114 protein-coding genes (2 of these 114 cut by a window edge) are annotated in these 111977 nt (G+C 64.7%); 68 read left to right on the top strand and 46 right to left on the bottom strand.

All coding sequences use genetic code 11. From position 1 onward, the window contains the following. The 4 genes in view from NUU27_RS01080 to NUU27_RS01065 are tightly spaced (at most 4 nt apart) and all read left to right on the top strand, a layout consistent with a single transcriptional unit that may run on beyond the window. Positions 1–182 carry the end of an amino acid ABC transporter substrate-binding protein gene (locus NUU27_RS01080; RefSeq protein ID WP_374565181.1) on the top strand. The gene continues 844 nt to the left of window position 1, outside the view, so the window shows 182 of its 1026 coding nt (coding positions 845–1026); its start codon lies off the left edge, out of view; its stop codon occupies positions 180–182. A 3-nt stretch (positions 183–185) separates the two neighbouring features. Further along, complete coding sequence (locus tag NUU27_RS01075; RefSeq protein ID WP_257760178.1) at positions 186–1328, top strand: amino acid ABC transporter permease; 1143 nt, start codon at positions 186–188, stop codon at positions 1326–1328. A gap of 4 nt (positions 1329–1332) precedes the next feature. Then, positions 1333–2400 carry an amino acid ABC transporter permease gene (locus NUU27_RS01070; protein ID WP_257760177.1) on the top strand — a complete coding sequence of 356 codons (1068 nt, stop codon included), beginning with the start codon at positions 1333–1335 and terminating at the stop codon, positions 2398–2400. After that, entirely contained in the window at positions 2397–3134 is a 738-nt protein-coding gene (locus NUU27_RS01065; protein ID WP_257760176.1) for an amino acid ABC transporter ATP-binding protein, read from the top strand. Before NUU27_RS01070 ends, NUU27_RS01065 begins: the two co-directional genes overlap by 4 nt. A 79-nt stretch (positions 3135–3213) precedes the next feature. Here the strand turns inward: NUU27_RS01065 and NUU27_RS01060 are convergent, their stop codons facing one another. The 10 genes from NUU27_RS01060 to NUU27_RS01015 all read right to left on the bottom strand — a co-directional run bounded on the left by NUU27_RS01060 (position 3214) and on the right by NUU27_RS01015 (position 16003). Beyond that, on the bottom strand, positions 3214–4785 hold the full coding sequence (locus NUU27_RS01060; protein WP_257760175.1) for an ABC transporter substrate-binding protein: 1572 nt from the start codon (positions 4783–4785) through the stop codon (positions 3214–3216). Between the two features lie 42 nt (positions 4786–4827). Then, positions 4828–5916 (bottom strand): DUF917 domain-containing protein, encoded by a 1089-nt coding sequence (locus NUU27_RS01055; RefSeq protein WP_257760174.1) that lies wholly within the window; start codon positions 5914–5916, stop codon positions 4828–4830. Then, positions 5913–7031 (bottom strand): DUF917 domain-containing protein, encoded by a 1119-nt coding sequence (locus NUU27_RS01050; RefSeq protein ID WP_257760173.1) that lies wholly within the window; start codon positions 7029–7031, stop codon positions 5913–5915. The genes NUU27_RS01055 and NUU27_RS01050 overlap by 4 nt, the downstream gene beginning before the upstream one ends. Then, a complete protein-coding gene (locus tag NUU27_RS01045) occupies positions 7024–8580 on the bottom strand; it encodes a hydantoinase/oxoprolinase family protein (protein ID WP_257760172.1) in 1557 nt (518 codons plus the stop codon). The genes NUU27_RS01050 and NUU27_RS01045 overlap by 8 nt, the downstream gene beginning before the upstream one ends. A gap of 30 nt (positions 8581–8610) precedes the next feature. Continuing rightward, positions 8611–10290 (bottom strand): ABC transporter ATP-binding protein, encoded by a 1680-nt coding sequence (locus NUU27_RS01040; protein ID WP_257760171.1) that lies wholly within the window; start codon positions 10288–10290, stop codon positions 8611–8613. A gap of 2 nt (positions 10291–10292) precedes the next feature. After that, positions 10293–11168 carry an ABC transporter permease gene (locus NUU27_RS01035; RefSeq protein WP_257760170.1) on the bottom strand — a complete coding sequence of 292 codons (876 nt, stop codon included), beginning with the start codon at positions 11166–11168 and terminating at the stop codon, positions 10293–10295. Beyond that, complete coding sequence (locus tag NUU27_RS01030) at positions 11168–12196, bottom strand: ABC transporter permease (protein WP_257760169.1); 1029 nt, start codon at positions 12194–12196, stop codon at positions 11168–11170. Before NUU27_RS01030 ends, NUU27_RS01035 begins: the two co-directional genes overlap by 1 nt. A 129-nt stretch (positions 12197–12325) precedes the next feature. Continuing rightward, complete coding sequence (locus NUU27_RS01025) at positions 12326–14227, bottom strand: LuxR C-terminal-related transcriptional regulator (RefSeq protein WP_257760168.1); 1902 nt, start codon at positions 14225–14227, stop codon at positions 12326–12328. Positions 14228–14382: 155 nt separating this feature from the next. Beyond that, complete coding sequence (locus NUU27_RS01020) at positions 14383–15021, bottom strand: bifunctional 2-polyprenyl-6-hydroxyphenol methylase/3-demethylubiquinol 3-O-methyltransferase UbiG (protein WP_257760167.1); 639 nt, start codon at positions 15019–15021, stop codon at positions 14383–14385. A gap of 85 nt (positions 15022–15106) precedes the next feature. Beyond that, on the bottom strand, positions 15107–16003 hold the full coding sequence (locus NUU27_RS01015; protein ID WP_257760166.1) for a LysR family transcriptional regulator ArgP: 897 nt from the start codon (positions 16001–16003) through the stop codon (positions 15107–15109). Positions 16004–16097: 94 nt separating this feature from the next. Here NUU27_RS01015 and NUU27_RS01010 point away from each other — a divergent pair, with 94 nt between their 5' ends. The 8 genes from NUU27_RS01010 to NUU27_RS00975 all read left to right on the top strand — a co-directional run bounded on the left by NUU27_RS01010 (position 16098) and on the right by NUU27_RS00975 (position 24174). Then, positions 16098–16709 (top strand): LysE/ArgO family amino acid transporter, encoded by a 612-nt coding sequence (locus NUU27_RS01010; RefSeq protein ID WP_257760165.1) that lies wholly within the window; start codon positions 16098–16100, stop codon positions 16707–16709. A gap of 234 nt (positions 16710–16943) precedes the next feature. Continuing rightward, positions 16944–19574 (top strand): HAD-IC family P-type ATPase, encoded by a 2631-nt coding sequence (locus NUU27_RS01005; protein ID WP_257760164.1) that lies wholly within the window; start codon positions 16944–16946, stop codon positions 19572–19574. 130 nt (positions 19575–19704) lie between these two features. Continuing rightward, entirely contained in the window at positions 19705–19899 is a 195-nt protein-coding gene (napE, locus tag NUU27_RS01000; protein WP_257760163.1) for a periplasmic nitrate reductase, NapE protein, read from the top strand. Between the two features lie 19 nt (positions 19900–19918). Then, complete coding sequence (locus NUU27_RS00995; protein WP_257760162.1) at positions 19919–20206, top strand: 4Fe-4S binding protein; 288 nt, start codon at positions 19919–19921, stop codon at positions 20204–20206. Continuing rightward, entirely contained in the window at positions 20199–20462 is a 264-nt protein-coding gene (locus NUU27_RS00990; protein WP_257760161.1) for a chaperone NapD, read from the top strand. Before NUU27_RS00995 ends, NUU27_RS00990 begins: the two co-directional genes overlap by 8 nt. Then, positions 20459–22963, top strand: coding sequence for a periplasmic nitrate reductase subunit alpha (gene napA, locus NUU27_RS00985; RefSeq protein WP_257760160.1), 2505 nt, complete (start codon positions 20459–20461; stop codon positions 22961–22963). The genes NUU27_RS00990 and napA overlap by 4 nt, the downstream gene beginning before the upstream one ends. After that, positions 22933–23430 (top strand): nitrate reductase cytochrome c-type subunit, encoded by a 498-nt coding sequence (locus NUU27_RS00980; protein WP_257760159.1) that lies wholly within the window; start codon positions 22933–22935, stop codon positions 23428–23430. The genes napA and NUU27_RS00980 overlap by 31 nt, the downstream gene beginning before the upstream one ends. Beyond that, positions 23431–24174, top strand: coding sequence for a cytochrome c3 family protein (locus NUU27_RS00975; protein WP_257760158.1), 744 nt, complete (start codon positions 23431–23433; stop codon positions 24172–24174). Between the two features lie 74 nt (positions 24175–24248). On the opposite strand, the gene NUU27_RS00970 is transcribed toward NUU27_RS00975, so the two are convergent. After that, entirely contained in the window at positions 24249–25538 is a 1290-nt protein-coding gene (locus NUU27_RS00970) for a pilus assembly protein TadG-related protein (RefSeq protein WP_257760157.1), read from the bottom strand. A 219-nt stretch (positions 25539–25757) separates the two neighbouring features. Here NUU27_RS00970 and NUU27_RS00965 point away from each other — a divergent pair, with 219 nt between their 5' ends. The 8 genes from NUU27_RS00965 to NUU27_RS00930 all read left to right on the top strand — a co-directional run bounded on the left by NUU27_RS00965 (position 25758) and on the right by NUU27_RS00930 (position 33213). Next, the gene (locus NUU27_RS00965; protein ID WP_257760156.1) at positions 25758–26270 is read left to right on the top strand and encodes a prepilin peptidase; all 513 of its coding nucleotides are present in this window, start codon (positions 25758–25760) and stop codon (positions 26268–26270) included. Positions 26271–26282: 12 nt separating this feature from the next. Then, entirely contained in the window at positions 26283–27086 is an 804-nt protein-coding gene (gene cpaB, locus NUU27_RS00960; protein ID WP_257760155.1) for a Flp pilus assembly protein CpaB, read from the top strand. A 1-nt stretch (position 27087) separates the two neighbouring features. Next, entirely contained in the window at positions 27088–28833 is a 1746-nt protein-coding gene (locus NUU27_RS00955) for an AAA family ATPase (RefSeq protein WP_257760154.1), read from the top strand. Between the two features lie 5 nt (positions 28834–28838). Next, on the top strand, positions 28839–29252 hold the full coding sequence (locus NUU27_RS00950) for a TadE/TadG family type IV pilus assembly protein (RefSeq protein ID WP_257760153.1): 414 nt from the start codon (positions 28839–28841) through the stop codon (positions 29250–29252). Between the two features lie 261 nt (positions 29253–29513). Further along, positions 29514–29687, top strand: coding sequence for a Flp family type IVb pilin (locus tag NUU27_RS00945; protein WP_257760152.1), 174 nt, complete (start codon positions 29514–29516; stop codon positions 29685–29687). A gap of 97 nt (positions 29688–29784) precedes the next feature. Further along, complete coding sequence (locus tag NUU27_RS00940) at positions 29785–31200, top strand: CpaF family protein (protein ID WP_257760151.1); 1416 nt, start codon at positions 29785–29787, stop codon at positions 31198–31200. 12 nt (positions 31201–31212) lie between these two features. After that, complete coding sequence (locus NUU27_RS00935; protein ID WP_257760150.1) at positions 31213–32232, top strand: type II secretion system F family protein; 1020 nt, start codon at positions 31213–31215, stop codon at positions 32230–32232. Between the two features lie 9 nt (positions 32233–32241). Then, on the top strand, positions 32242–33213 hold the full coding sequence (locus NUU27_RS00930) for a type II secretion system F family protein (RefSeq protein WP_257760149.1): 972 nt from the start codon (positions 32242–32244) through the stop codon (positions 33211–33213). 40 nt (positions 33214–33253) lie between these two features. On the opposite strand, the gene NUU27_RS00925 is transcribed toward NUU27_RS00930, so the two are convergent. The 9 genes from NUU27_RS00925 to NUU27_RS00885 all read right to left on the bottom strand — a co-directional run bounded on the left by NUU27_RS00925 (position 33254) and on the right by NUU27_RS00885 (position 46207). Then, positions 33254–34285, bottom strand: coding sequence for a chemotaxis protein CheB (locus NUU27_RS00925; protein ID WP_257760148.1), 1032 nt, complete (start codon positions 34283–34285; stop codon positions 33254–33256). A gap of 5 nt (positions 34286–34290) precedes the next feature. After that, the gene (locus tag NUU27_RS00920) at positions 34291–36414 is read right to left on the bottom strand and encodes a response regulator (RefSeq protein ID WP_257760147.1); all 2124 of its coding nucleotides are present in this window, start codon (positions 36412–36414) and stop codon (positions 34291–34293) included. Between the two features lie 2 nt (positions 36415–36416). Next, a complete protein-coding gene (locus tag NUU27_RS00915) occupies positions 36417–38036 on the bottom strand; it encodes a methyl-accepting chemotaxis protein (RefSeq protein WP_257760146.1) in 1620 nt (539 codons plus the stop codon). Further along, complete coding sequence (locus NUU27_RS00910; RefSeq protein WP_257760145.1) at positions 38036–38677, bottom strand: chemotaxis protein CheW; 642 nt, start codon at positions 38675–38677, stop codon at positions 38036–38038. Before NUU27_RS00910 ends, NUU27_RS00915 begins: the two co-directional genes overlap by 1 nt. After that, positions 38664–39959 carry a protein-glutamate O-methyltransferase CheR gene (locus NUU27_RS00905; protein WP_257760144.1) on the bottom strand — a complete coding sequence of 432 codons (1296 nt, stop codon included), beginning with the start codon at positions 39957–39959 and terminating at the stop codon, positions 38664–38666. The genes NUU27_RS00910 and NUU27_RS00905 overlap by 14 nt, the downstream gene beginning before the upstream one ends. A gap of 334 nt (positions 39960–40293) precedes the next feature. Continuing rightward, positions 40294–40974 (bottom strand): LuxR C-terminal-related transcriptional regulator, encoded by a 681-nt coding sequence (locus NUU27_RS00900; protein ID WP_374565204.1) that lies wholly within the window; start codon positions 40972–40974, stop codon positions 40294–40296. Positions 40975–41256: 282 nt separating this feature from the next. Beyond that, on the bottom strand, positions 41257–43446 hold the full coding sequence (locus NUU27_RS00895; protein ID WP_257760142.1) for a bifunctional diguanylate cyclase/phosphodiesterase: 2190 nt from the start codon (positions 43444–43446) through the stop codon (positions 41257–41259). A gap of 164 nt (positions 43447–43610) precedes the next feature. Next, complete coding sequence (gene betC / locus NUU27_RS00890; protein ID WP_257760141.1) at positions 43611–45134, bottom strand: choline-sulfatase; 1524 nt, start codon at positions 45132–45134, stop codon at positions 43611–43613. Positions 45135–45262: 128 nt separating this feature from the next. Further along, positions 45263–46207 carry a choline ABC transporter substrate-binding protein gene (locus NUU27_RS00885; protein ID WP_257760140.1) on the bottom strand — a complete coding sequence of 315 codons (945 nt, stop codon included), beginning with the start codon at positions 46205–46207 and terminating at the stop codon, positions 45263–45265. 105 nt (positions 46208–46312) lie between these two features. Here NUU27_RS00885 and NUU27_RS00880 point away from each other — a divergent pair, with 105 nt between their 5' ends. Continuing rightward, on the top strand, positions 46313–47215 hold the full coding sequence (locus NUU27_RS00880; protein ID WP_257760139.1) for a choline sulfate utilization transcriptional regulator: 903 nt from the start codon (positions 46313–46315) through the stop codon (positions 47213–47215). A gap of 137 nt (positions 47216–47352) precedes the next feature. On the opposite strand, the gene NUU27_RS00875 is transcribed toward NUU27_RS00880, so the two are convergent. Then, positions 47353–47733: a hypothetical protein gene (locus NUU27_RS00875; protein ID WP_257760138.1), complete on the bottom strand. Its 381-nt coding sequence runs from the start codon at positions 47731–47733 to the stop codon at positions 47353–47355. A gap of 471 nt (positions 47734–48204) precedes the next feature. Between NUU27_RS00875 and kdpF the strand changes: the two genes are divergently transcribed. From kdpF to NUU27_RS00845, 6 genes are read left to right on the top strand one after another with little or no spacing between them, the layout of a single operon-like run. Then, positions 48205–48321 carry a K(+)-transporting ATPase subunit F gene (gene kdpF / locus NUU27_RS00870; protein ID WP_257760137.1) on the top strand — a complete coding sequence of 39 codons (117 nt, stop codon included), beginning with the start codon at positions 48205–48207 and terminating at the stop codon, positions 48319–48321. A 13-nt stretch (positions 48322–48334) separates the two neighbouring features. Further along, complete coding sequence (gene kdpA / locus NUU27_RS00865) at positions 48335–50041, top strand: potassium-transporting ATPase subunit KdpA (protein ID WP_257760136.1); 1707 nt, start codon at positions 48335–48337, stop codon at positions 50039–50041. Positions 50042–50050: 9 nt separating this feature from the next. Beyond that, a complete protein-coding gene (kdpB, locus tag NUU27_RS00860; RefSeq protein WP_257760135.1) occupies positions 50051–52102 on the top strand; it encodes a potassium-transporting ATPase subunit KdpB in 2052 nt (683 codons plus the stop codon). A gap of 14 nt (positions 52103–52116) precedes the next feature. After that, positions 52117–52725: a potassium-transporting ATPase subunit KdpC gene (kdpC, locus tag NUU27_RS00855; protein ID WP_257760134.1), complete on the top strand. Its 609-nt coding sequence runs from the start codon at positions 52117–52119 to the stop codon at positions 52723–52725. Beyond that, positions 52703–55402: a sensor histidine kinase KdpD gene (locus NUU27_RS00850; RefSeq protein WP_257760133.1), complete on the top strand. Its 2700-nt coding sequence runs from the start codon at positions 52703–52705 to the stop codon at positions 55400–55402. Before kdpC ends, NUU27_RS00850 begins: the two co-directional genes overlap by 23 nt. Then, positions 55399–56100: a response regulator gene (locus tag NUU27_RS00845; protein WP_257760132.1), complete on the top strand. Its 702-nt coding sequence runs from the start codon at positions 55399–55401 to the stop codon at positions 56098–56100. The genes NUU27_RS00850 and NUU27_RS00845 overlap by 4 nt, the downstream gene beginning before the upstream one ends. Before the next feature lie 77 nt (positions 56101–56177). On the opposite strand, the gene NUU27_RS00840 is transcribed toward NUU27_RS00845, so the two are convergent. Together NUU27_RS00840 and NUU27_RS00835 are read right to left on the bottom strand one after the other, a co-directional pair. After that, positions 56178–57608 (bottom strand): hypothetical protein, encoded by a 1431-nt coding sequence (locus NUU27_RS00840; RefSeq protein ID WP_257760131.1) that lies wholly within the window; start codon positions 57606–57608, stop codon positions 56178–56180. 14 nt (positions 57609–57622) lie between these two features. Next, positions 57623–57889, bottom strand: a complete 267-nt coding sequence (locus NUU27_RS00835; RefSeq protein ID WP_257760130.1) for a hypothetical protein — start codon at positions 57887–57889, stop codon at positions 57623–57625. Between the two features lie 197 nt (positions 57890–58086). On the opposite strand from NUU27_RS00835, the gene NUU27_RS00830 reads away from it, so the two are divergent. Then, positions 58087–59751, top strand: coding sequence for an LTA synthase family protein (locus NUU27_RS00830; RefSeq protein ID WP_257760129.1), 1665 nt, complete (start codon positions 58087–58089; stop codon positions 59749–59751). A gap of 65 nt (positions 59752–59816) precedes the next feature. Here the strand turns inward: NUU27_RS00830 and NUU27_RS00825 are convergent, their stop codons facing one another. Then, positions 59817–60704: an SDR family oxidoreductase gene (locus NUU27_RS00825; protein ID WP_257760128.1), complete on the bottom strand. Its 888-nt coding sequence runs from the start codon at positions 60702–60704 to the stop codon at positions 59817–59819. A gap of 306 nt (positions 60705–61010) precedes the next feature. Between NUU27_RS00825 and NUU27_RS00820 the strand changes: the two genes are divergently transcribed. The 3 genes from NUU27_RS00820 (at position 61011) to NUU27_RS00810 (ending at position 65047) form a co-directional block, all read left to right on the top strand. Next, entirely contained in the window at positions 61011–63344 is a 2334-nt protein-coding gene (locus NUU27_RS00820; protein WP_257760127.1) for a glucose/quinate/shikimate family membrane-bound PQQ-dependent dehydrogenase, read from the top strand. A 97-nt stretch (positions 63345–63441) separates the two neighbouring features. Next, the gene (locus NUU27_RS00815; protein WP_257760126.1) at positions 63442–63570 is read left to right on the top strand and encodes a hypothetical protein; all 129 of its coding nucleotides are present in this window, start codon (positions 63442–63444) and stop codon (positions 63568–63570) included. Then, positions 63554–65047 carry a phospholipase D-like domain-containing protein gene (locus NUU27_RS00810; RefSeq protein WP_257760125.1) on the top strand — a complete coding sequence of 498 codons (1494 nt, stop codon included), beginning with the start codon at positions 63554–63556 and terminating at the stop codon, positions 65045–65047. Before NUU27_RS00815 ends, NUU27_RS00810 begins: the two co-directional genes overlap by 17 nt. A 15-nt stretch (positions 65048–65062) precedes the next feature. On the opposite strand, the gene NUU27_RS00805 is transcribed toward NUU27_RS00810, so the two are convergent. Then, complete coding sequence (locus NUU27_RS00805; RefSeq protein WP_257760124.1) at positions 65063–66001, bottom strand: YbhN family protein; 939 nt, start codon at positions 65999–66001, stop codon at positions 65063–65065. 61 nt (positions 66002–66062) lie between these two features. Here NUU27_RS00805 and NUU27_RS00800 point away from each other — a divergent pair, with 61 nt between their 5' ends. Further along, a complete protein-coding gene (locus tag NUU27_RS00800) occupies positions 66063–66818 on the top strand; it encodes an endonuclease/exonuclease/phosphatase family protein (RefSeq protein WP_257760123.1) in 756 nt (251 codons plus the stop codon). A gap of 75 nt (positions 66819–66893) precedes the next feature. Here NUU27_RS00800 and NUU27_RS00795 read toward each other — a convergent pair whose 3' ends face one another. Beyond that, on the bottom strand, positions 66894–67094 hold the full coding sequence (locus tag NUU27_RS00795; RefSeq protein ID WP_257760122.1) for a hypothetical protein: 201 nt from the start codon (positions 67092–67094) through the stop codon (positions 66894–66896). A 241-nt stretch (positions 67095–67335) separates the two neighbouring features. Between NUU27_RS00795 and NUU27_RS00790 the strand changes: the two genes are divergently transcribed. Next, positions 67336–67959, top strand: coding sequence for a flavodoxin family protein (locus NUU27_RS00790; RefSeq protein ID WP_257760121.1), 624 nt, complete (start codon positions 67336–67338; stop codon positions 67957–67959). Between the two features lie 25 nt (positions 67960–67984). On the opposite strand, the gene NUU27_RS00785 is transcribed toward NUU27_RS00790, so the two are convergent. The 6 genes from NUU27_RS00785 to NUU27_RS00760 form a co-directional block, all read right to left on the bottom strand. Continuing rightward, entirely contained in the window at positions 67985–69076 is a 1092-nt protein-coding gene (locus tag NUU27_RS00785; RefSeq protein ID WP_257760120.1) for an AI-2E family transporter, read from the bottom strand. Further along, positions 69051–69341, bottom strand: a complete 291-nt coding sequence (locus NUU27_RS00780) for a hypothetical protein (protein ID WP_257760119.1) — start codon at positions 69339–69341, stop codon at positions 69051–69053. The genes NUU27_RS00785 and NUU27_RS00780 overlap by 26 nt, the downstream gene beginning before the upstream one ends. After that, positions 69338–69739: a DUF427 domain-containing protein gene (locus NUU27_RS00775; protein ID WP_257760118.1), complete on the bottom strand. Its 402-nt coding sequence runs from the start codon at positions 69737–69739 to the stop codon at positions 69338–69340. Before NUU27_RS00775 ends, NUU27_RS00780 begins: the two co-directional genes overlap by 4 nt. Positions 69740–69918: 179 nt before the next feature. Beyond that, the gene (gene ligD / locus NUU27_RS00770; protein WP_257760117.1) at positions 69919–71460 is read right to left on the bottom strand and encodes a non-homologous end-joining DNA ligase; all 1542 of its coding nucleotides are present in this window, start codon (positions 71458–71460) and stop codon (positions 69919–69921) included. A gap of 9 nt (positions 71461–71469) precedes the next feature. Next, positions 71470–72312, bottom strand: a complete 843-nt coding sequence (locus NUU27_RS00765; RefSeq protein WP_257760116.1) for a Ku protein — start codon at positions 72310–72312, stop codon at positions 71470–71472. 12 nt (positions 72313–72324) lie between these two features. Further along, entirely contained in the window at positions 72325–72570 is a 246-nt protein-coding gene (locus NUU27_RS00760; protein ID WP_257760115.1) for a hypothetical protein, read from the bottom strand. 353 nt (positions 72571–72923) lie between these two features. Between NUU27_RS00760 and NUU27_RS00755 the strand changes: the two genes are divergently transcribed. The 3 genes from NUU27_RS00755 (at position 72924) to NUU27_RS00745 (ending at position 75685) form a co-directional block, all read left to right on the top strand. Further along, positions 72924–73535, top strand: a complete 612-nt coding sequence (locus NUU27_RS00755; RefSeq protein WP_308219945.1) for a sigma-70 family RNA polymerase sigma factor — start codon at positions 72924–72926, stop codon at positions 73533–73535. A 207-nt stretch (positions 73536–73742) separates the two neighbouring features. Beyond that, complete coding sequence (locus tag NUU27_RS00750; RefSeq protein ID WP_257760114.1) at positions 73743–75209, top strand: trehalose-6-phosphate synthase; 1467 nt, start codon at positions 73743–73745, stop codon at positions 75207–75209. Between the two features lie 113 nt (positions 75210–75322). Then, positions 75323–75685, top strand: coding sequence for a hypothetical protein (locus NUU27_RS00745; protein WP_257760113.1), 363 nt, complete (start codon positions 75323–75325; stop codon positions 75683–75685). Between the two features lie 24 nt (positions 75686–75709). On the opposite strand, the gene NUU27_RS00740 is transcribed toward NUU27_RS00745, so the two are convergent. Both NUU27_RS00740 and NUU27_RS00735 read right to left on the bottom strand, forming a co-directional pair. After that, positions 75710–76438, bottom strand: coding sequence for a S9 family peptidase (locus tag NUU27_RS00740; protein ID WP_257760112.1), 729 nt, complete (start codon positions 76436–76438; stop codon positions 75710–75712). Then, a complete protein-coding gene (locus tag NUU27_RS00735) occupies positions 76435–77550 on the bottom strand; it encodes a DUF3182 family protein (protein WP_257760111.1) in 1116 nt (371 codons plus the stop codon). Before NUU27_RS00735 ends, NUU27_RS00740 begins: the two co-directional genes overlap by 4 nt. Before the next feature lie 126 nt (positions 77551–77676). Here NUU27_RS00735 and NUU27_RS00730 point away from each other — a divergent pair, with 126 nt between their 5' ends. The 6 genes from NUU27_RS00730 to NUU27_RS00705 all read left to right on the top strand — a co-directional run bounded on the left by NUU27_RS00730 (position 77677) and on the right by NUU27_RS00705 (position 79869). After that, complete coding sequence (locus NUU27_RS00730; protein WP_257760110.1) at positions 77677–77817, top strand: hypothetical protein; 141 nt, start codon at positions 77677–77679, stop codon at positions 77815–77817. A 77-nt stretch (positions 77818–77894) separates the two neighbouring features. Beyond that, the gene (locus tag NUU27_RS00725; RefSeq protein WP_257760109.1) at positions 77895–78413 is read left to right on the top strand and encodes a superoxide dismutase family protein; all 519 of its coding nucleotides are present in this window, start codon (positions 77895–77897) and stop codon (positions 78411–78413) included. A 46-nt stretch (positions 78414–78459) separates the two neighbouring features. Then, the gene (locus NUU27_RS00720; protein WP_257760108.1) at positions 78460–78633 is read left to right on the top strand and encodes a hypothetical protein; all 174 of its coding nucleotides are present in this window, start codon (positions 78460–78462) and stop codon (positions 78631–78633) included. After that, positions 78630–78809: a hypothetical protein gene (locus NUU27_RS00715; RefSeq protein WP_257760107.1), complete on the top strand. Its 180-nt coding sequence runs from the start codon at positions 78630–78632 to the stop codon at positions 78807–78809. Before NUU27_RS00720 ends, NUU27_RS00715 begins: the two co-directional genes overlap by 4 nt. A gap of 105 nt (positions 78810–78914) precedes the next feature. Further along, positions 78915–79583, top strand: coding sequence for a BON domain-containing protein (locus tag NUU27_RS00710; RefSeq protein WP_257760106.1), 669 nt, complete (start codon positions 78915–78917; stop codon positions 79581–79583). A 97-nt stretch (positions 79584–79680) separates the two neighbouring features. Then, positions 79681–79869 carry a DUF3008 family protein gene (locus NUU27_RS00705; protein ID WP_257760105.1) on the top strand — a complete coding sequence of 63 codons (189 nt, stop codon included), beginning with the start codon at positions 79681–79683 and terminating at the stop codon, positions 79867–79869. A 115-nt stretch (positions 79870–79984) separates the two neighbouring features. Here NUU27_RS00705 and NUU27_RS00700 read toward each other — a convergent pair whose 3' ends face one another. Then, positions 79985–80302 (bottom strand): hypothetical protein, encoded by a 318-nt coding sequence (locus NUU27_RS00700; protein ID WP_257760104.1) that lies wholly within the window; start codon positions 80300–80302, stop codon positions 79985–79987. 69 nt (positions 80303–80371) lie between these two features. Next, complete coding sequence (locus NUU27_RS00695; protein ID WP_374565201.1) at positions 80372–81433, bottom strand: DNA topoisomerase IB; 1062 nt, start codon at positions 81431–81433, stop codon at positions 80372–80374. A 112-nt stretch (positions 81434–81545) separates the two neighbouring features. Here NUU27_RS00695 and NUU27_RS00690 point away from each other — a divergent pair, with 112 nt between their 5' ends. The 8 genes from NUU27_RS00690 to NUU27_RS00655 all read left to right on the top strand — a co-directional run bounded on the left by NUU27_RS00690 (position 81546) and on the right by NUU27_RS00655 (position 89482). Further along, a complete protein-coding gene (locus tag NUU27_RS00690) occupies positions 81546–82106 on the top strand; it encodes a DNA-3-methyladenine glycosylase (RefSeq protein ID WP_257760103.1) in 561 nt (186 codons plus the stop codon). A gap of 73 nt (positions 82107–82179) precedes the next feature. After that, entirely contained in the window at positions 82180–82800 is a 621-nt protein-coding gene (locus tag NUU27_RS00685; RefSeq protein WP_257760102.1) for a hypothetical protein, read from the top strand. Between the two features lie 76 nt (positions 82801–82876). After that, complete coding sequence (locus NUU27_RS00680; protein WP_257760101.1) at positions 82877–83449, top strand: cytochrome c oxidase assembly protein; 573 nt, start codon at positions 82877–82879, stop codon at positions 83447–83449. A 2-nt stretch (positions 83450–83451) separates the two neighbouring features. Beyond that, positions 83452–84561, top strand: a complete 1110-nt coding sequence (locus NUU27_RS00675) for a c-type cytochrome (RefSeq protein WP_257760100.1) — start codon at positions 83452–83454, stop codon at positions 84559–84561. After that, positions 84558–85496: a cytochrome c oxidase subunit II gene (locus tag NUU27_RS00670; protein WP_257760099.1), complete on the top strand. Its 939-nt coding sequence runs from the start codon at positions 84558–84560 to the stop codon at positions 85494–85496. Before NUU27_RS00675 ends, NUU27_RS00670 begins: the two co-directional genes overlap by 4 nt. Next, positions 85493–86563: a sodium:calcium antiporter gene (locus NUU27_RS00665; protein ID WP_257760098.1), complete on the top strand. Its 1071-nt coding sequence runs from the start codon at positions 85493–85495 to the stop codon at positions 86561–86563. Before NUU27_RS00670 ends, NUU27_RS00665 begins: the two co-directional genes overlap by 4 nt. Further along, positions 86560–89097 (top strand): cytochrome c oxidase subunit I, encoded by a 2538-nt coding sequence (gene ctaD, locus NUU27_RS00660; protein WP_257760097.1) that lies wholly within the window; start codon positions 86560–86562, stop codon positions 89095–89097. The genes NUU27_RS00665 and ctaD overlap by 4 nt, the downstream gene beginning before the upstream one ends. A gap of 1 nt (position 89098) precedes the next feature. Then, positions 89099–89482: a hypothetical protein gene (locus NUU27_RS00655; RefSeq protein ID WP_257760096.1), complete on the top strand. Its 384-nt coding sequence runs from the start codon at positions 89099–89101 to the stop codon at positions 89480–89482. Here NUU27_RS00655 and NUU27_RS00650 read toward each other — a convergent pair. From NUU27_RS00650 to NUU27_RS00640, 3 genes are all read right to left on the bottom strand, one after another. Continuing rightward, the gene (locus NUU27_RS00650) at positions 89414–89701 is read right to left on the bottom strand and encodes a hypothetical protein (protein ID WP_257760095.1); all 288 of its coding nucleotides are present in this window, start codon (positions 89699–89701) and stop codon (positions 89414–89416) included. The two genes, NUU27_RS00655 and NUU27_RS00650, sit on opposite strands and share 69 nt — an antisense overlap. Before the next feature lie 49 nt (positions 89702–89750). Beyond that, positions 89751–90107 carry a hypothetical protein gene (locus NUU27_RS00645; RefSeq protein WP_257760094.1) on the bottom strand — a complete coding sequence of 119 codons (357 nt, stop codon included), beginning with the start codon at positions 90105–90107 and terminating at the stop codon, positions 89751–89753. A 71-nt stretch (positions 90108–90178) separates the two neighbouring features. Continuing rightward, the gene (locus tag NUU27_RS00640; protein WP_257760093.1) at positions 90179–91048 is read right to left on the bottom strand and encodes a TIGR02587 family membrane protein; all 870 of its coding nucleotides are present in this window, start codon (positions 91046–91048) and stop codon (positions 90179–90181) included. A 110-nt stretch (positions 91049–91158) separates the two neighbouring features. Here NUU27_RS00640 and otsB point away from each other — a divergent pair, with 110 nt between their 5' ends. The 4 genes from otsB to NUU27_RS00620 all read left to right on the top strand — a co-directional run bounded on the left by otsB (position 91159) and on the right by NUU27_RS00620 (position 93204). Further along, positions 91159–91938 (top strand): trehalose-phosphatase, encoded by a 780-nt coding sequence (gene otsB, locus NUU27_RS00635; RefSeq protein WP_257760092.1) that lies wholly within the window; start codon positions 91159–91161, stop codon positions 91936–91938. 92 nt (positions 91939–92030) lie between these two features. Continuing rightward, positions 92031–92192 carry a hypothetical protein gene (locus NUU27_RS00630; protein WP_257760091.1) on the top strand — a complete coding sequence of 54 codons (162 nt, stop codon included), beginning with the start codon at positions 92031–92033 and terminating at the stop codon, positions 92190–92192. Positions 92193–92277: 85 nt separating this feature from the next. Further along, positions 92278–92877 carry a UdgX family uracil-DNA binding protein gene (locus NUU27_RS00625; protein WP_257760090.1) on the top strand — a complete coding sequence of 200 codons (600 nt, stop codon included), beginning with the start codon at positions 92278–92280 and terminating at the stop codon, positions 92875–92877. 138 nt (positions 92878–93015) lie between these two features. After that, on the top strand, positions 93016–93204 hold the full coding sequence (locus NUU27_RS00620) for a hypothetical protein (protein WP_257760089.1): 189 nt from the start codon (positions 93016–93018) through the stop codon (positions 93202–93204). 57 nt (positions 93205–93261) lie between these two features. On the opposite strand, the gene NUU27_RS00615 is transcribed toward NUU27_RS00620, so the two are convergent. Continuing rightward, positions 93262–93648, bottom strand: a complete 387-nt coding sequence (locus NUU27_RS00615) for a hypothetical protein (RefSeq protein WP_257760088.1) — start codon at positions 93646–93648, stop codon at positions 93262–93264. A 100-nt stretch (positions 93649–93748) separates the two neighbouring features. Here NUU27_RS00615 and NUU27_RS00610 point away from each other — a divergent pair, with 100 nt between their 5' ends. The 4 genes from NUU27_RS00610 to NUU27_RS00595 are packed head-to-tail and all read left to right on the top strand — an operon-like array spanning position 93749 to position 95111. Beyond that, entirely contained in the window at positions 93749–94090 is a 342-nt protein-coding gene (locus NUU27_RS00610; protein WP_257760087.1) for a hypothetical protein, read from the top strand. Beyond that, entirely contained in the window at positions 94087–94356 is a 270-nt protein-coding gene (locus NUU27_RS00605; protein WP_257760086.1) for a hypothetical protein, read from the top strand. Before NUU27_RS00610 ends, NUU27_RS00605 begins: the two co-directional genes overlap by 4 nt. Before the next feature lie 54 nt (positions 94357–94410). Beyond that, the gene (locus NUU27_RS00600) at positions 94411–94635 is read left to right on the top strand and encodes a hypothetical protein (RefSeq protein ID WP_257760085.1); all 225 of its coding nucleotides are present in this window, start codon (positions 94411–94413) and stop codon (positions 94633–94635) included. Between the two features lie 44 nt (positions 94636–94679). Further along, the gene (locus NUU27_RS00595; RefSeq protein ID WP_257760084.1) at positions 94680–95111 is read left to right on the top strand and encodes a CBS domain-containing protein; all 432 of its coding nucleotides are present in this window, start codon (positions 94680–94682) and stop codon (positions 95109–95111) included. Between the two features lie 53 nt (positions 95112–95164). Here the strand turns inward: NUU27_RS00595 and NUU27_RS00590 are convergent, their stop codons facing one another. Continuing rightward, positions 95165–97144 (bottom strand): protein-L-isoaspartate(D-aspartate) O-methyltransferase, encoded by a 1980-nt coding sequence (locus NUU27_RS00590; RefSeq protein ID WP_257760083.1) that lies wholly within the window; start codon positions 97142–97144, stop codon positions 95165–95167. 56 nt (positions 97145–97200) lie between these two features. Further along, on the bottom strand, positions 97201–97401 hold the full coding sequence (locus tag NUU27_RS00585) for a hypothetical protein (RefSeq protein WP_257760082.1): 201 nt from the start codon (positions 97399–97401) through the stop codon (positions 97201–97203). 149 nt (positions 97402–97550) lie between these two features. On the opposite strand from NUU27_RS00585, the gene NUU27_RS00580 reads away from it, so the two are divergent. The 9 genes from NUU27_RS00580 to NUU27_RS00540 all read left to right on the top strand — a co-directional run bounded on the left by NUU27_RS00580 (position 97551) and on the right by NUU27_RS00540 (position 107947). Beyond that, entirely contained in the window at positions 97551–98018 is a 468-nt protein-coding gene (locus tag NUU27_RS00580; RefSeq protein WP_257760081.1) for a YbhB/YbcL family Raf kinase inhibitor-like protein, read from the top strand. 260 nt (positions 98019–98278) lie between these two features. Beyond that, positions 98279–99028 carry a FadR/GntR family transcriptional regulator gene (locus NUU27_RS00575; protein WP_257760080.1) on the top strand — a complete coding sequence of 250 codons (750 nt, stop codon included), beginning with the start codon at positions 98279–98281 and terminating at the stop codon, positions 99026–99028. Continuing rightward, the gene (locus NUU27_RS00570) at positions 99025–100068 is read left to right on the top strand and encodes an ABC transporter ATP-binding protein (protein WP_257760079.1); all 1044 of its coding nucleotides are present in this window, start codon (positions 99025–99027) and stop codon (positions 100066–100068) included. Before NUU27_RS00575 ends, NUU27_RS00570 begins: the two co-directional genes overlap by 4 nt. Then, a complete protein-coding gene (locus NUU27_RS00565) occupies positions 100065–101180 on the top strand; it encodes an ABC transporter ATP-binding protein (protein WP_257760078.1) in 1116 nt (371 codons plus the stop codon). The genes NUU27_RS00570 and NUU27_RS00565 overlap by 4 nt, the downstream gene beginning before the upstream one ends. A gap of 16 nt (positions 101181–101196) precedes the next feature. Beyond that, positions 101197–102693, top strand: a complete 1497-nt coding sequence (locus NUU27_RS00560; RefSeq protein ID WP_257760077.1) for an ABC transporter substrate-binding protein — start codon at positions 101197–101199, stop codon at positions 102691–102693. 65 nt (positions 102694–102758) lie between these two features. Further along, a complete protein-coding gene (locus tag NUU27_RS00555) occupies positions 102759–104255 on the top strand; it encodes an ABC transporter substrate-binding protein (protein ID WP_257760076.1) in 1497 nt (498 codons plus the stop codon). Positions 104256–104318: 63 nt separating this feature from the next. Further along, complete coding sequence (locus NUU27_RS00550) at positions 104319–105266, top strand: ABC transporter permease (protein ID WP_257760075.1); 948 nt, start codon at positions 104319–104321, stop codon at positions 105264–105266. Continuing rightward, on the top strand, positions 105263–106129 hold the full coding sequence (locus NUU27_RS00545; protein WP_257760074.1) for an ABC transporter permease: 867 nt from the start codon (positions 105263–105265) through the stop codon (positions 106127–106129). Before NUU27_RS00550 ends, NUU27_RS00545 begins: the two co-directional genes overlap by 4 nt. Before the next feature lie 21 nt (positions 106130–106150). Next, a complete protein-coding gene (locus NUU27_RS00540; protein WP_257760073.1) occupies positions 106151–107947 on the top strand; it encodes a gamma-glutamyltransferase family protein in 1797 nt (598 codons plus the stop codon). A gap of 57 nt (positions 107948–108004) precedes the next feature. On the opposite strand, the gene NUU27_RS00535 is transcribed toward NUU27_RS00540, so the two are convergent. From NUU27_RS00535 to NUU27_RS00520, 4 genes are all read right to left on the bottom strand, one after another. Continuing rightward, positions 108005–109330, bottom strand: coding sequence for a TRAP transporter large permease subunit (locus NUU27_RS00535; protein WP_257760072.1), 1326 nt, complete (start codon positions 109328–109330; stop codon positions 108005–108007). Beyond that, positions 109330–109911 carry a TRAP transporter small permease subunit gene (locus NUU27_RS00530; RefSeq protein WP_257760071.1) on the bottom strand — a complete coding sequence of 194 codons (582 nt, stop codon included), beginning with the start codon at positions 109909–109911 and terminating at the stop codon, positions 109330–109332. Before NUU27_RS00530 ends, NUU27_RS00535 begins: the two co-directional genes overlap by 1 nt. A 176-nt stretch (positions 109912–110087) precedes the next feature. Continuing rightward, positions 110088–111107, bottom strand: coding sequence for a TRAP transporter substrate-binding protein (locus tag NUU27_RS00525; protein ID WP_257760070.1), 1020 nt, complete (start codon positions 111105–111107; stop codon positions 110088–110090). Between the two features lie 23 nt (positions 111108–111130). Beyond that, positions 111131–111691 carry a gluconokinase gene (locus NUU27_RS00520; protein ID WP_257760215.1) on the bottom strand — a complete coding sequence of 187 codons (561 nt, stop codon included), beginning with the start codon at positions 111689–111691 and terminating at the stop codon, positions 111131–111133. 175 nt (positions 111692–111866) lie between these two features. Between NUU27_RS00520 and NUU27_RS00515 the strand changes: the two genes are divergently transcribed. Continuing rightward, positions 111867–111977, top strand: partial view of a LacI family DNA-binding transcriptional regulator gene (locus tag NUU27_RS00515; protein ID WP_257760069.1) — the beginning only. The gene runs 906 nt beyond the window's last position; the window shows 111 of its 1017 coding nt (coding positions 1–111); the start codon lies at positions 111867–111869; its stop codon lies beyond the right edge, outside the window.

The raw sequence follows: 111977 nt of genomic DNA, 5'->3' as shown, positions 1-111977 counted from the left end.
CCGGCAACGGCACGGCGTTGGGACTGAAGGACGACTTCGCCTACCAGATCATCAAGGCGCTCGGAAACTACGGCGAAATGTTCGATCGCAATGTCGGCGAGCACAGTCCCCTGAAGCTCGAGCGCGGCTACAACGCGCTGTACAAGGACGGCGGGCTGATGTTCCCGCTGGCGTTCCAGTAACCCATGCTGCGCACGCTCTGGTATTCGAGCAGGCTCCGCGGCTGGACGGCTCAGATCGCCCTTCTGGGCGGTCTGGCCTGCCTGCTGTGGTGGATCGGCGGCAACACGATCGACAATCTGGCCGAACGCGGCATCCGCACCGGTTTCGGATTCCTCACCCGCCCGGCCCGGTTTCCGATCTCCGAGACGGTCGTCGCCTACACACCGTCGGACAGCTTTCTGTGGGCCTATGTCGTCGGGGTTGCCAACACGATCTGGCTGTCGGTGATCACGATCGGGCTGGCGACAGCGGGAGGCCTCGCGCTGGCCCTGGCGAGGCTCTCGGCCCATCCGATGCTGTCACGCCTTGCCGCCGCCTACGTCACCGTGTTCCGCAACATTCCCCTGATCGTGCAGCTTCTGTTCTGCTACGGCGTGGCCACTTCGGTCTTCCCTGCGCCAAGGCTCGCACTGAACCCGCTGCCCGGCGTTTTCCTGTCGTTGCGCGGCGTCTATGCGCCCGCGCTGACGCTCGGCCAGGGTGCAGGATGGGTTTTCGCACTTTCCGCTCTGCTGGCAGCGGCCTTCGCCCTCACCGCGCGGCGCTGGCCAGCCAACGTGCCGACGGCATGGCGTGTGACCGGCGCGTCCGGCCTCTGGGTTCTGGCAAGCATCGTGGTCTGGTGGCTCGCGGGGCGCCCTATCGGTTTGGAAAGCCCCGTCCTGACGGGCTTGAACTTCCGCGGCGGGTCCTATCTGTCGCCCGAATTCACGGCCATCATCATCGGACTTTCGCTCTATACGGCTGCCTTTGCTGGGGAGATCATCCGCGGCGGCATCGAAGCCGTCGGCAAGGGCCAGTGGGAGGGCGGACGGGCGCTGGGCCTGACGGAGCGCCAGATCATGTTCAAGGTGATCCTGCCGCAGGCTTTGCGGATCATCGTTCCGCCGATGACGTCGCAATATCTGTCAACGGTGAAGAACACGACGCTGGCGGTGGCCGTCGGCTATCCGGAGCTGGGATTGATCGTCAACACGGTCATCAACCAGACCGGCCAGGCCCTTGAAAGCATCATGATCATGCTGGGCGTGTTTCTGACGATCTCGCTGTCGGTCTCGCTGCTGATGAACTGGTTCAACGCCAGGATCGCGCTGGTGGAGCGCTGAAGCCATGACACGTTCGAAGTCAATCACAAGCGCAGCATTCCCTCTTCGCCTGGTGGCACGCCTGTGGGGCGACCGCATGTCGGCCGTGCTCACGCTGGTGTCGATCGCCATCCTGGTCGCCCTCGTTCCCGTGTTCGAATGGGCAATCCTCGACGCCCACTGGGCCGTTGCCGCGCCCGCCGACTGCCGGGGCGGGGGCGCATGCTGGGCCTTCATCGCCGCAAAACTGCGGCTGATCCTGTTCGGCCTTTATCCGCCGGAAGCGCAATGGCGCGCCATCCTCGTGATCGCGCTCATCCTTGCGCTGGTGCTGCTCACCCTGTCGCCCCGGCTGTGGGGCGGACGACTGATGCTCGTCTGGAGCGCCGGCATCGCGGTCATGCTGGTGCTGATGGGGGGCGGGATTTTCGGTCTCAGCCCTGTGCCGACGTCGAAATGGGGCGGCTTGCCGGTCACGCTGCTCCTTGCGGTTCTGTCCCTCGGTCTGGCCTTTCCCTTTGCCGTGATCCTGGCGCTCGGACGCCGCGGATCGCTGCCGGTCGTGCGCGGCCTCTCGATCTTCCTCATCGAGATCGTGCGCGGCCTGCCTCTGGTCGGGCTCCTGTTCGTGGCGGCGATCCTGCTGCCGCTGTTCCTGCCTGCCGACTGGACGATCGACAAGCTGGGGCGCACGCTCGCCGCACTGACGGTCTTTGCAGCAGCCTATCTCGCCGAGGTCATTCGCGGCGGGCTCCAGGGGCTGCCCCCGGGGCAGGTGGAAGCCGCGCAGGCCCTCGGCATTCCCTACTGGAAGGCGGTCTGGCACATCGTGTTGCCGCAGGCCATCCAGAAGGTGATCCCACCGCTCACGAACACGGCAATCGTGATGGTGAAGAACACATCGCTCGTCCTCATCGTGGGCGTCTTCGACATGCTCAGCGCCGCTCGCAGCGCGGCGACCGACCCGGCCTGGCCGGCACCCTCGATCGAAGCCTACCTTTTTGTGGCGGGCATTTATTTCATAATCTGCTTCGGGATCGCGCGGTATTCCCGCCATCTTGAAACAGGCATCAAATCAAGAAGCCAGTCATGACACAAGCGATCGAAGTCACTGAACTCAACAAGTACTACGGTTCCTATCACGCATTGCGGGATGTTGATTTTGCGGTTGCCGAGCGGGAACGTGTGGTCATTTGCGGACCATCCGGATCGGGAAAATCGACGCTTATCCGATGCCTCAACAGATTGGAGCGCCACGATTCCGGAGCCATCCGGATCCGCGGGATCGAACTCGGGGATGATCTGCGCAATATCGAGGAGGTGCGGCGCGAGGCGGGGATGGTGTTTCAGCATTTCAACCTGTTCCCGCATCTTTCCGTGCTCGAGAACTGCGCGTTGCCGCAGATCCTGTCGCGCAGGACACCCCGCAAGGAAGCGGAAGCGCGTGCGCGCGACTATCTCGACCGGGTGAGGATCCTCGACCAGGCAGCCAAATTCCCCGGTCAGCTTTCGGGCGGGCAGCAGCAGCGTGCCGCGATCGCCCGGGCCCTGTGCATGGAGCCAAAGATCATGCTTTTCGACGAGCCGACATCGGCGCTCGATCCCGAAATGATCAGCGAGGTTCTGGAGACGATGGTGACGCTCGCAGAAGGGGGCATGACCATGGTCGTCGTGACGCATGAAATGGGCTTTGCGCGCCGGGTGGCCGATCGGGTCGTCTACATGGAGGCCGGACAGATCGTCGAGACTGCTCCGCCGGATCGCTTCTTCGACGCCCCCCAGGACGAGCGGAGCCGCCGCTTCCTGTCGAAGCTCGTCGCCGTATGAAGCAAGGGGCCGCGACTTGCATCGCGGCCCCTTGCTTTCACCGGAGCGATGACGGTTGCAGCTACCGGCCTTCGTTCGCTCACCCCTCGCAGGCCCACCACATCCGCGAGAAGTCGTAGTCCCAGCTCTGCATGGGCACTTCGGCATAGCCCTGCAGGCACGAATGGGCAGCCATGCGCTTGAGCTGCGTCAGCAAGGGGATCTCCGCCATCGTCTCGTGCATGTGCGCCTGGATGTCCTTGTAGATCGCGTTGCGCGCGGCCTCGTCCACCGTCTGGCGCGACTCGTCGATCATGGCGTCGATCTTCGGATCCTTGACCCAGGACATGGACGACCAGGTTCCGGCCGCACGTGAGTGATACTGCACGAAGAACACCGAATCCGGCGACGGATAGGTCGGCCCGTAGAACACCTGCGAGGTGTGCGGCGTCGTCTCTACCTTGGTGGCAAGCTCGGTGATGCGGTTCCAGGGCTCCGGCTGCAGGTCGACTTCGAAGCCGATGGTCTCCAGCGTCGACTTGAACAGCAGGCCGATCTCTTCCTCGAACGGCGTGTTGGCGACATAGGCATGGCTGAGCTTGATCGGCTGCCCGCCGGCATATTTCGACTTGGCGACCTCCTCGGCGGCCTTTTCCAGGCTGAATTCCGGCGACGGAAGACCATCCAGATGGGCTTCGGCAAAGAGCGGCGACAAGACGCTCTTCATCTCGCCGCCGGGATAGATGACTTCGCGGATCGTGGCATAGTCCAGCGCATATGCAATCGCCCGGCGTATGTGGATGTCGTCCGTCGGCGCGACCTGGTTGTTCACCTTGAGATAGAAGCCGGTGGCGGTGCTGGCCTCGATCAGCTTGTAATTGTCCAGCGCCTCGATGGCACCGTAGGTCTCGCTGCTCTGATACTGCGACGACATGCCGAGTTCGCCGCGTTGCGCCAGCGCGCGCACGGTTGCCTCGTCTCGCGTGACGACAAAGCGCAGCTCATCGATCGGGCGATCGTTGGGCCAGCCGGCGTGATAGCCCTCGTAGCGTTGCAGGATCATCTCCGCGCCGCGCGTCCAGCCGCTGAGATTGTAGGGCCCTGCGCCGGCGCTGTTCTCGGCGAGGTAGTCCTCGCCCCATTCGCCGTCCTGCTCCGAAACGACGTCGGAATTGACGACCAGGATCAACGGCGTGACGGAAATGAACGGCGCGTAGACCCGGTCGATTAGGATCTCAACGGTGTGGTCGTCGATCGCCTTGACGTTGTCCGGCTGGACGAGGTCGGAAAAAAGATAGGCCGGCCCCTCGTTCAGCGCCAGCAGGCGCTGCATCGTGTAGACGACATCCTTGGCTTCGACCGGGCTGCCGTCCTGGAAGGTGGCGCCCTGCTTGAGTTTGAAAGTGTAGGTCCGGTTGTCGTCGGAAATCTCCCAGCTTTCGGCGAGTTGCGGGATCACCTCGCCCTCGCTGCTGACGGTGGTTAGGCCGTCATAGAGGTTCACGGCGGCCATATATTCGGTGTAGTCGGTCACCTTGGCCGGGTCGACGGTGCCGAAGATCTGGACGACGTTGACGACAAGCGAAAGCTTGTCCTGCGCGACTGCCGGGGCAGTCAGCGCGGTGGCCGCGGCAAGCGTTGCCGCGGCAAGCGCATGTTTGATCGATCTCATGTCAGGTTCCTCTTCTGTGGTTCCAACCGGTTTTCGTCCTTCTCAACGGGACAATTCTCTCAGGGGCACGTAGTCCTGCTCGTAGCCGAAGTAGCGGGGGCCAACGAGTTCGAGGCCTTCGGGCGTCGCCCATTGCGGGTCGCAAGAAAGCCCGATGATGGTGACGGCCAGGCCGTAGCGGAGCTGCTCGGTGGTCACCGGCAGGCCGCCATCGGCGTCGAGCGCGCAGATCAGATCCGGCGTCACCGCCAGGAGATCGTCCTTGTCGTCGCGGCAGATCAGGAACTCGTTCTGGAACTCGACCGTGAAGTTGCGTCCCTCGTCCTCGTCCATGCCCTTGAACTCGGCCCTGCCCCGCGCGAAACCACCGACCGTGCGGCGGTCGATGTCGACCACCCGGCCGGTGAAGAGGCGCTTGCCGTCGAGCCGCCTGACCAGCGCATCCGCAGGATTGCGGTTGGCCCTGCGCTCCGACGCCATCGTCTCGCCGATCTCCTTGATCAGCGACATGGAGCCATGCAGGATGCCGCGCTTCACCTGTGCACCGCTCATGGGATAGAGCGCAACGAGCGCCGCCCCGCCCATCTCGACGGTCTGGCAGCGGGCCAGCCGCTCGGTCCACCGGTTCGAGATCGCGTTGATGACCGAGCTGTTGCCCTTGTCGTCGGCCAGCACCATCGGGGTGGCCGAGATGCCATGGATCGTCAGCGTCACCATCTGCAGTTCGGGAAAGGCCCGGCCCATTCCGTCACCGTCGACGAGAGGCAGACCGGTGGCTGCCGCGACGGCGTAGGGGATCGTCGAGTTCAGGCCGCCGGCCTCGATGCAGAGCAGAGCATCGGCCTTGCGGCCGAGGAAGGTCTCGAGCTGGCTGAGCGCCTCGCGGGCCTCCTCCCCGTTCGGCAGCTTCTCGACCATGACGGTCGGCGCGCCCATCATGCAGACGGGTATGCACAGCGCATCGTCGGCGAGATCGTCGGCCGAGATGACCTTCACCGGCCCGTGCCGGGCGATGACCTGCTTGGCCATCAGCTTGCCGATATAGGGGTCGCCGCCGCCACCCGTGCCGAGAAAGGCGCCGCCGAGCGCGATCGCCTCCATGTCGTCGGCCGTCACCGAAAACGAGGTCATGCCGCGCCTCCCTCACCATCCGTGCTCATGGGCTTGAAGACCAGGTCGTCGAACCCGAAGCCCTTGGGGCCGACGACCTCGAGGGCCTCGGGACTGCGCAGCAGCGGGTGGCACGGGATCGCCAGCACCGCCACGCGCTGGCCGTAGCGCAGCATCTCCGTCGAGATCGCCTCGCCGCTGTCGGCGTCGAGGATCACGATCAGGTCGGGCACGATCACCTCCACCGCGCCGTTGCGGGAAAAGATCAGGAACTCGTTCTGGATGTGGACCGAGGCCTCGTCTCCGTCATAGCTGTCGAAGCCCTTGATGATCGCCTCGCCGCGCACGAAGCCGCCGGCCAGATGCCGCTTCAGGTCGGTGATCTTGCCCCGGAAGACGACCCTGCCGTCCTCGCTTCGGCAGATCGCCTCGACCGGGTCGCGATGCGCGCGCCGCGCTTCCAGCACCGCGTTTCCGAGCGCGATCGCCTTGGAATAGGAATTCGGGATGGCGAAGCGCTTGATGAACTCGCCGGACATGGGCGCGCTGGCCAAGGTCGACGCACCGCCCTGCGCGACGACGCAGGCACGCGCCATGCGCTCGTGCCAAAGCTCCGAAATCGCATGGTCGAAGATCACGACATTGCCGTGCGGATCGCACATGACGCTCGGTGTCGAGCGATGGCCATAGATGGCGTAGCTCGTCATCTGCATCTCCGGGAAGGCCCGCCCCATGCCGTCGCAGTCGACGACCGGCAGACCGGCCATGGCGGCGGCGATCAGCGGCTCCATCGAATTCTGTCCGCCGATCTCCTCGCAGGCGATCGCGTCCACCTTGATGCCGAGCCGCTCTTCCAGCGCGCGCACGCAGCGCAGACCCTCGCGCCCTTCCTTGATGCGCTCATGCGAGACCAGCGGCGCGCCGATGCCGCCCATGGCGACGACGCGGGCATCGTCGGGAAGACTGTCGAGCGGAACGATCTCCATCACGTGGCCCTCGCGCAGCGCCTGGCGCACACGCAGCTTGCCGATGTAGGGGTTGCCGCCGCCGCCGGTGCCGAGGATGCCGGAGCCGATTTCCAGCGCCTCGACCATCGGCTCGTCGAGACGCCACCTGCCTTCCGCACGATCAAGCATCGTGACCACCCATTTCTCCGACGACCTTGACGTGAATGCGTGTGGCATTGCCCGGCAGATAGGCCAGCGGCACGTCCTCGCGCTCGATGGTTTCGATGGTCGCGGCATCCGCGCCGGAGCGGATCGCCTTTTCGCGCGCCTCGTCTTCCGCCTGCTTCAGGCAGATCTCGCGCGTCAGCCCCTTCTCCAGCGAGAAGATGCGGTCGACCTCGCCGCTGATCTGCGCGATGGCCGCGCCGACCGCGTTGGCGACGGCGAAATTGTCCGGGCGGATCACCTCGAGATCGCCGATCCGGTCGGGCATGAGGATCGAGCCGCCGCCGACGGCGATGACCGGGATCGGATCCGGAGACAGCCGCGTGCGCTCGATGGCCCGCTCCAGCATGCGGGTTATCTCTTCGCGGGCGGCATCCAGCAGCGCCGGGTCGAGATCGGCCACCTTCGATGCGTCGCCCACCGATGCCTCGCCGCGCGCCACCGCGATGTCGGTGGTCGTCAGCGTGTCGCCGCCGAAGACGCGCGCCTCCTTCGTGATCCGGTATCCGACCGATTGCGGACCGACCGTTACCGCATCGCCCTTCTGGCGCACCAGCGATCCGCCGCCCAGTCCGATCGAGAACACGTCCGGCATGCGGAAATTGGTGCGCACGCCGCCGATGTCGACCACCGTCGCCGCCTGGCGCGGGAAGCCGTGCTGCAGCGAGCCGATGTCGGTCGTGGTGCCGCCGATGTCGACGACGATGCCGTCGCGCACGCCGGTGAGAAAGGCAGCGCCGCGCATCGAGTTGGTGGGGCCGGATGCGAAGGTCAGGACCGGGAAGCGCTTGACGATCTCGGCACCCATCAGGGTGCCGTCGTTCTGCGTGATGAAGAACGGGCAATCGAGGCCCGCCGACTTCAGCGCATGGGCGAACGCGTCGACGGTGCGGGCGCTGAGCTTGAGCAGGCTCGCATTCATCACCGCCGCGCTTTCGCGCTCGAGCAGGCCGATGCGGCCGATCTCGCTCGACAGCACCACCGGAACGTCCGGGCACTTCTTGTGGAGCCGCGCCCGCGCTTCTTCCTCCATCCTGGCGTTGATGGGGCCGAACACGGAGGTGATGGCGACAGCGCCGATGCGCTTGGCGGCGATGTCGTCGGCGATGCGGTCGATCTCGTCGAGATCGAGCGCTGCGAGCTCGCGCCCGTCGAACTCATAGCCGCCGCGCACCAGATAGCCATGGCCGCCGACCGCCTCGCGCAGATCGTCGGGCCAATCGACCATCGGCGGCAGGCAGGCGGTCGCCGGCAGGCCGAGGCGGATCACCGCCACCGGATTGACATGGCGACGCTCGATCACCGCATTGGTGAAATGCGTGGTGCCGATCATCACGTTGGTTATCTTCGCCCGGTCGACACCGGCCTTGGAGATTGCCGCTTCCATCGCCTCGATCACACCGGAAGTGACATCCTCGGTGGTCGAGGCCTTGACGCCCGACAGCACGTTGCGGCCCTGCATGATCACCGCGTCGGTGTTCGTGCCGCCGACATCGATCCCTAGACGATACATCGTTCTTGTCCTGCCTTTCTGATCGGATTCTCAGGCCGCCGTGTCGACGAGGTAGCGCCTGCGCTCCTCGTCGCTCACGCGGGGTTTGCGTGTTTCTTCCTCGTCGCTGATCACCGGGACGGCGGCAATCAGGGCGCGGGTATAGGGGTGCCGCGGGTTGTCGAAGACCTCGCGCGGCGCGCCGGCCTCGACGATTTCTCCACGCAGCATGATCGCGATGCGGCTGCAGAAATTGCGCATCAGGGAAAGGTCGTGCGAGATGAAGAGATAGGTGAGGCCCAGCTCCTCGCGCAGCCGCGTCAGGAGCGCGATGACGTTCTTCTGCACCGACACGTCCAGCGCCGAGGTCGGCTCGTCGAGGACGATGATTTCCGGATCGGCGGCAAGCGCACGCGCGATGGCGACGCGCTGCTTCTGGCCGCCCGACAGTTCATGCGGATACTTGCCGACATAATTGGCCGGCAGGTCCACCTGGCGCAGCAGTTCCACTATACGCTCTTCCAGCGCCGCGCCGCGCATGCCGGCAAAGGCGAGCGGCACGCTGAGGGCCTGCCCGACCGTGCGCTTGGGATTCAGCGAGGTGCCCGGATTCTGGTAGACGATCTGGATCTTACGCCGGAAGGCGTCGCTGCCGCGCTCGTCCTCGACGGATTTGCCGTCGACCGTGACCGAGCCCTCCGTCGCACCGATGAGACCCATGATCATGCGTGCGACGGTGGTCTTTCCCGAGCCGGATTCACCGGCCAGCCCGAACACTTCGCCCCGGCGCACCGACAGGGAGACGTCATTGACGGCGACGTGCCGCGTGCCCTGCCCGATCCAGGGCTTCTGCTCGAACATCTTGGTGACGCCGCGCATCTCGACGATGGGATCGGCCTCGGCCGGCTTTTGGTCCTCCACCTTCGCACCGTAGAGCGGCGGGATGGCCTCGATCAGCTGGCGCGTATAGGCCTGTCGCGGGCTGGAGAATATCGTCGAAAGCGCGCCATGCTCGACGATCTCGCCATGCCGCATGACATAGACGTCGTCGGCCATCTGCCGCACGACGCCGAGATTGTGGGTGATCATCAGGAGCGACAGGCCGTTTTCAGCGACCAGCCTGTTGATCAGCTTCATGATCTCGTCCTGCGTGGTCACATCCAGCGCGGTGCCCGGCTCGTCGGCGATCAGCAGGTCCGGCTGGTGCAACAGCGACAACGCGATCAGCACACGCTGGCGCATGCCGCCCGAAAGCTGCGAGGGATAGGCGTCCACGATGCGCCGCGGGTCGTCGAGCTGCACCCTGCGCAGCACCTCGAAGATGCGATCGCGGCGGTGCCCGGCGCTGCTTCTGCGTCCCAGGCGCCGGTCGGCATAGTACATCACGTCATCGAGGTGCCGGCCGATCCTGAACACCGGATTGAAGGACGACAGCGGGTCCTGCATGATGACGGAGAAGGCCGTGCCCTTCAGCGCGTCTCGGCGTGGGCGTGGCATGTCGAGCACGTTCTCGCCGCGAAACAGGATTTCCCCGCCCTCCACGTCCGCATTGCGTGGCAGCGTCCCCAGGATCGCCTTGCTGGTCACGGATTTGCCCGATCCGGTCTCGCCGATCAGCGCGACGCGCCCACCCTCGGGGATCGACAGCGCCACATCCTTGAGCAGGTGATGACGGCGCCCATAGGTGCGGAAGGCGACGTTGAGGCCGGTGACGTCGAGAAGGTTTGCCATTGTCAGACCTCCACGTCGAACATGTCGCGCAGGCCGTCGCCCAGCAGGTTGAAGCCGAGGGTCGCGTAGAAGATCGCAAAGCCCGGCGCGAGCACGCCCCACCACATTTCCGGCAGGAACTGACGCCCGTCGGCGACCATGGAGCCGAGATCGGGTGTCGGCGGCTTGACGCCGAGCCCGAGGAAGGAGAGCGTCGCGCCGAACAGGATGACGAAGGCGGCATCAAGCGTCGTCTTCACCGAAATGACGGAGATGCAGTTCGGCAGGATCTCGCGCGTCAGCACGTGCCAATGGCTGGCGCCGGCAAGCCGCGCGGCCTCCACGAAATCCTCCGCCGCGATCGATTTCGACACCCGGTAGACGAGCCGCGCATGCCACGTCCACCACAGCAGCGTGATGGCGATCATCGCGTTGACGAGGTTCGGCTCCAGCACGTTGCCGACGGCAAGCGCCATGACCAGCGGGGGAATCGCCAGCATGACGTTGGTGAGACCGGTGATGATGCGCTCGGTCCAGCCGCCGAAGTATCCGGCGGCCAGGCCGAGCGCCGCGCCCAGCGGAACCGCAACGGCCAGCACGCCGACGACGAGCAGCAGCGAGACCCGGAAACCGTAGATGACGCGCGTCAGGATATCGCGGCCGACCTTGTCGGTGCCCAGCCAGTAGGCGAGATCCGGCGCTACGTGACGGGCCCGGAAATTGACGGCCGCGCCTGCATGTTCGGGATAAGGCACGATCAGCGGCGCCAGCACGGCCACCAGCACCACGGAGGTCACCATCAACGCGCCGATGATGGCGGTCGGATTTCGCGTGAAGCGATACCACGCCATGTAGCGCGGCGTCAGCGCCTCCAGTTCGCGGGTCGCATTGGCGGCCATCAGCGCGCCTCCTTCAGCCGCAGGCGCGGGTCGAGCATGAGCAGGATGATGTCGATGATGATGTTGGCGACGATGAAGAACAGGCCCGACAAAAGCACCACGCCCATCACCGCGTTCAGGTCCTTCTGCAGGATCGCGTTCAGCCCGTAGGAGGCAAAGCCGCCCCAGGAAAACACCAGCTCGACGACAAAGGCGTTGCCGATGAGAGACGCGAACTCCAGCCCCATGATCGTGAGCGGCGCGATGGAGGACAGCTTGAGGAGATAGCGGAAGACGATCACCCGGTCCGGCACGCCGAACGACTGCAGCGTCAGCACGTGGTCGCGACGCTGGTTCTCGATCATCGCCGAGCGCGTGATGCGCGTGATCTGGCCGATGCCGGACATGGCCAGCGCGATGGCGGGAAAGAGAAGCCTCTGGAAGGCGTCGGCGAAGACGTCGAAGCGGCCATGCAAGAGCGAATCGACCAGCAGCAGCCCCGTCGGGCCGGCCGGCGCGGCAAGCGTGTGGTCGATGCGGCCGATGATGGGCCAGTCGGACAGGAAGTAGGCCGCGAAGAGTTGGAGCAGGATCGCGAACAGAAAGCTCGGCATCGTCACGCCGACGATCGAGAAAAAGCGGCCCGTATTGTCGATCCAGCTGTTGCGATAGCGCGCGGTGACGACGCCGAGCGGAACGGCGATGAGGACCATCAGGATGACGGTCGCCAGCACCAGCTCGAGCGTGGCCGGCAGCAGTGCGGCGATCTCTCTCGTGACGGGACGGCCGGAAATCAGGGAGCGACCGAGATCGCCCCTGAGGGCGTTGGCGACATAGCTGACATATTGCTCGGTCAGCGGCCGGTCCAGGCCCATCTGCATCCGCATCGCATCGACCTGCTCCTGCGAGGCGCTGGGACCGAGCGCGATGCGCGCCGGATCGCCCGGAACGACGCGGGCCAGGATGAAGATCATCAGCGACAGGACGAACAGCACGCCGACGAAGCCGGCGATGCGTTTTGCGAACGTGTAGAGATAGTTCTCCTGCATCCGATGGCGATCCCCGAGATGTCGCGCTGTCGCCGCGCGATCTTTGCTCGGTTCATCTTGCGGCGGCCCGGCCGTCGGCTTCAACGCTCGAAAGGTCTAGGTTTTGGCAAATCTGGTATAGGTTCTTGTTCAGATCCAGCCGAGCGAACGCGCCCCCGAGATCGCCTCCGCGCGCTTCCGGCACCCCATCTTGCGGTAGATGTTGGTGAGGTGGAACTTCACCGTGACTTCCGAAAGCCGCAGCTGGCGCGCCACGAACTTGTTGGTCCCGCCTTCGGCGACCAGGCGCAGCACGCGCAGTTCCTGGGCGGTCAGCGGCATCCCGTCGCGCTCCCGCTTCGGCGAGAACCCGTGAAGCTTGCGCACCGCCGCTCGCCTGTCGGCGCTGGACAGCACATGCGTTGCGATGCGCTTGTCATCGAGCAAGGCGTCCATAAGCCCGATGTCGCCGAGCAGATGCGTGGTCGTGCCCATGCGCACGACGTCGTCCAGCAGTTCCGAGAAGAGGTGGCGCGCCCGGGTGACGTCGCGGTGCAGGCGCGCCAGATAGGCCGCCCACAAACGCAGCCTGCCCCGGTCCCGCCCGCCGATATGCTCGTTGCGCAGCAGCGCATCGATCTGATCGCGCAGCAGGGGCCGCCGCGGCAGATGCTGGATGAGATGGCGCAGCCACGCCATGGCAAGCTCTATTTCGATGGGATCGACCAGGCGTGAAAGGGCATCCTCTGCGGATTCCACCCATGTCAGGTTGATGCGCGATTGAACCGCCATCAGCCTGTCGGCGGCGGCCTGCCAGCGATTGGCGCTTTGCAGGAGATCGACTTCCCGCATGGTGATGGCGAGGTTGAAGCGCCGAGACCGCCACTCCTGCACACGCCATTTGTCGAGGAAGCTGATCGCCGCGCCGAGCCCGACCTGCCGGCTGACCACCTGCGAGCAGTAGACGAGCGCGAGTTCGACCACCGTCGGCCAGATTTCGCCATAGGCGAACTTGTCGAACTCCTTTGCGATGAAACGCACGAGATATTCCGGCTCGCCCTTCTCATAGGCGACCACGCCGTCGAGCAGATCGAGCAGGCGCCGGTCCGCCGGCGCATCGAAGCGAACCCGATCGAGCGCCTGGCGCGCCTGCGCAACCCAGCGCTCGGCCTCGCCCAGCATGCCGCGCTGCAGCGAAAAAACCACTCGGTGCAGTTCGATGTAGAAGAGCAGCAGATGCGCCTGCGCCTCCTGGTAATGATGGTGCGCACGCTTTGCGACCTCCTCGGCCTCGTTCAGTTCCTGCCGCTGCAGGCAGACGGAGAGCATGGCGTTGTAGAAGCTGCCGCGATGCAGATGATCGTCGACGGGCAATTCGGCGAGCATGTCGAACAGCAATGTTCGCAGGTCGTTGGAGACCGCCTGATCCTCGTAGATCGCCATGAGGAAGCGGAATTGGCGCACGGCCAGCGAATAGTCTTCCCGGTTCCGGATCACCGCTTCCAGGCTGTGCATCTCGTCGCCGAACCGTCGCACCATCAGGAAGCGCGCACGCGTCACGTTGCCCGCTTTCAGCGCGTGCATGGCAAGAGCGAGCGTCAGCGTCTCCTGCGCGTCCACCACCTTCTTCGGGAAGCGGTTCAGCACGTCCAGGCAGGCGTCGTTCCCATGAAAATGGATGAAATAGACGCCGCCATTCTCCTCGAACAGCGACAGCGCTTCTCGATGATCTTCCCGCTCCTGCGCCGCGATGATCCGGGCAACCGGATCGAGCTCGAAGGCCTGCGGCGACCGGTCGAGAAAGATCGCCTTGAGGGCATCCGCAAGATCGGCGGTCTCGACGACGAGGGTGCGTTCCTCACTGCGATAGCTGACCACGTGCGGAAGTCTTGCCGCCAGCCGCTGCGCCGCACCACGCTGATGGCTCGCAACGGTCACGGTGGGCGGATCGCCGTCCCCGTCCTGAACGGACAGCCAATGCAGAAGCTTTCGCTCATCCTGCGGAAGCAGGCCGATCAGGTCGGAAACGAGATTCGAGAGCGGTTGGCGCATCGCAAGCGGTATAGCCCCGTTGTAGCGGGTGCACAAAGATTGTCGTAGATGCTCCGTGCCACCGTATTCTCCGTTCCGGTAGAGCGGCCTATGCGAGACTTCCACGGGACCTGTCCGGTCCCCGGAGCAGAGATCACGAAGGCTGCGGGATATGCTCAGGCCTTGCGCGCCACGATGAAGGGACGCGCCTCGTTGCCCGTGCTTGCGTGGCTTTCCGTGGCAAGGATGTCGAAGCCTGCGGCAGATATGTGCCGGCTCAGCTCCTCCGCGCGGAAGACCCCGGCGTAGGGTGCTTTACCGATCATCCGCATTCCCGGCAGCAAGGCAAACCGGATGAACGGATTCATGTCGCCGACGCACGGCGTCTTGGAGATGAACAGGCCATCGGCCGCAAGCAGGGCATGGATGCTTCGCAGCGTGCCGGGCAGGTCGCGAACCAGATGGAGATAGTTGAATCCCAGAACCGCATCGAACCGTGTCGCCTCGCTCGCAAGCATTTCCGCGGTCGCAACCTTGAAGACGAGGTTCGCGACGGGAGCGGCGGCGTGTTTTTCGTCGGCGATCGCGATCATCCGGACGGAAAAATCCGTCGCGAGATAGGTTTTCACATGGTCCGCGAGCAGCAAAGCGGACGTGCCTGTTCCACAGCCCAGTTCCAACACCCGGTCGCCCCGCCCCAGCAAGGCGCGGGTGCGGTCCAGCGTGCGCTCGTATCCGGCCTGATCCGCGACCGCGCCCATCGCGTACTTCCGTGAAGCCCGGTCCCAGAAACGGGCGTCGCTCGTCATGCTCATGCTCGGATACCTGCTCTTTTGTGCTCTCAAAGTGTTCGGTCATTCTCCCGAAATGCGGGAGCGAAGCAATGCCCTCCTGTCCCGTTCAGCCGAGCTTGAGGCCGGCGACGGCGAGGACACTCTGCGTCAGACTGGTCAGTTGATCGGCCGCCGATCGATTGATCTGCCAGAACAGCGGACGCTCCAGCGTCGCTCCGGGAACGATCTCGACGAGCCGTCCCGACTGCAGGTGATCGCCGGCGAGTTGGACGGGATTGAGGGCCCATCCCATTCCCGCGAGGCTTGCCTCGAGAAAGCTCTGCGTCGAAGGGAGCCAGTGCGTGGGAAAGATCATCTCGCGACCGAAGACCCGCCTCGCCCATATGGCCTGAAGACGGTCCTTCTGGTTGAAGGTGAGAGCCGGCGCCTTCTCGAAAGCCTCGGCCGTAACGCCGTTGGGGAAATAGCGCGCGACGAAATCCGGGCTCGCCGTCGCGTGGTAGCGAAGCGCGCCAAGCGGGGTCACGCGGCAGCCCTGGATGGGGCTTTCCGTCGAGGTCACGGCGGCAACGACCCGGCCGCGGCGAAGCCAATCGGCCGTGTGGTCCTCGTCATCGATGGCAATGTCCACCAGGTAGTCGGTTTGCCTGGTGAAAGCGGCAAGGGCATCGAGAAACCAGGTCCCGAGGCTGTCGGCGTTGGTGGCCACGTTCAGCGTCACCCGTGCCGCCGGGGAGCCGGGATCGGCCAGCCCCGGAAGATGCTCCATCAGCTCCTTCTCGAGCATGCCGACACGCTCCATGTGCCGGCAGAGCCAAAGGCCCTTCTCCGTCGCCGAGCACGGCGTGCCGCGCTCGACCAGCACCGCGCCCAACCGCTCCTCGAGATGCTTGACGCGCTGCGAGACGGCGGACGGGGTCACGTTCAGCGCGGCGGCGGCCTTTTCGAAGCTGCCGGTCCGGACGATCGCGGCGACGGCGCGTGCGGCGGCGTAGTCAATCATTAGGATTCCTTAATCAAGCTTAGTATCTTTAATTTGTCTAACCGATCAAACCCGCATAACTCAAGGGTCCGTTTTATGGATTAGGCCCCTTCACATGGACATGATGGTGTTCTTCACGGGCCTGACGATGGGCCTGAGCCTCATCGTCGCCATCGGCGCGCAGAACGCATTCGTGCTGCGGCAGGGCCTGCGTGGCGAACACGTCCTGGCGGTCTGCCTGGCCTGCGCCGTTTCGGATGCCATCCTCATCACGGTCGGGGTGACCAGCTTCCAGACGATCACCAAATGGTTGCCCTGGCTCGAGCCCGTCATGCGCTTCGGCGGAGCCACCTTCCTTTTCTGGTATGGCGCCAAGAGCCTGCTGTCGGCGCTGCGCTCGAACGCGGCGCTGGCCGCCGACACCTCGCGGGAGATGACCGACCTGTTCCGCACGCTGGTGGCCTGTCTCGCCATCACCTGGCTGAACCCGCATGTCTATCTCGACACGGTCGTTCTCCTGGGAACCATTTCGACCCAGTTCGCCGGCAATCGGGCGTCCTTCGCCGTGGGCGCCATTCTGGGGTCCTTCGCGTTCTTCTTCGCGCTCGGCTACGGCGCCGCCCGGCTTCGCCCCCTGTTTGAACGGCCGCTGGCGTGGCGTGTTCTGGAGACGCTCATCGCCTGTGTGATGTGGGCGATCGCGCTCAGACTGCTCACCGGCACCTAACGGAAAGCGCGATGCACAGATTCAAGGGCTTGCCGCGTCCTTTGTGCATCCACGGATCCGATCATCGGTTTTCAGGCTGCATTGCAGGGACGCAGCCCGCTTGATGCCGATCAAGGCAAAACAACCCCAGGCATGTTCGGCTTGCGAAACCAGAACGGAAACCGCGGCCTCCCGCCGAGCGCCGCATCGCTTCGGACAGGACCGGAACGAGGACAAGCCGAGGCAGTCGACCAGATGAACATCAGCGGCGCCACCATGGAGCAGTTTGCCGGCCTCAGTGAGGCCGAGGCCGCCGCCCGCCTTGCCCGCTTCGGTCCAAACACACTGCCGGAGCCCCGACCGCCGTCGCTGCTCGCGGTCTTCCTGCGGCAGTTCCTGAGCCCGCTGATCTATATCCTGCTGGCGGCGGCGCTCGTCTCGTTGGCCCTGAGTGATGTAAGCGACGCTCTCTTCATCGGCGCCGTCCTCTTCGTCAACGGCATCGTCGGTGCCGCCCAGGAGTATTCGGCCGGACGCGCGGCAGCGGCGCTGCGGCAATACGAGGTGGCGCAGGCGCACGTCGTGCGCGACGGCTCCGCGCGCAGGCTCGATGCGCGGGAACTGGTGCCCGGCGACCTCGTGCTGCTGGAGGCCGGGGATCGTGTCTCGGCCGACATCCAGCTCCTCGAGGCGATCGACCTGAAGGTGGACGAGTCGCTCCTGACCGGCGAATCGGCGGCGGTGGGAAAGAGCCCGGCCGCTCCGGACCCGCCCGCCTCCCGTGCCTATGCGGGAACGCTGGTCACGCGGGGCCGCGGCCGCGGCGTCGTCTCGGCGACGGGACACACAACCGAGCTCGGCCGCATCGCCGGCGAAATCGGCAAGCGGCCCATGACGCAGCCGCCGCTGATGATCCGGCTCGAACATTTCTCGCGCCTGATCGCCGTCACCGTCGGCATATCGGTGGTGCTCCTCATCATCGTCGGCAGCCTGCGCGACATGCCCTTCCACACGCTCTTCCTGATGGCGGTCGGGCTTGCCGTGAGCGCCATCCCCGAAGGCTTGCCGGTCGCCATCTCGATCGCGCTTGCCGTCGGCATGCGGCGCATGGCGGCTGCCCATGTCATCGTGCGCAACATGCCGGCGGTGGAATCGCTCGGCTCCTGCACCATCATCGCCACCGACAAGACCGGCACGCTGACGCTCAACGAACTGACCGTCACGGATGTCTGCCTGCCGGAGGGGACGAAATTCGTGTTCGAGGCCGGCGAGGACCTTGAAGCCTGCGCCGTCCACAGCACCTGTCCCGGCGACCTCGACGCGCGGGGGCGGGTGTCGGCACTGCTGAAGGCCGCCAGCCTTCCCAACGAGGCGCGTCTTTCCCGGGACGTGACCGGCTGGAAGGGACTTGGCGACACGGTCGACGTGGCGCTGCTGGCGGCCGCCCGCAAGGCGGGAATCAGGTATGAGGATGTGCAGGAGACATACCCGCTCGTCGCACGCATCCCCTATGAGCCCGACATCCGCTATGCCGCCTCCTTCCACCGGCGCGGCAAGGGCGTGCGCATTTTCGTCAAGGGTGCGCCGGAAACCCTGATCGCGATGGCCGCGCAGATGGATACCGGCGGCGGGCCGGTGCCCATCGACCACGCGACGTTGCTCGGCCAGAAAGAAGAGATGGCGGCGCGCGGCCTGCGTGTGCTTGCCTTCGCCGAAGGCACGGTTGCGGAAGTCGGGGACGGCCGGTACGGCCATGGCCATCTGGTCGACCTCCTCTTCCTCGGAATGGCGGGGATGCAGGATCCGATCCGCTCCGAAGTCCCCCAGGCGATCGCCGACTGCCGCGCTGCTGGCGTGGAGGTGGCGATGGTGACGGGCGACGATCCGCGCACCGCGGCCGCGATCGCCGCGCAGGCGGGATTGCAGTTCACCGAGGCGCAGGTGGTCACCGGCGAAGCGGTGCGCCGGGCGGAAGAGGCCGGCGAAGCCGAGCTCGACCGCCTGACGCGCACAGCCCGCATCTATGCCCGCGTCGACCCGGCGCAGAAGCTCAGCATCGTCCTGTCGCTGGCGCGCGGCGGGCATTTCGTGGCGGCCACCGGCGACGGCGTGAACGACGCCCCCGCCCTGACCCACGCCCATGTCGGCGTGGCCATGGGGCGCAAGGGCACGGACGTGGCCCGCGAGAGCGCCGACATCGTGCTCACCGACGACAATTTCGCCTCCATCGTCGCCGGCATACGGGAAGGCCGCATTGCCTATGCAAACATCCGCAAGGTGGTGTTCATGGTGGTGTCGACGGGAGCGGCGGAAGTCGTCCTGTTCCTGCTGGCGATCCCGCTGGGCCTGCCCATGCCGCTCCTGCCGGTGCAACTTCTGTGGCTGAACCTTGTCACCAACGGCATACAGGACATCGCGCTGGCAACGGAAAAGGCCGAAGGCGACGAACTCGCCTACCCGCCCCGCAGGCCGGGCGAGCCGATCTTCGACCGGGTGATGATCCGCCGCATCGTGCACTCGACGGTGGTCATGGGGTTCGGCGGCTTCGCGCTCTTCTGGTGGCTTCTCGAGAAAGGCACCGATCCCGACACCGCACGCAACATGCTGCTCCTCCTCTTCGTGCTGTTCGAGAACTTCCAGACCTTCAACAGCCGTTCCGAGCACCACTCGGTCTTCCGCCGAGGCTTCCTGTCCAACCGGTTCCTGGTCCTGGGCGTGATCGCCGCACAGGCGCTGCACATCGGCGCCATGTACATGCCGGGATTGAGCGACACGCTGGGCCTTGCTCCTGTGAGTCTCGTCGAATGGGCCTGGCTGCTGCTTGCGGCCTCCACCCTGCTCGCGGTCATGGAATTCGAAAAATGGTGGGACAAGCGCCACCGCTGAGCACTCCGGGCATGCGGGCCGGATGATATTCCCATAACCGCGCGTTGAAATTCCTCGTCCGCCTGCGTTATCATCGCGGCGAAGCGCCGCGGAGGAGACTGGGCGCGGGTCCAAGGCACATGAGGTTCTCATGCCCCAGGACAAACAGGAATTGGCCGCAGCGGGCGATATGGGCCGCGCTCCCAGGCGGAAGGAACTGCTCACCTTCCTGGTGCTGGCTTTCGGCATCTGGCCGATCCTCGCCGTCGGCGTCGTCGGCGGCTACGGCTTTCTCGTGTGGATGTGGCAGATCGTCTTCGGCCCTCCGGGACCGCCGGGAGGCTGAGCGATTGTCGGACACGCCCATGAACCGCAGGCTCTTCCTGACCGGCAACTGGCGCACATCCGGGGCGGCCGGCGGCGAGGCAGCGATCGAGATCGCCGATGCCTGCCTGGCCCGCTCGGGCGTGGCCTGCATGGCCTGCCGCGATGCCTGCCCCGAGGACGCGATCGGTTTCAGGCCGGGGCCAGGCAGACTGTTCGTTCCCGAACTCGCAGACGACCTTTGCACGCGTTGCGGGCGATGCATAACGACCTGTCCGGTCGGGGCGATCAGCCTGATGCCGGAGCATCGCGAGGCTGTCCATGCCTGAGCGGTCCTTCCTGCATGTATCGAGCGCGGTCGTCTGCGTGCGGCCGGAACGCGCCCAGGCCGTGATCGCCGCGATCTCCGCCATGCAGGCCACCGAGGTCCACGCTCACGATGCGGCGCGCATCGTCGTGGTCATGGAAGGGCGCAGCACCGGAGAGCTGGGCGACAGGCTGGCATCGATCGCCCTGACCCCGGGCGTCATCGCCGCGAACATGGTGTTCGAACATGTCGAGGAACTGGAGGAGACACCATCATGACGGCCGAACCGACCCGACGCGACGTGCTCAAGGCGCAGGCGGCAGCCATCGCGGCGGCAGCGGCGGGAATAGCGCTCCCGGCCTCCGCACAACCCGTTCCCGGCGGGGTCAGCGCGCTGGAGATCAAATGGTCCAAGGCGCCGTGCCGCTTCTGCGGCACCGGATGCGGCGTGATGGTCGGCGTCAAGGACGGCCAGGTGGTCGCCACCCACGGCGACATGCAGGCCGAGGTCAACCGCGGCCTCAACTGCATCAAGGGCTATTTCCTGTCCAAGATCATGTATGGCGAAGACCGCCTCACCACGCCGCTGATGCGCAAGAGGAACGGCGTCTTCGACAAGGAGGGCGACTTCGAGCCGGTCTCGTGGGACGAGGCCTTCGACGTCATGGCCGACAAGTGCAAACAGGTGCTGCGCGACAAGGGGCCGACCGCCATCGGCATGTTCGGTTCCGGCCAGTGGACGATCTTCGAGGGATACGCGGCGACCAAGCTGATGCGCGCAGGCTTCCGTTCGAACAATCTCGACCCGAACGCCCGCCATTGCATGGCCTCGGCGGCGACCGCCTTCATCCGCGCCTTCGGCAGCGACGAGCCGATGGGCTGCTACGACGATTTCGAGCACGCGGACGCCTTCGTCCTGTGGGGCTCCAACATGGCCGAGATGCACCCGATCCTGTGGACCAGGGTCGCCGACCGCCGGCTTGGCAATCCGCATGTGCGCTGCGCGGTGCTGTCCACCTTCACCCACCGCTCGATGGACCTGACCGACATCCCGATCATCTTCAAGCCCGGGACGGATCTTGCCATCCTCAACTACATCGCCAACCACATCATCCAGACGGGCCGGGTCAACGAGCGATTCATCAACGACCACACCACCTTCATGCGCGGCGTCGTCGACATCGGCTACGGGCTCAGGACGGAGCACGAGCTCGAGATCAACGCCACCGGCGCCTCCGATCCCGGCCGCATGGAGCCCATCGACTTCGAGACCTTCAAGCAGTTCGTGTCGAACTACACGCTCGAGATGGCGGCCGAGCTTTCGGGCGCCGACCCGGGATTTCTGGAGGAGCTGGCCGAGCTTTACGCCGACCCCGCAAAGAAGGTGATGTCGCTCTGGACCATGGGCTTCAACCAGCATGTGCGCGGCGTGTGGGCCAATCACATGGTCTACAACATCCATCTCCTGACCGGAAAAATCTCCGAGCCGGGCAACAGCCCGTTCTCGCTGACCGGGCAGCCTTCGGCCTGCGGCACGGCGCGCGAGGTCGGAACGTTTGCGCACCGCCTGCCGGCCGATCTGGTGGTGACAAACCCCGAGCATCGGCATCATGCCGAGGAAATCTGGGGGCTGCCCGAGGGATTGCTGCCGGATCAGCCGGGCTACCACGCCGTGCAGCAGGACCGCATGCTTCGTGACGGCCTGCTCAATTTCTACTGGATCCAGGTCAACAACAATCTTCAGGCGGCGCCCAACAACAGCCAGGAGACCTATCCCGGCTACCGCAATCCGGACAATTTCATCGTCGTCTCCGATGCCTATCCGACGGTCACCGCGATGGCGGCGGACGTCATCCTGCCGGCCGCCATGTGGGTGGAAAAGGAAGGCGCCTACGGCAATGCCGAGCGGCGCACCCATGTGTGGCACCAGCTCGTCCAGGCGCCCGGCGAGGCGCGGTCGGATCTGTGGCAGCTCGCCGAATTCTCCAAGCGCTTCACCACCGACGAGGTGTGGCCCGAGGACATGCTCTCGGCGAACCCGGACTATCGCGGGCGCACGCTGTTCGACATCCTGTTCCGCAACGGCAAGGTGGACCGCTTCCCGCTCGACGAGCTGGACCCGGAATACGCCAACAACGAAGCAACCGAATTCGGCTTCTACATACAGAAGGGCCTGTTCGAGGAATATGCCGAGTTCGGGCGCGGCCACGGGCACGATCTGGCGCCCTACGACCGCTACCACCAGGAGCGCGGCCTGCGCTGGCCGGTGGTCGACGGCCAGGAGACGCGCTGGCGCTACCGTGAGGGACACGACCCTTACGTGAAGCCCGGCGAAGGCGTGAAGTTCTACGGCCGGCCGGACGGGCGGGCGGTCATCCTCGCCGTGCCCTACGAGCCGCCCGCGGAGTCCCCGGACGATGAATACGACCTGTGGCTCGTCACCGGGCGCGTTCTGGAGCATTGGCATTCCGGCTCCATGACAATGCGCGTTCCCGAGCTCTATCGCGCCTTTCCGGGTGCCGTATGCTTCATGAACGCCGACGATGCGCGCCGCAAAGGCCTCAACCAGGGCATGGAGGTGCGCGTCGTCTCGCGGCGCGGCGAAATCAGAAGCAGGATCGAGACGCAGGGCCGCAACCGCATGCCGCGCGGTGTCGTCTTCGTGCCCTGGTTCGACGCCAGCCAACTCATCAACAAGGTGACGCTGGATGCCACCGACCCCATTTCCAAACAGACGGATTTCAAGAAATGCGCGGTGAAGATAGAACGTCTCGCCTGAGCGCGCGGCAGAAATACGCTCTCGCAGCGCTCCTGTCGATCCTAGTCACCGGCTCAGCGGCCCTTGCCCAGATGAGCGCGGTTCCCGAACTTTCGGGCGCCAATCCGCCGATGGACAATGTCGCGGCCGATCCCATTCCCCGCTGGGTCACGGACGACGTGCGCAAGATGCGCGCCTATCCCGAACAGCCGCCGGTCATCCCCCATTCCATCCAGGGCTATCAGCTGTCGGTCAACACAAACCGCTGCCTGTCCTGCCACAAGCGCGAGTTCACGCAAGGCTCCGGCGCACCGATGATCAGCGTGACACACTACATGAACCGCGACGGCCAGATGCTGGCCGATGTCTCGCCGCGCCGCTATTTCTGCACGGCTTGTCACGTCCCCCAGGCCGACACCGCCCCGCTCGTCGACAACGTCTTCAAGGACATGATCGAGCTGGGCGTCGAGCATGCGGGAGACGAATAGGTGCTCGGGCGGATCAAGCGGGTCGTGCGCTGGGCCTGGTCGCTCGTCAGCACGCCGGCGGCGACGCTGAGCCTGGGGTTCCTGACGCTCGGCGGCTTTCTCGGGGGCGTGATCTTCTGGGGCGCGTTCAACACGGCACTCGAGATCACCAACACCGAGGCCTTCTGCATCTCCTGTCACGAGATGGAGACCAACGTCTACGAGGAGCTCACCCGCACCATCCACTTCGCCAACCGGTCAGGTGTGCGCGCCTCATGCCCGGATTGTCACGTACCGCATGAATGGACCGACAAGATCGCCCGGAAGATGCAGGCGTCGAAGGAGGTGTGGGGCAAGATCTTCGGGACGATCAGCACCCGCCGCAAGTTTCTCGACAAGCGTCTCGAACTCGCCCAGCATGAATGGGCGCGCCTGAAAGCAAATGACAGCCTTGAGTGCCGCAACTGCCATTCCTCGGTGGCCATGGACCTGTCGCGGCAGACGGCGCGGGCAGCGGAGATCCACACGCGCTACCTGCTGTCCGGCGAGGCGACCTGCATCGACTGCCACAAGGGTATCGCGCACGAATTGCCGAACATGGAGGGCATCGATCCGGGCTGGCAGGTGCCGCCGGATCTGCGCGGCGAGCAACTGCCGCAGTCTTCCGAGCTGGACGCTCTGCAAAACTGGGTGCTGCTCGCCGGACAGAAGGCAAACCGCTTCCCCGAAATGGAACTTCCCGCCGCCGGGGCGACATCCGAATAATCGCTCGGGAGGGGCCGGCAGTTGCGTTTCGGCGAATGCCGCTTGCAGCCCGCCTTTTCGATGATTGCGGACGGTCACTCCACGATCGCAACAGTCCGCCCGACGACGATCTTGTTCGCCTCGTCGGTGCAGGTCTCCATGGTGGAGTTGCCGGTGAAGGTGACGCGGTCGGCGACGATCTGCAGACACCCGCCGGTCACGGTGGAGTTGCCCGTGAAATCGATCGCTCCGGTCGGTGTGTAGATCGCACCCTGCAGGCTCCATTCGGTGTTGCCCGTGACGGTATGACCAACGCCCGTTCCAAGGCGACTGCCGAACAGCAGCAAGCCGGCATAGGGGCCGGTTGTCGGGGCGGAAAGCGTGATGTCGGAATTTCCGGTCAGGTTGGCCCTTGCCGCATTGGCGAGCAGGAAGGTCACGCCATTGCCGGTAAGCGATGCCCCTGCCGTCACCGTAAGCTCACCGCCGTCGATGATGTAGAGACCGGGCTTGAGGACGATGGTGCCCTTGATGTCCAGCCCTCCACAAAAACGAAGCGCCTCCTCGCCCGTGGGAAACGTGTCGAACGAATAGGTTGAGGTCGAGATGTGGGACAGCGACCGGCAAGGAAGCTGGTCGATCTGCATTTCGTCCGGTTCGACGATGTCGGCAAAGGGGTCAGAGACGGGCGGAGCAGAGACCACAGGCTGGCTGCAGCCGGTCAAGGTCAGGCCCGTTGTGGTGATCGCTCCGCCGACGGAATACACGCAGTCGGTCGACATGAGGGCGCTGCCGTTCCGCATCAGGAACGCATCCGTCGCAGTCGAATTCGCGGCGACGCTGCATCCCGTCAGCTTCACGTCCGTCGATCCCGTCACGGTGACGGCGCCCGAGACCGACGTCGAGAGCGCGAGGACGCATGCTTTCGAGCCGCCCTTCACCTCGGCGACGGCCCGAGCGGCAAGAACGAGCGGTTCACTGGAAAAGACCGAGGAGAAAAGCCGCGCATGCGTTTCGGTCAGTTCAACCGAGATCTTTCCGCTCGTTGTCGTCGATCCCGACGAGGGCTCCACCAAGAGGGTGCCTATGTCGGGCTGATAGCCGGTGCCGCGCGCCGTGCGCAGGGCGGCCGCTTCCATCGCGGCCTGGGCGTCTCCGGCACGATAACGAACCGCGGCCGCATAGACGGCCACGTCCGCCGCATGCTGCAGCTTACGCTGCTTGAGAAACCAGTAGCCGGTTTCCGCACCGAGCCCCATCGCGCCGATGACCACAGGAAACACGATGGCCGCGACGACGGCCACCGCGCCCTTTTCGTCTCGGGCCAGCCTGCCGGGGAGGCCCGGCCGGCTTCGGTGCTTCGCGGTGCGGGAATGCAGCTTCATAGCCATCTCCGGCATTGCAGTGATGGCCGCCGATATAGCGGTTTGCACGCTCCTGCTCGATTCAGCCACACGGCCTAGTCCCGCCGACGGGACGGCCCGTGGCATTAGACCATCAGGCTGAATGGCGCTTTCGGCGGCCAAGCATCAAATTGCCGGCAACTGCGGGCTCGCCATCGTTCATCGGTGCCGTCTCCCGCTCAAACCTTACCGGAGCCCGAGATGATCTCCACCTTTGCAGCATGGGCTGCACTCCTCCTTTTCGCGGGCGGCATGATCTATGCCGCACTGAAGGATGTGGCGACGATGACGATCACAAACCGGCTCGTGCTGCTGCTGGCCGCCGCCTATATGGTTTTCGCGCCCCTTGCCGGGGTCGGATCCGACGAGATGCTCACGGCCGCGTCCGTCGCGGCGATCGTGCTTGCAGGCGCTTTCCTGCTTTTCTCCCTTGGCTGGATCGGCGGGGGCGACGCGAAGCTTGCCGCGGTGGCCGTTCTGTGGCTGGGCGCGGATCAGGCATTCACCTATCTCCTCTACGTCGCGGTGGTCGGTGCGCTGTTCACCCTGGCGTTGATCCAGCTCCGACGGATGCCGTTGCCCGGTTTTCTGCAGCAGGCGGCATGGACAGGGCGGCTGCTCGGGGCCTCGCACGGCGTTCCCTATGGCGTCGCCCTGTCGGTCGCTGCACTCCTGCTCCTGGCCGATAGCCCGTCCTTCTCAGCCGTTATCTAGCGAGGCAAAGAGATGTTCCGTATCCTCATTCTCGTCCTGGCGCTTTCCTGCGGCGGTGTCGCCGCATGGCTGGCCATGGGAACGGCCGGCCAGCCGACCGCGTCCGCGGCCGTCGTCACCGACGAGGTGGCGGCGCCCGACAAGGAAGTGCTGGTGGCCGCATCCAACCTTGCGCATGGAACCGTGCTCAAGGAAACGGATCTGCGTTGGCAGCCGTGGACGGCGGGAGACGTCCCGGCCGTCTTCATGAGCCGTGCTGCGCAGCCGGACGCACCCGAGGCGCTCAAGGGCTCACTGGTGCGCGGCGGATTCGTGGCCGGCGAGCCGATCCGTGACGACCGGCTCGCCCAGCCGGGCGCCGGCTTCCTGTCCGGTCAGCTCCCCTCAGGAAAACGTGCGATTGCCGTTCGGGTTACGGCCGAGAGCACGGCAGGGGGGTTCATCCTGCCGAACGACCGCGTGGATCTCATCCACACCAGGGTGAATTCCGGACAGGAGGGCGGGGAAAAAGTGTCGAGCCGAACGATCCTCTCCAACATCCGCGTTCTCGCTGTCGATCAAACCGCGACCGGCGTGAGCGACGGGGCTCCCGTCGTCGGCAAGACCGCCACGCTCGAGGTGGATCCGCAGCAGATTCCCCTGATCACGGCAGCCGAAGCGTCGGGCTCCATCTCGCTGGCCCTGCGCGCCGCCTCCGACAAGGCCGAGCCCACCGCAATCATGGCGGAAGCGAAGCGCACCAGGACCATACGGATTTTCGGCGGCGACACTTTGAGGACCGTCGAGTTCCCCTCTTTCGGCCGTGAAGGCAGCTGACATGACCCAGATCGCAATTGAAGAACGGGACATGGATCCCATCAACGCGCCTCAGGTGCTGCACACGATCCCGAAGATCGACATCACCGCCTTCTGCAGGTCCGCGGATCTGGCAGAGGCGATCCGCACCGGCGCGCTTGACCGCCGCATGGTGCGGGCCAGCCTGTCGGTCCGCGACGGCGGCATGGCCGAGGCTGCTTCCTTCTATCGAGGCACACCCTCGCCGAACCTCGTCGTCGTCGAAAGCCATGAGCAGAATGGAAAGCTCATGGCGGAGCTCGAAGCGCTGGCGCTCGAATGCATCGCCGGCACCAAGGTGATCGTCATCGGCTCTTCCAACGACGTCAATCTTTATCGCGAGCTCGTCGAAGCGGGCGTGGACGACTATCTCGTCGCCCCCGTCGCGCCCATGGCGTTCGTCGAGGCTGTGTCGCGCTGCTTCCGCAATTCGGTCGAGCAGAAACTGGGGCGCATCATCGCCTTCATCGGCGCCAAAGGAGGCAGCGGATCCTCCACGATCGCCCACAACGTGGCCGCCGCGATGGTGGACCGGTCGGACGCCGACGTCCTTGTCGCCGACCTCGACCTGCAATTCGGCACAGTCGGCCTGGATTTCGACGTCGATGCGCCCCAGGGAATGGCGGACGTCATCGACGGCGTGGATCGCGTCGATGAAGTCCTGCTCAAGCGTATCGCGGTGAAGCACTCGGAACGTTTGCACCTGCTGCCCGTCAATGCCGCCTTCGACAGGTCCTTCAACCTGAAAGAGGAAGACGTCGACCGGCTGCTGGACGTCGCCAGATCGAGTTCGTGGCATCTCGTCCTCGACATTCCGCATCTTTGGACCCCGTGGACGAAGAAGGCGCTGCTGAGCGCGGATGAGATCGTCATAACCGCAACGCCGGACCTGGCGAGCATGCGCAATGCCAAGAACATCATCGAGTTTCTCAAAAAGGCCCGACCAAACGATCCGCCCCCACGGCTCGTCCTCAATCGCGTCGGCACGCCGAAACTGCCGGAAGTCAAGCTCAAGGACTTTGCGGCGGCGGTCGGCGTGGAGCAATGGGTGACGGTGCCGTTCGACGCGCCGGCGTTCGGCAAAGCTGCCAACGAAGGCCGTATGGTGACGAAAGTCGCCCGTGGCTCGAAGGCTGCGCGGGCGATGAGCGAGCTGGCGTGGCGGGTGAGTGGCCAGCGTGACAAGAGAAGCGGAAAGAAATTCCAGCTGCAGGCGTTCCTGGGAACATTCAGGCGCCGCCGCTGGCAGGACAAGCTGCCTTTTGCCAACGGCAAGGCGGCGGAACTGGCTTCGTCCGAGAGCGGTGTTTCCGCCGTCGAATTCGCGCTCATCGCGCCGGTCCTGGCGTTTTCGCTGGTGGCAATGGCGGATGTGGGGCTCGCCCTTCATGAACGCACGGCCATGGACCACGCGCTGCGCGCCGGCGCACAGGCGGCAATGTCCGATCCGGGCGAGGCCGCAGTGCAGAAAGTGATGGAATCCACCCTCGGGCAGACAGGAACCTCTGCGGGGGTCACTTTCGACCTGGTGAAACGCTACTGCGCCTGCCCGGAAAACGCCGACGTGGCGCCTGCCGACGCGCCGGCCTGCACGGTTTCCTGTGCAAGCTCGGCAGCGCCGTTCGTGTTCTACCGGCTACAGGCTTCGAAGACCTACGACGCCATGTCGCTGCCGGAGATACTGGCGGATTTCCGGCTGAGTTCGTCCGCCGAAATCCAGATTCAGTGATGCCCATGCTGCGCGCGCTCAATCGCCTCGCGAAATGCCGGTCGGGGGCGGCGGCGGTCGAATTTGCGATCGTCTGCATGCCCCTGCTCCTGGTCAGCCTCGGCGTCGTCGAGTTCGGCCGCGCCCTTTTCATACGCAACGACTTGGCTTATGCGGCGGACGTCGCCGCCCGTAAGGTGCTGATCGGTCAGATACCTGCCGGTGCTTCTGCGAGCGAGGCTGCCATCGGATTTGAAAACGCCATTCGTGACGCTTTCGACGGAGATGTGGATCAGCTGCAGATCGCGGTCGGTGTAGAAACCGTCGACGGCGTGCCGTATCGCACGCTGTCGATCCGCTATCCGTTCACCTTCCTCGTACCGGGCGTCAGCGACAGTCCTCTCGCTCTCAGCGTCTCCAGACGCATTCCGGTAAGCTGAAGCCCAGCATCGCGCAGCTTCGAAGACCCCAGCCGGACGAATGACGTGCGCACGGCATCCGCCGTGCCGACCCGAGCAGGCGTATTAGGCCATGTGGCCGAAGATCGCGCCAAAGCGGTCGGCCATCAGGCTGAATGGAGCGCCATGGTTAACGCAGCTATATGAGGCTCACACAGAGCGATGAGGCAACCGACCGACAGCCTGTGACGCCGATCCATGGTGGTGTCGGCGCAACCCAGCAACCAGTAGATGGATCGAATCATGAAGAACCTCGTCACCCGCTTCGCCAAGAATGAATCCGGCGCGACCGCGATCGAATACGGCCTCATCGCCGGCCTCATCGCCGTCGTCATCATCACGGCCGTCGGCCTCGTCGGCACAGACGTCAGCAACACGTTCCAGGCGATCGCCAACCGGCTGAACCCCACCCTCTAAAGGAAGCTTCCGGCTTTTCTGGAAGGGCAATACGGGGGGCGCACGGCCCCCCTTTTTTCCAGGTACCGGTTGTGCGGAAACGTTCGGGACAAGAGCAATGATTGGCAGAAAATCCGCCGCGCAAGTTCAGTCCGTTGAAAGCAAGGCTCTTCCGATCGCCGAGCCGGAACCGGCACGCCTGCCGCAAAAGCCGGCGGCAGCACCGGCGCGCATCTCCGCGGGAAAACCGGACCATTACTACCATCTGAAGAAAGACGTCTTCAGCACGCTCATCGCCGCCATCGACGTGGCTGCTTTGTCGACGATGGAGGAGCTTCAGGCCCGCCAGGAAATCGGTGCGATCGTCAACGACATCGTCGCCGCCAAGAAGGCCGGCCTCTCGCAGGCCGAGCAGGACACGCTGCTCGGCGAGATCTGCGACGACATTCTGGGCTACGGCCCGCTCGAGCCGCTGCTCAAGCGCGACGACATCGCCGACATCATGGTCAACGGTGCGGGGCAGGTCTTCATCGAAGTGGGCGGGCAGGTGCAAGAGACCAGCATCCGCTTCCGCGACAACGAACAGCTTCTGAACATCTGCCAGCGTATCGTCAGCCAGGTCGGCCGCCGCGTCGATGAATCGAGCCCGATCTGCGATGCGCGCCTGGCGGACGGCTCGCGCGTCAACGTCATCGCACCTCCATTGGCGATCGACGGACCCAGCCTCACCATCCGCAAATTCAAGAAGGACAAGCTGACCCTCGATCAGCTCGTGCGCTTCGGTTCGATCACGCCGGAGGGGGCCGAGATCCTGAGGATCATCGGCCGCGTCCGCTGCAACGTGCTGATCTCCGGCGGCACGGGATCGGGCAAGACGACGTTGCTCAACTGCCTGACCGGCTACATCGAACCGGGCGAGCGCATCATCACCTGCGAGGACGCGGCAGAGCTTCAGCTGCAGCAGCCGCATGTGGTCCGCCTGGAAACGCGGCCGCCGAACATCGAGGGACAGGGCGAGATCACCATGCGGGCCCTCGTCAAGAACTGCCTGCGCATGCGGCCCGAGCGCATCATCGTCGGCGAGGTGCGCGGGCCGGAGGCCTTCGATCTCCTGCAGGCGATGAACACCGGCCATGACGGCTCGATGGGAACGCTGCATGCCAACTCACCGCGCGAAGCGATTTCGCGCCTTGAATCCATGATCACCATGGGCGGCTTCGCGCTGCCTTCGAAGACCATTCGCGAGATGATCGTTTCATCGGTGGACGTGATCGTCCAGGCCGCCCGCCTCCGCGACGGCTCGCGCCGCATCACCCACATCACCGAGGTCCTGGGAATGGAGGGCGACGTCGTCACCACCCAGGATCTTTTCGTCTACGACATCCTCGGCGAGGACGCCAACGGCAAGCTGATCGGCAGGCACCGCTCCACCGGCATCGGCCGTCCGGCCTTCTGGGACCGGGCTCGCTACTACGGCGAGGAGGCCCGGCTTGCGGCGGCGCTGGACGCCGCGGAAACGAAAGCGGCAGCCTGAGAGGACGGTGTGATGACTGAATTGAGTTCGTTGTTCGGACCGACCTTCTTTCCGATTGTGGTGTTCGCCTTCGCGACGCTGAGCGTCGCAGGAGTGACCGCGGCGGTCTTTTACCCGCGGCTTGCCCAGCCCAGTTCCTTCAAGCGGCGTTTTCAGGGTCTGGCGACCGCCGATGCTGAAGCGGGTGCCGCACCCTCGGCCGACGAGGAGCGCGACCGCCGCAGATCGGTGGAAAAGACGCTGCGGGAGCTCGAGGAAAAACAAAAGGCGAAGAGCAGGAAGGCCGGCAAGCCAACGCTTTCAGGCAGGATCAGGCAGGCGGGCCTGAGCTGGTCGACGAAGCGCTATTACATCGCCTGCGCCGTCTCGGGGGCCGCGTCCCTGCTGCTTGCCTTTGTCTCTGGAGCCGGAATGCTCGTCTCCCTCGGCTTTGCCGTGGCGGGCGGGCTGCTGCTGCCGCATCTTTATGTCGGGATGCTGCGCAAACGGCGTTTCAAGGGCTTCACGGCGGAGTTCCCCAATGCCATCGATGTGATCGTGCGCGGCCTGAAATCCGGCCTGCCCATGGGAGATTGCCTGCGCGTGATCGCGACCGAGGCGCAGGAGCCGGTCCGCAGCGAATTCGTGTCGATCGTCCAGGACCAGACCCTGGGGATCCCTCTCGACGAAGCGGTTCAAAGGCTGTGGGAACGCGTCCCCCTGCCGGAAGCCAACTTCTTTGCCATCGTCATCGCGCTGCAGAGCCGCACCGGCGGCAGCCTCTCGGAAGCACTCGGCAACCTCTCCAAGGTGTTGCGCGAACGCAAGAAGATGAGCGCCAAGATCAAGGCGATGAGTTCGGAGGCGAAATCATCCGCCGGCATTATCGGCGCGCTGCCGTTTCTCGTATCCGCGGCCGTGTATGTGACCAGTCCCGACTACATGTCGCTGCTGTTCACGACCCTGACCGGCAAGCTGGTGCTCGTGGGCTGTGCGCTCTGGATGGGCATGGGCATCCTTGTCATGCGCAAGATGATCAACTTCGATTTCTGAGGCTATGAGATGGGTTTCACCTCCTATATCCCCGCTCCCGACCATCTCTCGGCGGTCATGGCGGCCATTGCCGCATTCTCGGCCGTCGTCGTGGTGTCGTGGCCCTATCTGTTCCGTGACGATCTCGGCCGCCGCATGCGCAAGGTGGAGAACGAACGTGAGCTGCTGCGCAAGCGTGAGCGGGCGCGCCTTGCCCCGGAAGACAAGCCCAAGTCGCTGCGCAGCGAGCCACGCAAGCTTTTCAAGACGATCGTCGAGCGCTTCAACCTTGCCAAGCAGGCCGAGGACAGCGGGATCGCCGACAGGTTGCGGATGGCCGGTTATCGCGGCAGCGCGCCGGTGACCACGTTCCTCGCCGTGAGACTGATCGCTCCGATCGTGATGTTTGCGATTGCCACGCTTTATTTCCTCTTCCTGCTGAAGCCTGCGGTACCGGTCTTCGCGGTGTTCGGTCTTGCCGCCGCCATCGGAGCGCTCGGATATTTCGCTCCGGCCATCTACATCAGGAACAGGATCACCAAGCGCCAGAAAGCCATCCGCCGCACCTGGCCGGAAGCGCTCGACCTGCTGCTGATCACCGTGGAAGCCGGCATGAGCATCGAGAGCGCATTCCGCAAGGTTGCCGAGGAGATCGGCACCCAATCCACGGAGATCGCGGAGGAGGTGGCGTTGACGACCGCCGAGCTGTCCTACCTGCAGGACCGCCGCCAGGCTTATGAGAATCTCGGCAAGCGGACCGGAGTGGAGGGCGTGCGCGCCGTCGTGACCAGCCTGATCCAGGCAGAAAAATACGGCACCGCGCTGGGGCATGCCTTGCGTGTCATGGCGCAGGAAAACAGGGACATGCGCATGAGCGAGGCCGAAAAACGCGCGGCCGCCCTGCCGCCCAAGCTCACCGTGCCGATGATCGTCTTCTTCCTGCCCGTTCTCTTCGCGGTCATCATCACACCCGCTGCGATCCAGATCGCCGGCATTCAATAGGTGGCGATGCGTCCTCTTGGTCGCATGATCGACAACCGCATCAGGAAACGGCGAGGCCGGCGAGGCGCGCGATGTCTGCGGGCATCTCGCCCAAGGGCACGATGCGGTCGACCAGACCGGAATCGATGGCCGCCTTGGGCATCCCGAACACGGCTGAACTCGCGGCGTCCTGAGCCATGGCCAGGCCGCCGGCGGCGCGGATCGCCTTGAGGCCCTCGGTACCATCACTGCCCATCCCGGTGAGCACGACGGCGAGGCATCCATCGCCGAATGCGCCTGCCAAGGAGGAGAAGAGATATGTCCCCGACGGCCGGAAGCCGTCGAGCGGCGGATCGTCCGCTATGCGGATCCGCTTCTTTCCGCTCACACCCATGTGACGCCCGTCCGGCGCCAGATAGACCGTCGCCGGCGCGAGGATATCGCCGTCTGCCGCGACCTTGACGGTGAGTGCGGTTTCCACGTTGAGCGAAGCGGCGACCGCTTCCATATGCCCGCTCGCGACGTGCTGAACGGCAAGAACCGGCACGGGGAACTGTGGCGGCAATCCCTTCAATATCGTTTTGATCGCCGCCAGCCCGCCCGTCGAAGCGACGATCCCGACGATCCGGACAGGCTCACGATGAGCGCCCTGAGGAGCAGGCGCGCTGCCTCGCGTGCGCCAGCGTCTCACCACCTTCACCTGGGACATGGCCGCGAGGCTCGACAGGAATTTTCGCGCCGATGGCCCGTCCACCCGCCCGTCGGCTTCCAGCGGCGCGGGAAGGATCGCCAGCGCTCCCGATGCCAGCGCCTCGATCGCAAGACCCGCCAGGTCGGGATCGGAAACGGGAGAGATCATGACGATCGGCAGGGGAGCCTCGACCATGATCTCCTTCACCACGTCCGCGCCTTCGAGGCCATCCAGCTTTGGCTCTATGACGAGGATGTCGGGCCGGAGCCGCTTTACCTCTTCGATCGCCTCCTGCTGGCCTCCGGCGATGCCGACCAATTCGACGCCCTCGTCATGATCGACCGTCCGCCTGACAAGCGACTGCAGTTCCGCATTTCGTGCCACGAGGAGGAGGCGGAGCATGGAAATCAACCCACCTGGCGGACCGTGTCCAGGAAGAGCTGCTGGTCGAAACCGTTCTTCGCGATATAGGCATCAGCTCCCACCTGCAGGCCCTCTGCCTTTTCCTCCGCCGTATCCCGCCCGGTCACGAGAATGACCGGCAGGCCGGCGAACTTTCCGGATCGTCTTATGGTTCTGGTCAGCTCGAGTCCGTCGACTTCCGGCATATCGATATCCGCCACGACGATATCGGCGCCATGCTCGCACAAATGCTTCCAGGCCTCTGATCCGTCTGCTGCCAGAACGACCGTATAGCCGGCCGCTTCGAGAATGAGCTTTTCGAGCATCCGTACGGATGGGGAATCGTCGACCACTAGGACTTTCCGCACCGGCGGCAGTGGACGTGTGTAGGCGTCGGTTCCGAACAGTTCCTCCGACATGGCTGCCTCCGCCAGTGCAGCGGTGCTCAGCAGCAGCGCCACGCGACCGTCGGTCAGAACCGTGGCGCCGCTGTAGCAGCGCAGATTCGCAAGGCGGGGGCCCAACGGACGCACGAGAAGTTCCTCTTTTCCGACGATCCGGTCGACGATCACCGCGGTTTCGCCGCCGGCCGGCCCGATGAAGACCACCGGGCGATGGTCCGGCATCTCGGTGAGGCTTGCTGCCGGAAGACCAAGCCAGTCAGCCAGGTCGAGGATTCGCACCTCGCCATCGAGAACGTTCCGTTGCCCCGCCTTCGGCAGAGCGGCGGTGCGCACCCTGCCTACCCGGCGGATCGAAGCGGTGTCGAAGGCGAAGATCTGCCCGCCTACGGAAACCTCCAATGCCCGCACCGTGGCCAGGGTCAGCGGCAGGGTCATAGTGAAGGCGGCGCCGCCGCTCGATGCGTGCGCGACCTCCACGGTCCCTCGCAGCGCCTCGACCGTCTCGCGCACGATGTCGAGCCCGACGCCGCGGCCCGACAGTTCGGTGAGCGCCGGCGAGGTCGACACGCCGGGCTCGAACGCCTGACGCAGCCGCTGCCGCTCGTCCACCGGCTCAGGGAGGCCCAGATCACGCGCGGCCCTGACGAGGGAGGCGACGTTGAAACCGCGTCCATCGTCCTCGACGTGCAACTGAAGACGGTCGCCCAACAGCGTGGCCGAGATGTCGATGCGGCCCTTCCCCGGTTTACCGGCCTTGCGGCGGATGTCGGGTGTCTCGATCCCGTGGCTCATCGCATTGCGGACAAGGTGGCGCAAACAGTCCTGAAGCCCTGCGGCAATCGATCTGTCGATCTCGATCTCGCCGCCGATGATACGCAGCTCCGCCGTTTTGCCGGATGCCGCGCCGAGGTCCCGGACCAGTCGGGGAAGCCCCTGGCAGGCTTCCGAGAGAGGCTGCATGCGCGCTCGCCGGATTTCATAGTCAAGCGCATCCACCAGACTGCCGATCAGCCGCGCGTCTTCTGCAAGACCCGAAGTCAGCGACCGCAGATCGCGCTCCAGGGATACGGGCGTGCTCGAATGGGATTGGTTGGAGGAACGCAGGAGCCGCGCCTGCTCGCGCAATGAATTTGCTTCCGCAGCCTTCGACGCGAGCCGGGATTTCGCCGCAACCAGCTCCCCGCTCCGGTAAAGAAGGGTGTCCAGCCGCTCTCCGGAAATCCGCATGGATCCGTCGAGATCCGTGACACGGACGGGCGGCATGGAGGCCTTGCCTGCCTGAGCCGCCCCGGCTTCGTCGTCGGCGGCTTTCTCGCCCGGCGCCTCCTGCAGCGAGGCGTGGAGTTTATTCATGGCGGGCTGGACCGACGTCTTATCGAGGCCCGCGCCTTCGGCCAGCTTGCGCCCGCATTCTCCGACAGCGTCTACCGCTGCCAGCAAAGCATCGAACTCATCCTTCCGGACGGGGCGTTCTTCTCGCACGAGAAGGGCAAGCAGATCCTCCGTTTTATGGCAGATCGCCTCGACCGGGCGCACCTCCACCAGACCGGCGGCGCCCTTCAGGCTGTGCGCGATGCGCAGCAGCCGCTCCATCGCGCTCCGCCGTGCCTGCACCTCCTGCAGTTCTTCCAGGGAAAGCAGCAGATGCTCGAATTCGCTCGCGCGCTCCTGCACCTCCCGTGTGAACATGTCCATCAATTGCTTGTCGATCAGGCTTCTTGCCATGTCTATTCCTTGCGCCCGTCCAGCATCGCCTTCAGGCGGTCCCCAAACCGGTTGAGGTCCCTGGCGGCCTGCTCCGCCTGGCGGACCGCGGCGAGGTTCTGCACGCTGGTCTGCTGAATGTGGTGCATCGCTTCGTGAATCTGCTTCATGCCCGTTCTCTGCTGGCCGGCCGAAGCGGCGATCTGGGCAGCGGATCTGGCGGCGTCGGCGATGATGCCCTCGAGCTGCCTGATGGTCTCGCCCGCCCCGTTCACCTTCTCCAAGGCCTGGCTGACGCTTTTCGCCCCCTCCTCCATTCCGATCACCGCCGCATTCGTGCCCTTCTGGATGTCCAAGAGAATTCGGCGGACCTTGTCGGTCGCCGCCTTGGACTGGTCTGCCAGGGCCTTGATCTCCGTTGCGACGACGCTGAAGCCGTGTCCGTGATCGCCGGCGCGGGAGGCTTCGATGGCCGCGTTAAGGGCGAGCAGATTCGTCTGATCGGCGATCTCGGTCACGGCCGTGATGATCTCGCCGATCTCCTGGTTGCTTTCGGCAAGGGCGAGAATATCCTCCGCTATCGCCTCCGTCCGGTCGCTGACGGCGTGCATGAGGGCCACCGTTTCATCGACGGCCTTGCGGCCGGCGCTGCTGACGCTGACAGCCGTCTCCGACGAAGCCGCGACCTTTTCCGCACGCTGTGTCGCCTGCTCCGCCGTCTGCAGGACCTCGTCGACGCTCGTGGTTGTCTGACTGACCGCGGTGGACTGCTCGCGCATTCCCTCGACCTGCTGCGACGCGCCCGCCAGAATCTCGGTTGCGGACGACGAGAGGTGCTCCGCCGTGTCGGCAATCGTCGCGACAAGCTCCTCGAGCTTCGTGCGATCGTTCCGCTCGCTGTCGATCATGGCCAGGAGCTTGGCTGTCATGCCGTTGAACGAGGCTCCGAGCTGTGCCAGCTCGTCGACGCCGTTCTCGGGCGCCCTCTGCTCCATGTTCCCGGCGCTTATGTCCTGCGTGGTCTTGACGAGCATTTTTGCGCGCTGGGCGAAATGGTGGAGAAGCAGCAGCATGGTGAAGAAGCCGACGACGACAACCGCGGAAGAGGCGACGAGCAGGAGGCGAGCCTGCCCCAGCCTGGCGCCCGCGGCGCGCTCCATGAAGATGATCTGTCGGTTGAGCCGCGTCACATAGGCTCCCACGAGACGCTCCAGATGATCCATCTCGGCTCCCGACAAGGGAGCGTTCGCGATGGCATTTTCGAGCGCCGGCCTTATGGCCGTCGACCAATACTGGCGGCTTTCCTCGAGCTCCGCCAAGACGTGCGGATCCGTCGCCGGCGGCAACCCCTCTTCGGAACTGCCATTGATCATCATCGCAAGCAGGCTCTCATTCTGATCCATGGCTTTGCGCATATCGGCCGCGACGGTCTGCCCGTCCGTCGGGCTCGGCAAGCGGGAAGCCAGATAGAGCAACCGGTAAAAGACGTGCTCCCTGCCCAGATAGGACGTCACCGCAAGATCGGAGCGAACCTTTTCGAAGGTCACCAATCCGAAGCTCACCAGGACAGCCCAGGCGGCGACGAACAGGATCATCGGCACGCCCAGGGTGCCATAAAGGCTCCGTCTTGGCAGAATGCTCATTATCCCTTTTCCTTTCCTTCGCCCTGAGCGGTGCTCCTGACCTCTTCGAGGAACAGTTGCGGGTCCGTGACCAGCGTGGCGCCGTCCAGAACGATCGTGCTGTCGGCGGCCGTCCCGCGAATCCATGCGACGCTCGCAACTCCCTCAGCCGGTGCGACCGGCTGCGGAACGCCTGCCGTGATCGTCGCTATGCCCGATGTCGCGATCAGGAACTCGGGCCGATGCTGCCCGCAAACGACCCCCCAATTCGAGGCGGACGATCCACCCGTGCCAGGATCAAGAAGGATCTGAAGATCGAAGACCGGAAACACTTGTCCGCGCAGGTCATAAAGCCCCATCACGAAGCGCGGCGCTCTCGGAAGGGGCGTTATCCAACGTATCGGCACCAATTCGTGAACGTAATCCGCTTCCAGCGCAAACCGCCGGCCTGCCAGATCGAAATGAACCGATCCCACCGCCGCAACCTCGCTCCGGTCGGCGGCGCGGGACCGCTCGAAAGCCTTGGCACGGGCCTCGAGCTTGCGCCGCCGCATCTCGTTGGCCGGATCCTGGAGGCTGGTGACCGCATCCATGGCCAGGGTGAGCCGCTGGCGCACAACGCTCCAATCGACGGAGCGCCCCTTGTTCCTATCGGGCGACATGAGAACCCTCCTGGATCGAGCGCCGCACATCGGCTATTTCGCTGCCAATGCGGAGGACCAGCTGCCCGGCAGTAACATCCTCCATCAACTCCACGCGTTCATCGTGCGGTCGCCTCACGCACAGCGCGTGGGCCTCTTCAAAGGCGTGCAGAGCGGCTTGGCGATTGCCGGGCAGATGACAGCGCCCAAGGAAAAAATGCGCGGCCGCAAGGCTTCTGTCGAGATACAGCAGCCGCCGGAACGCGGCTGCCGCATCCTCATACTGCCTCGCCGCCAGCAGGGCGCTGCCATGAAGGTAATGCAGCCTGACAGAAAGCGGGTGCTTTCTCACCGCTTTCGCGGCAAGTGCGGCGGCCTCGCCGGTTGCCTCCTTGTGCAGGAGAGAGCGGATGCGGCGCGCGATCGCGCCTTCGCCGGCTGAGCCGAGGCTTGCCTCCTTGAGGCGGGCGCTGATGGTTGCCGCCTCGCCGATGCGCTCCAACGCCGGGGGGGCATCGCCGGGGACGGAACCGGATGCTTTCGAACGGGCTGGTGCCTCGCCGCAGGCGAGATCGTCGGATTGCCTCAGTGCACCACGCCTGTACAAAACGCCCGCGCGTGTGACGTATGTGGCAAACGGGGCATGCTCCCACAACGGCGGATCGGATGGCCCGAGCAGAAGCCATCCGCCGTCTCCGAGGCATTGATAGAATTGGCGCGCGATGCGTCTTATCGCGTCCGGCTCCATATAGATGAGCACGTTGCGGCATAAGATCAGGTCCATTTCCGCGAGCCCCCTGGTTGGTGCGGGAAGCTCATCCCTGCCCAGGCAGAACTTGAAGAACCTGGCTCTGCCTTTCAGATGCTCGCGCAGATGCAGGCGATCGCCATGCGGGGCGAGATAGGGCATTGCGCGCTTCGAGGCCTCCCCTCTCAGCGAGCTGCAGCGATAGCGTGCCGCGGCCGCCTGGTGCAGCGCCCTGCCCGAGACATCCGTGCCGATGATCTGCACTTTTTCGCCGAGGCCCATCTGTTCGGCGAGGATCGCGAGCGAATAGACCTCCTCACCCGTCGAGCATCCTGCACTCCATATCTTCAACGGCGAGCCTTCCGGGCGTGCCCGCAACAGGTGCGGCAGCACCTCATCGCGAATGAGATCGAACTGGGCGGGATCGCGAAAGAAGTAGGTCTCGCCGATGGTCACTTCTGCAATGACTTCATCGGCCAGAGCCGGGTCGACCTTTAGGCGCTCACGCAGGAAAGCCGGATGGTCTATTCCGTGCCGCTCCATGAGCTCCGTCATGCGGTGAGCCAGAACGCGCCTGCGAAACGGAGCGATGTTGAGCTGCATCCCTGCGGCGACGGGCGAGACCAGGAGATCGCAGCAGCATTTCTGCGGAGCGATGCATTGCCGAAGCCGCTCCGCTGCTGGCCCATGCTGTCCTGCACTTTGCCGGGATGTCGTGACTGAGCGCATCTTTCGACCGTTTTAATGTGTCCGATATCTGCCTCTCTTTTTCGACGTCGCCTATTCAGCCAGATGGCCTAGTGGCGCGATCGGCCCATCGTTTCACGGAGATGGCGAGCCGGACTCCGATCATGGGGACGCCGTATGTTTCATCCGGCGGCAGGGTTTTTCAGTCGGCTTCCCCGTCCCGATCCGACAGGAGCCTCGCCCCGGCGGCGGCCGCCGCTTGCCGGTTCCTGACACCCAGGCTGCGGAAAAGCGCCGCCAGATGTATCTTCACCGTTCCCTCGCCCAGGCTCAGCTTTCGGGCGATTTCCTTGTTGGACAAGCCCTCGACCACAAGGATCAGCACCTCGCGCTGGCGCCGCGTCAGAGACTCGATGGCGTGGCTGCCCGGCTCCCGTGAAGGTTCCGGCACGTCCTTCGGCTCATCGCTCTTGTCACGGGCGGCGATTTCCGAGGGAACATAGATCGCTCCGTCCATCACGCGCCCAAGAGCGGCAGCCAGCTCGGTGGCGCCGAGCCCCTTGGGCACGTAACCGTGCACGCCCGCGGAAAGCGCGGTCAGCATGTCGGATTTCCTGGTCGACGCCGAAACGACGGCAACGCGCATGTCGCCACGAAAATCGCGAACCGCCTCGAGACTTCCTGCATCCTTCATGCCCGGCATCGCCAGATCGAAGAGCGCAAGGGAAATCTCGTCGTGCTCCGCGAGCTGCTCGACCGCTTCGTCGAGCGACCCCGTCTCGATCACGTCAGCGAATCCCAACTCGCTCTTCAGGATCGTGCGCAAGGCAATTCGGAAAAACTCGTCATCATCCGCAACCAGTGCGGTCCGAGAACCGGGCACGGTCATCGCGTCGCCGTCCGGAAGAATAACTCCCGGCTTCCGGCAAAAGAAAAACGAAGAACTGTCATCATTTTAATCCGGCCCTCCTCCTTCCGGATTAATTCAATGTAACCAACAAGGTTCCCTCTGTGCAACAAAAGGAGAAGCCAGCTAAGCAGTTGCGGTTCTCTCAAGGTTAATCAAGACAGTCGCGTGGGCGGCTGTCCCCAAGCTGCCGAAGGTCGATACAGGTCATCAGGGAGAAGCGTCAGGCCGCTTCTCCTTCTTAACGGCGCTCCCAGCTCAAGCCGAAATCTTCAGCTTCCCCGCCAGGTTGTTCAGAAACTGCTCGCCGGTGAGAGGGCGCGAGAAGAGGTAACCCTGCATCCCGTTGCAGCCGAGCGAACGCAGGACGTTCCGCTGATCCGTGGTCTCCACGCCCTCGGCGACCACTCCCAGCTTCAGCGCACGCGCCATCTCGATCATGGCACCGACGATAGCGCGGCCCTGATCGCTGCCCGAAAGCGCTTGCACGAAGGAGCGGTCGATCTTGAGGCAGTCCACGGGATAGTTCCGCAGGTAGCTCATCGAGGAGTATCCGGTGCCGAAGTCGTCGATAGCGATCGAGAGGCCAGCCTTGCGCAGCTGCTCGAAAGTCTTCACCGCGAGATCGGGGGTTTCGATCAGCACTGATTCCGTGACTTCGATCTGGATACGCTGCGGCGCGATCCCTTCTTCGCGGAGGATGGCAAGGCAGCGCTCGGCAAAGTGCTCGTCACGGAGCTGCACAGGAGACACGTTCACCGACATCAAAGGGAGGTCGGTCCTTGCAAGCATCTTGCAGGCCTCCCTCAATATCCAATCGCCCAGTTGCATGATAAGTCCCGCCTCCTCGGCGACCGAGACCACGAGCATCGGCGACATGGCATTGTGGACCGGATGGTTCCAGCGCAGCAGCGCCTCGGCCCCGATGGCAATGCCCGCGTCCGAATAGAGCGGCTGGTAGGCGAGCCGGAGTTCCTTCCCCTCGCTCAGCGCGTTGCGCAGATCAGCTTCCACCCGCCGCCGCTGTTTCAGGACGTCCCCCATGGCGTCCGAGAACACCTTGTAGCAGCCGCGACCGCGCTTCTTGGCGTCGTACAGCGCGATATCCGCCTTGCGCAGAAGTTCCTCCTGGCGCTCATGGCTGCCGGCCGGCGCAACGGCAATGCCGATGCTGACACTGACGTGGAGAAGTTCGCCGTCGACTTCGAAGGGCGCAGCAAGCGCCTCCAGCAATTTGTCCGACAGTTCGATCGCCGCCTCATTCGCGTCGTTCTTCACCGGAAGCAGGAGGCTGAACTCGTCGCCGCCGATACGGGCCACCGTGTCACGATCGCCGGCCAAGGCCCTCAGCCGCACCGCGGTCTGACGCACGAGTTCGTCGCCCGCCCGGTGGCCGAGCGTGTCGTTCACATATTTGAAGCGGTCGAGATCGAGGAAAAGCAGGGCAAGTTCGCCTTCGCCGGCGCTCACCTTGTCCAGCGCGCCGTCGAGGCTTTCCTCAAAGAAGGCGCGATTGGGAAGCCGCGTAAGGACGTCATGGGAAGCCAGGTGACGGGCCCGGCGCTCGCTGGCGTGAAGTTCGAGCGATGCGTGACGCAGCTTCCGACCCAGAAACAGGGCGATGCCGCCTAGCGCGAGAAGGGCCACGATGCCGGCAGGCAGCACCTGCTTGAGCAGGGTGATGCCGGGACGGTCGGCGTCCCAGACGAGATAACCGAGCGTTTCGCCGGATGAGGCGACGACGGGAGCGGTGGCATCCGCGTATTCCTCCGGCGATTCCTCCGAATAGCGCATGTCCTTTATCAGGATATGCGAGCCGATCATGCCCGCGAACGCCTCGTCTATCAGGTTCATGGATATGTAGAGATATTCGCTACCGGCGGTGACCGAGACCCGGTTGGTCGACGGAACAATCGGCTGCACGCTCACAATCGCCGGCGTGCCGTCGATGTCGATGACCCGCGTCTCGGCGATATCGGACAGAGGCTCAGCCCCATCGCCGGCTTCCTTGCGATGGACCAGCCGACGGCGGAGGTCGGACGTGATGTCCGCGAACGTCTCTTCATCGCCGCCGAAGGCCGGCGGCTGGATCGTCTTTCCGTCGCGCATGGCGTGGACGACGTTTCCGTGCTCATCCTGCACATAGGCGCGGTCATGTCCGAAATAATCGTACATCCATTCGCCCACATTCTCCGCAAGCCAGAGCTGGTCTCGATTGCGGGCGTGAATGACGTGATCATCCCAGACGGTGATGCTTTTCTGCTGTTGCTGAACGGCCTCGATCTGCTCCTCGAGCGCATGTTCGACCAATTCTCGCTGCTTCAGGACCACATTCTGGTCTATCCGGATCGAAGCAACGATCGATATGGCGATCGCGCCCGCTGCGGCGACGCCTGCGAGCACGCCGAGGGTTACCCGGATCTGCGAGGTAAGGTCTTTGCTTGTCATGCCACATCGCTCACAACGGAAACAGTCAAGGGAGTTTCGCGAGCTGATATGATCTCGTTGACTCTCCTTGGCTATTCGGCCGGATGGCCTAGACCGTCGCACAAGAAGGCGGTTGAGAAGAAATGAACTCGAAGAAATGAACTCCGGGCAGCTGGCGGTGCCGATTACTCCCCGCGTGGGAAGCGCTGGCGCTCTTCGAGTAGATTGAGGTCCATGTGGTTGCGCATATAGCGCTCCGAGGCTTTCTGAAGCGGCTGGAAGTCCCAGGGGTAGTAGGCCCCGTTGCGGAGGGCCGGATAGACGACCCAACGGCGCGCCTGGCTCTCCCGCACCTGTTCGTCGAAGCGCGCCATGTTCCATCGTGACCGGACCTTGGCGATGAAATCGGCCACGATCCCGCGGTGAGCCGGATCGGTGGCAAGGTTGGTCGTTTCCGACGGGTCCGATTGCAGGTCGAAAAGCTGCGGTGGGTCGAGCTCGCAATGCACGAACTTCCACCGCCCTTCCCGGATGGCGACCATCGGCGCATAGGAGCCCTCTGCCGCGTATTCCATCAGGACCGGCTCGGAGCGTTCCTCACCGCGCATCAGCGGCATCAGCGAGGTGCCGTCGGTCCACGGCGTGATCGCGCTCATGTCGATGCCGGCGAGATCGCAGAGCGTGGGCAGAACATCCAGATTGGAAACCGGCGTGCGGTAGAGCCCCGGCGCAACGCCCGGCCCCGCGATCATCAAGGGAACGCGGGATGATCCTTCGAAGAAGCTCATCTTGAACCACAGGCCGCGCTCGCCGAGCATGTCGCCGTGATCGGAGCAGAAGACGATGATCGTGTCGTCGAGCATCCGCGTGCGGCGAAGCGTGTCGATCAACTCGCCGATCTTGTCATCGAGATAGGAGATGTTGGCAAAGTAGCCGCGCCGGGCGCGCCGCACATCCTGCGGCTTGATGTCGAAGGCCTCGTAGTCGCTCGCCTTGTAGAGGCGCTGCGAGTGCGCATCCTGATTTTCATAAGGGATGAACCCGGTCTTCGGCTCGAGCTGCGCGCAGTCCTCGTAAAGATCCCAATACCTGCGTCGCGCCACATAGGGGTCGTGCGGGTGGGTGAAGGAGACGGTGAGGCTCCACGGCCGGCGCTCGGCCTCTTCGGAAAGGCGCGAGAACTGGTAGAGCTTCTGGACGCCGTGGAAGCAGACTTCATCGTCGAACTCCATCTGGTTGGTGATCTCGGCGACGCCGGCGCCGGTGACGGAACCGAGGTTGTGGTACCACCAGTCGATACGCTCGCCGGGCTTGCGGTAGTCCGGCGTCCAGCCGAAGTCGGCCGGATAGACGTCCGTCGTCAGGCGTTCCTCGAAACCATGAAGCTGGTCGGGACCCACAAAGTGCATCTTGCCCGACAGGCAGACATGATAGCCGGCAGAGCGCAGATGGTGCGGATAGCAGGGAATGTCGGACTTGAACTCGGCCGCATTGTCGTAAACGCCAGTGCGCGAGGGCAGCTGGCCACTGACGAAAGCCGCGCGACCTGGCGCACAGAGCGGCGATGCGGTGTAATTGTTGACGAAGCGGGCCGAGCGGGCCGCCAGCGCCCTCAGATTCGGCGTGTGGAGAAAGCCGGCCGGCCCGTCGGGAAAAAGCGTCCCGTTCAGTTGATCGACCATCAGGATGAGAATGTTCGGACGCTTCATGACGCGCAGCGCTCTTTGCGGTGGATTTGAATTGCCTGAGGGTGCGATGCCACGGCAGCAAGGTCGTGGCATCGGCGTCGTTGCAGCGGCGAGCTTCCCGGCAGGCGGATGGGCTCCGAGCCGAGTGGTCAGAGGCCGAGCGATGCCCGGACGGCCGCGAGCCCGGGCTCGCCGTCAAGCGTCGTGACCTCTGCGAGCCACGGCTCGAGCACCTGCGGATGCGCCTTCAGGAACTCCGCGGCGGCATCCTCGGGATCCTTCCCCTCTTCCAGAATCTTGCCCATCATCTCGTTCTCCATGTCGATCGTGAAGACGAGATTGCGGAAGAGCTGAGCGGCGTTGGGGCATTCAGCGGACCAGCCGGTGCGCGCCAGGGTGAACACCTCGGCGCCGCCGTAATTCGGCCCGAAGAACTCGTCGCCCCCGGAAAGATAGGTGATCTTGAAATTGTTGTTCATCGGGTGCGGCGCCCAGGCCAGGAAGACGATCGCCTCCTTTGCCCGCTCGGAGCGCGCGACCTGCGACAGCATCCCCGATTCGCTGGATTCGACGAGGCTCCAGTCGCCGAGGCCGAAATGATCGGCCTCGATCATCCGCTGGATGTTCTCGTTTGCGGGCGCGCCTGGCTCGATGCCGTAGATCTTCTTGTCGAAGGCGTCAGCGTGCGTGTCGAGATCCTTGAAGTCGCGCACGCCCATCTCGGCCACGGAGTCCGGCACGGCGAGGGTGAACTTCGCCCCGGTCAGGTTCTTGACGAGCACTTCGGCCGCCTCGGCTTCATTGAGCTCGTCTATGAACTTCTGTTGCGCCGGCATCCAGTTGCCGAGGAAGACGTCGATGTCCTGGTTCTTCAGGGACTGATATCCCACCAGCACCGACAGCGTCTGGACTTCGGGCTGATAGCCGAGGCCCTCGAGAATGACCGAGGCGATGGCGTTGGTCGAGTTGATGTCGGTCCAGCCGGGGTCGGACAGACGAATGGTCTTGCAGCTCTCCGGGTCGGCGGCAAGACCGGGCGTGCTGAGGAAAAGGAAAGCGGCGGCGGCAATGCCGAAGCAACGATGCGTTGTCATGGCGCGGTTCCCCATTGTTGTTTAAACGTGGCCGCTTCCATTAGGCTCGCAAATAGGGCTACCCTTAAAGCCGCTGTTTTTCGATCATGACCATAAAGGTTCTTTATGATCCATCGGCCCTTGGACATCGGCTGGCTGCGCATCTTCGATGCGGTCGGAAGGCTGGGCAGCCTCACCCGCGCCGCGCAGGAACTGGGGCTGTCGCAGCCTGCCGTAAGCTACCAGATCAGGCGCATCGAGGAGCAACTCGACGTCTGCCTGTTCCATCGCTCGCAGGGCGGCAGCCGGCTTTCGGAAACAGGAGAGGTTCTTTTTCGTGCAGTCCATGCAAGCGTCAAGAGCATAGACGGGGCCGCCCACGATATCCGCCGCAAAGCGCGGGGACCGGCGATCCGAATTTTCACCGACTACGGTTTCGCCGCCTTCTGGCTGATGCCGCGCGTTGCCGATTTCCGCAGGCTGCATCCGCAGGTGGAAGTGCACATCGTCGCTTCGCAAAGCCTGGAGGACGAGTTGGAACGGGATGCCGATGCAGCGATCCTTTTCGGCGCGCGGGACGATTTTCCCGAGGGCGCACGCCTCCTGATGCCGGAGCGCGTCGTGCCGGTCTGCGCTCCCGGGTTTCTCGCCCGGTCGGGGCCGTTCGAAGAGCCTGCAGACCTCGCCGAGGCGCCGCTGCTCCACCTGGAGACGTCGGGAAAGCCGCGCTGGCTCACCTGGTCGACCTGGCTTGCCGAGCATGGCATCAGCCGCCAACCCACGCAGGGCGACCTCGGCCTAAACACCTATGGCTTCGTGATCCAGGCGGCCCTCGCGGAGCAGGGCATCGCGCTGGGCTGGATGGGCCTGGTGGACCAGGATCTCGCCCGCGGCAGCCTGGTCGCCGTGGGCCCGACGGTGACGCGCGCCGACTGCGGCTATTGGCTCGTGCCCAGTCCTTCGGCCGGCAGCGCGACCGCGGCCCTGATGGACTGGCTGGTGAACGAGGCCGAAGAAGCCGCTCTCTGAGCTCAAGACCGCCGACCCCGACCGCAACCCGATCCAATAAATGCACTGCGGTTTAAGGTGGACATATGCCGCCAAAGCAAAAGCCCCGCAGCCGGGAAGGCTGCAGGGCTTTCAAGACGTTCGGGTGGCGCAGTATCCTAACCGAGCAGGCCGCCCAGCAACCCGCCTTCCGACCCAAGCAGACCATCGGCGGTGCCGAGCAGCCCGTCGGCGGTGCCCAGCACGTTTCCGAGCAGACCTTCGATGCCCAAGCCGCCACCCTGGCCCAGATTGTTGATGGCCCCGCCGGGGCCGATGACGTCGGCATAGGCATCCACGACCGCGCCGGTCAGGTTGCCCTCTCCCAAATTCTCCAGAACGTCACCCACAAGACCGTGGTCGTTGAGCAGATTGCCCGTCAGAGACTGTCCTTCCATGGAACCTGGCGCAAGAATCTCAGAGACATCCTGCACTTCTCCGTAGACAGCAGAACCGGTATCGACCGTCGGCTTCAGAAGACCAAAGATTGTACCAAGCATTTAAATCTCCCCAAATACACGTTGCCCGAATGCATCTTCTGATCAAAATTGATGCCTCAGTATAGTATAACGTTTTCATGAAACACGCAAACAAGATTGTCCGATCACATGACCTGACTTCGAAAAAAGCTTTGGCCGTTCTCACCAGATTCCATGTATAATTATGATAATTTTATTCATATTAGCTTTACATGCACTGGCTGATTCCGCCTTCAACTGGACAACATCATGGCGGGGATCGGTGCTGAAAGCCCGGAAACGTCGCGTCCACCCAGCGTGCAGAACATGCGCCGCGGCGCGGAGATTTCCCTTACACGTTCTTTACGCAAGAGCCGCCACTTCCGAATAGCTCCCTTACGCCCCTGGGCGCCACCTAATGGACCGGAATCCAAAAACGGAGTCGGTCCATGTTCGACCTGATCTACATAGCACTCGCCGTCGGTGCTTATCTGGCTTTCGCGGGCGCCGTGCGTGCCTGCGACCATCTGTGAGGGGGCGGCGATGATCGGATATCTCATCGGCGGCGCCGTCGCCCTGTCGCTTCTCGCCTATCTCACCGTCGCTCTCCTGCGGCCGGAACGGTTCTGAAGGAGGCGGACAAGTGGCTATCGACCTTCTTCAGTTCCTGCTCTACGCCGCCGCCCTCGTCGCGCTCGCCTGGCCGCTCGGCGGCTATATGGCGCGGGTGTTCCAGGGTGAGCGCACGCTGCTTACACCGGTGCTCGCACCGCTCGAGCGCGGCATCTATGCGCTGGCCGGCAGATGTGCGACGCAAGACCAGCACTGGACGCGCTATGCCCTCTCGGCACTCGCCTTCAATCTTGCCGGATGGCTGTTCCTTTATGCCATTCTGCGGCTGCAGCATCTGCTTCCGTGGAACCCGCAAGGCCTGGCGCCGATGTCGCCGGACCTTGCCTTCAACACGGCGGTGAGCTTCGTCACCAACACCAACTGGCAGGCCTATGGCGGCGAAACGGCGCTGTCCTATTTCAGCCAGATGGTGGGCCTGACGACGCAGAACTTCGTCTCGGCCGCCACCGGCATGGCCGTCGCCGTCGCCGTCATCCGCGGCTTTGCGGCACGCAGCGCCAAGACGATCGGCAATTTCTGGGTCGATATGACCCGCTCGGTGCTCTACGTGCTGCTGCCGCTATCGATCATCTGCGCCCTCGTCCTCATCTGGCAGGGCGTGCCGCAGACGCTGGGCGCTTATGTACCGGCCACCACGCTGGAGGGCGCGCAGCAACTCATCGCGCGGGGCCCTGCCGCCTCGCAGATCGCCATCAAGCAGCTCGGCACCAATGGCGGCGGCTTCTTCAACGTCAATTCCTCGCATCCGCTCGAGAACCCGACGGTGCTCTCCAATCTGCTGCAGGTGGTCTATATTCTGCTGATCCCGGTCGCCTTCTGCTTCCTGTTCGGACGCATGATGAAAGACCGGCGGCAAGGGGTGGCGATCTTCGCCGCCATGGGCCTGCTGTTCGCCGTCGGCCTGGCCGTCGTCTACGGGTCGGAGATCCACGGCAACGCGCTCTATGACACGCTGCCGGTCGACCAGGCAGCAGGCAATCTGGAGGGCAAGGAAACCCGCTTCGGGACCGGCCTGTCCGCTCTCTGGGCCGAGGCGACGACCGCCGCTTCCAACGGTTCGGTCAACTCCATGCACGACAGCTACACGCCGCTTGCCGGCCTGGCGTTGCTGCTCAACATGCAGGTGGGCGAGGTCGTCTTCGGCGGCGTCGGCGCGGGCTTCTACGGCATGCTGCTCTTCGTGGTGCTGACGGTGTTCCTGGCCGGGCTCATGGTCGGCCGCACGCCGGAATATCTCGGCAAGAAGATCGAAGCCCGGGAGGTCAAGCTCGCCGTTCTGGCCTTCCTCTCGATGCCGGTCGGCATCCTGGTCTTCGGCGCACTGGCAGCCGTTGTGCCCTCGGCCCTTGCCGCGGTTCAGGATCCCGGTCCGCACGGGCTTTCCGAGATCCTCTATGCCTATTCCTCCGCCACTGGCAACAACGGCTCGGCCTTCGCCGGCTATGGCGCGGGCCTGCCTTTCCACACGACACTGCAGGGCATCGCCATGCTCCTTGGCCGATACGCCTTCATCGTGCCGATGCTGGCGATCGCCGGAGCGCTTGCGGCCAAGACGCCGGCGCCCGCCTCGGCGGGAACCTTCCCGACCCATGGGCCGCTCTTCGTCGTCCTGCTCATCATCGTCGTCCTGATCCTGGGCGGGCTTACCTTCTTCCCGGCGCTTGCCCTCGGCCCGATCGCCGAGCAGGTGGCAATGCTCGCCGGCCAAACCTTCTGAGGTGCTTCAATGACCAAGCATAGGCGCAGGAATTTTTCGCTGTTCGATCGGGCACTCGCCGTCCATGCCGCGCGCGGCGCGGTCGCCAAGCTCGACCCGCGCGTGCTGTATCGCAACCCGGTCATGTTCGTCACGGGCGTGGTCGCCCTGCTCACGACGTTCATTTTCCTCCACGACCTCGCGATCGGCGCCGAAACCCGCAACACCGTCGGCCAGATCGCCCTGTGGCTGTGGGTGACGGTGCTTTTCGCCAATTTCGCCGAGGCAATCGCCGAGAGCCGGGGCAAGGCACGTGCCGGCAGCCTGCGCGCGACGCAGGCGGAGACCCAGTGCAAGCGCCTCACCGGCGGGCCGGCCGCGCACGAAACCTTCGATCTCGTGTCGAGCCAGACGCTGCGCAAGGACGACGTCGTTCTGGTCGAGGCGGGCGACCTGATCCCCGCCGACGGCGAGGTGATCGAAGGCGTGGCCTCCGTCGACGAGGCGGCGATCACGGGTGAATCAGCGCCCGTGATTCGCGAATCCGGCGGCGACCGCTCGGCGGTCACCGGCGGCACGCGGCTCGTTTCCGACTGGCTGGTGATCCGCGTCACGGCGGAGCCCGGCAAGAGCTTCCTCGACCGCATGATCGCCATGGTCGAAGGCGCCGAACGCCAGAAGACGCCGAACGAGATCGCGCTCAACATCCTGCTGGTCGGCATGACCATCATCTTCCTCCTGGTGGTGGTGACGCTCGAACCCTTCGCGCTGTTTTCCGGCACGTCGATCCCGATCGCCTTTCTTGTCGCGCTGCTCGTCACGCTGATCCCGACGACGATCGGCGGCCTCCTGTCGGCGATCGGCATCGCCGGCATGGACCGGCTGGTCAAGGCCAATGTCATCGCCAAATCGGGCCGTGCGGTCGAAGCCGCCGGCGACGTCGACACGCTGCTGTTGGACAAGACCGGCACCATAACCTTCGGCAACCGCATGGCGGACGCCTTCATGCCGCTGCCCGGCGTCAGCGAGCGGGCGCTGATCGAGGCCGCATTGCTGGCCTCGTTCGCCGACGAGACGCCGGAAGGCAAGTCGATCGTCGACCTTGCCCGCAAGACAGTGGGCAGAGAGGTGGATGCACTTCAGGAGCAGGTCGGCGGTTTCGTGCCCTTCAGCGCGCAGACGCGCCTTTCGGGGGCGGATCTGACGAATGGAAGCCAGGTGCGCAAAGGCGCGAGCGATGCCATCCTCCGCCATGCGGAGGCGGCGGCGGGCCTCGAGCTGACACGCATCGTGGAGAGCATCGCCAAATCGGGCGGCACACCGCTGGTCGTCGCGCGCGACAAGCAGATCCTCGGCGTCATCCATCTCAAGGACATCATCAAGCCTGGCATTCGCGAGCGCTTCGCCGAGTTGAGGCGTCTCGGCATCCGCACCGTGATGATCACCGGCGACAACCCGCTGACCGCAGCGGCCATCGCCGCCGAGGCCGGCGTCGACGATTTCCTGGCGGAGGCGACGCCGGAAAGGAAGCTGGACCTGATCCGCAAGGAGCAGGCCGACGGCAAACTGGTTGCCATGTGCGGCGACGGCTCCAACGATGCGCCGGCGCTCGCCCAGGCCGATGTCGGGGTGGCCATGAACACCGGCACGCCGGCCGCCAAGGAGGCCGGCAACCTAATCGATCTCGACAGCGACCCGACCAAGCTCATCGAGGTGGTGCTGGTCGGCAAGCAGCTTCTGATCAGCCGCGGCGCGTTGACGACGTTTTCCATCGCCAATGACGTGGCGAAATACTTCGCCATCCTGCCGGCCCTGTTCATCGCCGCTTATCCCGGCCTGCAGGCGCTCAACATCATGAACCTGGCGAGCCCGGCGAGCGCCATCCTGTCGGCGGTGATCTTCAACGCGCTGGTCATCTTCGCGCTGATCCCGCTCGCCTTGCGCGGCGTGCGCTACCAGCCGGCGACGGCCGGCGAATTGCTGCGGCGCAATCTGCTGATCTATGGCCTCGGCGGCCTGATCGTGCCGTTCGTCGGCATCAAGGCGATCGACGTGGCGGTCTCCGCACTCGGTCTCGCGTAAGGAAGGAAGAACAAATGCTTTCGCAGTTAAGACCGGCAATCGCCCTGCTGGCGATCATGAGCCTTCTCACCGGCCTCGCCTATCCGCTGGCGACCACCGGGATCGGCCAGGCGCTGTTCCCGCGCCAGGCCGAGGCCAGCCTGATCACCCGCGACGGCACCGTGGTCGGCTCCGCATTCGTCGGACAGGCGTTCACGCGGCCGGAATATTTCCACGGCCGCCCCTCCGCCGTCGACTATAATGCAGCCTCTTCCGGAGGCACCAACCTTGCCCCCACGAGCCGCGAGCTGATCGACACGGTCGGCGAGCGGGCCCGGCAGATCGCGGCGGAAACCGGCGCCGGGCGCGTGCCGGTCGATCTCGTCACGTCGTCAGGCAGTGGCCTCGACCCGCACATTTCGCCCGAAAGCGCCTATCTTCAGATACGGCGCGTCGCCGAGGCGAGAGGCCTTCCCGCCGCCGAGCTGCGCCAGATGGTCGATGCGCAGACCGATATGCCGCTGTTCGGCATTTTCGGCGCACCGGCCGTCAATGTATTGAAGCTGAATCTTGCGCTCGACGAACGGGCGCCGGTAAAAGCGGGCATAACAGGATCGATGCATGGCGCCAACGCCGAACGGTGACAACCGCCCCGAGCCGGAAGCCCTCCTTGCCGAGGCCGAGAAGGAGGGCCGAGGAAGACTGAAGATCTTCCTCGGCGCGGCGCCCGGTGTCGGCAAGACCTATGCAATGCTCCAGGCCGCGCGACAACGCGCGGCCGAAGGCGTCGATGTGGTGGTCGGCATCGTCGAGACGCACGGCCGCTCTGAGACCGAAGCGCTGCTCAGGGGGTTGGCCGTGCTGGCGCGCCGCCCACACTATTATCGCGACCGCATTCTTCACGAGATGGATGTCGCCGCCCTCATCGAGCGGCGCCCGCAACTGGCGCTCATCGACGAACTCGCCCACACCAACGTGCCAGGCAATCGGCACGAAAAGCGCTGGCAGGACGTCGAGGATGTGCTGGCGGCGAGGATCGACGTCTACACCACGCTCAACATCCAGCATCTGGAAAGCCTCAACGACATCGTCGCTCGCGTGTCCGGGGTGCGGGTGCGCGAGACCCTGCCGGACAAGGTGCTGGAACTCGCCGATGAAATCGAGCTGATCGACCTGCCGCCGGAAGAACTGATCGACAGGCTGCGCCAGGGCAAGGTCTACCTGCACGATCAGATCGCCCGGGCCATCGAGAATTTCTTCTCCAAGGGCAATCTGACGGCGCTGCGGGAACTTGCGATGCGTGTGGCCGCCGACCGCGTCGACGCGCAGATGATCGCCCATATGAAGACCCATGCGATCAGCGGTCCCTGGCCGACACAGGACCGGATCATGGTCTGCGTCAACGAATCCCCGGTGGCCAAGTCGCTGGTGCGGGCCGCCAAGCGCATGGCCGACCGCGCCCGCGCGCCGTGGCTTGCGGTCAACATCGTGTCCTCCTCCAGTGAAACGCTCGAAGAGGAGGCCAAGAACCGGATCGCCGAGGCCCTGCGGCTTGCCGAAGCGCTCGGCGCGGAAATCGCGAGCATCAACGCCGAAGCGAACATCGCCGGCGAAATCCTGGAATTCGCCCGCTCGCGCAACGTCAACCGCATCGTCGTCGGCCGCCCGCGCCCGCGGCGCATCCTTGCCTCCTTCACGCGGGAGACGGTGGCCGATTCCCTGATCCGCAAGGGACAGGATTTCGAGATCACGCTCGTCGCTCCCGATCAGGAGGAGGCGCGTCGGGCGGCGATTCGTGCCGGCCGCATTCAGATCGAGCGCGACCCCAAGGCCTATCTTGCAGCAACCGGCGTCGTCGCCCTCGCCACCGCCACCGCCTTCGTGATCGAGCGTCTCCTGCCTGTCGCCAGCCTGTCGCTCGTCTTTCTGGTCGGCGTTCTCATCACCGCAACCCGCTTCGGCCTCTGGCCGTCGCTCTATGCCGCGACCGTCAGCTTCTTCACCTACAATTTCTTCTTCACCGAGCCTTATCACACCTTCCTCATGCACCGGCGGGACGACGTCCTGACGCTGGTGCTCTTCTATGCATCGTCAGTCCTGGCGGGGAACCTCGCGGCACGGCTGCGCAACCAGGTGAACGGGCAACGGGCCATCGCCAAGCGCACGGCCAGCCTCTACGAGTTCAGCCGCAAGCTGGCGAGCGCCGCCTCCCTGGACGACGTGATCTGGACCGCCGTCAGCAATGTCGGCGCGATCCTGCAGTGCCAGGCCGTCGTCCTGACGCCGGCTGCCGGCGGCCGCCTGGAGATCTGCGGCGCCTTCCCGCCGCTCGACGAACTCGACGTGCGCAACCACAGCGCGGCTCTGTGGACCTGGGAGCATGGGGAGCCGGCCGGCTGGACCACGCCGACGCTTCCATCGGCGGACTGGCTCTTCCTGCCGCTCAAGACAGCGCAGGGAACCCATGGCGTGCTCGGCATCACATTCGAGGCCCGGCGATCGATCACGCCGAACGACCTGCGCGTTCTCGACGCGCTGACGGATCAGGCGGCGATCGCCGTGGAGCGCACGCTGCTCGTTTCGGACCTGCAGGATTCGCGCATCCTCTCGGAGACGGAGCGGCTGCGCTCGGCATTGCTCTCTTCCGTCAGCCACGACCTGCGCACGCCGCTGGTGTCGATCATCGGCGCCGCCAGCTCGCTGATCGAGGCCGACACGGCGCTGGGCGCGAAGGGCCGCCGCCAGCTTGCCGAGACCATCAAGGAAGAGGGCGACCGGCTCAACCGCTATGTGCAGAATCTTCTCGACATGACACGGCTGGGATACGGCGCGCTGAAGCTCAACCGGCAGCCGAGCGATGCCCGTGAGCTCGTTGGTGCGGCGGCACACCAGCTCGGCTCGGCCCTGCGCGACCACACGCTGGTCCTTGACGTAGCAGGCGATCTGCCGGCAGTGGATGTCGACCCGATCCTGATGCAGCAGGTGTTTGCCAACGTGCTCGACAACGCGTCCAAATATGCCCCGCCCGGCTCCACCATCACCGTCACCGGCTCGGCTGGCCGCGACGAGCTGACCGTGGCGGTGAGCGACGAAGGACCCGGCATCCCGCGCGAGGACCGCAAGCGGATCTTCGACATGTTCTATCGCGTGCGCGCGGCAGACGGACAAAGGGCCGGCACCGGGCTTGGCCTTGCCATCTGCAAGGGCATCGTCGACGCGCATGGCGGCAGCATCCGCGCCGAGCCGGCCAGGGCGGACGGAAGCGGCACGCGGATCGAGATCCTGCTGCCGCTTTCAATCGACACGAGAGGCGCCGCATGAGCGCGCTTGCCCGCATTCTCGTCATCGACGACGAAAGCCAGATCAGGCGCTTTCTGCAGGTCGCCCTGGAAGCGCATGCCTATGAGGTCGTCGAAGCCGCCACCGGTCTCGAGGCCGTGCAGAAGGCGGCGACCGAGGAGCCGGATCTCATCGTGCTCGATCTCGGGCTTCCCGATATGGACGGCAAGGATGTCATTGTGCGGGTTCGCGAATGGTCGCAGACGCCGATCCTGGTTCTGTCCGTGCGGCAGGAGGAGGCCGAGAAGGTGCAGGCGCTCGACGCGGGCGCCCAGGATTACGTGGTCAAGCCCTTCGGCATCAAGGAGCTTTTGGCGCGCATCCGCACGCTCCTGCGCGATCGGTCGACATCGGGCGATGCGCTGAACCATGCCGTCGTGGAGATCGGCAACCTGCATATCGACGTCGCCGCGCACGAGGTTCGCAAGGATGGAGAGCCGCTGAAGCTGACCCGCAAGGAGTTCGACGTTCTGTGGGCGCTCGCCCGCAACGCCGGCCGTATCGTCACGCACCGGACGCTCCTGCACGAGGTGTGGGGCAAGGCCCACGAGCACGATACGCAATATCTGCGCGTGTTCATCCGCCAGCTCCGCCAGAAACTCGGCGACGATCCGGCGAGCCCCCGCTACATCATGAACGAGCCGGGCGTCGGCTATCGGATGCTGGAGTCATCCGACTGAGCGAAAGCCCCCCTCAACGAGGCGCTGGGGCACTGGCGGGCCTGCTCGGTCTCACGGACCGGTTTGACCAGAGGGCTTCATCTTGGGGTGGCGAAATAGATCCGCCGCTTGCCGCCTTTCAGCGGCTCCTCGGCCTTGATGTCGAAACGGGCCGCCAGCAAGTCTCGGAACGTGTCGGGATGATAGTCGTCATACTGATCGTCGCGATTGGCAAGCAGGGCCTGCACCATCTCGTCCTCCCGGCCAACGAACTCGATGACGACGGCCGCCCCCAATCCGGTGAGCCAGTCGACGAAGGCGGCCAGCGGGATATTGGCCGAAATGGCGATGTGATGGACGAGCGCAAGGCACAGAACCAGCTCCGGTCGACCACGCTCGGCAAGATCCTTGCGCTCCGCTCCATCCCATCCCTGGTTGGGTGAGGCGTCGGCAAGATTCATCACCAGCGGCAGGATGTTTCCGGCACCGTCCTGTATCTTCTCGCGCCGGTACAGCTGCTCGATCGCCATCCAGTCGCCATCCATGGCGATCACGTGATCCGCCTGCTCGGCGGCGATGCGCGAGAACACGCCGGTGTTGCAGCCGAGATCCCAGGCGCGCCGCCAGCGTCGCGTGGCCGCAGCCTTGCGCACGAAGGCGATTTTCCTTTCCCGTTCCGCAGCGTCGTAGGAATGGGTGCATTCGTAATCGGACCAGACGGTCTTGCCGCCCGCCGGCACCAGTCTTTCCACCAGGGCCGTGAGCTTTTCGATGTTGCGCTCGATCAGCGTCTTGTTGAAGCCGGCATCCGCGAGCGTGCCGCGCATGTCGCCTCCGGCTGAGCCATAGCGCCTCTGGAGCGTATCCTGCGCCACGACATGCATCAGGACGCCGGGCCGCAGAAGGTCCCGAGCCGACATCAGGCGGCGCATCTCTTCGGCCGGAATGCCGTCGATCCGCCCGCGCAGCCAGGGACGGAAGTCGATGCCTTTGTAGGCCCTCAGCATCAGCGGATAGAGGAAGAGCTCGCAGAACTGGCGATAGCCCACCCAGGGCTCTCCCTCGCGGAGCGGCTCAAAGGAGGGGATGTCGATGAAAACCGGCCGCACGCCGTCCCACTGGATGTTGTAGGCGGACGAATCCTTCAGGATCATGTCGGCGCCGAGCGCCTTTCTTACCAGTTCCAGATGCAGCAGCGCCGCATCCTTCAGCATGCTGAAAGACCATTCATAGGGGTAGGAGATGAAGGGAATGCGCGCGTGCTCGATAACGCCCGCCCATGTGCCGAGGTCGATGTCCTCGCTCAGCGGGTCGACGGTGCGCGTCGCGACCACCTTGCCCTCGCGGCTGAGGGCGTGGAAGAACGGCGCCTTCTCCAGCACCTGCCAGTTTTCGAGCGCACGCCGGCTGACATGGCGAAAGACGCGACCGTCGCGATAGAAAACCGCGCCGTTTCGATCGCGATAGGAACCGGGTTCGTGTTCAGTGCCGGTCTGCGGCTCGCCGATCCGCTCGGGCTCTGCCCTCATCGCGCAAGGCCCGCTCACTTGTCGATTCGGATTCCATCAAGGAGAGTCTTCTCCTTGGTCTCCGCGGGCGATGGGTTGCGTCTGATCCTCAGGAGCACCAGAAGCTTGTGCCAGTAGAGCTTTCCGACGACCGCAAGGCCAGCCACGCCGCCCAGAAGCACCTGGAGGATCATACTGCCTGTCCCGCCATCGAGATAGGCATATGCACCGGAAGTGGATATCCCGACAAACAGCAGGGAAAGGGCGACGGGGAACATATGGGACGCATGTTTCAGACGCATCGAAGAACCTGCCTTTCGTAGCGCATTCGCTATTCCCGCCCGATCCTCAACGTCATCGTAACCGAGACGTTCCCCTGCGCGTTATAAAATTGTCATAAATCTGTCGCAAAAGATGTGATCGCCTCGGAACCATCCTAGCGTTTTGAGATTTGTGTAGGACCGCGTCCTGCGGGGGCGGAGGCGGAAGGGGTGCCTTGATGGCCAAAGCTTCCCAGAGGGCGCGCGCCGAGCCCGTTTCCGCACTGCAACCCCGGCGCAGATGGGACGGCTCGTGGCCGCTCCATCCGTTTCTCTTCGCCGCCGCCTCGGTCATGGCGATGATGGCGCGGAACCTCGACTACACGACCTTCATCGACGTGCTGCCCGCGCTCGCCGGCACCTTCCTCTTCACGCTTGCCATCTATCTTGCCACGGCGCTGATGCGCCGCCGCTTCGACCGCCTTACGGCGGTGATCACGAGCATCTGGGTGGTCGGCTGCCTCTTCTATGCGGGTCTGTTCGAGCGTGCGAACGGCCTAGTGGACGGTGGCTTTTCCATGGTGCGGTCGCTGCCGTTCGCCCTGGCCGCGCTGGTTCTGGCCACACTCCTGGCAGTGCTTCTGCGCAGGGCGGCGCTCGGCGTTCACAGCGTGCTCACCGGTATCGCCGTCGTCCTGCTCGCCAATCCGGCCTGGCAGGCAGCCACCTATGAATGGCGCAACGGAGCTGCACGCGACGTCTACGACGCCGACCGGGCGATGGCGGAGATCGCGCAATATCTTCCCCCTCGGGGAGCGAAAGGCCCCGCGGCGCGCCCGCCCGACATCTTTCATTTCGTGTTCGACCGCTATGCAAACGAAGACGTGCTCCAGCGCCACTACGATCTCGACAACACTGCCATCGGGCGCTTTCTCGAGGGGCAGGGCTTTTACGTCGCCCGTGCCAGCAACTCGAACTACCAGAAGACCGGACACTCCCTGGCCACGACCTTCTACATGGATTATCTCGGCCTGCTGGAAGGGGACGCGCGCATTTCAGACCGCAACTGGCATCCGATATACGCCATGCTGGACGAACACCGGGTCGCCCGTGTTCTGAAATCGTCCGGCTACGAACTTGTCCAGTTCGGCTCCTGGTGGGTCGGCACCTACAACAATCCCTACGCCGACGCCAACCGCCCGCACGGATTCAGCGAATTCGAGATGCTGTATCTGCGCCGCACCGCCTTGAAGCCGTTGTTCCATATACTGCCGAGGACGCCGCTCACCATGCGCCTCGACTGGGACAATGCGCAGTGCCAGCGCGTCGGCCCGCAGGTGGAGGAGATCAAGGCGCTCGCCGAGCACGAGGGGCCTCTCTACGTCTTCGGCCACTTCCTCGTGCCGCACGGCCCCTACAATTTCGCCCCCGACGGGCGCTGCCTGAGCCAGGCAGAATCGGCGCGGCGCGGCGAGCGCCAAGGCTATATCGAGCAGATCAGCTACGCGAACCTGATCATCAAGGAGATCGTCAACACGCTTTTGAGCAAGGGCCGGCCGCCGCCCATCATCCTCATCCAGGCCGACGAAGGCCCGTTCCCCGAGCGTGACGGCCGGGTTCCCTGGCAGGAGGCACAGGCAGAGGAGCTGCGCGTCAAGACCGGCATTCTGAATGCCTATTACTTCCCTAACAGGGACTATGACCTGCTGCGCGACGACATCACACCGGTCAACAGCTACCGGCTCATCTTCAACGCCTATTTCGGCGCGAATTTCCCGTTGCTGCCGGACCGCGTCATCGCCTTCCCGAACGACGGCAAGCTCTATGAATTCCACGACGTGACGGAGAATATCCGCGAGACCGCCACCGTCGCCGGCCGGCCGGCTGAGCCGCCCCATCCATGAAAATATCCCGGTGCGGGATTGGCATCTGGTTTGCGGGGTGCCATGGCTGCTGTCCGTCATTCGATCTACAACATGGGACGGCCGCCGGTGACCTCGATCACCGCACCGGTCGTGTAGCTGGACTCCGGCGAGGCCAGAAGCACGAAGGTGGCCGCGAGCTCAGCCGGTTGGCCCGGCCGTTTCATCGGCGTGTTGGCGCCAAAGTTCTCGACCCGCTCGGCGGGCATGGTGGATGGTATCAGGGGCGTCCATATGGGTCCCGGTGCGACGGCATTGACGCGCACGCCCCGCTCCGCCACGAGCCCGGCCAGGCCCGCAGTGAAGTTGGAGATCGCCCCTTTGGTCGTCGCATAGGCCAGCAGGGAGGGCGAAGGGTCGCTGGCATTGATCGACGACGTGTTGATGATCGCCGAACCCGGCTTCATGTGCCGGAGCGCCTCCTTGCAGAGATAGAACATGGCATGGACATTGGTGCGGAAGGTGAGCTCCCAGCCCACCGCCGTTATCTCCTCCAGGGTCTCATAGCTGGCCTGGTAGGCCGCGTTGTTGACCAGTATGTCCAATCGGCCGAGTTCCTGGACGGTTCGCTGCACCAGCTGCTTGCAGTGCTTCTCCTCGGCGATGTCTCCCCGCAGGAGCAGGGCTTTGCGCCCTGCATCCTCCACCCACCGCGCGGTTTCCTTCGCATCGCTGTTTTCGCTCAGATACGAGATCGCGACATCGGCTCCCTCGCGTGCAAAGGCAATCGCCACCGCGCGGCCGATGCCCGAATCGCCGCCGGTGATCAACGCCACCCGGTCCCTCAGACGGCCGCTTCCCCTGTAGCTGTGCTCTCCGTGATCGGGCAGCGGATCCATCTTCGCGGTCTCGCCCGGCCGCTCCTGCTGCTGTCGTGCGAACGGCGGAGCCGGATAGTCCTGTTGCGGATGCTCTTCCATGGAAGCTCCCTTCATGGTCAGCCCGCCCAACCGCCGCGCGAATATTTTGTTCCGACGACCGGTCCTGGCCGGCTCGCCTGGAACAGTTGGCTCGCCTGCTGGTTGCCTACGCAACCGGGAGCAACCATGCTATGACTCGATCTCAGATAGTCCTGTTGGTGCTCGTTATCGTCGTGGCGATGCTGGCATGGCGGTTTGTGGATCCGCTTGGACATCGGAATGCCGAGCAGGGTCAGGTCCCGCCTCACGCGATCGACCAATCCAGATAGACCCCAACCCTGCGCCTTGGTTTCGACCGTAGGAACAATGCGAGTTCACGCAATGGCAGTCACAATAACCTCCATCCTGTTGCTCATCGTCGGCTTGTATCTCGCGGGAGGGGGGATCTGGTTGATCGCCCTCGGCGGCAGCCCGTTCTACCTCCTGGCCGGCGTGCTCTTCGGCCTTGTCGCGATCCTTCTCTATATGCGCCGGCCGGCCGCACTCTGGGCCTATGCCATCCTGGTGGCATTGTCGCTGTCATGGGCCGTCTGGGAGGTCGGATTCGACTGGTGGCAGCTTGGTCCGCGCGGCGGCGTCATCGTCCTGTTGGGCCTGTGGCTGCTATCTCCCTGGGTGCGGCGCCCACTGAACCGGAGATTGCCGGAGGAGGGCCTTGTCACCGGAGGCTCGGTGCTCGCCACCATGCTGGTGCTTTCGGCCATCGTCGCGGTCTATTCGATGACGACGGACCCGCACGAGATCAGAGGTACCTTGGCTTCGGAAGCGGTTGCCGGCAGTGCCGATCTCGGCGGCGACGTTGCCGAGGGTGAATGGCATCAATACGGCCGCACCCCGTTCGGCCAACGCTATTCACCGCTGACGCAGATCGACACGGGCAACGTCAACACGCTGCAACTGGCCTGGCAATACCAGACCGGCGACGTGAAACTGCCCGATGACGTCGGCGAGACGACCTACCAGGTGACGCCGCTCAAGATCGGCGACACGCTGTATCTGTGCACGCCTCACAACTGGGCGATCGCAATCGATGCGAAAACCGGTGCAGAAAAGTGGAAATACGACCCGAATGTCGGCCTCAACCCGGACCGGCAGCACCAGACATGCCGTGGCGTGACCTATTATGTGAGCGACACGGTGGCCGCCGGAGAGCGCTGCTCCGAACGGGTCTATCTGCCGACCTCAGACGCGCGCCTCATCGCGCTCGACGCGGTGAGCGGGACGGTTTGCGAGAGCTTTGCCGAAAACGGCGCCCTGCATCTCGAAACGGGCATGCCCTACAATCCCGCCGGCTACTACTATTCGACGTCGCCTCCGGTCGCGGTCGACGGAAAGCTGATCGTGGGCGGTGCCGTCAATGACAACTATTCCATCGAAGAGCCCTCGGGCGTCATCCGGGCCTTCGACGCCGAAACGGGCCAGTTGGTCTGGAACTGGGACGCGGGCAATCCCGACGAAACGGCGCCGATCGGCCCGGACGAGACCTATACGGCCAATTCGCCCAACAGCTGGTCCGTCTTCAGCGTCGACGAGGATCTCGGCATGGTCTACATCCCGCTCGGCAACCAGGTGCCCGACCAGCTCGGCATGGGGCGCAGCGCGAGCGTCGAACGCTTCTCCTCTTCCATCGTCGCTCTCGACATCGAGACCGGCAGGGTCCGCTGGGTCTTCCAGACCGTCCATCACGACCTGTGGGACATGGATGTGCCGGCGCAGCCGGTGCTGCTCGATCTCACTATGGACGGCGAAGAGGTGCCGGCCCTGGTCGGCCCGACGAAGCAAGGCGACGTCTACGTGCTCGACCGGCGCAGCGGCGAGCCGCTTCTGCCGGTGCGCGAGGTGCCGGCTCCCGGAGGGGCCATTCCCGAAGACCATACGGCACCGACCCAGCCGGTCTCCGCCCTGACTTTCATGCCGCCCCCTCTGCGCGGCCGGGACATGTGGGGAATCACGCTGTTCGACCAGCTCGCCTGCCGCATTGCGTTTCGACAGCTGAAATACGAGGGCCGCTACACACCCCCCTCGCTCGAAGGCACGCTCGTCTATCCCGGAAATTTCGGGGTCTTCAACTGGGGCAGCGTCGCGGTCGATCCGGAGCGGCAGGTGATGTTCGGCATGCCCACCTATCTCGCCTTCACCTCACGCCTGGTGCCGCGGTCGGAAATCCCGCCCAAGGGGGCTGGAGAGAAAGGCAGCGAGCAAGGCCTGAACCGCAACGAAGGCGCGCCCTATGGGGTCTATATGGGACCTTTCCTCGGGCCACTCGGCATCCCCTGCCAGGCGCCGCCCTGGGGCTATGTGGTGGGAGCCGACCTGCGCACGGGCGAGATCGCCTACCGTCACCGCAACGGCACGGTCTACGACATGACGCCGCTGCCGCTGCCGTTCGAGGTCGGCGTTCCCGGCATCGGCGGACCGATGATCACCAAGGGCGGCGTCGCCTTCCTGGCCGCCGCGGTCGACGACTATCTGCGCGCCTACGATCTTTCCACCGGCGAGCAATTGTGGCGGGGCCGCCTGCCGGCCGGCGGCCAGGCCACGCCGATGACCTATACGACCAGCGACGGCAAGCAATATGTGGTGATCGTCGCCGGCGGCCACGGCTCGGTGGGAACCAAGGCCGGCGACTACGTGCTGGCGTATACGCTGCCTTGAGCATTGCCGCGGAAGGAGTGGGATCCGGACAGGCGGGAAACATTTCGGGCGGTTGACGGTTCTGCAAATTGCAGTCCACGACAAACGCAGGTCCGCCATGAAAGACGAGAACGACAAGTCGGGATTCACCCGCGAATCCTTCACGTTCCGCAGGATGAAGGCCTGGCAGATATGGGCTCTGCTTGCCGTTGCCATCCTGCTGATCGTCTATGCTGTTGCGCAGTGAACAGGCAGCGCCGGCTTTTCACAAGCGTGGCCGGATCGCCCGCCAGGGCGAGAACTGCTGGAGGATCGAGAAAAGCAGCCGGTCGGCCTTCCTGATCGACGGGGAGGCCTATTTCGACGCGCTTGTGCAGACGCTGCCTCTCGCCGAACGGCGAATCTGGATCCTCGGCTGGGACTTCAATCCGTGGATCAAGCTTTCGCCGCGCCAGGCGGACGCGCCGACGCTGGGCTGCTTCCTGCGCCAGCTCGTCGAACAGCGCCCGGCCCTGGAAATCCGGGTGCTGATCTGGGCCTACGGCCCGCTTTACTCCGGCAGATCGCTCAAGGTCTTTCGCGAGCGTGAATGGGCGGACCACCCCCGCATCTCCCTGGTCTTCGACCATCGGCACCCGCTGCGCGCATCGCATCACCAGAAGCTTGTCTGCGTCGATGACCGAACGGCGTTTGTCGGCGGGATCGACCTGACCGCCGGGCGCTGGGACAGCTCGGACCATCCGGTGCCCTGGCGATGGCGCAGGAAGCCGTCCGGCGAGGCATATTCGCCGGTGCACGATGTGCAGGCCATGGTCTGCGGGGCGGCGGCGAGAGCGCTTTCGGAAATCGCCGCAGCGCGGTGGCGGCGCGCGACGGGGGAAAGCCTGGCACCGCTCGACAGCCCAAGTCGTCCACCATGGCCGACGAACCTTGCGCCCGATCTCCTCGATTGCCCGGTCGCCATAGCCAGAACGCAGCCGCCGCGCCTGGGGATAAGGATGCGTCGGGAGGCGGCCAAACTCACGGATGCCGCGCTGGCGGCCGCAAAGCACAGCCTGTACATCGAGACCCAGTATTTCGCTTCGTTCCGTGTCGCCCGGCAGTTGCGCGCCTCTCTGCAGCGGCCGGACGGTCCCGAGATCCTGATCATTCTCACCAAAAGCTCGCGTGGCCTTCTCGAGCAGTTCGTGATGGCGCACAATCGCAACCGCGTGATCCGCCGGCTCAAGCGCGCCGATCGCCACCATCGGCTCCGTGTGCTCTACGCGACGACCGAGGCCGGCGACGGCAAAAGAGCGGAAATCCTCATCCACTCCAAGGTCATCGTCGTTGACGACGTGCTGGCTCGCGTCGGCTCGTCGAACCTCAACAATCGCTCGGAGGGCTTCGATTCGGAGTGCGACATTGCCTTCGAGGCGCAAACGCCACGGCAGCGCCGGGCCATCGCCGGGCTGAGAAACCGGCTGCTCGCCGAGCATCTGGGAAGCGATGCCGGCAGCGTGGCATCGGAAATTGCCCAGACAGGCTCCATGCTGGCCGCCCTGGACCGGCTCAACACCCAAAAGCGAAGGCTGGAGCCAGTTCCCATAGGCTCGATGGGCGGCGAGCTCGATCCGTTGCCGGCAACGGCCCTGCTCGATCCGCGCCGGCCATGGCAACCGTTGCTGCGCCTGCGGCGATGGTTGCGGGCTCTGAAGGGGATGCTGTTCGGGCACAAATCCTAGCGCACGGTCTTGTTGCTAGTCCGCCGTGCCGGAATGATGGGACAGGCCCACGGCCCGAAGCCCCTCGCTCAAGAGAAACACGAGGATCCCGACCAGCAACGGCACGAAGAAATACACCACCCGGAAGGCGACCAAGGCAGCCAGCGATGGCGCGCCGGGGAGCAGGTAGAGAACCGACGCCTCGAGCACCCCCAGGGCGCCGGGCACATGGCTCAACACCCCGGCGATCTGGCCGATCGCATAAACCGCCAACACCTTCACATAGGGCACCTGGGCCAGACTGCTGACGAGTTGGTGCAGGCAGGCGGCCACGAGCGCGAAATTGACGCTTCCGAGCACCACCTGCCAGATCGCCAGGCGCGGCTCCGGCAGGGCGAAATGCCACCGCCAGATCAGTATCCGATGGCGTAGGAGAACCGTCATCAGGACGTAGGCCCAGGGCAAGGCCACGCAAAGCCACCCCACGAAAAACATGACGCTGCGATCCACCTCGACGAGCGCCCGCGCCTGCGCCGGTTGGAGAAGAATGCCGACGCCGGCGATGGTCGACAGGCCGCAAGCGACACACACGCCGGAGAACACGATGACCTTCGCCACATCGGCAAGGGTCAGGCCCGACCGGGCGTAGAAATGATAGCGCACGGCACCGCTGCTGAGCCCCGCCACACCGACATTGTGGCCGATCGACAGGCCGACGAAAGAGGCGAGCAGGGTCTTGCGATAAGGCAGCGGCTTGCCGGCATAGCGAACGCCGAAATAATCGAACCCAGCAAGGCACAGATACGATGCCGCCGCGAATGCCGCTGCTGCCGCAAGCCGCGCGACCGGCAAGGTTCCGATGAGGCCTGCGATGCGTCCTGCTCCATAGCGGTCGACTGCGTGGTAGAGGAAATAGAGCGCACCGCAAATCGCCGCCGCCATCAGAAAGCTAAGGAGCGACCGGCGATACGACATTGCATTGTCTGTTGAGCATCATTGCGGTGGAACGAGGAGGCCGTGTGGATGTTCCCATCTTATGACATCTGATCCAAGCACCGCCGCCGGCGCGCAGATCCGCGTCCTGACCTACAATGTGCACGGCTGCAAAGGCAACGACCGGCGCATCGATCCGGCCCGCATCGCCGCCGTCATCGCCGCCTGCCAGGCCGACATCATCGCGCTGCAGGAAGTGGATGTGGGGCGATCGAGGAGCGGCGCCGTCGACCAGGCCGAGGCGATCGCCCGCACGCTCAATATCCGCTCGCATTTTCATCCCGCGCTGCATCTCGGCGAGGAGCGATACGGCGACGCCATCATGACCGGGCTGCCGCTGACCGTGCTGAAGGCCGGCGCCTTGCCCTCGATCGGCGAACCGCGCGGTGCGATCCTGGGGATGGTGAAGACACACGGCGTCGAGCTGGTCGTCGCGAACACCCATCTCGGGCTGCGGCGCAGGGAACGCAGACGGCAGGTTGCGGAGCTTCTGGGATCGGAATGGCTGGACCATCCGAACATACGGGACCTTCCCACCGTCTTTCTTGGCGATTTCAACGCCGTGCCCTGGTCCCTTTCCTATCGCCACCTGACGCGCTCCTTTGAGGAAACGCACACCGGCCCCACGCTGAGGGGCGCGGCGACCTTCCCCGCCCGCCTGCCGCTGATCAGGATCGACCACGTCTTCATGCGCAATGGGCTCACCTCCCGCCGCGCCGAGGTGATCGACACCCCGTTGTCCCGGGTTGCATCGGATCATCTGCCCGTGCTGGTGGAGCTGGCACTGCCTGCGATCTAGGGCATCTGCCCGAACATCGGAATCGACTTTCAGAAGGCACGATGCGCAGATTCAAGGGCGCTGTAATGCTCGAACCTACGGTTCATCGATATCTCCGACGGCGCTCGGCGGCGGGTCCTGCACCTCCTCCGGCGTGTCCTCCTTGACGTTGTGCTGTTCAGGAGCGACGTCGCCAAGCCTCTGCTCCGGAAGCTCGAAGTAATAGAAGCCCAGCAAGACCAGGACCGCGATGAGCGCTGTGAAGATCAACGCCGCGACCTCCCGGCGGTTTCTCATGTCGTTCTCCTGATATCAGCGGGGCGCATCGTCTCGGCTTTCGACATCTTGCAAACGCGTCTTGAGCAGAACCGAGCGGCATCGGGAATGTTCCGCGGAGATACCCCGTCCCTGGGCCGTTCGTGGGCCGGAACATTTCCCGCACCCGCTGGTTCAGCTGTGTGGAAAGGAGAGGTCTCGTCGGGTCCAAACCACCCTCGCCAACTGGCGCTGATGCGGCGCCGACAGGAAAGGAAATGGGATGGCGCAAGCTCTCACCGCCTTCGCGTTGAACTGTTCGCTGAAATCCGCGGCGGACGAGGAAACCTCTTCCACCGACAAGATGCTCGGCGACCTTCTTGCGGCACTGGCCGAATTCGGCGTCGACGGGGAGACGATCCGGGCGGTGGATCAGAACATCAAGCCCGGGGTCGTCTCCGATGCGGGAAGCGGCGACGACTGGCCCCGGCTGCGCCAGAAGATCATCGAGGCCGACATCTTCATCCTCGGGGCACCGATCTGGCTTGGTCATCCATCAAGTGTCGCTCAGCGCGTCCTGGAGCGGCTCGACGCCTTTCTCGGAGAAACCGACGAGCGCAGCCGCATGCCCGCTGCCGGCAAGGTGGCGCTCGTTGCGATCGTCGGCAACGAGGACGGTGCCCATCATTGCCATGCGGAATGCTTTCAGGCGCTCAACGACGTCGGCTTCACGGTTCCGGCCAATGCCGGCTGCTACTGGGTCGGCGAGGCCATGCAGGCGACCGATTACAAGGATCTTCCCGAGATGCCGGAAAAGGTCCGGTCGACGCTCGACATGGCGGCCGCGAATGCCGTCCATCTCGCCCGGCTCCTCAAGGCATCGCGATATCCCGGCCTTCCGTCCTGACTGCAGAGACATCGCCGCCGCCCGTTCAAGCGGTCGTCGCAGCCTCGAGTTCTTCGGCATTGCGGCAATTGGACAGGAACAGTGCGACGGGGAGCAAGGCCGGGATTTTTGCGCAGACGATCATCAGAACGAGCGTCATCGGCACGGCGACGAGGGCGCCGGCGATGCCCCAGACCCAGGTCCAGAACATGAGGGCGACGAGCACCATCAGAGGCGACAGCGTCAGCTCCCTGCCCTGCAGCTTGGGATCGACATAGTTTCCCATGACCTGCTCGATCACCAGCAATCCGAGGCCATAAAGGACCGCCCACCAGGGCCCGAACTGCAGGAAGGCGAAGGCTATCGGCAGCACGCCCGCGACGAGCGACCCGATGGTCGGGATGTAGTTCAGGAGAAAGGCCAGCAGGCCCCAGACGAAGACGAAATCGAGGCCCCACCACCAGCTCCACAGCAGATAGAGCAGACCGGTCACCAGCCCGAGGAAGGTGCGCACGGCGAGATACCAGCGGACGCGAATGGCGATGGCGAGCAACACCCGCCGGTATGCCTCGCCATCGCGCCGGCTGGTCGCCGAGCGCAGCTTGGCCGACAGGACCGGAGCCTCGATCAGCATCATCAGGACGAGGAAGAAGATCAGCGACAGCACGCCGGCGAGGTTGGAGGTCGACTGGACGATGGCAGACGCGAAGCCGACCACCGGATCGAGCAGGCGACCGGTCAAGGCCTCGCCACCATCGTTGATGATGTTAGGGGCCGCGATCCATAGGGAAAGCCTCTCGGCCCAGGCCCGGGCCGCATCCTCATAGGCCGGCAGATTGGCGGTGATCTGGCGTGCGGCAAGAACAACGCCACCGAGGAACAGGGCGAACACCACCAGCATCAGCAGGAGAGCCGCGACATGGCCGAGCCAGCGCAGCCCGCGCGGCAGGCGGTGGCGGATGAACATGTCCACGGGCCACACGGCCAGGGCCGTGAAGAAGGCGAGTGCGAGCGTGGAGGACATCCAGCCGGTGGACCGCAAAGCCGCCACCACCAGCAGGGTTGCCAGAATTCCGACCAGCCAGCCGATCAGACGCAGTCCCAGCGTCCATTCAACTCTCGTGCGTTTCTGCAGCACGTTGCACAGCTCCTGCGCGGACCAAGGCGGACACCTCCTTTGCCATGCATTCGAACTCGCGGGCCCTCGCCTCCTGGGCGGCGAAGCCGTCGGCAGGCACGGCGCCCGGATCCTCCTGATGATCGGAGAAGGCGGCACGCTCCTCGAGCAGCCCGACCACGTCGCCGGATGCGCCCTGGCGCGCCAGCAACGCGAAGAGCAGCGCAATCGCCTCGCGCTGGGCGTTGAGCCTGCCCTCCACCTCTTCGTCCGCCAGTTTCCTCACGTTCCCATTCCGGGCGTTTCGCGGATTTCACGCGGGCTGTCCTTCGGTGTCGCTTCGATGGAGACCTTGCTTCGATCGAACGCGCCCCGGCCGGCGATCGCCAGCATATCCTCATAGGGCGTCTCATAGGCCCACAACACATCGTCCTCGGCCTCGCCGACCGCCTCCACGCTCCAGTAACGCGCCTCGCCCTTGAACGGGCAATGCGTCCGGGTCCTGGACGGCCGCAGAAACTCGAAATAGATGTGCTCGAAGGGGATGTAGAAGACCGGCTCATATCCCTTTTCACGCAGGATGAGCGCGTCGCGGGTGGAAGCGATGATCGCATCGGAGAACCTGACATCGACCGTGCCGCGATAGGGTTCGACCGAAATGCGTTCTCTGGCAGTTTTCGTCATATCCGAATCCTTGTCTCAAAATCGCAACGACACCTCCTCAACCGCCGGCATGGGCCGCGGGCCTGCATCCGCATTCCAACTCCAGGGATCGGCGCTCCTCAGGGTCCGAACCCCGTCACAGCCAGGAAGTTCCCTTCGCGGGCAATCCCGGGATGGGCCGTGCAGAGGCGTTTTCGCCTTCAGGACAGGGCGCGCAGGTTGCGCGGCTTTTCGAGCACCACATGCTTCGGGTCCTTGTCCCGGCGCAATCCCTTGAAGACACCGTGACGAAGAAACCCGTCGGCCGTAAGCTCCGTGAACTCGATCTCGGCCACCAGATCCGGTCTCGTCCAGCGGGCGGTGCGGGCGATCTCCCGGGGAACGCCGCTGAGAGACGGCGTCTTTCGCCGGCGGCTCCCGAAGGCGCGCGCGAGCTCGGCAGACGTCTCGCCGTCGAAGCCGGTTCCCACCCGCCCCCTGTAGGCGAGGCGCTCGCCCTCATAGGCGCCGAGCAGCAGCGAGGCGAAGGGGCGACCGGGTTTGTCGGAGGGCGAATAGCCGACGATGACGAATTCCTGCCTTCTGGTGCATTTCACCTTCAGCCAGGCGGTGCCTCTGCCCGACCGGTAGGGGCTGGAGGCGCGTTTGGCGACGACACCCTCGTGCCCTGCCCCGCAAAGTTTCCGCAGCACCTCGGCCGCATGCCCGCGCACATGATCGGAGAAGATCAACGGCCCGCTTTTCGGCCCCAGCAGCTTCTGGAGCCGCCGCTTGCGCTCCTCGAGCGGCCGGTCCGTCAGATCCACCTCGCCCTCGACGAGAAGGTCGAAGACGAAGCAGGAGATGGCGCCTCCCCCCGACAGGGCCTTCTGCAATGCCGAGAAATCGGTCTTGCCTTTGGCATCGAAGGCGACGATCTCGCCGTCGAGGAGCGTGCCGGCGGTCGGCAGCGCCGCTGCGGCCTTGGCGATCGGCGCGAAGCGATCGGTCCAGTCCTGGCCCCGCCGCGTGTAGACGTGCGCCGTTCCCGTCCCGATGGCGATCAGCGTGCGATAGCCGTCGTATTTCATCTCGGTCAGCCAATCATCGCCCTGCGGCGCTTCGCTCACCAGCGTGGCGAGCTGCGGCTCGCGCCACTTCGGCGCCGGGCTCGCCGCAGCGGCGATGCCGTGCATCGTGCTGCCGCTCTCGACGCTTTTCGTGTGCTTCCTGAGCACGTCGCCATGCTGCGAGGCTTCCTTGTCCTTGCTCTTGATCAGCAGCCAGTTCTCCCGCTTCTCGCCCGGCTCGCCCGACATCCGCACGAGCGACCAGCGGCCCTTGAGGCGCTCTCCATCAAGGGTGAAGGAGAGCTTGCCCTCCTTGAGCCCCTTCTCGGGGTCGTTCTCCGGCTGCCAGTTGCCCCTGTCCCACAGCATCACCGTTCCGGCGCCGTACTGACCCTCGGGTATGGTGCCTTCAAAACCGCCATAGGACAGCGGGTGGTCTTCCGTGCGCACGGCCAGCCGCTTTTCCGAAGGGTCGAGGCTCGGCCCCCGCGTCACCGCCCAGCTCTTGAGAACACCGTCCCACTCCAGGCGGAAATCATAATGGAGGCGGGTCGCGTCATGCTTCTGGACCACATAAGAAAGTGTGCCGCCCCTGCGGCCCCGCGCCGCGCGATGGTCGGGCTCGCGCGTCTTCGAAAAGTCGCGTTTGGCACGGTATTTCTGAAGCAGGGTCTCGGCCTTCCTTCGCGCCATGGCAGTGCCTCACGCGCTTTTCTTCGCTTTCGAGGCGGACGCCTTCGTTCGCTTCTTGCCGGTCGAGCGCTCGACGCTCTTGCGCAGGGCCGCCATCAGGTCGACGACGTTGTCCGCAGCCGGTTGTTCCCCGTCCGTCTTGACGCGAACCGTGCCCTTCTTCCGCTTGCCGACCTTCTCCTCGACCAGGGCGCGGATCGCCTCGGCGTACCGGTCCTTGAACGCGGCCGCGTCGAAGGGCGCGCTCTTGCGCTCGATCAGTTCCTTGGCCACCGACAGAAGGTCCTTTTCCGCCTTCTTGCCGGAGATGCCGGAGAAGAAGGAGTCGGTCTTGCGGATTTCGTCCTCGTAATGCAGCGTCTCGAGCAGCAGGCCCGTGCCGCATGGGCGGACGACAACCAGATACTCCTGGCCGCGCATCGCAAGCTGCCCGAGACCGGCCTTGCCGGTGTCCCGCAACGCGTCGCGCACAACCCGGAAGGCATCCTCGGCCAACTCGTCGCTCGGGCTCAGAAAATAGGGCTTGTCGAAATAGATCGGCGGGATGTCGGCGACGTCCGCGAACTGCACCAGCTCCAGCGTCTTCTTCGATTCCAGCTTGATGTCGTCGATCGCCGCAGGATCGATCAGAACATACTCGTCCTTGTCGACCTCGTATCCCTTCCAGATGTCCTCGTTCTTCACCGGCCCGATGCCCGGGACGATCTTCTGATAGTGGACACGCTTGCCGGAGGGCTTGTGGATCTGCCGGAACGATATGCGCGCCTTGCGGTCGGTCGCCGAATACATCTCGACCGGAATGGCCACCAGCGACAGACGCAACTGCCCTTTCCAGACGGGTCGGGGAGCCATCGCCGGCACCTACTACTCGCGGCCGTCGCGCTTGCGGGCGCCCTTGCCGAGATCGGTGCGGGCGCGCTTGTCCTTGTCGAGCTTCTCGAAGCTCTCCATCACACCGTCAGCCTCTTCCTTGACGTCCGGCACCGCATGGCGCTCGTTGCGCACCGAGAGCTGATCGTCGCCCTGCAGCCGGTTGTTGCCCATTCGCTCCTGGGCAATGTCGCTTTCGCGGACTTCTCTTGCGGTCTGCTTCTGATGCTTGGCGATCATGACAAATCTCCTTTGCCAACCGAACAGCGGAAGGCGGCAAAGCGTTCCATCACGTTGTGGTGGCGGACATCGGCAGAAGCCCGTTCCGTCTTCAGCAGGGCGGCGGCTCGACAAAGGGCGGGCGGACGTCCACCCGAAAAGGTGACCCCGGGACGGTTCCAGGGACCGTATCGAGACCGACAAATCCCCCCATCCGCAATCCTCGACCGGCGGCGCAATTCCCGGCGAAGGAAACGGTTCGATCGAGGACTGATCGACGGCCGATCCTTCACGATGAATCAGCGAAAAAGTTCGGAACTCTGCGTACTCTCACGCATTGAAGGGTGGGGTGGGGTCAGACGCATTATCGAACCATGCAGTCCCAGGAGGCTTCAATGCCACCCTTATCCGCCGACGTACGCAAATTCCACAAACGTGCTGATCGAGAGCGGACACCAAACGAAGAAATCGTCGACCTCATTCCCGCACTTCGGGCATTTGCCCGTTCCTTCTATTACGATCCCAGCGACGCCGACGATCTGGTGCAGGAAACGCTCACGAAGGCGCTGGCGAGAATCCACCAGTTCACCCCCGGAACCAGCATGAAATCGTGGCTCTTCACGATCATGAGGAACACCTTCTACACGGCCATCACCGTCCGCAAGCGGGAGGCGCCGGGAAGCGCCGATTGCGCATCGACCAAGGTCGCCGTGGATGCGACGCAGGAGTGGACGATCAAGGGCCACGAACTGTCTCAGGCACTCCACCGTCTTCCACCGTCGCAGCGCGAGATCCTGATGCTGATCGGGGTGCTCGGCGTCAGCTATGACGATGCGTCGAACATACTGGGCTGCGCCATGGGCACCATCAAGAGCCGCATGAACCGAGCCCGCTTGAAGCTGCTGCAGGAATTGGGCGAGGAAAGTGTCGCAGCGACCGTCGAGCGCGTCGACACCTTCACCGTGAATTCATTTCAAAGCCGCTGACCCCATCCCCCCACCTATTCTACATTGCCGACGCAGCGTGTCGGACTTTGCGCGGCGTGCAGTGCAGCCCAGGCCATAATGGTCGAGGCCGCAGGCGTTGACCAACTTCCCCGAAAGAGGTTGCGGCAGTGGTGGTGGAACATTCGCCGGCCAGCGCAGTTTCAGCGCTGCCTAAGCCGTAAAATGCATGTCCGGAGCCGCCACGCGATGAACAGATTGGTTATTGTCTCGAACCGCGTGGGAGACGTTCACAATCCGACACAGACCGGTGGACTGGCCGTCGCCATTGCAGACGCGTTGCGAAGGCGCGGCGGCGTCTGGTTCGGCTGCACCGGCGAAGGTGACACGGACGGTACGAGAACCACCGAAGACGGCAATGTGAAGACCATCACAGCGTCACTCTCGGAAAACGAGTATCAGGACTACTATATCGGCTACTCAAACAGCGTGCTGTGGCCGCTGTTCCATTACCGCGCCGATCTCATAGATTATCAGGAGAGCTTTTTCCGCGGATATGCGAGGGTCAATCGCCGCCTCGCCAGACAACTTCTGCCGCAATTGTATCCGGACGACATCGTCTGGGTTCACGATTACCACCTCCTGCCCTTCGCGCGCTGCCTGCGCCGGGCGGGCGCCAAACACAGGATCGGCTTTTTTCTCCACATACCGTTCCCGCCCCCCGAATTGCTGACGGCCTCGCCAAATCATGCCGCGCTCATCGAGGCGATGCTCGACTACGACCTGATCGGATTTCAGACGTCGACCGATCTGATGAACTTCCACCGCTACATCGAGGAGCACGCGCTCGGCATGATCACGATCGACAACGCCGTTTGCACGCGAACCGGGACCACCCGGTGCGGCCGCTTCCCGATCTCCATCGATGTCGAGGATTTTCGCCGCATGGCCGAGAGCGCCGACGACGACTTCCGGATCGACGAGGTGCGGCGGAACATCCTGAAGCAAAAGCAGATCGTCGGCATCGACCGGCTCGATTATTCGAAGGGCATCCCGGCCCGTTTCGAGGCCTTTGAACGGCTTCTTGCCACCCATCCGGAGATGGAGCGGACGGTCTCGCTGCTGCAGATATCGCCGCCCACCCGCGAGGGGATCAAGGCCTATGAGGAAATCCGCAGCGTCACCGAAGAGCTTTCCGGCGCCATCAACGGTCGCTTCGCCGACCTCAACTGGACGCCGATCCGCTACATCCACCGCAGCATCCCGCGCGACAGGCTGGCCAAGATCCTGCGCAGCAGCGAAGTTGGCCTCGTCACGCCGCTCAGGGACGGGATGAACCTCGTCGCCAAGGAATATGTGGCCGCCCAGGATCCGGACGATCCCGGCGTCCTGGTCCTTTCCCAATTCGCCGGCGCATCGGAAGACCTTGTCGAGGCGCTGATCGTCAATCCGTACGACATGGACGAGATGGCGCGCCGTCTCTTCCAGGCGCTGACCATGCCCCTCAAGGAGCGGAAGAAACGTCACCGGGCCCTTTACAACCGCCTCGTCGCGGCGGATGTCGACATGTGGGCCGACAGTTTCCTGCAGGTCCTCGAACAATGCCGCACCGACGCCGAGAAGCCACGGGGGCCGCAGACGGGGCCTCCCGTTTCAAACCGGCCGCTCGGTGCCAATCCGGAACAAAACGGGCTGCAGCAAGTTTTGGGTTTTTGACGTTTCGTGGTCGTGTGCCCGCGACCAGGGAATGTCGCATGAGGTTCAGGATGGCCGACCGTCAATCAAAACCGTCGACAACGCCACAGCCGCCGCCCCGGACGTTGCCAGAGATGACGAGGCTCATCAAGGAAGCGGCCGATCACCTCGAACAGCGATCGACCCCCGAAAACCTGCAGCACACCCAGGATATCTGCCGGGAGATAAGAGCCATCGCCCGCTCTCTGGAAGCCGATGTCGAGCATGAGCTGCCTCCCGAAGTCGCGAGGCTGGTCGATCTGTGTGCCGAGATCGTCAGCGAGAACCTGGCGCCAGGCGAGGCCGACGAGCACGAGCATCCGGCCGCCACGCATCTTGCGCCGCAAGCCCCCGGCGGGCTCGGCTATATGATGACGCTCTCGGAAGAAGAGGAAGGGGTGGTCGTCTCCCAGCCCCACAACCCTTCTCCGATCGTCGATGAGGATACCGAGACATAACCGAACCATCCGTCCGCGAGGAGATCAGCGCGCGTTGAGGATCATCTCGCGCAGCCAGCGCGTCAGCAGATCGTCGTATGAGCGCCGGCTCTCCGGCTCGCTCAGGGCATGGTCGGCGCCGTCGATGATGCGGTGGGTGATCGAGCGCGCGTTGCCGAAGGAGGCGAGATAGCTGGCGATCGTCGGATGCGGGACGAGTTCGTCGTTCTCCGACTCAACGATCAGCACGTCACCCCGGAATTTCTGGCATTGGCGTAGCGCCCGATTGGTCTTCAGCGGCACCTGCCTGCTGCGATAGAGCTGCAGGTCGTGCCGGTCGAGGGCGTGTTTCGGCACGTCCCAGTCATCGTCGCGATAAAGCGCCGGCACCCGCATGGCCAGCCATCGGACATCCCGCTCCGCCGTCAGATAGGCCGAAAGATACGCGCCGTAGCTGCTGCCGACCACGGCAATGGACGAAGCATCGATCGCCGGGTGGGAGGCGAGCTTGTCGTATGCGGCACGGATATCGGCGAGATTGTCGGCCCGCGTGACCCTCGTCTGATCTTCCTGCGTCAGGCCGTGGCCGCGCATGTCGAAGGTCAGGCAGATGCAGCCGAGCCGCGCAATGTAGCGCGAGCGCTTCTCGTCGCGCTTCTGGCTGCCCGCCCACCCGTGAACGAAGAGGACGCCCGGCCACCCGGTGCCCGGTTCGAGGAACCGCCCGGCAAGCCGACGCTCGCCAACCTCGATCTTTATGTCTGCCTTTCTCAACGCTCGTCCTGCAATATCGCGTATTTCAGCAAGGGGCCGACGGTGCTGTCGTTCCCCTGGAAGTAGATCGTTGCACTTGTTGGGGGAACTGCTCCCTCGCCGTATCGTTCCACCGAGGAAGCCCGCACCTGGCGAAGCGTCGGATCCCGCTCGAAGGCTTCGAGCGCGACAAGCTCGGCGCTCGTCGCCCCGCCGATACGCCATGACTGTTCGAGCACGGCCACACGCGGCCTGCCGGCCGCATCATATCCGGTCGCCACGTCGTAGTTGCGACGGGAGGCCACGAGTTTCAGATGTTCCTCCGCTAGGCGGTCGAACGTGATCGCCTGGCGGCATACGGCGTCGATCGCCGGCGGCAGCACCTCCCCAAGATCGGTGAAATCGCCTCGCATGATCTGCAGCGTCGATCCGCCATAGACGGTTTTGCCTTCGTTGTTCTGCGTCAGGTCCTGCGTACCGATATAGACGGCGCTGGTGTCGCCCAGCCTGATCCGGCCGACGCTGTAGGTGCAGACCTTGGAAAGATTCTCCTCCAGCACGAGGCCGGCCTGCAAGGAACCGTCGCGGTCGAAGCCGTCGATCGCCTCGGAAAGCTCCTGCAGGTTGCGGACCACCCGCTGCTGCGTGCCCCCGCTCGCCCCGACGGCCTTGATGCGCACCGGCCCGTCTTCCAGCAGCCGTCTTCCGCTGCGGACCGCACCTTCCCGCGTGAAGGCGGTGAAGCCGAGCAGGACCAGGTTCCTCGCCTGCCGGGTAAAGCCGTCTGGCCAATGCGCGGGTGGGGCCTCGCCCGGCGCCAGCCGATGGACGATCGCTTTCGTCGCTAGGAGCGGCTGCGGCACCCAGCCGCCGAGGAAGCAGTTCTCGTCCAGCTTCGCGACATCGAGATGGCGACCGCATTCATTGCCGCAGATGGTATCGCGCGGCACGCAGTACGGTTGCTCCGATCCGGTGAAATCCTCCAGACGCCCGGCATATTCGAGGCGCAGGAACCGTGCGGCACGCCGCGCCAGCTCCACATGGGTGGCCTCATCATGCGAGGCATCGCCCTGGCATCCCCAGGTGACGAGCTGTCGCTTCGTGCCGCCGATGCTCGCTTTCCGTTTGCGCATTCGAAACTCCATCCCGACCAGCGCAAGCAACCCGGACAGAGCCTCGATTGTTCCACGCCCGTTTTCAGCGGAACATCCATGCTGCGGCATCGTTCGGTTGCGGAGATGCCCGAGAGGAGACGCCAGATGGGACTGACCCTGCTCCAGAAACCCGCCGCCGTCTCGGCGGAAACGATGAAAGCTGCAGTGGTCGCAGCGCCGCAGAGGATGGAGGTTGTCGACGTGCCTCTGCCCGTTCCCGCCGCTGCGCAACCGGAGCTTGCGTGACCAGCAGAACATTTACGCGGACCATTTGTTCGGCAAGCAATCGGCGACAGCGCCACGAACCGGCATGGAGAGCAGACATGAAGCGAATCGTCCTTTCTTGCGTCCTCGTCATCCCGTTGGCCGCCGCACAAGCGGCCGAGGGAGACACCGCAACGGCGGAGCTGAAAGGCGAAGGCATCGTCGGCAATGTCGAAATGAGGGAGGCCGCATCCGGCGTGGTCCATGTGATCGTCTCGGCGAAGGGCGTGCCGGAGGGACCGCACGGCTTTCACGTGCACGAAACCGGCGCCTGCGATCCGGGCTCAGGCTTCGAGTCCGCCGGCGGCCACCTTGCTCGTGGTGAGCAGCACGGCATCAAGGCTGAGGGCGGGCCGCATCCCGGCGACTTTCCCAATGTGCATGCCGGGTCCGACGGCGTGGTCGAAGCGGAGTTCTTCACCCGCGGCTTCAATCTCGGTCAGGATGGCGAGGAACGCCTCCTCGACCAGGACGGGGCGGCAGTCGTGCTGCACGCGAAGGCCGACGATTATACATCGCAACCATCGGGCGAAGCCGGTGACCGCCTGGCGTGCGGGGTTCTCGAACCGAAGCCCTGAGCGCGGAGGTCGAGGTCGCTCGACAGGCGCCAGAAAGGATATGGCCATGGCAGGAACTCCCGAGCCCGTGCCGCAGACACCACCCAAGCCGACGCCGGCGCCCGGGCCAACACCGCGGCCCGTCACGGAGCCCGAACCGGAACGGCTGCCGGACGAGGTGCCGGTGCCCAACCCGGACGAAGTCGACCAACCAGTGCGGCATGTCAAGGCAAGACGATGACGGTTCCCCGAAAGCAACTGGACCATATGTCGAAGAAGGTCACGGAAGACTATCTGCGCCGCTCGTCGATCACTTATCTCGAGTGCTGCATCAGTCTGATGCTGACGCATCTCGCGGCAGAAGAGGTCGCGCGGGTCCTCGAGCAAGAGGCGCGATTCATCCGCGATCTGGACTGAGGCGACCCTCCAGATCCGCGACGACAAATTGCGCTGTCCGGCTGAACAAATCCGATACCGCCAAGTTAGGGGCGGTAGACGAAATCAGCACGACAGGAGCGGCAAATGGCTTATGAAAGACAATGGGAACAGGATCCACCGCGGCAGCAGCCGGATGGGCCCGGTGGGCGCGATCAATATGCAGAGCCGACGGGGGGCGCATGGTGGAGCGAAGAGACCGCCGCACCGCCACCGCCTGCCCATCGCGAGCATTATCCGGGCGACGTCTATGGGCGTCGGCGTTATGGCCAGGGATACGGCGCCCCCTACTCCTATTACGGCTGGCCGGCGCGCGGGCTGTATCCGGCCCGCCCCTCTCTTGGATATGGTGGGGGATACGGCGGAAGATATGGTGGGCGCCCCTACCGGAGCGACTATGGCGAGCGTGATTTCTGGGACCGGGCGTCGGACGAGGTCTCGTCCTGGTTCGGCGACGAGGAGGCTGAGCAGCGGCGCTGGCGGGACCGGCATCGCGGCAAGGGCCCGAAAGGTTATGTCCGCTCCGACGAGCGCGTGCACGAGGATGTGAACGACCGGCTGGCGGAAGACGGCATGCTGGATGCCAGCGACATCGAGGTCACCGTCGACCAAGGCGAGGTGACCTTGTCGGGCACCGTCGCCGACCGCTTCGAGAAAAGGCGCGCCGAGGATTGCGCGGATTCCGTCAGCGGCGTGCGGCACACCCAGAACAACCTGCGGATCCAGGCATCGAGCATGGATCGCCCGGACATGTGACCCGCACCGAACACGGCGGAGATGGTAAGCATCGGCACCGGCGAAGACGCCGTGATGCGCAATCGTGACGGCAACCGCGACAGGAAAGGAAACGGTCATGCCTGCAAAATCGAAGGCTCAACAGATGGCGGCCGGCGCAGCGCTCGCCGCCAAGCGCGGCGAGAAGAAGAAGAGCGAGCTGAAGGGCGCGTCGAAGAGCATGGAAAAATCCATGACCGAGAGCGAGCTGGAAGAGCTCGCCTCCGGCAAGCGCAAAGGAAAGCCACAGCACGCCTCCGACGATTAGAGCCGGAGCGAGGAATCCCGGCCGGCAGGCGTTTCTTCCCCCCAAACCCCGCCGTCTGCCGCCGGACGCGGCGCAAGCCGCAGAGAACCGGTCAAACGACCGGTTCTCTTTTTCGTCAGAACGATTGCGGTGGAACGAACAGGCAGATGGTGTGGAGGTTGCTCACGCGCTTGACGGCGCACAGGTGATAGACGCCATCGGGCGACTTGCGCAGCCGGGAATCCGTGTAGGAAAGGGTTTCTCCGGTGGGTTTCACGAGGTAGCCCTCGGAGCGCTCGATCACGTCGTTTGCCGGTATCTGCTGGCAATCGCGGTTCGAGCAGCACTCCATGGGATAATTCCAGCCGGACGGCGCTTCATGTGCACTGACCGGAACCGCCAGAACCAGCGCGGTGAGCGGGAGAAGATTTTGCAAACGCAGGAAGCTGATCATCGTGGCGTCCTCTATCCCCTTTGGACAAACGGCCGGAATGTTGAAATGTTCCTGTCGTGCCCGTTCTGGCTATTGCGCCTTCAGCCAGCGCAAGACCAGGGACTCCTGCAGGTCGAGCCCCTTCAGCGGCTTTCGGAAACGCTTCCTCAGGCGCGCCATCGCCGGCGTCAGCGTGCCCGCCGTCCAGGCTTCCAGCACGGCCGGGTGGACGTAGCCCTTGCGGCAGACCGCGCGGGTGTTGCGCAACTCGCGCGCGACATGATCGAGGACGCCGTTGATGCAGCGCGCCTGCTCGCGCTCGCCCGGCGGGCATTCGGTCTGCGCCAGGAGAACGGCGGCAAGGCTGGTGGCCGCCCATGTGCGGAAATGCTTGGAGGTGAAATCCTCTCCCCCGGCGTCTCGTATATAGTCGTTGACGTCGTGAGAATGAACCGGAAGCCGGTCGCCATTGTCGACATACTGGAAAAGCTTCTGGCCGGGCAGGTCCTCGATCGCGGCGACGACGCGCGCGATGCGGCGATCGACGAGCTTCAGCTTCCATTCGCGTCCGGATTTGCCGCGGAATGCGAACCGGATGGAGGCGCCGTCCACCTCCACGTGGCGCGCCGACAGGGTGGTAAGACCGAAGCTGTGGTTGTCGCGGCGATAGCTGTCGTTGCCGATGCGGATCAGCGTCCTGTCGAGCAGCCTGACGATCGAAGCCAGCACCTTCTCCCGCGGCATGCCGCGCCGGCCAAGGTCGGCATCGACGCGGGCCCGGATCGCCGGCAACGCTTCCGCGAAGCGGACAAGGCTGGCGAACTTCGCCTCGTCGCGCATAGCGATCCAGCCCGGATGGTAGCGATACTGCTTGCGCCCGCGCTGATCGCGCCCGGTTGCCTGGATGTGCCCCTCCGCCACCGGCGATATCCAGACGTCCGTCCAGGCGGGCGGGATGGCGAGCGCACGGATGCGGGAGAGTGTCGGCTCATCCTTTACCCGCCCCCCGCCCGGCAGTATGTAGGAAAATCCTCGGCCGCACCGACGCCGGCGAATGCCGTCCTCGTCGTCGCTCATGTGAACGAGTCCCACGCGCCGCTCGGCATCGCCGACGGCCGGGATCGACGGGGCCGAGGCGATGTTTGGATCCATGGGTTTCATGCGCGGTTTTCGGTTGGGCTGACGCAAAGCGGGGCTGCCGCTACAAAGCCGCAGCGGGCGGATTTGTTCCGGCGCTCCAGTTGCAATTCATCGGGGCCTCGACTTGCTTTCACCTGAAACCCTGCCGCAGGACTTCTTTCAACGCCCCGCGCCCGTTGTGGCGCGCGAGCTCATCGGCGCCAGGCTGACCATGCAGGGCATCGGCGGCGCGATCGTCGAGACGGAGGCCTATACCCGGGACGACCCCGCCTCGCACAGTTTTCGCGGCCCGACCGCGCGAAACGCAGCAATGTTCGGACCGTCCGGGCACGCCTATGTCTATCGCTCCTACGGCATTCACTGGTGCTTCAACGTGGTCTGCGAAGCCGGCTCGGCGGTCCTCGTCCGCGCCATCGAGCCATTGCTCGGCATCGAGACGATGGCGCGGCGACGGGACGGCACGAATGTGCGGCTTCTGTGCGCAGGACCGGGACGGCTGTGCCAGGCGCTGGGCATCGATCGCGACTGCGACGGGATGCCCATCGACGGAACGCCGATGGCGATCGCGGCAGGACGGCCGAAGGCCCCGGTGGTCGCCTCGCCGAGGATCGGCATCACGAAGGCGGTCGACAGGAAATGGCGGTTCTGCCTCGCCGGTTCCGCCTATCTCAGCCGGCCCGCCTGACAGGGATCGCCCGTATCGGAACTGATGGTGGGCAGCGCGGTTAGGTCCGATCCAACACCAGCGAGACTGATCCATGTGGGCATGGCTGCAACAGAACCACGGTCAGGTGAGCGCACTCGCCAGCGTTCTTACGCTGGTCATCTGGACGCTCTATTTCCAGCTTCTTTTGAGCAGCTATCGTTATCGCCTGCGCCCGAAAATTCTCATCAATCGCGGTGCGGGCCACACCCTGAAGGCCCATTGCCTGATCGCCAACATGAGCGCGGAACCGGTCTATATCGAAGCCGTCGTCACCGACCTCGGCTGCCGGACCGACGGCGATAGGGTGACACGCCACCGCTGCTCGCTGAGCGAGCTCGACCTGGAGGTGAGCAGTGGCGGCGACCCGCGACCGCAGTGGTTCCAGGGGCCGTTGAAAAGCGGCGAATGGATCGACATCGGCACCTACGAGCGCCTCATCGACCGGGCCAGGAAGACCACCGGCGTGACGGACCCGGTCTGCGAGGTCACCGTCACCGTCGTCGCCACATACACCGCGCAGGATTCTCCCGTCGCGGCCTTTCGCACCTTCGAACTCGGAAACCATGGCGATTGCCCGATCCTGGCGCCGCGCACTTTCACGGCGACGCAGATCCGATCGCGCGCCGCCCGCCGGGCCATCGAGCGCTCGATGCTCGGGCGCAAGTCGCCCTGAAACGCCATGCATCGCCCGCGCCGGAGACACCGGCAGGCGCGGAGGAACAATAGGCCGGCCTCGTCGTTGACCCGTCATGGTGGACCTCAGCGGCGAGCTCGCAAGACACATGGCCTTGCACATCCTGGCGATGAATCTGCTGGCGCCGGCGCTCGCATACGGCTGGTTTCGGGCAAGGGATCAAAATGGTCCACCGCCGGTCGGCCCGTTTGCTGCCGCCGGTCTGCAGATCGCATTCCTCTGGGGCTGGCACGTTCCGGCGGCGATGGAAGCCGCCGCCTCCGCGCCGCTCATCGGCATGGCGATGCATGTTTCCCTGTTCCTTTCGGCGCTTCTCTTCTGGCAGGCGATCATCGGCAACGTAGAGCGACCCCCCTGGCATGCGGTCGCGGCAATGCTGGTGACCGGCAAGCTGTTCTGCCTGCTCGGCATCCTGCTCGTTTTCGCTCCGCGCACCCTGTACGGACCGGTCATGCTGCACACCGGCATGCCGGCGGGTTCGGGACTCGCCGATCAGCAGACGGCGGGCATGATCATGGTCATCGCCTGTCCGCTCACCTACGTGCTCGGCAGCATCGTCATCGTCCGCCGGTGGTTCATGGCGGAAGAACGCGCCAACGGGTGGCGTCTTGGCCGGCCGGAGCCGTGAGCATGCGTCTTCCGCAGGATCTGAGCTGGCGAGGAGGGCTCTTCTGGTTGGTGATCTTCGCAGCCGCGGGGATCCTGGTTGCCGCCTTCGTTATCGTCTCGGGCCTCTACAACGTCTCGGCCACCGTGAAGCATTTCGCCGTCACGGAGCGTCTCATCAAATTGGCGCTCAACCGCTCCATCGCCGCACACAGCCGGAACGATCCTCCGGCAGATCTGGACCGGGAGGATTTCGTGAAGCTCGGTGCACGGCATTTCGAACTCGGCTGTGCGCCGTGCCACGGGGCGCCCGGCGATCCGAGAAAACCGATCATGCAGCAGATGTATCCGGCGCCGCCGGATCTTGCCGGCGCGGTCTCCAAATGGAAGCCAGGAGAGCTTGCATGGATCGTCGAGAATGGGCTCAAATTCACGGGGATGCCGGCCTGGGCGGGACATGGCAGGAAAGACGAGGTGTGGCCGCTCGTCGCGTTTCTGCGCCGGCTTCCGGGGATGAAGCCGCAGGACTACGCCCGCCATGCCGGCGCCATCGGCGCAATCCGGAACGGCGATCCGAAGCTGTGCTCGGCGTGTCATGGGGATGGCGAGCGCGAACCCGTCGCGGACACGGCACCGGCGCTTGCCGGGCAGCCCCGCGCCTATCTGAGGCGGGCCCTGCTGGAATACCGCTCGGGTGAACGCCAAAGCGGAATGATGGAGCCACTCGCCGCGGCGCTCGACGACGCCGCGATCGAGCGGCTTGCAGCCCATTTTGCGAGCGAACCCGTTGCGAGCGACCGCGGTCGGCCCACTGGTGGCGAAGTCGGGCGGGGACGGGTCATTGCAACGTCGGGGCGGCCCGATGCGCAGGTGCCGCCCTGCCTGGCGTGCCATGGAAAGGGCGCCTCGACGCAATTCCCACGGCTTCACGGCCTGTCCGCCGATTACATCCTCACGCAGTTGCGGCTTTTCCAATCCGGCGTTCGCGACAAAACCGCCTTCGGCGCGGTGATGGCGACCGTCGCGCGGCGCCTGACACCCGACGACATGGACGACGTTGCCGCCTATTTCGCCGCCTCCGACCGTCCGGGAAGGGCGGGCAACGAGGGCGAAGCGCCGGGAGGCGGTCGATGAATGGCGACCTTCAATCGGCTCTGCGGCCGGCCGGGCGCGAGGCCGGCGCGGTGTATGACCTTCTGCTCGCCGTTACCGGCCTAAGCGCCGCGATTATGCTTCTGGTGCTGATCCTGATCGCCGCCGCCATGTGGGGGCCTGCCGCCTGGCGCGAGCGGCTCGGTCGCGAATGGCTCGTCTACGGCGGCGGCATCGTCCTGCCGATCATCCTCCTTTCCGGGCTGCTCGGCTATGGGCTCGTGGTCATGGAGGCGGGGGCTTCGCGGGCTTCCCGCGTCGAGGGCCCGCCGATCGCCATCATCGGCAAGCGCTGGTGGTGGAAGGTCGACTACACGACGCCCAGCGGCACGCACGTTGCGAGCGCCAACGAACTGCGGCTGCCGGTCGGGCGGCCGGTCGCGCTGCAGCTGACGACGGACGATGTGATCCACAGCTTCTGGGCCCCCAAGCTTGCCGGCAAGCTCGACATGATTCCTGGCCGCACCAACACCCTCACGGTCGAGGCCACCGAACCCGGCATCAGCCGCGGCCAGTGCGCCGAATATTGCGGCGGTGCCCATGCGTTGATGTCCTTTTTCGTCGTCGCGATGCCGGCGGAGGAATACGACGCCTGGCTGCGTTCGGAGGCCGAGCCGGCGAAGAGCCCGTCGAGCGCGACGGCACGGCGCGGCGAAACCCTGTTTCTGGAGAACGGCTGCGGCGGGTGCCATACGGTTCGAGGAACCGAGGCCGCAGGTACGATCGGCCCCGATCTCACCCATGTCGGCGGGCGCCATTCGCTCGCCGCGGGCACGATGGCCAATGATGCCGAGGCTTTCGCGCGCTGGATCCGCGAGAACCAGCACATCAAGCCCGACAATCTGATGCCGGCCTATCGCAACCTGGAGCCAGACGAGCTCGCGGCGATCGCCACCTATCTGGAGGGGCTCGATTGATCGATTTCACCCAGTTCGGATTGCCGGTCAATTTTTTGCTGTTCGCCGTGGCCGCCGTGGTCGTCTGGTCGGTCGGCAGCCGTCTGGCCTACTATGCCGACGCGATCAGCCGCGCGACCGGCATCGGCCAGGCGACCATCGGCATCGTGCTGCTGGCGGGTGTCACTTCGCTGCCCGAAATCGGAGTGACCGCGACCGCCTCCCTCGACGGCAACGCGGCACTGGCGGTCAACAATCTGTTCGGCAGCATCGCCCTGCAGGTCGCCCTGCTCGCAATCGTCGACGTCTTCATCGGCAAGGACGCTCTGACGGCGGTCGTTCCCGAGCCGACCGTGCTCCTGCAGGGCAGCCTCAACGTGATTCTGATCTCGGCGGCCGCAGCAGCGATGGTGGTGGGCGACGTCAATGTTCTCGGGGTCGGCCTGTGGAGCTGGGGCGCGCTCCTGGCTTATCTCGCCTGCGTGCGCATCCTTTCGCGCGCCGAGGGACGGAAGCCGTGGCTGGCCGCCGAAGACGGACACGTGGCACATGGCCTGATCGAGGTGCAGGAAGAAAAGACCGCGGCGGGGCGCAAGTCCGCGCCGGACCTTCGCAGCCTGCTCTGGAGAACCGCAGCTGCAGCGGCGGCGATTCTCGTCGCAGGCTATGTCCTGGCCGAAACCGGCGAGGCGATCGCCCAGCAGAGCGGATTGGGATCGAGTTTTGTCGGCTTCGTGCTCGTGGCGCTGGCCACCTCGCTGCCGGAGCTGAGCACGGCTGTCTCGGCCGCCAGGCGCGGTCTCTTCACCATGGCGATCTCCGACATCCTCGGCACGAATCTCATCAACGTCGCCCTGATCTTCCTGGTCGATCTGCTCGATCAGGGAGAGCCCGTCATCGGCCGCCTCGGATCGTTTCCCGTTTTCGGGGCGCTGCTCGCGGTGGTGCTGACGGCACTGTTCCAGGCGGGCCTGGCGGAACGAAAGGACAAGTCCATCCTGCGCATGGGTTACGATTCGCTGCTCGTGCTCATCGTCTATACGGGCGGCGTTGTGCTCCTCTACACGCTGCGGGACGGCGGCTCATGACCGATCGCCGGCCGCAGCTTCCCAATCCCGAACCGCGCCCGAAGGGAGAGGTGGACGAGCTCCTGCGTGTCTGGGCGACGCCGCGCGGCTACAAGATCGTCACGGCCGTCAACAACACGGTGATCGGCCTGTTCTACATCGGCGCGGCCTTCCTGTTCTTCCTGCTGGCGGGCGTGCTGGCGCTCGTCATGCGGACGCAGCTCGCCGTGCCGGAGAACGACTTCCTGAGCCAGGGGCTCTACAACCAGATCTTCACCGTGCACGGAACGACGATGATGTTCCTGTTCGCCGTGCCTGCCGTGGAAGCGCTGGGCGTGATGCTTCTGCCGCAGATGCTCGCCGCCCGCGACCTGCCCTTCCCCCGCCTCAGCGCCTTCGCCATATGGGCCTATGTGGTCGGCGGCCTGGTGTTCTTCTCGACCATCTTCTACGACCTTGCGCCTCAGGGCGGCTGGTTCATGTACACGCCGCTGACGCTGAAGGAATTTTCGCCGGGCGACAATGCCGATTTCTGGTTGCTCGGCATCGGCTTCATCGAGATTTCGGCCATTGCGGGGGCGATCGAGATCGTCGTCGGGACGCTGCGCACCCGCCCGCCGGGCATGTCGCTCACCAAGATGCCGATCTTCGCCTGGTCGATGCTGGTCTTCGCCAGCATGATCATGTTCGCGTTTCCGGCGGTGATCCTCGGCACGATGCTGCTCGAGATCGAGCGTTCCTTCGGATGGCCGTTCTTCACCGCGGCCAAGGGGGGCGATCCGCTGCTCTGGCAGCACCTCTTCTGGTTCTTCGGCCATCCGGAGGTCTACATCATCTTCCTGCCGGCGGCCGGCCTCGTGTCGATGATCGTGCCGGCCATGGCCCAGCGACCGTTGGTCGGCTACCGGCTGATCGTGGTGGCGCTGATCGGCACCGGCTTCTTCTCCTTCGGACTGTGGGTGCACCACATGTTCACCACCGGCATCCCCTCGCTGAGCCTCGCCTTCTTCTCGGCGGCGAGCATGGCGGTTGCCGTGCCCTCCGGCATCCAGGTCTTCTCCTGGATCGCCACCATCGCCGCAAGCCGCGGCCGCTTCCGCATCACGACACCATCCCTGTTCGTCCTCGGTTTCCTCGTCATCTTCACCATCGGCGGGCTGACCGGCGTCATGGTGGCGCTCGTCCCGGTCGACTTCCAGGTGCACGACACCTATTTCGTCGTCGCCCATTTCCACTATGTGCTGGTCGGCGGCATGGTCTTCCCGCTGTTCGCCACCTTTTACTACTGGATGCCGATGGCGACCCGGAGGATGCTCTCCGAACGGGCCGGACGCTGGGTCTTCTGGCTCATGTTCGCAGGCTTCAATATCGCTTTCTTTCCGATGCACTTCACCGGACTGCGCGGCATGCCGCGGCGGGTGTGGACCTACCCCGAAGGCGTCGGCTGGGACATGTTGAACCTCGTCTCCACCATCGGCGCCTATGTCTTCGCGCTCGGCGTCCTGATCTTCGTCGTCGACCTGGTGCGCAGCCTCCGCCGCCCGCCCACGACGGTGGAGAACCCATGGAAGGCCGGCACGCTGGAGTGGCTGCCGAACGACGTCTACTCGACACGCAGCATCCCGTTCGTGACCAGCCGCGAGCCCCTGTGGGACCGCCCCGCGCTGCCGCGGGAGGTGAGCGAGGGGCATCATTTCCTGCCCAATGCTCCGACCGGCGAACGCGAGACGATCGTCACCTCGGCCATCGAGGCGAGGCCGCAATATATCATCCGCATGCCGGGGCCGGGCTGGGCGCACCTTCTCGCCGCCATCTTCACGGCGGCCTTCTTCCTGCTCCTGACCGTCAAGCTGGTGATCCCGGCGCTGACCTGCGGCGTCATCGCCATCATCGCCTGTCTCACCTGGACCTGGAGCCTCGATCCGGGGCCGTCGAAAGGTGAGGTGGACATCGGCGCGGGCATAAGGCTCCCCACCTATGCGAGCGGCCCTTCCTCGCATTCCTGGTGGGCGATGATCGTGCTGATCTTCGTCACCGCCTCGCTCTACATCGCCTATGTCTTCTCCTATCTTTATCTATGGGTGGTTTCCCCCGACGTCTGGGCGCCGCACGGGTCGCCGGCGCTGCCGGCGCCGGTTTGGCCGGTGGGCGGCGCCCTTCTGACAATTCTCGGCCTGCTGGCGATACGTGCGGCCGGAAACCGGCTGCCGGGCCCTGGCCGGCGCAGCGTCGCGCAGCCTCTCCTCAACGCAATTGCAGCCTTCTGTCTCGCCGGCGCGGTGGCGGTGGAAATCCTTTCCCACTGGCAAAGCGGATTGCGGCCGACGGACAATGCCTACGGCGCCATGGTCTACATGCAAAGCGCGCTCAACGGGCAGCTCGCCTTCGCCCTCATCGTCATGATCGGCTTCGCGATCGCCCGCATGGTCGCCGGCAAACTCGATCGCGTGCGGCGGGTGAGCTTCGACAACGCTGCGGTCCTCTACACATATGCGGCGGCGCAGATCCTGTTCGGGCTTGTGCTGGTGCATGGTTTTCCGCGGGTGGCGGGCTGACATGCCGAAGCGCAACACCTTCTTTCCCCCGGCGCCGAAGCCGTCGACCACCGGCACCCTCGTCTACATGCTGTTCGGCCCACTCGTCTGGGCCGTGCAGTTCACCCTCGCCTATGGCGGCCACACGCTGGTCTGCGCGCGCGGCGGCGCGCCGTGGATATCCGACGTGGTTGTCCTCGCCGCCACGGCTCTTACGGCGGTTCTGCTTGTCTGTTTCCTCGTCTGGCAGGAACGCTGCGCCGGCGCGTTCGGCCAGCCGGCGCCGCCCCGGCGGGACCGGCCGACGGACGGCATCGCACGCATTCTCGCATTCCTGTCACTCGTGGCGGTGTTCTGGGGAGGAGCGACGGTCGGGCTGCTTGACGCGTGTGTTCTCGGCCGATGAGGCGCGGCCGTTGCGGTGGTCGATGGCCACCATCACGGCGGTGACGGTGGTTCCATGCAGGACGATGGAGAAGAGGACCACCAGGCAGACGACGAGCCAGAGCGTGTCCGCCTCCTCGAACCGGGCCTGCCCCAGCGCGTAGGCGAGATAGTAGAACGACCCGATCCCGCGGATACCGTAGACCGAGATCACCGCCTTTTCCGCCGGTTCGGTTCGCATCAACATGTCGCTGCGGCTGCCAAGCGTGCCCTTCAACGGTCCCCTCAGGTCAGGGCTCACGGTAGCTGACGACTTCGAGAGCGATCCGCAGTACCGCGGGATCCCCGGCAAAGACGAGTGTGCCGCGCCGGGTGGAGCCTGCCGGCACGTAGTCGAACACCACCTCGCCCGCCGGAGAGGGCTCTTCGGGCGAACGCGCCTTCACGCGGACTTCCGCGGCGGCCGAATCCCCTTGGTTGGTCAACGTGAACCTCATGTGAAAACGGCCTGCGGTCTGCGTTACGCTTTCCGGAGCAAGAACCAGTGTCGGAGCCTCCCCATTCTCAAATACGGCGAGAAACAGGAGGTAGCCGACCAGCGCAAGGAGCAGACAGCCCGAGGCAATGCCCGTCAGCCACTCGACCATCGGGGCATTTGTCCCGTAGCCCCTGACCGGTTTTCCTTTGGATGGTTTCGATGCCGTCATTGCTTCAGCCGTCAAAGGATCAGACGTGCGGCCGCCGCCCCGACCGAGGACGGCAGCCCGAGAACGATCGCGGTCAGCAGGATTTGCGAGAAGGCGGCACCCTCGGTGCGCTCGAACGTCCACAGCACATACAGGCTGATGAGAAGCGCCAGCACATAGCCCGGCAGGGTGAAGCGCACGAGCGCGCTCCACCAGGGCGTGTCGGGTCCGAGCTCGGCGCCGCCGCGAAAGCCGAGGGCGAAGACGAAGCCGTGCATGACGAACAGCGACAGTGCGACGACCGCCAGCGCATGCCACGGGGTCATGCGATAGGCGATCAGCACGATCTCCTCGGTCGGCGCCACATTGAAGCCGAGGAACAATGCCCCGATGCCCATCAGGAACATCTCGCCGGGATAGGTCTCCTTCTTCTCGACGATCTTGTCTTCGGAGCGGCTGCCGAACTGGGAGCGGGCCAGCAAAGCGCCCATGGCGGCCGGAACCGTCTGGATGGCGACCTTCCCGATCGCCTCCTCCGGCGGCATCGCGTGGTGAACCACGCCGAAGCAGATCAGCAGGATGAGCGCCGTCGCCCCGCCCACGCCGATGGCGAACATCGCGTCCATCAGGTCGTCGGTCCGGCGCACGGTGTGTTCGTAGCCGATCTGGTGCGACAGTTCCGTCAGCAGCGGAACGGCCAGCACCATCAGAAGGGCCAGGCGAAGCCGGTCGATCGTGAAACCGAGGCTCCACATCTCCATCGTCATCAACATCGGCAGTGAAAAGACCAATGCGCCGCCGACGGCGCGCGCCGTGTCCTTCAACAGCTTATAGACGCCGATGCTCGTTTTGCCGTTGCGAGCGGAGGATGCGGAGCGGTCGGTCCTGATTCTTCTTTGCATGGGGTTTCGATCACGCCGTTCCGCTGTGCCTGCAAGCGACGACGGATTCGCCTCCTCCACCGGAACCTTCCGGCACATGACCTGTTTTGCTGTCATGCTGGTTGGTAACAATGACATCACATATCGAACGGCCTTCCCCCCATCTCGTTCCACCGGGCATGCCGGATGTTTCCCGGACCGCCTTTTTTTTCGATTTCGACGGCACGCTGGCGGAGATCGTCGAGGATCCCGCGAAGGCATGCATCACACGTGACGTCCTGGCGGATCTTGAGGCGTTGCTGGCGCTCTCGGGAGGCGCGCTGGCCATCGTGTCGGGACGCGAAGTCTCAGATCTCGACCGCCGCCTCGCGCCTCTTCGGCCGGCCCTTGCCGGCGTGCACGGCCTCGAGTGGCGCCGTCCCGACGGCACAACGCAAAGAGTGCGGATCGCAGGCAAAAGCCTCGAAGCCGCACGGGACATCGTCATGGCGTTCGCCGCCCGCCACGATGGGCTGCTCGTTGAAACGAAATGGGCGTCGCTCTCGCTTCATTATCGCCAGCGTCCCGATCTTGCCGCCGAGTGCGAGGCGATGGCCGGGGAGATCGCCCGCCGATGCAAGGACATTTCGATCGTGCACGGGAAGATGGTGATCGAGTTCAAGGCCGCCAGCCGCACCAAGGGCGATGCCCTGGCGGCCTTCATGGCGGTGGAGCCGTTTGCCGGACGCCGCCCCCTTTTTGCCGGAGACGATGCCACCGATGAAGACGGTTTCGCCAGTCTCGACCATCAGAACGGAATAACGATCAAGATCGGCCCCGGCGACACATGCGCGCGCTACCGGCTGCCGGACACCACCGCGTTCCACCGCTGGCTCGCGCAACTGGTGAGAGCCGCGCGGGATCCCGCATGAACGGCTTCGACCGGTGGAAAGAATCCGGAGCCGGTCGCTGACAGGAACATTCGGCGACCTGTCTGGTTCCGCATTCAATCGAAGAGGCGATCATGGTGCTTTCCGACTATCTCTGGGTCCTGGCGGTCTCCGTCGGACCTCTGATCTTGGGGTTGGCGCTGATCTATGCCCTTGTGAAGAAGCGGCGATTGTCACCGGACGAGCGCAGGCGTCAGGACCGCGCCGTCCGCAAACTCTACCGAAACGACGATTGACGCTCTAACTTTTTGAAAGCGATCGCGTTCATGATTTTGGATTGAAGCAATCCAAGATCATCGCGATCCAGGTTGTGAGTTCACAGTGAGCATCAGCCGAGAACTTGACGAACTGGAAAGGGAGGAAGCGAATTGCCGGCGCTGTCCCCTGTGGCGTGACGCGACACAGGCCGTTTCCGGTGCAGGAGACCCGAAAGCCAGGCTGATGCTGGTCGGCGAGCAGCCGGGCGACAAGGAGGATCTGGAAGGGATACCCTTTGTCGGGCCGGCGGGCCGGCTCCTGGACACGGCGATGGCGGAAGCCGGACTTCGCCGGGAGGAGGTGTTCCTGACCAACAGCGTGAAGCACTTCAAGCATGACCAGCGCGGCAAGCGGCGTCTTCACAAGCGGCCGAATGCTTACGAGATCGACCGCTGCCGATGGTGGCTGACGAAGGAGTTCGAACTGGTCGCGCCCCAACTGGCCGTTGCCATGGGAGCGACCGCCTTTCGCGGCATGGCCTCGCGTCCCGGGAAGGTCTCCGAGCTGCGCGGCCGTCTTCTGAAAGACGTCTGCGAAGTGCCCGTCTATGTGACGGTCCATCCTTCCTTCCTGCTGAGAATCCGCGACCGAGGCGATCGAGAGCGCGAATATGGGCGATTCGTTCGAGATCTGAAGGAGTGCAACCGGCTGGCCTCTGCCTGATGCCGTCGCCAGCCGCGGCAACGGCGGCGAAGCCGTTAATTCCCTTGGGTGTTTCGCGCTATGATTGCCATTTTCCCTTGAAGCACAGGCCAATCTCTAGGATGCTGTGCGTGAAGGGAGCAGTGATGAGGAATTTTCATGGCGAAGAGCGACAAGCAAGCGCGCCTGCCCGAACTCCCTGAGGATCTTCGTGTGCTGCTGGGCGAAATCGAGAAAGAGCCGGTTCCAGAACGGCTTCTCGAACTGGCACGAGAACTCCAGCGCGCATTGACGGCTTGCAAAGAGGGAGGGATTTTCATGGGCGACAGGAGAGCGGCCAGGCACTGACGTTGGCTCTTCACCTGCAGGACAAGCGGGTGCGGACGGCAGCGTTTCGATCTCCTCTCAGTAATCTCCAAACCGTCCGCGCTGACGTGCGGGGTTCTCCCGAATGGCTTTTTCCTGCTTCCGGCTCGGCAACGCCTCGTCCGGACGTTGATCTGGATTGTCGTCATCCTCTTCCAGCGATTGCGTTTGCGAAGGCTGGTTTCGGTCGGGCTGCTCGACGAGCGCCGGCTCGGTGGTCGCGCCGCTGAAGTCGGCGCTGGCGACATCGAAGGCCGCGGCCCTGGTCAGCAGCGTGCGGGCGCGATCAAGCAGCGTATGCCCGTCGGCATCGCCGACGCTCGACGTGTCGAGCTTGACGACAACCTCCTCGCCACCGTCGGTCACATATCTCAGCATCGTGTAGGGCGCTTCGTCATGCGAAATGACGATGTCTGTCACTTTCATGCCTGTCTCCTTCCAGACGCGACGCACGACGCTCCAGCCGGCGCATGGGGCAATCCTTCCTTGGCCGGAACAACGACCCGCGAAGTTTGTTCCTAGCGGCATGAGCACACGCATCTTCAAACTCGTGCCGGCGGCCGCAGACGGCGATCCGAACTGGGATCGGGCCACGAACCAGGGGGTGATCCTGGTGCGGGCCCGTTCGCCGGCCGATGCCCGGATCGTCGCGGCGGAGGCGGAAGCGGATTTTCTGGAGACCGACGCCAAGCCGGGCGACGGCGTTTCGACCCGCTTCGCCAGCGCGTTCCGCGACGACAAGCTCTACACCGTCATCGAACTCGACACCGGCACCTTTCCCGAGGAAGGGCCGCGCGAGGTGGTCGAGGGAACGATCTGCAATCCATTGAAGCAGGCCGTGCGCCGCCAGCCCGGAGGCCCGAAATGAGCGAAGCGATCACCACCACAAACCACGAGACGATCAGAAACTGGGCCGAGCAGCGCGACGGACATCCGGCGCGCGTCAGAACATCGCAGCCGGGAGGAATCCTGCGCATCGACTTCGGAGAGCCGGAAGAAGGCCTAGAGCCGATCTCGTGGGACGAATTCTTCGATATCTTCGATGAGAATGGCCTCAAGTTTCTCTACCAGGAGAAGACGGAGGGCGGCGGCGTGAGCCGGTTCAACAAATTTATCGACGGACACGGACGCTGAACGCTCGCAAAACGGGGAACATTCCGTCCGGCGAGCGATGCAGAGGAAGAACCCATGCAGGACCGACGCAGACACCAGAACCGCAAGCACAAGCGCCACGCGGTGGCGACCACGCCCACGAATGAGAGCGCCGCACCGCCGAAACCCATCGCCGACGCCGGCGACGTCGGAGGCGGTTCGGCTCAGCCCTACGAAGTCGAGGTTCAGGAAGATGCCGTGGCCAGGCAGACCTTGCGGAAGCGCGAGCCGCACGGAATCGACAAACCGGCGAAGCAGTAGCCGGCAGCGCTTGTTGCAATGGCGGAACCAGGAAGGAGACAGACATGCGAGTGAGTGAAGTGATGACCCGTAGCGTGCGCGTCGCCAGTCCCGACCAACCGATCAGGGAGGCGGCTTCCATCATGGCCGACATCGATGCAGGCGTGCTCCCCGTCGGCGAGAACGACCGTCTGGTCGGAATGGTCACCGATCGCGACCTCGCCATCCGCGCGATCGGCAAGGGCAAGGGACCGGACACACCCGTCCGCGAAGTCATGACCGCCGACGTCAAATACTGCTTCGAGGACGAAGACACCGAGCATGTCGCCCGCAATCTGGGCGATCAGCAGATCCGGCGCATTCCCGTGGTGAACCGCGACAAGCGGCTTGTCGGCATCCTGTCGCTGGGCGACCTCGCGATCGAGCAGGGCGCCAGCCCGGCGGGCGACGCGCTGGAAAACATCTCGCGGCACGGCGGCAGGCACACCACGCAATAGCATCCTGCGACACACGCACCGAAGACGCTGAGACGGCCGGCGCTGCCGGCCGTTCACACGCCGAAGGGAAAGGTATCGGGAACCCCACCCGCCTGACTGGTGCCGAATGGCGTGACGGCGCTCGTCCGGTCGAACCAGACGAAGGCGTCGAACTGCCGCGACAGCGAGGCGAGCGCGTAGTGGCTCTCGACCTCCGTCTCCGGCCGATAGATGACACCGATGAAGCGTTCGAGCCGCATCGGCGCCAACGCGTCGGCAAGCTGCCCCTGCCGCGCGAAATCGACCAGGAACCGGCCGCCGCCCGCCGCGTGAAACAGCGTCTCGTAGCTTTCCTCGTGAGAGGGACGCACCGTCTTCACCCGCATCGGGCCGCCCCAATCGTCAGCGGCGGCGACGGTTCCCTCATGGGTACCGAAGCCGATCAGCGCCACATCGTCGCCAAAGCGCTCCCGACAGAGCTGCCCCACATTGAGTTCGGAGCGAATCTGCCCCATCTCCGTATGCCGTGCATCGCCTATATGCGAATTGTGCGCCCAGACCACCGCCCGCGCTTGCGGGCCATGCGCCTCGAGCACATGTTCCAGCGTCTCGAACATGTGCCGGTCCCGCAGATTCCAGGCTTCCGCGCCGCCGTAATACATGATGCGGTAATACTCTTCGGCCGCCTTCACCAGCCGGGCGTTCTGTACCGCGTCGAGATAGCCTTCGCCGTCATGCGCAGCATATTCCAGCTCTTTCGCCAACAGGTCCCGGCACTGGGCGATCACCGCTTCCTCGCATTTGCGGTAGCCGCTGGTCAGCATGGCGCGGCCATAGGTGGAGGGCTCGCGCTGCCACGGCGTCAGGCAGCCATAGCGCTCGCGCGCGGCGGCGGCGGCCTCCCGGTCGATGCGGTCGAGATAGGTCAGCACCGCCTCTATCGAGGCGCTCATATTGTAGATGTCGAGCCCGTAGAAGCCGGCGCGGTGGGCCGGGCCCTCGCGTTTGGCGTTGTGGCCATGGAGCCAGCGGACAAAGGCGCTCACCTGCGTGTTGCGCCACATCCAGGCCGGGAACCGCTGAAACGGCGGCGCATCCGGCCGAGGGGGCAACCCTTTCACATGGCGGCCGATGGCCGCGGCATCGGGCCAGTCCGCCTCGACGGCGACGAAGTCGAAGCCATGCTCCTCGACGAGCCGCCGGGTGATCGCGGCGCGCGCCCTGTAGAATTCAGACGTTCCGTGGCTTGCTTCGCCCAGCAGAACGATGCGGCGGTCGGCGAACCGGTCGAACAGGCGGCCGAAAGCTTCATCGCCCAGTTCCGGCAGTTTCTCCGCCGCGCGGGCGATCATCTGCGGCAGCGTCGCCGACGGCGCATGATGGTGGAACGCTGCCGCCGTATCGTTGCCGGCCGGCTCCTGCCCGCCGACCAGCGGGACGAAGGCGACCGAGCCCAGATAGACGTCCTCGAAGGCCGTCGCGCTCGTGCGGGTGATCCGCATGAGCTGCTGATGCTGCGCGGCATCCTCCACCGGGATGACCATGCAGCCGCCGATGTCGAGCTGATCCCTGAGCGCCTGGGGCACCGTCGTGCCCGCCGCCGAGACGATGATCGCATCGAACGGCGCCTCTTCGGCCCATCCCGCAGTGCCGTCGCCGGTGCGGACGCGCACATTGTCGTAGCCCAGGCCGGCCAGACGCGCCCGCGCCCGCTCGGCGAGCCGCGCATGCCGCTCGATCGCGTAGACGCTTCCGGCGATGCGGCTCAGCACGGCAGCGGCATAACCGGAGCCGGCGCCGACCTCGAGCACCTTGTCACCCGGCTTGACGCCCGCCGCCTCGATCATCATGGCGACGACGAAGGGCTGCGAGATCGTCTGTCCGGAGCCGATCGGCAGCGGCGTGTCGTCGTAGGCGAACTCCTCCATGCCGGGTTCCACGAAGCGCTCGCGAGGCACTTCTTCCATCGCCGCCAGCACGGAAACATCCTCGACGCCGCGCTTGGTGATGTGGTTCAGGACCATCATTTTCCTGGCGTGTGCGTAGTCGAGCATCTCAAACTCCCTCGCTGCCATGGCTGGACCTGTGGAGGCGGCACGGGCTCGTGCGCTTACTTGTTGGTGCGCCCGGTCTCGCCGCGCCGGACACCGCCGGCCGATGTCGTGTCATTGCGGACATCGCCCTCGAAGGTGTTTTCGCCATCGAGCAGATCGCCGCCCTTACTCGTGCCCGGCGACGTCCCGATGCCCGGATTCCGCTTCAGGTCCTTGTCGGTGGGTGTCTTGAACTTGGAATGCTTCGTGCTCGCCATCTTCGCTTCCTCCGCGCCTCGACGGTTTCCGACCGTCAGTCGACTTCTCTGCTCAAACCGTGCAGCACCGAATTTGTTCGTGCCCGGCGCGGAACACTGTTCCGAACGGCTGGTTGGGTGGGGGACGAAGCAAGGAACGGAAGCACGAAATGTCTTTTGCCCTTCAAAGCCCCGCCTTTCCGGACGGCCGCTCCATCCCGCGCCGCTATGCGCGCGACGGCGGCAACGTTTCGCCGCCGCTGGTCTGGCAAGACGCGCCGGAGGAGACGAAGAGCTTTCTTCTGGTGGTCGACGATCCCGACGCGCCCTCCGGCGTGTTTCATCACTGGCTGGTCTACGACATGGACGCAAGGAGCGACCGGCTGGCCGAGGACGCCACGGCAGGCGTCGCGAACGGCAGCCTGCGGCAAGCGGTGAACGATTTCGGCAACCGCCAGTATGACGGCCCGCAACCGCCGCGCGGCGACGGCCCGCATCACTATCATTTCCGCCTTTTGGCACTCGACGTCGAGAGGCTGAACGTTCCTGACGGCGCTTCGATCAGAGAGATCATGAGAGAGGCGTCCTCGCACCTCATCACGGAAACCGAGACGGTCGGCACGTTCGAAGCGGCCTGAAGCGGGCCCGGAACAATCCGCACCCTGCACCGTTAGCCCTCCGATTCGCTATGCGGATCCAAGGGCCGGCGGCCTCCTCTACGTACCTCCATGCCGCCGGCCTTTCGTTCGGGCACCGGCCGGGCACCGGCATCGCCCGGCGAACAGGGCCCTTCGGCCACCCCGTCCATCTGCGGCGCACGCACTCCTTGACAAGCGTTCACAAGACGAAATTATAGGGGACCAATGAAGAAAAAGGTCTCGTGCCTGGGGAACCTTGCTTGAATCTCGAAAGCGTCCGCTCCAACTCTTCCATCGCGCTGGAGAAGCTGCGTCAGCTTATCCATGAGCATCGGCATGACCATGAATGGCAATTCCCCCCTGAGCGGGAATTGGCCCTGTCCATGGGGCTCGGGCGGCGCGCCGTGCGGCGCGCCATGGAGGTTCTGGAAGCCGAAGGCCTCATCTGGCGGCAGCAAGGCAAGGGAACCTTTATAGGAAGTCGTCCCGTTCCGGAGCGGCAGTTTTTCGGCAATCTGGCGGACCGCACCAACCCGCTCGAAGTCATGGAAGCGCGCCTGCAGATCGAGCCGGCCCTGGCGCGGATGGCGGCCCTTCGCTGCACCGGCGACGACATCGCCGCGCTGGAACGGCTGTCGAGGAAGACGGTGACCAGCAGCGACGACGACGCCTGGGAGCTGTGGGACAGCGCCTTCCATCGCCGCATCGCCGAATGCGCCGGCAACAATCTGATGCTGACGCTTTTCGACATCACACAGCGCATCCGCCAGGATCCCGACTGGCGGCGCCCCCGGGCGCAGGCGCGGACGCCGGAGCGGCGCGAACGGGCTCACCGCTACCATGAGGAGATCGTCCGGGCGCTGGCCAGCCGCGACGGCGCCGCCGCCGAGCGGGCAATGCGTCAGCACCTTTCGGTGCTCAATGCGGATCTTCAGTCGATCATGCTCGGCGAGGAGGAAGCCGCCTCTCCGACAGGCCAGGCACTCAGATCAGAAGCGGGCACCGCATGAGCCCGACCGCCGCCGCAAAAGCCATCGCCTCCGATCCGGACCCGGCCAGCGCCGATACGGTGCTCGCGGTCGAGAATTTCGCATTGAGCTTTTCCCACAGTGCCCCGACCAACCTGATCGACGGCATCTCCTTTCGTGTCGGGCGCGGCGAGACGCTCTGCATCGTCGGCGAGTCGGGCTGCGGGAAGAGCGTCACCTCGCTCGCCCTGATGGGGCTTCTGCCATCCCCTCCGGCACGCATCGTCAGCGGCTCGGCCCGCTTCGAGGGACGCGACCTCTTCACCTTGCCGGAGCGCGCGATGGCCAATCTGCGCGGCAATGGCATGGCGATGATCTTCCAGGAGCCGATGACCTCGCTCAACCCGGCCTTCACCATCGGGCACCAGATCGCCGAGGGCATCATGCGCCATCGCGGGCTGCCCAAGGCGGCGGCGCGCGGCGAAGCGCTCAAGATGCTCGAATGGGTGCGCATCCCGGCGGCCGCAAAGCGCCTCGATGCTTATCCGCACCAGCTTTCAGGCGGGATGCGGCAGCGCGTCATGATCGCCATGGCGCTCGCCAACCGGCCGCGCCTGCTGATCGCAGACGAGCCGACGACGGCGCTGGACGTGACCATCCAGGCCCAGATCCTGGCGCTCATCCGCCGCATCCAGGCGGAAACCGGCACCGCCGTGATCCTGATCACCCATGACCTCGGCGTGGTCGCGGAGGTCGCCGACCGCGTTGCGGTGATGTATGCCGGCCACATCGTCGAGCAAGGGCCGGTCGGGGCGATCTTCGACGATCCGCAGCACCCTTACACGATCGGGCTTTTTGGCTCGATCCCCTCGCTCGGCCGCCGCCAGGGGCGCCTGGCCACCATCAAGGGCGCGGTCCCGCCACTCGATCTGATGCCCAAGGGATGCCGCTTTGCGCCGCGCTGTCCTTTTGCGGATCAGCGCTGCATGGAGGTGGTGCCGCCAAAGGCCGAGCTTGCGGACGGCCATGAAGTCGCCTGCTGGTATGCGCCGATCGAGGCGAAAGTGGAGACGCGGCGATGAGCGGCTCTTGCGGCGATGCCGGTCCGATCCTCGAGGGCAGCCACCTCGTCAAGCGCTTCGGCGGCCGCCGGGGTCTGCTGCAGACCGAGCCGACCGTTCACGCGGTGAGCGACGTTTCCCTTGCCGTCGCCGCCGGCGAAACCTTCGCCATCGTCGGAGAATCGGGCTGCGGCAAGTCCACGCTTGCCCGTCTGCTCCTGCGCCTGATCGAGCCGACCGAGGGACAGGTCTTCTATCGGGGACGCGAGATCACCAGCCTCTCCGCCGGCGAGATGCGCGCGTTGCGGCGCGAGATGCAGATCGTCTTCCAGGATCCTTTCGCCTCGCTCAATCCACGCATGACGATCGGTGCAATCATCGCCGAGCCGATCAGGCTGCACGGGCTGGCGCGCGGCCGTGCCGTGGACGAACGCGTGGCCGACCTGCTGCGCGTCGTGGGCCTGCGGCCGGAATATGCCGATCGCTACCCGCACGAGTTTTCCGGCGGCCAGCGCCAGCGCATCGGTATCGCGCGGGCGCTTGCCGGCGAGCCCAAGCTGATCATCGGCGACGAGCCCGTCTCCGCCCTCGACGTGTCGGTGCAGGCCCAGGTGATCAACCTGCTCGAGGATCTGAAGGACCGCTTCGGCCTGACACTGGTCATCGTCGCGCACGATCTCGCCGTCATCCGCCACATGAGCGATCGGGTGGCGGTGATGTATCTGGGCGAGGTGGTGGAGCTCTCGCCCGTCGACCCGCTCTTCGAGACGCCGCTGCACCCCTACACGCAGGCGCTGCTGCAGGCGATCCCGGTGCCGGTGCCGCAGTCCCGGGAGGAGCATGACCTGCCCCGGGGCGACATTCCGAGCCCGACAGCGCCGCCGCCGGGCTGCCGTTTCCACACGCGCTGCCCGCATGCGCAGGCACGCTGCGGCGAGCAGCATCCGCCGCTCGAAGCGGTCGGCGACGGTCGCAGCGTCGCCTGCCATTTCTGGCGCGAGATCCAGGCCGGCGGCAATCCGCCCGCGCCGGCTCCCCACGGCAGTGCCAAGCTCGCCCAGCGGCTCGAGCTTTATCGCGCCCACCAGGCGCGCCGGGAAGAGGAAGCCATCACCACGGCCACGGTCGAATGACGAAGGAGGCGTATCGATGAAATCACTCAAGACGCTTGTGCTCGGGGCGGCGCTTCTGGCAAGCACCGCCGCCATGGCGGCGGATCTGCGGATCGGCCTGCAGGACGACCCCGACGTGCTGGATCCGCATCGCGCCCGCACCTTTGTCGGCCGCATCGTCTTCACCTCGCTCTGCGATAAGCTGGTCGACATCAACGAGAAGCTGGAAATCATCCCGAGCATCGCCACCGAGTGGAGCTGGAACGACGACGGCACCATCTTGACGATGCGGCTGCGCGACGGCGCCAAGTTCCACGACGGAACGGCAATCGACGCGGCGGCGGTGAAAGCCAATCTGGACCGTGCCCGCACCGATCCCGAAAGCCTGCGCAAGAGCGAGTTGAAGTCGATCTCCGACATTGCGGTGGTGGATCCTGCGACGCTCGCCATCACGCTGTCGGGCCCGGATGCCGGCCTGCTCGCACAGCTCACCGACCGCGCCGGCATGCTGATGTCGCCGGCCTCTTTCGACAAGGATCCGGGCCAGACACCGGTCTGCTCCGGTCCCTATAAATTCGTCGAGCGTGTTCAGAACGATCGCATCGTGCTGGAGAAGTTCCAGGATTACTGGAACGCCGACCAGTATCATTTCGACACGATCACCTTCGTGCCGATGCCCGACGCCACGGTGCGCCTTGCGAACCTGCGGGCCGGCGACGTCGACATCATCGAGCGTGTCGCGCCTTCCGACCTCGAGACGGTCAAAAGCGATGCCTCGATAAAACTCGCCTCGGTGACCGGCCTCGGCTACCAGGCGATCGAGGTCAACATCGCCAACGGCGCCAGGGCCGACAACCCGCTCGGCAAGGACAAGCGGCTGCGCCAGGCGCTCGATCTGGCCATCGACCGCGATGTCATCAACCAGGTGGTCGGCGCCGGAACCTATCAGCCCGCCTACCAGCCCTTCCCGCCGGCGAGCTTCGCCCACGCCCCCGACATCGGCTCGGGCGGGCGCGATGTCGAGCGGGCCAAGGCGCTGCTGAAGGAAGCCGGCTACGAGCGGGTGCCGTTCGAGCTCACCTTCGGCAACAACACGATCATGCAGCAGGTCTTCGAGCTCGTGCAGGCGATGGCCGCCGAAGCGGGTTTCGACATCAGCCTTCGGCCGACCGAGTTCGCCGCCCTTCAGTCGGTGCTCAAGAGCGGCGAGTTCGAAGTCGGTCAGTCGGGATGGTCGGGACGCGTCGACCCCGATGGCAACATCCACCAATACGTCAGTTGCGAGGGTGGCCTGAACGACACGAAGTACTGCAACAAGGAGGTCGACGCGCTGCTCAACGAAGCGCGCGCCACCTCCGATCCCTCGGCGCGCAAGGCACTCTACGACAAGGCGCAGGCGATCCTGCGGGAGGACATGCCGGTCATCTATCTCTTCTATCTGCCCTGGCCCTTCGCCCACAAGGCAGGCATCGAGGGTTTCACCGCCTATCCCGACGGCATGATCCGCCTCGCCGGCGTCGATCTGGCGGGCTGAAGCGAAAATCGCGCCGGCCGGATCGCGGCCGGCGTCCCGCAAGCAACAAAACAGAGGGAACCGAAATGAGAACGCTTCTTGCAACGCTCCTGACCGGTACCGTCCTGGCAACCTCGGCTGCCTGGGCACAGGACTTCCGTATCGGCCTGCAGGAGGATCCGGATCTGCTCGATCCACATCGCGCCCGCACATTTGTCGGCCGCATCGTCTTCACCTCGCTCTGCGATAAGCTGATCGACGTCGACGCCAAGCTGAACTTCGTGCCCGAGCTCGCCACCGAGTGGGCCTGGAGCAACGACAACAGGACGCTGACCTTCAAGCTGCGCCAGGACGCGCTGTTCCACGACGGAACGCCGTTCAACGCAGAGGCGGCCAAAGCCAATATCGAGCGAGCCCGCACCCTGCCGGACAGCCTGCGCAAGAGCGAGCTTGCCTCCGTCGAGAGCGTCGAGGTGGTCGACGAATTCACCGTCGCGCTCAACCTTTCGAAGCCCGACGCAACGCTGCTTGCCCAACTCTCCGACCGCGCCGGCATGATGCTTTCGCCGGCGACCTTCGAGGCAGAGGTGGCGACAAACCCCATCTGCTCCGGTCCCTACAAATTCGCGAGCCGAGTCCAGAACGATCGCATCGTGCTGGAGAAATTCGCCGAGCATCGCGAGGCGGCGGACTATCATTTCGGCCGTCTGATCTTCCAGCCGATCCCCGATTCCACTGTCCGTCTCGCCAATCTGCGGGCCGGCGACATCGACATGCTGGAACGCCTCAATCCGTCCGATGCGGAAAGCGTCCGCAACGACGACGCCCTGCAGTTCATGCCGGTGGCGGGCCTCGGCTATCAGGGCATCACAATCAACACCGGCGACGGCGAAAAGGCGGACAATCCGCTCGGCCGCGACAAGCGCGTGCGCCAGGCCCTGCAGCTTGCCATCGGCCGCGATGTGATCAACCAGGTCGTCGGCCAGGGCCTATTCGAGCCGGCGCAACAGCCCTTCCCGAAGGCCAGCCCCTACAACAGCCCGGCCTTCCCCGTCGTCCAGCGCGATCCGGAAGCCGCCAAGGCGCTGCTTGCCGAGGCGGGCGTCGAAAACGTCTCGTTCGAGCTCAGCTTCGGCAACAACACCACGACGCAGGCCATCAACGAGCTGATCCAGGCGATGGCGGCCGAAGCGGGCTTCAACATCAGCCTGAGGCCGACCGAGTTTGCCGCCATGCAGCAGGAGATGAAGAGCGGCAACTACCAGGCCGCACAGATCGGCTGGTCGGGGCGCGTCGACCCCGACGGCAATCTGCACCAGTTCGTCACCTGCAAGGGCACGCTGAACGATTCCAAATATTGCAATCCGGAGGTGGACCGGCTGCTCAACGATGCGCGGGTGACCCCGGATGTCGAGAAGCGGCAGGCGCTCTATGAAGAAGCGCAGAGGATCCTGCAGGACGACCTGCCGATCATCTATGTCTACCACCAGCCCTGGCCGTTCGTGCTGTCGAGCGCCGTTTCAGGCTTCACCGCTTATCCCGACGGCATGGTGCGCCTGAAGGGTGTGACGCTGGCCAGGTGATACCCCGAGACCGCAGCAGCTATTCTGCTGCGGTCTCGCCGGCAAGACAACGAACGGACGAGAATGCTCAAAATCGTGCTCCGAAGGCTCCTGGTGGCGATCCCGACGCTGATCCTCGTGTCGCTGATCGTGTTCAGCCTGCAGAAGCTGCTGCCCGGCGACCCGCTGCTGACCCTGGCCGGCGAGGAGCGCGACCCGCAGGTGCTCGCCTTCCTGCGCGAGAAGTACCATCTCGACGATCCGTTCCACATCCAGTACCTGGCCTGGCTCGGCAACGTCCTGAGCGGCGATTTCGGCCATTCGCTCAGGACCGGCGTGCCCGTGGCGACCCTGATCGCCCAGAAGCTGCCGGTCACGCTGCAACTCGCCCTGATGGCCATCGTGCTGGCTCTGTTGATCGGCATTCCCGCCGGCGTGCTCTCGGCCGTGAGGAAAGGCACGCCCACGGACTATGCCGCCAACGTGGTGGCGCTGTCCGGCGTCTCGATCCCCAATTTCTGGCTGGGCATCATCCTGATCATGGTCGTCTCGGTGCAATGGCAACTCCTGCCCGCGTCCGGCTACGTGCCGCCGACGGAGAACTTCCTGCAGTCGATCCGCACCATGCTGATGCCGTCCTTCGTGCTCGCCACGGCGCTCGCCGCCTATCTGATGCGGCATACGCGCTCGGCGATGCTCAGTGTGCTGTCGTCCGATTACATCCGAACGGCGAAGGCGAAGGGGCTTCTGCCCAAGGCCGTCGTCCTGAAACATGCGCTCCGCAACGCGCTGATGCCCATCGTCACCCTGACCACCCTATTGTTCGGCGAGCTGCTGGCCGGTGCCGTCCTCACCGAGCAGGTCTTCACCATTCCCGGATTCGGCAAGCTGATCGTCGACGCCGTCTTCACCCGCGACTATGCGGTGGTGCAGGGCGTCGTGCTGTGCGCGGCGGTCGGCTTCATCTTCATGAACCTCGTCGCGGACATCCTCTACATCGTCATCAATCCCCGCTTGAGACATCCCCAATGAGCGTACAGGCAGAAGCCATAGCGCCGCGGCGCAGGTTCGGGCGAACCGTCACGAAATTCTTCAGCAACCGCAGCGCCGTCGTCGGTGGGCTGACCGTCCTCATCTTCGTGCTCCTGGCGGTGGGAGCGCCCGTCTTCGCAACGCACGATCCCGCCCAGACGAGCTTCACCACCATCCGCCACGCTCCCTCGCCTGAATTCTGGCTCGGCACCGACGAACTCGGCCGCGATGTCTATTCACGCCTGCTCTACGGCGCGCGCGCCTCTATGCTCGCGGGCGTCATCTCGGTTTCGATCGCGCTCCTGGTGGGCGTGCCCTTCGGGCTGGTGGCAGGCTTTTATGGCGGCTGGGTGGACGCTGCCGTTTCACGCGTCACCGAAGCGATGCTGGCCATTCCCTTTCTCATCCTCGCCATCGCGCTGGCGGCCTTTCTCGGGCCGAGCCTGTCCAACGCCATGATCGCCATCGGCCTTTCGGCAACCCCCATCTTCGTCCGGCTGACGCGCGGACAGGCGCTGGCCGTCAAGACGGAAGACTATGTGGAGGGCGCGCGGGCCATCGGCCTGCCGAACCTCCTGATCATCACGCGCTACATCTTTCCGAATGTCCTGCCGCCGATCGTCGTCCAGGCGACCATCACCATCGCCACCGCGATCATCGCCGAGGCAAGCCTCTCCTTCCTCGGGCTCGGCCAGCAGCCGCCCAGCCCTTCCTGGGGCTCGATGCTCAACACCGCCAAGAACTTCATGAGCCAGGCCCCCTGGATGTCGATCTTCCCCGGCGGGGCGATCTTCCTGGTGGTGCTGGGCTTCAACCTTCTCGGCGACGGGCTGCGCGACGCGCTCGACCCGCGAGACAACTGATACCAACACGGAGCAGCACACATGTTCACCACAAGGCCGGAAATCCTCGGCACGTTCGGCGTCGTCACCTCCACCCACTGGCTCGCGTCCTCCTCCGGCATGGCCATGCTGGAACGCGGCGGCAATGCCTTCGATGCCGCCGTCGCCGCCGGTTTCGTGCTGCAGGTGGTCGAGCCGCATCTGGTCGGGCCGGGCGGCGAGGTGCCGATCGTCTTCCATTCGGCACGCACCGGAGAAACGAAAGTGCTCTGCGGACAGGGCACGACGCCGCGGGCTGCGACGATCGAGCACTACACGCGCGAGGGGCTCGAGCTGATCCCCGGCAACGGCCTGCTCGCGACCGTCATACCCGGCGCGTTCGACGCCTGGCTGACGCTGCTGCACGACCACGGCACCCTGCCCCTTGCCGACGTTCTGGCGCCGGCAATCCATTATGCCGAAAACGGGCACCCGCTGCTGCCTCGCGTAGCCGACACGATTGCAGGGCTCAAGGATTTCTTCGAGCGCGAATGGCCGACCTCGGCAGCCGCTTTCATTCCCGGCGGCCAACTGCCGGCGGCCCGCTCGCTGTTCCGCAACGAAGCCCTGGCGGGCACCTGGCGACGCGTCCTGCGCGAGGCGGAGGCGGCAGGCGGCAATCGCGAACGCCGGATCGACAAGGCGCGCGATGCCTTCTACCGCGGCTTCGTGGCCGAGGAGATCGAGCGCTTCGCCGCCGCAAACGAAGTGATGGACGAAAGCGGCAACCGCCATCGCGGCGTGATCACCGCGGACGACATGGCGGGCTGGCAGGCGACCTACGAAGCGCCCGTCACCTATGATTATCACGGCCACACGGTCAGCAAGATCGGCCCCTGGGGCCAGGGACCCGTGTTCCTGCAGACCCTGGCCCTGCTGAAGGGGATCGACCTTTCGGCGATGGACGCGCGCGGACCGGAATTCGTGCACACGCTCACGGAGGCCATGAAGCTCGCCTTCGCCGACCGCGAATTCTACTACGGCGACCCGAACCTCGTGGACGTGCCGACGGAGACACTTCTGTCGGATGCCTACAATGACGAGCGGCGCAAGCTGATCGGCGAGGAGGCGTCGCTGGAGCTGCGTCCCGGCGCGATCTCCGGCTACGAGGACCAGTCGGGTCGCGTCTGCGCCGTGCTCGACCGGCTGTCGCGCATAACGGGCGCCGAGGCCAAGTCGTCGGAGCCCACCATGGCCGACATGCGCTCGGCACGCCGCGGCGACACCGTGCATGTCGATGCGATCGACGCAGAGGGCAACATGGTCGCCGCCATGCCGTCCGGCGGCTGGCTGCAATCCTCGCCGATGATCCCCTCGCTCGGCTTCATGCTCAACAGCCGCGCGCAGATGTTCTGGCTGGAACCCGGTCTGCCGGCGAGTCTGGCGCCCGGCAAACGGCCGCGCACGACGCTGACGCCCAGTCTCGCCCACAAGGACGGAAAACCCTACATGGTGTTCGGCACGCCGGGCGGCGACCAGCAGGAGCAGTGGCAGCTCCAGTTCTTCCTCCGCCATGTCCATCACGGGTTCAACCTGCAGGAAGCCATCGACCTGCCGATGTGGCATACCGCGCATTTCCCGAGCTCGTTCTATCCGCGCGACCGCAAGCCCGGCCACCTGGCGATCGAGGAAAGCTTCCCGCCCGAGACGCTCGACGCGCTGAAGGCGCGCGGCCACCGGCTCGACGTCATGCCGCAATGGAGCATCGGCCGTATGGTGGCCGCCGCCCGCGACGACAACGGCCTGCTGCGCGCAGCCGCAACACCAAGGCTCATGCAGGCCTACGCAGTCGGCCGATAGCCGGAACGCATATCTTCCGGCTTGGCTGCCGCCGATTTGCGGCCGGCTTCGGAAGGTTCAGCGCCCGGTGATGCCCGGAAACGCGATGAGCAGCGCCACGGCGAGAACCTGCAAGGCGATGAAGGGCAGCAAGGCGCGGAAGATGGTGCCGAGCGAAATCTCCTTCGGTGCCACGCTCTTCAGATAGAAGGCGGCGGGGCCGAAGGGCGGCGTCAGGAACGAGACCTGCATGTTCATCGCAAACAGCACCCCGAACCAGACCGGGTCGTAGCCGAGGTCTTTGACGACGGGCACGAAGATCGGCATCGTCAGCAAGGCGATGCCCACCCAGTCGAGGAACATGCCGAGCAGAAAGAGGATCGCCATCATCACGAGGATGACGATCGTCGGATTGTCCGACACGCCCGTCAGCAGGCCGGAAACGAAGTCGATGCCGCCCATCAGGTTGAAGACGCCGACCAGGGCGCTGGCGCCGATGCCGATCCAGACGATCATCCCGCAGGTGGACAAGGTCTGAAGGGAAGCGGCCTTCAGCATCTGCAGCGAGAACTCTCCGCGGACCACGGTGGACAGCAGGACGCCCGCCACCCCAACCGCGGAAGCCTCCGTGACGGAAGCGATGCCGCCATAGATGGAGCCGAGGACGAACGCCACGACGACGATGGGCAGGATGAGGCCGCGCAGCAGATGCAGCCGCTCCGCCAGCGGCCGCGGATCGGGTTCGGGCGGCGGTGCAAGCTCGGGATTGATCCAGCACCGGACCAGCACATAGGCGACATAGAAGCTCGCCAGCATGAAGCCCGGCAGGAAGGACGAGGTGAACAGATCGCCGATGGAGACGTTGGCCGTCAGCCCATAGATGATGAGCACGATCGACGGGGGAATCATGGTGCCGAGCGAGCCGCCTGCGCAGATGACCCCGATCGCCAGATTGCGGTCATAGCCAAGGCGCAGCATCTGCGGCAGCGCCAAGAGGCCGAGCAGCACGATCTCGCCACCGATGATGCCGCTCATGGCGGCAAGCACCACCGCAACGAAGATCGTCTGCACCGCCACGGCCCCGCGGATGCGCCCGCCGACCAGCTTCATCGCATCGAACAGGTCGCGGGCGATGCCGGACCGGTCGAGGAGCGCGGCCATCAGCACGAACATCGGCACCGACACGAACACGAAGGAGGAGACGAAGGAATAGACCCGGCTGGTGATCAGCGGCACGGAGGCGGGGCCGAACCAGCCGACGGCAAAGATCAATGCGACGAGCAGGGTCACATATGCAAGCGGGATGCCCAGCAGCAACAGAGCGAACAGCATGGCGAACATGGCAAGCGTGCCATATTCGATGCCCAGGGCCTTGAGATCGAATAAGACGTCGAGCCCCTCCATCAACGGGTCTCCCCGCCGGAGAAGGCCGCCCGCAGATAGTTGACGGCGAGCACCAGGAACTGCAGCGCCATCAACCCCAGCACGGCGAGCAGGAACAGCTTCAGATAGGCCGGAAAGGCCGGATCCCAGGCGCTGCCGGAGGTCTCGAAGCGGACGCTTCCGTCGGGCCGCAGAACCGCCCGTTTGACCATCAGCCACGCGGCCCAGGCAAAGAATGCGGCCGCCACCATGCAGACGAGGGAGATGACCGCATCGAGCAAGCGCCGCGCCCGGCCATGCGCGAGGTCGTAGAGAAGGACGACGCGAATGTGGGTGTTGCGAGCGGTGCAGTAGAGCCCCGCATAGACGAAGGCGACGGCACACAGGAAGACCGTCGTCTCATGCGCCCAGATCGTCGGTGCATTGAAGACATAGCGCAGGATGACTTCCTGGATGAGAATCAGCATCGCCACAACGATGCCGACCGCGAAGAGGATACCGCCGCGGTCGATCAGACGTCCGAGAAGGCCGGCCTCGCGAATGGCTCCCTGTGCGGTGTCTCCTTCCAGCGTCTCCTCGAGACGGCCGTCGTCATTCGCCATTTCATCCTCCCAGAATGGCCGGCGGCCGCCTCAGATCGCGATGATTTTGGATTGAATCAATCCAAAATCATAAACGTGATCGATTCCAAAAAATTAGAGCGGGATGCGGGCGGAAAACCGCGTCACACTTTTCCTCATTCCGCTCTAGGTGCCGCCGCCGGAATTGATGCACTGCCTTACTGAACCAGTCCCTTCTCGGTCAGGTAGGCCGTCAGAACCTCGTAGACCTTTTGCGCGTTCTGCGACTTGGCGGCAGCCTTCTCCCATTCGCCGATGGCGATCTTGCGGAACTTGGCGCGTTCTTCCGCCGACCAGTCGTGGACCGTGATCTTCCCACCTTCCTTGGCGGCTGCGACAGCTTCCAGATCGCTCTTGGCGAGCTCGGCGACCTGGTGCTGCGCGAATTCGGCGACGGTTTCCTCAAAGGCCGCCTTGATATCGTCGGGCAGGGCGTCCCACTTTTCCTTGTTCATGGAAATCTCGACCAGGGGCATGGAATGGAACCCGGGATAGACAGGGTGCGGAGCCACATCGTTCAGTCCCTGCGCCTGGTTGGTGGAGAACACCGTATAGTCGGCAGCCTCGATCACGCCCTTGTCGAGGGAGGTGAAGACCTCCGAGCCCGGAAGATTGACCGGGGCGGCGCCCGCCGCGGCAAAAACCTGCTGCACCAGCCCCTCCGGAGCACGCAGCTTGAGCCCCTTCAGATCGTCCACGCCGTCGAGGGGCACTTTCGACACGAAAGCCTCAAGCCCCGGCGTCGTGGCGCCGATGAAGTGCAGCCCATAAGGCTCGACCAGCTCGTTCATCAGTTCCTTGCCGCCACCTTCGGCCATGAAATCGAACATCTGCTGGGGATCGGACCAGGCGCCCACAGGGTTGGCGATGAGGGCAAATGCCGGGTCTTTGCCGGCAAAATAAGACGTGTCGGTGATGTGGCCGTCGAGAATGCCGGCGGCGATGGCGTCCTGCGTCTCCTGGTGTTCCACCACCGAACCGACAGGGAGAAGCTCGACCTTCACCTTACCGCCGGTTTTCTCCCCGAGCGCCTTGGCCCATCCCTGCTGCAGCTCGAAATTCGGGTTGCCGGCCGGGTCGCTCGACTGGAACTTGAACGAATAATCCTGCGCGGCGGCGATGCCCGACAGGGCAAGCGTCGCGGCAAGCGTGAGCACTGATTTCAAGATCGGTTTCATAACGTCTCCTCCTGGACTGGGTGTCAATTTTCCTCATGGATCCTGCCGGCGGAGCGAGCATGCTCCTGCGGGCCTGGTCCACCGGCGCTGGCACCTTGACGCCGGCAAAATCCTATCGCGCGATCCATCAGCGCCTCGACGCTTTGCGCGACGTCGAGCGGCTGCGTGGGCTGTTCGGAAACAGCATCCGGCGGCTCCAGATCGCGCAGCTGGCTCTCCAGCAGAGCCGCAGGCATGAAGTGATCCTTGCGTGACACAAGGCGCTGACGGATGAGATCGGGGTCGCCATGAAGATAAAGAAGCGCGAGCGGCCCGATCCTTTCGCGCAGATGGTCGCGGTAACCGCGCTTCAGCGCCGAGCAGGCGATCATCACGGGAGCCTCGTCACCGGCATTCAGGGCGCCGACCGCCTGGGCGATGCGCTCGAGCCAGCCCAGACGCATTTCATCGGTCAGCGGCGTGCCCTGCGACATGGCCCGGATGCTCTCCGGCGCATGGAAAGCGTCGCCCTCAAGGAAATGTCCCCCGCAGGCTTCGGCCAGCCGCCGGGCAACGGTCGACTTTCCCACACCGCAGACGCCCATGACGACGAAATTTCTGTAGCGACCGGTCACCAAACTCCTCCATCGACGCCGCCGGCCGTCCTTGGCAGCAGGCCGCGTCGATCCATTTGTTAGCGCTAACATTTCAATGAATGCTGGCGCTTGTCAAGCACCCGACATACACTTCCGCGCAAGATTCTATCACGCGGCGGAATTCATGAGCGGTTTCAAGAGAGTGACCCTGGCGGATGTGGCGTCCCGCGTTGGTGTTAGCGCAATCACCATATCGCGGGCGCTTCGAACCCCCGAGAAGGTCTCTCCCCAGCTT

The sequence above is a fragment of the Nitratireductor sp. ZSWI3 genome (assembly GCF_024655565.1).
In the GTDB taxonomy this organism is placed as follows: Bacteria; Pseudomonadota; Alphaproteobacteria; order Rhizobiales; family Rhizobiaceae; genus Nitratireductor.
This window is presented reverse-complemented; position numbering and strand designations above follow the sequence as displayed.

Bases quoted from the DNA above. Each gene is read 5' to 3' on its own strand.
- NUU27_RS01075 (WP_257760178.1), top strand. From the start codon at position 186: ATGCTGCGCACGCTCTGGTATTCGAGCAGGCTCCGCGGCTGGACGGCT.
- NUU27_RS01070 (WP_257760177.1), top strand. From the start codon at position 1,333: ATGACACGTTCGAAGTCAATCACAAGCGCAGCATTCCCTCTTCGCCTG.
- NUU27_RS01065 (WP_257760176.1), top strand. From the start codon at position 2,397: ATGACACAAGCGATCGAAGTCACTGAACTCAACAAGTACTACGGTTCC.
- NUU27_RS01060 (WP_257760175.1), bottom strand. From the start codon at position 4,785: ATGAGATCGATCAAACATGCGCTTGCCGCGGCAACGCTTGCCGCGGCC.
- NUU27_RS01055 (WP_257760174.1), bottom strand. From the start codon at position 5,916: ATGACCTCGTTTTCGGTGACGGCCGACGACATGGAGGCGATCGCGCTC.
- NUU27_RS01050 (WP_257760173.1), bottom strand. From the start codon at position 7,031: ATGCTTGATCGTGCGGAAGGCAGGTGGCGTCTCGACGAGCCGATGGTC.
- NUU27_RS01045 (WP_257760172.1), bottom strand. From the start codon at position 8,580: ATGTATCGTCTAGGGATCGATGTCGGCGGCACGAACACCGACGCGGTG.
- NUU27_RS01040 (WP_257760171.1), bottom strand. From the start codon at position 10,290: ATGGCAAACCTTCTCGACGTCACCGGCCTCAACGTCGCCTTCCGCACC.
- NUU27_RS01035 (WP_257760170.1), bottom strand. From the start codon at position 11,168: ATGGCCGCCAATGCGACCCGCGAACTGGAGGCGCTGACGCCGCGCTAC.
- NUU27_RS01030 (WP_257760169.1), bottom strand. From the start codon at position 12,196: ATGCAGGAGAACTATCTCTACACGTTCGCAAAACGCATCGCCGGCTTC.
- NUU27_RS01025 (WP_257760168.1), bottom strand. From the start codon at position 14,227: ATGCGCCAACCGCTCTCGAATCTCGTTTCCGACCTGATCGGCCTGCTT.
- NUU27_RS01020 (WP_257760167.1), bottom strand. From the start codon at position 15,021: ATGAGCATGACGAGCGACGCCCGTTTCTGGGACCGGGCTTCACGGAAG.
- NUU27_RS01015 (WP_257760166.1), bottom strand. From the start codon at position 16,003: ATGATTGACTACGCCGCCGCACGCGCCGTCGCCGCGATCGTCCGGACC.
- NUU27_RS01010 (WP_257760165.1), top strand. From the start codon at position 16,098: ATGGACATGATGGTGTTCTTCACGGGCCTGACGATGGGCCTGAGCCTC.
- NUU27_RS01005 (WP_257760164.1), top strand. From the start codon at position 16,944: ATGAACATCAGCGGCGCCACCATGGAGCAGTTTGCCGGCCTCAGTGAG.
- napE (WP_257760163.1), top strand. From the start codon at position 19,705: ATGCCCCAGGACAAACAGGAATTGGCCGCAGCGGGCGATATGGGCCGC.
- NUU27_RS00995 (WP_257760162.1), top strand. From the start codon at position 19,919: ATGAACCGCAGGCTCTTCCTGACCGGCAACTGGCGCACATCCGGGGCG.
- NUU27_RS00990 (WP_257760161.1), top strand. From the start codon at position 20,199: ATGCCTGAGCGGTCCTTCCTGCATGTATCGAGCGCGGTCGTCTGCGTG.
- napA (WP_257760160.1), top strand. From the start codon at position 20,459: ATGACGGCCGAACCGACCCGACGCGACGTGCTCAAGGCGCAGGCGGCA.
- NUU27_RS00980 (WP_257760159.1), top strand. From the start codon at position 22,933: ATGCGCGGTGAAGATAGAACGTCTCGCCTGAGCGCGCGGCAGAAATAC.
- NUU27_RS00970 (WP_257760157.1), bottom strand. From the start codon at position 25,538: ATGAAGCTGCATTCCCGCACCGCGAAGCACCGAAGCCGGCCGGGCCTC.
- NUU27_RS00965 (WP_257760156.1), top strand. From the start codon at position 25,758: ATGATCTCCACCTTTGCAGCATGGGCTGCACTCCTCCTTTTCGCGGGC.
- cpaB (WP_257760155.1), top strand. From the start codon at position 26,283: ATGTTCCGTATCCTCATTCTCGTCCTGGCGCTTTCCTGCGGCGGTGTC.
- NUU27_RS00955 (WP_257760154.1), top strand. From the start codon at position 27,088: ATGACCCAGATCGCAATTGAAGAACGGGACATGGATCCCATCAACGCG.
- NUU27_RS00950 (WP_257760153.1), top strand. From the start codon at position 28,839: ATGCTGCGCGCGCTCAATCGCCTCGCGAAATGCCGGTCGGGGGCGGCG.
- NUU27_RS00945 (WP_257760152.1), top strand. From the start codon at position 29,514: ATGAAGAACCTCGTCACCCGCTTCGCCAAGAATGAATCCGGCGCGACC.
- NUU27_RS00940 (WP_257760151.1), top strand. From the start codon at position 29,785: ATGATTGGCAGAAAATCCGCCGCGCAAGTTCAGTCCGTTGAAAGCAAG.
- NUU27_RS00935 (WP_257760150.1), top strand. From the start codon at position 31,213: ATGACTGAATTGAGTTCGTTGTTCGGACCGACCTTCTTTCCGATTGTG.
- NUU27_RS00930 (WP_257760149.1), top strand. From the start codon at position 32,242: ATGGGTTTCACCTCCTATATCCCCGCTCCCGACCATCTCTCGGCGGTC.
- NUU27_RS00925 (WP_257760148.1), bottom strand. From the start codon at position 34,285: ATGCTCCGCCTCCTCCTCGTGGCACGAAATGCGGAACTGCAGTCGCTT.
- NUU27_RS00920 (WP_257760147.1), bottom strand. From the start codon at position 36,414: ATGGCAAGAAGCCTGATCGACAAGCAATTGATGGACATGTTCACACGG.
- NUU27_RS00915 (WP_257760146.1), bottom strand. From the start codon at position 38,036: ATGAGCATTCTGCCAAGACGGAGCCTTTATGGCACCCTGGGCGTGCCG.
- NUU27_RS00910 (WP_257760145.1), bottom strand. From the start codon at position 38,677: ATGTCGCCCGATAGGAACAAGGGGCGCTCCGTCGATTGGAGCGTTGTG.
- NUU27_RS00905 (WP_257760144.1), bottom strand. From the start codon at position 39,959: ATGACGGAGCTCATGGAGCGGCACGGAATAGACCATCCGGCTTTCCTG.
- NUU27_RS00895 (WP_257760142.1), bottom strand. From the start codon at position 43,446: ATGACAAGCAAAGACCTTACCTCGCAGATCCGGGTAACCCTCGGCGTG.
- betC (WP_257760141.1), bottom strand. From the start codon at position 45,134: ATGAAGCGTCCGAACATTCTCATCCTGATGGTCGATCAACTGAACGGG.
- NUU27_RS00885 (WP_257760140.1), bottom strand. From the start codon at position 46,207: ATGACAACGCATCGTTGCTTCGGCATTGCCGCCGCCGCTTTCCTTTTC.
- NUU27_RS00880 (WP_257760139.1), top strand. From the start codon at position 46,313: ATGATCCATCGGCCCTTGGACATCGGCTGGCTGCGCATCTTCGATGCG.
- NUU27_RS00875 (WP_257760138.1), bottom strand. From the start codon at position 47,733: ATGCTTGGTACAATCTTTGGTCTTCTGAAGCCGACGGTCGATACCGGT.
- kdpB (WP_257760135.1), top strand. From the start codon at position 50,051: ATGACCAAGCATAGGCGCAGGAATTTTTCGCTGTTCGATCGGGCACTC.
- kdpC (WP_257760134.1), top strand. From the start codon at position 52,117: ATGCTTTCGCAGTTAAGACCGGCAATCGCCCTGCTGGCGATCATGAGC.
- NUU27_RS00850 (WP_257760133.1), top strand. From the start codon at position 52,703: ATGGCGCCAACGCCGAACGGTGACAACCGCCCCGAGCCGGAAGCCCTC.
- NUU27_RS00845 (WP_257760132.1), top strand. From the start codon at position 55,399: ATGAGCGCGCTTGCCCGCATTCTCGTCATCGACGACGAAAGCCAGATC.
- NUU27_RS00840 (WP_257760131.1), bottom strand. From the start codon at position 57,608: ATGAGGGCAGAGCCCGAGCGGATCGGCGAGCCGCAGACCGGCACTGAA.
- NUU27_RS00835 (WP_257760130.1), bottom strand. From the start codon at position 57,889: ATGCGTCTGAAACATGCGTCCCATATGTTCCCCGTCGCCCTTTCCCTG.
- NUU27_RS00830 (WP_257760129.1), top strand. From the start codon at position 58,087: ATGGCCAAAGCTTCCCAGAGGGCGCGCGCCGAGCCCGTTTCCGCACTG.
- NUU27_RS00825 (WP_257760128.1), bottom strand. From the start codon at position 60,704: ATGAAGGGAGCTTCCATGGAAGAGCATCCGCAACAGGACTATCCGGCT.
- NUU27_RS00820 (WP_257760127.1), top strand. From the start codon at position 61,011: ATGGCAGTCACAATAACCTCCATCCTGTTGCTCATCGTCGGCTTGTAT.
- NUU27_RS00815 (WP_257760126.1), top strand. From the start codon at position 63,442: ATGAAAGACGAGAACGACAAGTCGGGATTCACCCGCGAATCCTTCACG.
- NUU27_RS00810 (WP_257760125.1), top strand. From the start codon at position 63,554: ATGCTGTTGCGCAGTGAACAGGCAGCGCCGGCTTTTCACAAGCGTGGC.
- NUU27_RS00805 (WP_257760124.1), bottom strand. From the start codon at position 66,001: ATGTCGTATCGCCGGTCGCTCCTTAGCTTTCTGATGGCGGCGGCGATT.
- NUU27_RS00800 (WP_257760123.1), top strand. From the start codon at position 66,063: ATGACATCTGATCCAAGCACCGCCGCCGGCGCGCAGATCCGCGTCCTG.
- NUU27_RS00795 (WP_257760122.1), bottom strand. From the start codon at position 67,094: ATGAGAAACCGCCGGGAGGTCGCGGCGTTGATCTTCACAGCGCTCATC.
- NUU27_RS00790 (WP_257760121.1), top strand. From the start codon at position 67,336: ATGGCGCAAGCTCTCACCGCCTTCGCGTTGAACTGTTCGCTGAAATCC.
- NUU27_RS00775 (WP_257760118.1), bottom strand. From the start codon at position 69,739: ATGACGAAAACTGCCAGAGAACGCATTTCGGTCGAACCCTATCGCGGC.
- ligD (WP_257760117.1), bottom strand. From the start codon at position 71,460: ATGGCGCGAAGGAAGGCCGAGACCCTGCTTCAGAAATACCGTGCCAAA.
- NUU27_RS00765 (WP_257760116.1), bottom strand. From the start codon at position 72,312: ATGGCTCCCCGACCCGTCTGGAAAGGGCAGTTGCGTCTGTCGCTGGTG.
- NUU27_RS00760 (WP_257760115.1), bottom strand. From the start codon at position 72,570: ATGATCGCCAAGCATCAGAAGCAGACCGCAAGAGAAGTCCGCGAAAGC.
- NUU27_RS00755 (WP_308219945.1), top strand. From the start codon at position 72,924: ATGCAGTCCCAGGAGGCTTCAATGCCACCCTTATCCGCCGACGTACGC.
- NUU27_RS00750 (WP_257760114.1), top strand. From the start codon at position 73,743: ATGAACAGATTGGTTATTGTCTCGAACCGCGTGGGAGACGTTCACAAT.
- NUU27_RS00745 (WP_257760113.1), top strand. From the start codon at position 75,323: ATGACGAGGCTCATCAAGGAAGCGGCCGATCACCTCGAACAGCGATCG.
- NUU27_RS00735 (WP_257760111.1), bottom strand. From the start codon at position 77,550: ATGCGCAAACGGAAAGCGAGCATCGGCGGCACGAAGCGACAGCTCGTC.
- NUU27_RS00730 (WP_257760110.1), top strand. From the start codon at position 77,677: ATGGGACTGACCCTGCTCCAGAAACCCGCCGCCGTCTCGGCGGAAACG.
- NUU27_RS00725 (WP_257760109.1), top strand. From the start codon at position 77,895: ATGAAGCGAATCGTCCTTTCTTGCGTCCTCGTCATCCCGTTGGCCGCC.
- NUU27_RS00720 (WP_257760108.1), top strand. From the start codon at position 78,460: ATGGCAGGAACTCCCGAGCCCGTGCCGCAGACACCACCCAAGCCGACG.
- NUU27_RS00715 (WP_257760107.1), top strand. From the start codon at position 78,630: ATGACGGTTCCCCGAAAGCAACTGGACCATATGTCGAAGAAGGTCACG.
- NUU27_RS00710 (WP_257760106.1), top strand. From the start codon at position 78,915: ATGGCTTATGAAAGACAATGGGAACAGGATCCACCGCGGCAGCAGCCG.
- NUU27_RS00705 (WP_257760105.1), top strand. From the start codon at position 79,681: ATGCCTGCAAAATCGAAGGCTCAACAGATGGCGGCCGGCGCAGCGCTC.
- NUU27_RS00700 (WP_257760104.1), bottom strand. From the start codon at position 80,302: ATGATCAGCTTCCTGCGTTTGCAAAATCTTCTCCCGCTCACCGCGCTG.
- NUU27_RS00695 (WP_374565201.1), bottom strand. From the start codon at position 81,433: ATGGATCCAAACATCGCCTCGGCCCCGTCGATCCCGGCCGTCGGCGAT.
- NUU27_RS00685 (WP_257760102.1), top strand. From the start codon at position 82,180: ATGTGGGCATGGCTGCAACAGAACCACGGTCAGGTGAGCGCACTCGCC.
- NUU27_RS00680 (WP_257760101.1), top strand. From the start codon at position 82,877: ATGGTGGACCTCAGCGGCGAGCTCGCAAGACACATGGCCTTGCACATC.
- NUU27_RS00675 (WP_257760100.1), top strand. From the start codon at position 83,452: ATGCGTCTTCCGCAGGATCTGAGCTGGCGAGGAGGGCTCTTCTGGTTG.
- NUU27_RS00670 (WP_257760099.1), top strand. From the start codon at position 84,558: ATGAATGGCGACCTTCAATCGGCTCTGCGGCCGGCCGGGCGCGAGGCC.
- ctaD (WP_257760097.1), top strand. From the start codon at position 86,560: ATGACCGATCGCCGGCCGCAGCTTCCCAATCCCGAACCGCGCCCGAAG.
- NUU27_RS00655 (WP_257760096.1), top strand. From the start codon at position 89,099: ATGCCGAAGCGCAACACCTTCTTTCCCCCGGCGCCGAAGCCGTCGACC.
- NUU27_RS00650 (WP_257760095.1), bottom strand. From the start codon at position 89,701: ATGCGAACCGAACCGGCGGAAAAGGCGGTGATCTCGGTCTACGGTATC.
- NUU27_RS00645 (WP_257760094.1), bottom strand. From the start codon at position 90,107: ATGGTCGAGTGGCTGACGGGCATTGCCTCGGGCTGTCTGCTCCTTGCG.
- NUU27_RS00640 (WP_257760093.1), bottom strand. From the start codon at position 91,048: ATGCAAAGAAGAATCAGGACCGACCGCTCCGCATCCTCCGCTCGCAAC.
- otsB (WP_257760092.1), top strand. From the start codon at position 91,159: ATGACATCACATATCGAACGGCCTTCCCCCCATCTCGTTCCACCGGGC.
- NUU27_RS00630 (WP_257760091.1), top strand. From the start codon at position 92,031: ATGGTGCTTTCCGACTATCTCTGGGTCCTGGCGGTCTCCGTCGGACCT.
- NUU27_RS00620 (WP_257760089.1), top strand. From the start codon at position 93,016: ATGGCGAAGAGCGACAAGCAAGCGCGCCTGCCCGAACTCCCTGAGGAT.
- NUU27_RS00615 (WP_257760088.1), bottom strand. From the start codon at position 93,648: ATGAAAGTGACAGACATCGTCATTTCGCATGACGAAGCGCCCTACACG.
- NUU27_RS00610 (WP_257760087.1), top strand. From the start codon at position 93,749: ATGAGCACACGCATCTTCAAACTCGTGCCGGCGGCCGCAGACGGCGAT.
- NUU27_RS00605 (WP_257760086.1), top strand. From the start codon at position 94,087: ATGAGCGAAGCGATCACCACCACAAACCACGAGACGATCAGAAACTGG.
- NUU27_RS00600 (WP_257760085.1), top strand. From the start codon at position 94,411: ATGCAGGACCGACGCAGACACCAGAACCGCAAGCACAAGCGCCACGCG.
- NUU27_RS00595 (WP_257760084.1), top strand. From the start codon at position 94,680: ATGCGAGTGAGTGAAGTGATGACCCGTAGCGTGCGCGTCGCCAGTCCC.
- NUU27_RS00590 (WP_257760083.1), bottom strand. From the start codon at position 97,144: ATGCTCGACTACGCACACGCCAGGAAAATGATGGTCCTGAACCACATC.
- NUU27_RS00585 (WP_257760082.1), bottom strand. From the start codon at position 97,401: ATGGCGAGCACGAAGCATTCCAAGTTCAAGACACCCACCGACAAGGAC.
- NUU27_RS00580 (WP_257760081.1), top strand. From the start codon at position 97,551: ATGTCTTTTGCCCTTCAAAGCCCCGCCTTTCCGGACGGCCGCTCCATC.
- NUU27_RS00570 (WP_257760079.1), top strand. From the start codon at position 99,025: ATGAGCCCGACCGCCGCCGCAAAAGCCATCGCCTCCGATCCGGACCCG.
- NUU27_RS00565 (WP_257760078.1), top strand. From the start codon at position 100,065: ATGAGCGGCTCTTGCGGCGATGCCGGTCCGATCCTCGAGGGCAGCCAC.
- NUU27_RS00560 (WP_257760077.1), top strand. From the start codon at position 101,197: ATGAAATCACTCAAGACGCTTGTGCTCGGGGCGGCGCTTCTGGCAAGC.
- NUU27_RS00555 (WP_257760076.1), top strand. From the start codon at position 102,759: ATGAGAACGCTTCTTGCAACGCTCCTGACCGGTACCGTCCTGGCAACC.
- NUU27_RS00550 (WP_257760075.1), top strand. From the start codon at position 104,319: ATGCTCAAAATCGTGCTCCGAAGGCTCCTGGTGGCGATCCCGACGCTG.
- NUU27_RS00545 (WP_257760074.1), top strand. From the start codon at position 105,263: ATGAGCGTACAGGCAGAAGCCATAGCGCCGCGGCGCAGGTTCGGGCGA.
- NUU27_RS00540 (WP_257760073.1), top strand. From the start codon at position 106,151: ATGTTCACCACAAGGCCGGAAATCCTCGGCACGTTCGGCGTCGTCACC.
- NUU27_RS00535 (WP_257760072.1), bottom strand. From the start codon at position 109,330: ATGGAGGGGCTCGACGTCTTATTCGATCTCAAGGCCCTGGGCATCGAA.
- NUU27_RS00530 (WP_257760071.1), bottom strand. From the start codon at position 109,911: ATGGCGAATGACGACGGCCGTCTCGAGGAGACGCTGGAAGGAGACACC.
- NUU27_RS00525 (WP_257760070.1), bottom strand. From the start codon at position 111,107: ATGAAACCGATCTTGAAATCAGTGCTCACGCTTGCCGCGACGCTTGCC.
- NUU27_RS00520 (WP_257760215.1), bottom strand. From the start codon at position 111,691: ATGGGCGTCTGCGGTGTGGGAAAGTCGACCGTTGCCCGGCGGCTGGCC.